The sequence below is a fragment of the Mesorhizobium sp. BR1-1-16 genome (assembly GCF_020165495.1).
GTDB lineage: Bacteria > Pseudomonadota > Alphaproteobacteria > Rhizobiales > Kaistiaceae > Kaistia.
This window is the reverse complement of the sequence record NZ_JAIUIE010000007.1, coordinates 112,409-227,751: the sequence shown is the minus strand read 5'-3', so window position 1 is coordinate 227,751 and position 115,343 is coordinate 112,409. Positions and strand designations below refer to the sequence as shown.

The 115,343-nt window shown below is 63.8% G+C and carries 99 protein-coding genes and 1 riboswitch (2 of these 100 running past the window's edge); of the genes, 57 read left to right on the top strand and 42 right to left on the bottom strand.

Going from position 1 to position 115,343, the window contains the following annotated elements:
* The 10 genes from LB518_RS16700 to LB518_RS16655 all read right to left on the bottom strand — a co-directional run.
* Positions 1-1,200: the 5' portion of a CYTH and CHAD domain-containing protein gene (locus LB518_RS16700; protein WP_224578654.1), read on the bottom strand. 294 nt of this gene lie to the left of the window's left edge; 1,200 of the gene's 1,494 nt are visible here — the first part of the coding sequence; its start codon is at positions 1,198-1,200; its stop codon lies beyond the left edge, outside the window.
* 31 nt (positions 1,201-1,231) lie between these two features.
* A complete protein-coding gene (locus tag LB518_RS16695) occupies positions 1,232-2,497 on the bottom strand; it encodes an MgtC/SapB family protein (RefSeq protein ID WP_224578653.1) in 1,266 nt (421 codons plus the stop codon).
* A gap of 73 nt (positions 2,498-2,570) precedes the next feature.
* The gene (atzF, locus tag LB518_RS16690; protein ID WP_224578652.1) at positions 2,571-4,385 is read right to left on the bottom strand and encodes an allophanate hydrolase; all 1,815 of its coding nucleotides are present in this window, start codon (positions 4,383-4,385) and stop codon (positions 2,571-2,573) included.
* Entirely contained in the window at positions 4,385-8,017 is a 3,633-nt protein-coding gene (gene uca / locus LB518_RS16685) for an urea carboxylase (protein ID WP_224578651.1), read from the bottom strand. The genes atzF and uca overlap by 1 nt, the downstream gene beginning before the upstream one ends.
* A gap of 4 nt (positions 8,018-8,021) precedes the next feature.
* Positions 8,022-8,687: an urea amidolyase associated protein UAAP2 gene (locus LB518_RS16680; RefSeq protein WP_224578650.1), complete on the bottom strand. Its 666-nt coding sequence runs from the start codon at positions 8,685-8,687 to the stop codon at positions 8,022-8,024.
* A 10-nt stretch (positions 8,688-8,697) separates the two neighbouring features.
* Complete coding sequence (locus LB518_RS16675) at positions 8,698-9,522, bottom strand: urea amidolyase associated protein UAAP1 (RefSeq protein ID WP_224578676.1); 825 nt, start codon at positions 9,520-9,522, stop codon at positions 8,698-8,700.
* 8 nt (positions 9,523-9,530) lie between these two features.
* Positions 9,531-10,367 (bottom strand): ABC transporter ATP-binding protein, encoded by an 837-nt coding sequence (locus LB518_RS16670; protein WP_224578649.1) that lies wholly within the window; start codon positions 10,365-10,367, stop codon positions 9,531-9,533.
* 10 nt (positions 10,368-10,377) lie between these two features.
* Entirely contained in the window at positions 10,378-11,199 is an 822-nt protein-coding gene (locus LB518_RS16665) for an ABC transporter permease (RefSeq protein ID WP_224578648.1), read from the bottom strand.
* Positions 11,200-11,266: 67 nt separating this feature from the next.
* Complete coding sequence (locus tag LB518_RS16660) at positions 11,267-12,352, bottom strand: putative urea ABC transporter substrate-binding protein (RefSeq protein WP_224578647.1); 1,086 nt, start codon at positions 12,350-12,352, stop codon at positions 11,267-11,269.
* A 76-nt stretch (positions 12,353-12,428) separates the two neighbouring features.
* Positions 12,429-12,537, bottom strand: a riboswitch (guanidine-I (ykkC/yxkD leader).
* 117 nt (positions 12,538-12,654) lie between these two features.
* Complete coding sequence (locus LB518_RS16655) at positions 12,655-13,557, bottom strand: AraC family transcriptional regulator (RefSeq protein WP_224578646.1); 903 nt, start codon at positions 13,555-13,557, stop codon at positions 12,655-12,657.
* A gap of 182 nt (positions 13,558-13,739) precedes the next feature.
* Here LB518_RS16655 and LB518_RS16650 point away from each other — a divergent pair, with 182 nt between their 5' ends.
* The 6 genes from LB518_RS16650 (at position 13,740) to LB518_RS16625 (ending at position 22,825) form a co-directional block, all read left to right on the top strand.
* Complete coding sequence (locus LB518_RS16650) at positions 13,740-15,233, top strand: alpha-glucosidase/alpha-galactosidase (RefSeq protein ID WP_224578645.1); 1,494 nt, start codon at positions 13,740-13,742, stop codon at positions 15,231-15,233.
* A gap of 143 nt (positions 15,234-15,376) precedes the next feature.
* The gene (locus LB518_RS16645; protein WP_224578644.1) at positions 15,377-17,461 is read left to right on the top strand and encodes an ABC transporter substrate-binding protein; all 2,085 of its coding nucleotides are present in this window, start codon (positions 15,377-15,379) and stop codon (positions 17,459-17,461) included.
* An 84-nt stretch (positions 17,462-17,545) separates the two neighbouring features.
* Positions 17,546-18,556: an ABC transporter permease gene (locus LB518_RS16640; RefSeq protein ID WP_224578643.1), complete on the top strand. Its 1,011-nt coding sequence runs from the start codon at positions 17,546-17,548 to the stop codon at positions 18,554-18,556.
* Entirely contained in the window at positions 18,553-19,740 is a 1,188-nt protein-coding gene (locus tag LB518_RS16635) for an ABC transporter permease (RefSeq protein WP_224578642.1), read from the top strand. Before LB518_RS16640 ends, LB518_RS16635 begins: the two co-directional genes overlap by 4 nt.
* An 11-nt stretch (positions 19,741-19,751) precedes the next feature.
* A complete protein-coding gene (locus LB518_RS16630) occupies positions 19,752-21,419 on the top strand; it encodes an ABC transporter ATP-binding protein (protein ID WP_224578641.1) in 1,668 nt (555 codons plus the stop codon).
* Between the two features lie 38 nt (positions 21,420-21,457).
* Positions 21,458-22,825: an alpha-glucosidase/alpha-galactosidase gene (locus LB518_RS16625; RefSeq protein ID WP_224578640.1), complete on the top strand. Its 1,368-nt coding sequence runs from the start codon at positions 21,458-21,460 to the stop codon at positions 22,823-22,825.
* A gap of 62 nt (positions 22,826-22,887) precedes the next feature.
* Here LB518_RS16625 and LB518_RS16620 read toward each other — a convergent pair whose 3' ends face one another.
* On the bottom strand, positions 22,888-23,970 hold the full coding sequence (locus tag LB518_RS16620; RefSeq protein WP_224578639.1) for a patatin-like phospholipase family protein: 1,083 nt from the start codon (positions 23,968-23,970) through the stop codon (positions 22,888-22,890).
* Between the two features lie 87 nt (positions 23,971-24,057).
* Positions 24,058-25,599 (bottom strand): tryptophan halogenase family protein, encoded by a 1,542-nt coding sequence (locus tag LB518_RS16615; protein ID WP_224578638.1) that lies wholly within the window; start codon positions 25,597-25,599, stop codon positions 24,058-24,060.
* Positions 25,600-26,130: 531 nt separating this feature from the next.
* On the opposite strand from LB518_RS16615, the gene LB518_RS16610 reads away from it, so the two are divergent.
* Positions 26,131-27,162, top strand: a complete 1,032-nt coding sequence (locus LB518_RS16610; RefSeq protein ID WP_502845843.1) for a Ppx/GppA phosphatase family protein — start codon at positions 26,131-26,133, stop codon at positions 27,160-27,162.
* Positions 27,048-27,911: an RlmE family RNA methyltransferase gene (locus LB518_RS16605; protein ID WP_502845842.1), complete on the top strand. Its 864-nt coding sequence runs from the start codon at positions 27,048-27,050 to the stop codon at positions 27,909-27,911. The genes LB518_RS16610 and LB518_RS16605 overlap by 115 nt, the downstream gene beginning before the upstream one ends.
* 9 nt (positions 27,912-27,920) lie before the next feature.
* Here the strand turns inward: LB518_RS16605 and LB518_RS16600 are convergent, their stop codons facing one another.
* On the bottom strand, positions 27,921-29,402 hold the full coding sequence (locus LB518_RS16600) for an MFS transporter (protein WP_224578675.1): 1,482 nt from the start codon (positions 29,400-29,402) through the stop codon (positions 27,921-27,923).
* 183 nt (positions 29,403-29,585) lie between these two features.
* Here LB518_RS16600 and LB518_RS16595 point away from each other — a divergent pair, with 183 nt between their 5' ends.
* Both LB518_RS16595 and cimA read left to right on the top strand, forming a co-directional pair.
* On the top strand, positions 29,586-29,879 hold the full coding sequence (locus LB518_RS16595) for a CysS/YqeB C-terminal domain-containing protein (protein ID WP_224578635.1): 294 nt from the start codon (positions 29,586-29,588) through the stop codon (positions 29,877-29,879).
* A complete protein-coding gene (gene cimA, locus LB518_RS16590) occupies positions 29,876-31,474 on the top strand; it encodes a citramalate synthase (RefSeq protein WP_224578634.1) in 1,599 nt (532 codons plus the stop codon). The genes LB518_RS16595 and cimA overlap by 4 nt, the downstream gene beginning before the upstream one ends.
* Here the strand turns inward: cimA and LB518_RS16585 are convergent.
* Positions 31,471-32,082 (bottom strand): LOG family protein, encoded by a 612-nt coding sequence (locus tag LB518_RS16585; protein ID WP_224578633.1) that lies wholly within the window; start codon positions 32,080-32,082, stop codon positions 31,471-31,473. The two genes, cimA and LB518_RS16585, sit on opposite strands and share 4 nt — an antisense overlap.
* 226 nt (positions 32,083-32,308) lie before the next feature.
* On the opposite strand from LB518_RS16585, the gene LB518_RS16580 reads away from it, so the two are divergent.
* From LB518_RS16580 to LB518_RS16555, 6 genes are all read left to right on the top strand, one after another.
* Positions 32,309-33,484, top strand: coding sequence for a LysM peptidoglycan-binding domain-containing protein (locus LB518_RS16580; RefSeq protein WP_224578632.1), 1,176 nt, complete (start codon positions 32,309-32,311; stop codon positions 33,482-33,484).
* A 76-nt stretch (positions 33,485-33,560) separates the two neighbouring features.
* The gene (locus LB518_RS16575; protein WP_502845841.1) at positions 33,561-35,549 is read left to right on the top strand and encodes an ABCB family ABC transporter ATP-binding protein/permease; all 1,989 of its coding nucleotides are present in this window, start codon (positions 33,561-33,563) and stop codon (positions 35,547-35,549) included.
* A 75-nt stretch (positions 35,550-35,624) separates the two neighbouring features.
* Positions 35,625-36,323, top strand: coding sequence for a phosphatidylserine decarboxylase (locus tag LB518_RS16570; protein ID WP_224578631.1), 699 nt, complete (start codon positions 35,625-35,627; stop codon positions 36,321-36,323).
* The gene (pssA, locus tag LB518_RS16565) at positions 36,323-37,156 is read left to right on the top strand and encodes a CDP-diacylglycerol--serine O-phosphatidyltransferase (RefSeq protein WP_224578630.1); all 834 of its coding nucleotides are present in this window, start codon (positions 36,323-36,325) and stop codon (positions 37,154-37,156) included. Before LB518_RS16570 ends, pssA begins: the two co-directional genes overlap by 1 nt.
* Positions 37,157-37,305: 149 nt before the next feature.
* On the top strand, positions 37,306-38,583 hold the full coding sequence (gene eno / locus LB518_RS16560) for a phosphopyruvate hydratase (RefSeq protein WP_224578629.1): 1,278 nt from the start codon (positions 37,306-37,308) through the stop codon (positions 38,581-38,583).
* A 285-nt stretch (positions 38,584-38,868) separates the two neighbouring features.
* Positions 38,869-39,447 carry a helix-turn-helix domain-containing protein gene (locus tag LB518_RS16555; protein WP_224578628.1) on the top strand — a complete coding sequence of 193 codons (579 nt, stop codon included), beginning with the start codon at positions 38,869-38,871 and terminating at the stop codon, positions 39,445-39,447.
* 33 nt (positions 39,448-39,480) lie between these two features.
* Here the strand turns inward: LB518_RS16555 and LB518_RS16550 are convergent, their stop codons facing one another.
* Positions 39,481-40,761 carry a DNA polymerase IV gene (locus LB518_RS16550; protein WP_224578627.1) on the bottom strand — a complete coding sequence of 427 codons (1,281 nt, stop codon included), beginning with the start codon at positions 40,759-40,761 and terminating at the stop codon, positions 39,481-39,483.
* 146 nt (positions 40,762-40,907) lie between these two features.
* Between LB518_RS16550 and gatC the strand changes: the two genes are divergently transcribed.
* From gatC to LB518_RS16535, 3 genes are all read left to right on the top strand, one after another.
* Positions 40,908-41,195 (top strand): Asp-tRNA(Asn)/Glu-tRNA(Gln) amidotransferase subunit GatC, encoded by a 288-nt coding sequence (gene gatC, locus LB518_RS16545; RefSeq protein WP_224578626.1) that lies wholly within the window; start codon positions 40,908-40,910, stop codon positions 41,193-41,195.
* A 71-nt stretch (positions 41,196-41,266) separates the two neighbouring features.
* Positions 41,267-42,751: an Asp-tRNA(Asn)/Glu-tRNA(Gln) amidotransferase subunit GatA gene (gatA, locus tag LB518_RS16540; RefSeq protein WP_224578625.1), complete on the top strand. Its 1,485-nt coding sequence runs from the start codon at positions 41,267-41,269 to the stop codon at positions 42,749-42,751.
* 8 nt (positions 42,752-42,759) lie between these two features.
* The gene (locus LB518_RS16535; protein ID WP_224578624.1) at positions 42,760-43,080 is read left to right on the top strand and encodes a chorismate mutase; all 321 of its coding nucleotides are present in this window, start codon (positions 42,760-42,762) and stop codon (positions 43,078-43,080) included.
* Positions 43,081-43,100: 20 nt separating this feature from the next.
* On the opposite strand, the gene LB518_RS16530 is transcribed toward LB518_RS16535, so the two are convergent.
* The 4 genes from LB518_RS16530 to LB518_RS16515 all read right to left on the bottom strand — a co-directional run bounded on the left by LB518_RS16530 (position 43,101) and on the right by LB518_RS16515 (position 46,947).
* A complete protein-coding gene (locus tag LB518_RS16530) occupies positions 43,101-43,358 on the bottom strand; it encodes a YjhX family toxin (protein WP_224578623.1) in 258 nt (85 codons plus the stop codon).
* A gap of 244 nt (positions 43,359-43,602) precedes the next feature.
* Complete coding sequence (locus LB518_RS16525; protein ID WP_224578622.1) at positions 43,603-44,826, bottom strand: SAM-dependent methyltransferase; 1,224 nt, start codon at positions 44,824-44,826, stop codon at positions 43,603-43,605.
* Positions 44,813-45,622: a DUF1365 domain-containing protein gene (locus LB518_RS16520; RefSeq protein WP_224578621.1), complete on the bottom strand. Its 810-nt coding sequence runs from the start codon at positions 45,620-45,622 to the stop codon at positions 44,813-44,815. The genes LB518_RS16525 and LB518_RS16520 overlap by 14 nt, the downstream gene beginning before the upstream one ends.
* Positions 45,619-46,947: an NAD(P)/FAD-dependent oxidoreductase gene (locus tag LB518_RS16515; protein ID WP_224578620.1), complete on the bottom strand. Its 1,329-nt coding sequence runs from the start codon at positions 46,945-46,947 to the stop codon at positions 45,619-45,621. The genes LB518_RS16520 and LB518_RS16515 overlap by 4 nt, the downstream gene beginning before the upstream one ends.
* 178 nt (positions 46,948-47,125) lie before the next feature.
* Here LB518_RS16515 and LB518_RS16510 point away from each other — a divergent pair, with 178 nt between their 5' ends.
* On the top strand, positions 47,126-47,680 hold the full coding sequence (locus LB518_RS16510; protein ID WP_224578619.1) for a sigma-70 family RNA polymerase sigma factor: 555 nt from the start codon (positions 47,126-47,128) through the stop codon (positions 47,678-47,680).
* Positions 47,677-48,318 carry a cadmium/peroxide/UV radiation responsive anti-sigma factor ChrR gene (gene chrR / locus LB518_RS16505; protein ID WP_224578618.1) on the top strand — a complete coding sequence of 214 codons (642 nt, stop codon included), beginning with the start codon at positions 47,677-47,679 and terminating at the stop codon, positions 48,316-48,318. The genes LB518_RS16510 and chrR overlap by 4 nt, the downstream gene beginning before the upstream one ends.
* Positions 48,319-48,322: 4 nt before the next feature.
* Here the strand turns inward: chrR and LB518_RS16500 are convergent, their stop codons facing one another.
* On the bottom strand, positions 48,323-48,694 hold the full coding sequence (locus LB518_RS16500) for a gamma-butyrobetaine hydroxylase family protein (protein WP_224578617.1): 372 nt from the start codon (positions 48,692-48,694) through the stop codon (positions 48,323-48,325).
* A gap of 116 nt (positions 48,695-48,810) precedes the next feature.
* Here LB518_RS16500 and moaA point away from each other — a divergent pair, with 116 nt between their 5' ends.
* From moaA to LB518_RS16485, 3 genes are all read left to right on the top strand, one after another.
* Positions 48,811-49,839: a GTP 3',8-cyclase MoaA gene (gene moaA, locus LB518_RS16495; RefSeq protein WP_224578616.1), complete on the top strand. Its 1,029-nt coding sequence runs from the start codon at positions 48,811-48,813 to the stop codon at positions 49,837-49,839.
* Between the two features lie 30 nt (positions 49,840-49,869).
* Positions 49,870-50,382: a cupin gene (locus LB518_RS16490; RefSeq protein WP_224578615.1), complete on the top strand. Its 513-nt coding sequence runs from the start codon at positions 49,870-49,872 to the stop codon at positions 50,380-50,382.
* 133 nt (positions 50,383-50,515) lie between these two features.
* Positions 50,516-51,403 (top strand): DMT family transporter, encoded by an 888-nt coding sequence (locus LB518_RS16485; protein ID WP_224578614.1) that lies wholly within the window; start codon positions 50,516-50,518, stop codon positions 51,401-51,403.
* Here LB518_RS16485 and LB518_RS16480 read toward each other — a convergent pair.
* The 5 genes from LB518_RS16480 to LB518_RS16460 form a co-directional block, all read right to left on the bottom strand.
* On the bottom strand, positions 51,384-52,022 hold the full coding sequence (locus LB518_RS16480) for a nitroreductase family protein (protein WP_224578613.1): 639 nt from the start codon (positions 52,020-52,022) through the stop codon (positions 51,384-51,386). The genes LB518_RS16485 and LB518_RS16480 overlap by 20 nt on opposite strands.
* Before the next feature lie 91 nt (positions 52,023-52,113).
* Positions 52,114-52,905: an ATP-binding cassette domain-containing protein gene (locus tag LB518_RS16475; RefSeq protein WP_224578612.1), complete on the bottom strand. Its 792-nt coding sequence runs from the start codon at positions 52,903-52,905 to the stop codon at positions 52,114-52,116.
* A gap of 16 nt (positions 52,906-52,921) precedes the next feature.
* Entirely contained in the window at positions 52,922-55,207 is a 2,286-nt protein-coding gene (locus tag LB518_RS16470; protein WP_224578611.1) for an ABC transporter permease, read from the bottom strand.
* A gap of 189 nt (positions 55,208-55,396) precedes the next feature.
* Positions 55,397-56,479 carry a substrate-binding domain-containing protein gene (locus LB518_RS16465; protein ID WP_224578610.1) on the bottom strand — a complete coding sequence of 361 codons (1,083 nt, stop codon included), beginning with the start codon at positions 56,477-56,479 and terminating at the stop codon, positions 55,397-55,399.
* A gap of 236 nt (positions 56,480-56,715) precedes the next feature.
* Positions 56,716-57,648, bottom strand: a complete 933-nt coding sequence (locus tag LB518_RS16460; protein WP_224578609.1) for a dihydrodipicolinate synthase family protein — start codon at positions 57,646-57,648, stop codon at positions 56,716-56,718.
* 248 nt (positions 57,649-57,896) lie between these two features.
* Between LB518_RS16460 and LB518_RS16455 the strand changes: the two genes are divergently transcribed.
* Both LB518_RS16455 and LB518_RS16450 read left to right on the top strand, forming a co-directional pair.
* Entirely contained in the window at positions 57,897-59,729 is a 1,833-nt protein-coding gene (locus LB518_RS16455) for an acyltransferase family protein (protein WP_224578608.1), read from the top strand.
* A 42-nt stretch (positions 59,730-59,771) separates the two neighbouring features.
* Complete coding sequence (locus LB518_RS16450) at positions 59,772-60,653, top strand: SMP-30/gluconolactonase/LRE family protein (RefSeq protein ID WP_224578607.1); 882 nt, start codon at positions 59,772-59,774, stop codon at positions 60,651-60,653.
* Positions 60,654-60,686: 33 nt separating this feature from the next.
* Here the strand turns inward: LB518_RS16450 and LB518_RS16445 are convergent, their stop codons facing one another.
* Positions 60,687-61,994, bottom strand: a complete 1,308-nt coding sequence (locus LB518_RS16445; RefSeq protein WP_224578606.1) for an NtaA/DmoA family FMN-dependent monooxygenase — start codon at positions 61,992-61,994, stop codon at positions 60,687-60,689.
* Positions 61,995-62,724: 730 nt separating this feature from the next.
* Between LB518_RS16445 and proS the strand changes: the two genes are divergently transcribed.
* From proS to LB518_RS16400, 9 genes are all read left to right on the top strand, one after another.
* Positions 62,725-64,044, top strand: a complete 1,320-nt coding sequence (proS, locus tag LB518_RS16440; protein WP_224578605.1) for a proline--tRNA ligase — start codon at positions 62,725-62,727, stop codon at positions 64,042-64,044.
* Between the two features lie 61 nt (positions 64,045-64,105).
* Positions 64,106-65,374, top strand: coding sequence for a lipoprotein-releasing ABC transporter permease subunit (locus tag LB518_RS16435; protein ID WP_224578604.1), 1,269 nt, complete (start codon positions 64,106-64,108; stop codon positions 65,372-65,374).
* Positions 65,371-66,099, top strand: coding sequence for an ABC transporter ATP-binding protein (locus LB518_RS16430; RefSeq protein ID WP_224578603.1), 729 nt, complete (start codon positions 65,371-65,373; stop codon positions 66,097-66,099). The genes LB518_RS16435 and LB518_RS16430 overlap by 4 nt, the downstream gene beginning before the upstream one ends.
* Complete coding sequence (locus LB518_RS16425) at positions 66,096-66,380, top strand: TM2 domain-containing protein (RefSeq protein WP_224578602.1); 285 nt, start codon at positions 66,096-66,098, stop codon at positions 66,378-66,380. The genes LB518_RS16430 and LB518_RS16425 overlap by 4 nt, the downstream gene beginning before the upstream one ends.
* A gap of 249 nt (positions 66,381-66,629) precedes the next feature.
* Complete coding sequence (locus LB518_RS16420; protein ID WP_224578601.1) at positions 66,630-67,751, top strand: glycosyltransferase; 1,122 nt, start codon at positions 66,630-66,632, stop codon at positions 67,749-67,751.
* 527 nt (positions 67,752-68,278) lie between these two features.
* Positions 68,279-69,625 (top strand): UDP-glucose dehydrogenase family protein, encoded by a 1,347-nt coding sequence (locus tag LB518_RS16415; RefSeq protein ID WP_224578600.1) that lies wholly within the window; start codon positions 68,279-68,281, stop codon positions 69,623-69,625.
* Between the two features lie 236 nt (positions 69,626-69,861).
* Complete coding sequence (locus LB518_RS16410) at positions 69,862-70,095, top strand: hypothetical protein (protein WP_224578599.1); 234 nt, start codon at positions 69,862-69,864, stop codon at positions 70,093-70,095.
* A 65-nt stretch (positions 70,096-70,160) separates the two neighbouring features.
* Complete coding sequence (locus LB518_RS16405) at positions 70,161-72,194, top strand: glycosyl hydrolase family 28-related protein (protein WP_224578598.1); 2,034 nt, start codon at positions 70,161-70,163, stop codon at positions 72,192-72,194.
* 88 nt (positions 72,195-72,282) lie between these two features.
* A complete protein-coding gene (locus tag LB518_RS16400) occupies positions 72,283-73,698 on the top strand; it encodes a hypothetical protein (RefSeq protein ID WP_224578597.1) in 1,416 nt (471 codons plus the stop codon).
* Between the two features lie 296 nt (positions 73,699-73,994).
* On the opposite strand, the gene LB518_RS16395 is transcribed toward LB518_RS16400, so the two are convergent.
* Entirely contained in the window at positions 73,995-74,609 is a 615-nt protein-coding gene (locus tag LB518_RS16395) for a putative colanic acid biosynthesis acetyltransferase (RefSeq protein WP_286198732.1), read from the bottom strand.
* A gap of 426 nt (positions 74,610-75,035) precedes the next feature.
* On the opposite strand from LB518_RS16395, the gene LB518_RS16390 reads away from it, so the two are divergent.
* On the top strand, positions 75,036-76,199 hold the full coding sequence (locus tag LB518_RS16390; protein WP_224578596.1) for a glycosyltransferase: 1,164 nt from the start codon (positions 75,036-75,038) through the stop codon (positions 76,197-76,199).
* Between the two features lie 11 nt (positions 76,200-76,210).
* Here LB518_RS16390 and LB518_RS16385 read toward each other — a convergent pair whose 3' ends face one another.
* The 8 genes from LB518_RS16385 to LB518_RS16350 all read right to left on the bottom strand — a co-directional run bounded on the left by LB518_RS16385 (position 76,211) and on the right by LB518_RS16350 (position 86,099).
* Positions 76,211-77,143 (bottom strand): glycosyltransferase family 4 protein, encoded by a 933-nt coding sequence (locus LB518_RS16385; RefSeq protein ID WP_224578595.1) that lies wholly within the window; start codon positions 77,141-77,143, stop codon positions 76,211-76,213.
* A gap of 254 nt (positions 77,144-77,397) precedes the next feature.
* Complete coding sequence (locus LB518_RS16380; RefSeq protein WP_224578594.1) at positions 77,398-78,465, bottom strand: glycosyltransferase family 2 protein; 1,068 nt, start codon at positions 78,463-78,465, stop codon at positions 77,398-77,400.
* Positions 78,466-78,481: 16 nt separating this feature from the next.
* Positions 78,482-79,456: a UDP-N-acetylmuramate dehydrogenase gene (murB, locus tag LB518_RS16375; protein ID WP_224578593.1), complete on the bottom strand. Its 975-nt coding sequence runs from the start codon at positions 79,454-79,456 to the stop codon at positions 78,482-78,484.
* Between the two features lie 58 nt (positions 79,457-79,514).
* Entirely contained in the window at positions 79,515-80,027 is a 513-nt protein-coding gene (locus tag LB518_RS16370; protein WP_224578592.1) for a serine O-acetyltransferase, read from the bottom strand.
* Positions 80,024-81,343 carry a lipopolysaccharide biosynthesis protein gene (locus LB518_RS16365; RefSeq protein ID WP_224578591.1) on the bottom strand — a complete coding sequence of 440 codons (1,320 nt, stop codon included), beginning with the start codon at positions 81,341-81,343 and terminating at the stop codon, positions 80,024-80,026. The genes LB518_RS16370 and LB518_RS16365 overlap by 4 nt, the downstream gene beginning before the upstream one ends.
* A gap of 37 nt (positions 81,344-81,380) precedes the next feature.
* Positions 81,381-82,673 carry a UDP-N-acetylglucosamine 1-carboxyvinyltransferase gene (locus tag LB518_RS16360; RefSeq protein WP_224578590.1) on the bottom strand — a complete coding sequence of 431 codons (1,293 nt, stop codon included), beginning with the start codon at positions 82,671-82,673 and terminating at the stop codon, positions 81,381-81,383.
* A 373-nt stretch (positions 82,674-83,046) separates the two neighbouring features.
* Entirely contained in the window at positions 83,047-84,075 is a 1,029-nt protein-coding gene (locus LB518_RS16355; protein ID WP_224578672.1) for an NAD-dependent epimerase/dehydratase family protein, read from the bottom strand.
* A gap of 224 nt (positions 84,076-84,299) precedes the next feature.
* A complete protein-coding gene (locus tag LB518_RS16350) occupies positions 84,300-86,099 on the bottom strand; it encodes a DEAD/DEAH box helicase (protein ID WP_224578589.1) in 1,800 nt (599 codons plus the stop codon).
* Positions 86,100-86,300: 201 nt separating this feature from the next.
* On the opposite strand from LB518_RS16350, the gene LB518_RS16345 reads away from it, so the two are divergent.
* From LB518_RS16345 to LB518_RS16305, 9 genes are all read left to right on the top strand, one after another.
* Positions 86,301-86,636, top strand: coding sequence for an FtsB family cell division protein (locus LB518_RS16345; RefSeq protein ID WP_224578588.1), 336 nt, complete (start codon positions 86,301-86,303; stop codon positions 86,634-86,636).
* 168 nt (positions 86,637-86,804) lie between these two features.
* A complete protein-coding gene (pdhA, locus tag LB518_RS16340) occupies positions 86,805-87,887 on the top strand; it encodes a pyruvate dehydrogenase (acetyl-transferring) E1 component subunit alpha (protein WP_224578587.1) in 1,083 nt (360 codons plus the stop codon).
* Between the two features lie 14 nt (positions 87,888-87,901).
* Positions 87,902-89,308, top strand: a complete 1,407-nt coding sequence (locus LB518_RS16335; protein WP_224578586.1) for a pyruvate dehydrogenase complex E1 component subunit beta — start codon at positions 87,902-87,904, stop codon at positions 89,306-89,308.
* Positions 89,309-89,320: 12 nt separating this feature from the next.
* Positions 89,321-90,688 (top strand): pyruvate dehydrogenase complex dihydrolipoamide acetyltransferase, encoded by a 1,368-nt coding sequence (locus LB518_RS16330; protein WP_224578585.1) that lies wholly within the window; start codon positions 89,321-89,323, stop codon positions 90,686-90,688.
* A gap of 106 nt (positions 90,689-90,794) precedes the next feature.
* Positions 90,795-91,031, top strand: a complete 237-nt coding sequence (locus LB518_RS16325) for an HP1242/YdcH family protein (RefSeq protein ID WP_224578584.1) — start codon at positions 90,795-90,797, stop codon at positions 91,029-91,031.
* Between the two features lie 111 nt (positions 91,032-91,142).
* Entirely contained in the window at positions 91,143-92,582 is a 1,440-nt protein-coding gene (lpdA, locus tag LB518_RS16320) for a dihydrolipoyl dehydrogenase (protein WP_224578583.1), read from the top strand.
* A 113-nt stretch (positions 92,583-92,695) separates the two neighbouring features.
* The gene (locus LB518_RS16315) at positions 92,696-92,947 is read left to right on the top strand and encodes a GlsB/YeaQ/YmgE family stress response membrane protein (protein WP_224578582.1); all 252 of its coding nucleotides are present in this window, start codon (positions 92,696-92,698) and stop codon (positions 92,945-92,947) included.
* Positions 92,948-92,961: 14 nt separating this feature from the next.
* The gene (lipA, locus tag LB518_RS16310; RefSeq protein WP_224578581.1) at positions 92,962-93,939 is read left to right on the top strand and encodes a lipoyl synthase; all 978 of its coding nucleotides are present in this window, start codon (positions 92,962-92,964) and stop codon (positions 93,937-93,939) included.
* A gap of 7 nt (positions 93,940-93,946) precedes the next feature.
* Positions 93,947-94,405, top strand: coding sequence for a type II toxin-antitoxin system RatA family toxin (locus LB518_RS16305; protein WP_224578580.1), 459 nt, complete (start codon positions 93,947-93,949; stop codon positions 94,403-94,405).
* A 7-nt stretch (positions 94,406-94,412) separates the two neighbouring features.
* Here LB518_RS16305 and LB518_RS16300 read toward each other — a convergent pair whose 3' ends face one another.
* Positions 94,413-94,910 (bottom strand): CinA family protein, encoded by a 498-nt coding sequence (locus LB518_RS16300; protein WP_224578579.1) that lies wholly within the window; start codon positions 94,908-94,910, stop codon positions 94,413-94,415.
* On the bottom strand, positions 94,907-96,115 hold the full coding sequence (locus LB518_RS16295; protein ID WP_224578578.1) for a bifunctional 2-C-methyl-D-erythritol 4-phosphate cytidylyltransferase/2-C-methyl-D-erythritol 2,4-cyclodiphosphate synthase: 1,209 nt from the start codon (positions 96,113-96,115) through the stop codon (positions 94,907-94,909). Before LB518_RS16295 ends, LB518_RS16300 begins: the two co-directional genes overlap by 4 nt.
* Before the next feature lie 212 nt (positions 96,116-96,327).
* Here LB518_RS16295 and dusB point away from each other — a divergent pair, with 212 nt between their 5' ends.
* From dusB to hflX, 8 genes are all read left to right on the top strand, one after another.
* Positions 96,328-97,314 carry a tRNA dihydrouridine synthase DusB gene (gene dusB / locus LB518_RS16290; protein ID WP_224578671.1) on the top strand — a complete coding sequence of 329 codons (987 nt, stop codon included), beginning with the start codon at positions 96,328-96,330 and terminating at the stop codon, positions 97,312-97,314.
* Entirely contained in the window at positions 97,311-98,441 is a 1,131-nt protein-coding gene (locus tag LB518_RS16285) for a two-component system sensor histidine kinase NtrB (RefSeq protein ID WP_224578577.1), read from the top strand. The genes dusB and LB518_RS16285 overlap by 4 nt, the downstream gene beginning before the upstream one ends.
* A 1-nt stretch (position 98,442) precedes the next feature.
* On the top strand, positions 98,443-99,885 hold the full coding sequence (gene ntrC / locus LB518_RS16280; RefSeq protein WP_224578576.1) for a nitrogen regulation protein NR(I): 1,443 nt from the start codon (positions 98,443-98,445) through the stop codon (positions 99,883-99,885).
* 145 nt (positions 99,886-100,030) lie between these two features.
* Positions 100,031-102,289 carry a sensor histidine kinase NtrY-like gene (locus LB518_RS16275; RefSeq protein WP_224578575.1) on the top strand — a complete coding sequence of 753 codons (2,259 nt, stop codon included), beginning with the start codon at positions 100,031-100,033 and terminating at the stop codon, positions 102,287-102,289.
* 15 nt (positions 102,290-102,304) lie between these two features.
* Positions 102,305-103,666, top strand: a complete 1,362-nt coding sequence (ntrX, locus tag LB518_RS16270; protein WP_224578574.1) for a nitrogen assimilation response regulator NtrX — start codon at positions 102,305-102,307, stop codon at positions 103,664-103,666.
* A gap of 35 nt (positions 103,667-103,701) precedes the next feature.
* Positions 103,702-104,577, top strand: a complete 876-nt coding sequence (locus LB518_RS16265; RefSeq protein WP_224578573.1) for a D-amino-acid transaminase — start codon at positions 103,702-103,704, stop codon at positions 104,575-104,577.
* A 163-nt stretch (positions 104,578-104,740) separates the two neighbouring features.
* Positions 104,741-104,980 carry an RNA chaperone Hfq gene (gene hfq, locus LB518_RS16260; protein WP_224578572.1) on the top strand — a complete coding sequence of 80 codons (240 nt, stop codon included), beginning with the start codon at positions 104,741-104,743 and terminating at the stop codon, positions 104,978-104,980.
* Positions 104,981-105,100: 120 nt separating this feature from the next.
* A complete protein-coding gene (gene hflX / locus LB518_RS16255) occupies positions 105,101-106,396 on the top strand; it encodes a GTPase HflX (protein WP_224578670.1) in 1,296 nt (431 codons plus the stop codon).
* A gap of 39 nt (positions 106,397-106,435) precedes the next feature.
* Here the strand turns inward: hflX and LB518_RS16250 are convergent, their stop codons facing one another.
* The 3 genes from LB518_RS16250 to LB518_RS16240 all read right to left on the bottom strand — a co-directional run bounded on the left by LB518_RS16250 (position 106,436) and on the right by LB518_RS16240 (position 109,574).
* A complete protein-coding gene (locus LB518_RS16250) occupies positions 106,436-107,017 on the bottom strand; it encodes a hypothetical protein (RefSeq protein ID WP_224578571.1) in 582 nt (193 codons plus the stop codon).
* Positions 107,014-109,308 (bottom strand): NADP-dependent malic enzyme, encoded by a 2,295-nt coding sequence (locus tag LB518_RS16245; protein ID WP_224578570.1) that lies wholly within the window; start codon positions 109,306-109,308, stop codon positions 107,014-107,016. The genes LB518_RS16250 and LB518_RS16245 overlap by 4 nt, the downstream gene beginning before the upstream one ends.
* Before the next feature lie 83 nt (positions 109,309-109,391).
* Positions 109,392-109,574, bottom strand: a complete 183-nt coding sequence (locus LB518_RS16240) for a hypothetical protein (protein WP_224578569.1) — start codon at positions 109,572-109,574, stop codon at positions 109,392-109,394.
* Positions 109,575-109,891: 317 nt separating this feature from the next.
* Between LB518_RS16240 and cysS the strand changes: the two genes are divergently transcribed.
* Complete coding sequence (gene cysS, locus LB518_RS16235) at positions 109,892-111,511, top strand: cysteine--tRNA ligase (RefSeq protein WP_353619964.1); 1,620 nt, start codon at positions 109,892-109,894, stop codon at positions 111,509-111,511.
* A 10-nt stretch (positions 111,512-111,521) separates the two neighbouring features.
* Here the strand turns inward: cysS and LB518_RS16230 are convergent, their stop codons facing one another.
* Entirely contained in the window at positions 111,522-112,301 is a 780-nt protein-coding gene (locus LB518_RS16230) for an SDR family NAD(P)-dependent oxidoreductase (RefSeq protein ID WP_224578568.1), read from the bottom strand.
* Positions 112,279-112,806, bottom strand: a complete 528-nt coding sequence (locus LB518_RS16225; protein ID WP_224578567.1) for a 2,4'-dihydroxyacetophenone dioxygenase family protein — start codon at positions 112,804-112,806, stop codon at positions 112,279-112,281. Before LB518_RS16225 ends, LB518_RS16230 begins: the two co-directional genes overlap by 23 nt.
* 118 nt (positions 112,807-112,924) lie before the next feature.
* On the opposite strand from LB518_RS16225, the gene LB518_RS16220 reads away from it, so the two are divergent.
* From LB518_RS16220 to mfd, 3 genes are all read left to right on the top strand, one after another.
* The gene (locus LB518_RS16220; protein ID WP_224578566.1) at positions 112,925-113,296 is read left to right on the top strand and encodes an ArsC family reductase; all 372 of its coding nucleotides are present in this window, start codon (positions 112,925-112,927) and stop codon (positions 113,294-113,296) included.
* A gap of 77 nt (positions 113,297-113,373) precedes the next feature.
* Positions 113,374-113,661: an FAD assembly factor SdhE gene (locus LB518_RS16215; protein WP_224578565.1), complete on the top strand. Its 288-nt coding sequence runs from the start codon at positions 113,374-113,376 to the stop codon at positions 113,659-113,661.
* Positions 113,662-113,665: 4 nt separating this feature from the next.
* A protein-coding gene (gene mfd / locus LB518_RS16210) for a transcription-repair coupling factor (RefSeq protein WP_224578564.1) crosses the window boundary here: on the top strand, positions 113,666-115,343 show its beginning. Its footprint extends 1,826 nt past the window's final position; the window shows 1,678 of its 3,504 coding nt (coding positions 1-1,678); the start codon lies at positions 113,666-113,668; its stop codon lies beyond the right edge, outside the window.

Genomic DNA, 115,343 nt, shown 5'->3' with positions numbered 1-115,343 from the left:
CTTGTGCCGAGCCTTGACCGGCAGCTTCGAAGGGCGCAGCGACCGGCCGATCCTTCGCCAACGGCGGGCTAGCGCCGTGGGGAGTTCAAGTACCGCCTTGCGGTCGAACGGCCGTTCACTCACCGGCGCGTCGATCTCAACGAAGGCGAGCAGGTCGAGCATGGTCGCGGCAAAGCGACGTCCACCCAGCGTGCGCCGTGCTTTTGCAAGCGCGCGTTGGCGCTCCGCGGCAATCAGGACCAGCGCGCCATCCGCGATCTCGGCATTCTGCGGCACGGCGCTGTTGAGAATATCGAGATCGCGCACTGTTCCAAGCCTCCGGAAAGCGCGGCGAACTGTTCGGGTGGGTTTCGCGAACGAGCGCGTGGTGGTGGTCTCGGCCGCGACGTCGAGCAGGCAGCGGAGCCGACGCAGCAGCACGCGCAGCCTGTGCACAGCCTCGGGATCGCCGGGTGCAAGGACGCCCGGCCGTTCGACCGCGATCTCCTCGATCAGTCCGGCCATCATCCGGCGAATGGCGAGCGTGATGTCCGGCGGGGCGAGCGGGTCGGCCTTTTGTCTGCCGGGCAGTACAGCCGCGCCGAGAAGCTGAAAGCCGCGCTCGGACTTCGCCAGCGGCTGGAGGTGCAGAGCGACGCGCCGGGCGGCCGCCTCCGCCAGAGCGAAAGCAGCCTCGATCGTCCCGACTTGAAGCTCAAACTCGACTTCGGTCACTGATGCGTGGCGATCCCCAGCGTTGATTATGCCCTGGTCGAGGCTGACACAGACAAAACCGCCGCCAGCTTCGACGCGCCATTCGGTGCGCTCGGTGTCGATCGTAAAGACGGGTGCCAGACGGCCAGCCGTGATGGCGAGGAGGTCTCCGGGAAGGGCGGATTCCAGCAATCCCTGGTCGAGCGCTTCGCCGGGGACTGGCCATTCCGCCTCGGAGCGGGCGAAGAGCCCGGCCGATCCGATCCGGGGCCCTTTCAGCGTCTGTATGGTCCCCTCTGCCGAGCGACGGAGGCGCAGCGCATATCCAGCGCGGTAGAGGGCATGGTCGTCCGTATCGAAATAGGTGGCGGAGAGCGATGTCTGGACCGCCGCGACATCTGCCAGGAATGCAAGGTTCCTGAACACGGCGAGATCGGAGGGATCGACCGCGAATTTGAGTTCGATCTCGCTGGGAGCGGTGGCGGTGGTCTCGTTGTCCATCTTCATCGGAACCCTTTCGGCCAGTCCGGGGCGGCGCTCAAGCCTGAGCGACCAACTGTGCGATAGTGCCCAACGCCGAACCTGCAACAATCGCTGCCGCCGTGATCAGCAACAGCCGAACGCGGAATCGGCTGCCGCCCAGCACGGCGCCGTAAGCGGCACGCGCCACGGCGTTGACGCCGAGGCAGATCAGCGTCGCGATCGCCGCGTCCTGCAGCGCGATCGATCGTCCGGCGAGCCGGGCGGTCGACACCGAAAAGGCGTCGACATCGGCAAGACCTGCGATCGCGCCGAGCGGATAGAGCCCGGCGCTGCCGAACTGCTGGTTGACGAAGGCCGCAGCAAATCCGATGGCCGCCAGCAGAACGGCGTAACCAACAACGGGCAGCAATTCGAACGGATTGCCGAGACGCATGCCGCCCGAGCCGGTGGAGGCAGGGCCAAGGGCCAGCCTCAGGGCGGGCAGGAGGAAGATGAGGGCGGCCGGGATCGCGGCCGCGGCGAGATAGGCAAAGAGGCTGGGCTCGATCACGGTGCTGACGACCAGCACGCGGAGCAGCGACACCGCTCCTGCCGCCGCGGCACCGGCAGCAAGCGTGGCGGCGTCTTCCCCGGTCGCTGCCCGCCTCGCAAAGGTGATGGTGACCGCCGTCGACGAAACCATCCCCCCGGTCAGCGCCGTGACGAGGATGCCGCGCGACGGCCCAAGGATCCGCATGCCGAGATAGCCGGCATAGGAGAGCCCGGCGAGCAGGATGGTGAAACCCCAGATTTCCCTGAGATTGATCGCACCGAGCGGATCAAGCGCCCGGTCCGGCAAGATCGGCAACACGATCGCCGTCATCGCCAGAAGCAGCAGGGTTGACCGCATCTCCTGCCACGTGATGCGGGCGACGAGGCCGTGCAGCCACTCGCGCGCGGCAAGCAAGGCGGCGGTCGCAATTCCGGCGGCGGCGGCGATGTTCCTGTCGCCGACAACCGCCAAGGCTCCAAGTGCGAAGACGAGCATCGCGGCGACCGTGCCCGTCACGCTGTAGTCGTGGTCGGCAAGGCTCTCATCGCGCTTGAACCAAGCAAAGACCGCAATGGAGCCGAGAAAGCCAATGCCGATGAGAACCGGAGCGTCGAGGCTGCGGGCGATGGCCGCGAAGATGCCCCCGAGCAATCCAGTCAGCGCATAGGTTCTGAGGCCCGCCGTGCGGCTGCCGGGCGCGGCTTCCCGCTCGCGCCAACCCCGTTCGAGGCCCACCACCAGTCCGATGGCGAGCGCCAGTGTCAGCCTCAGCGCCAGATCCGTGTCCATACGCGCCCCGCTCGACCAGACCGGCACAGACTAGCCGAGTTACGATCGAGGCGCTTGATCCAGCGCAGCAGCGTCAGGCGATGGCCGCTGCCCGCTCGGCGATATAGGCGCGCCAGCCGCCCAGTTTGGTGATCTCGCGCGCACCCTCAACGGCATGGGCCTCGCAGAGGAAGCCGGTCGCCTCGGAGCCGTCGTCGAGCATCACCTTGCCGACGCCGAGCGGCGCGGGAATGGCATTGACGAAAGCGCCAAACGCCGCCGGCGGGAGCGCCCAGACTTCGACGATCAGTCCCTCGCCTGCAAACCCGGGCTCGCGGACGAGGCCGGGCTTCGGCGGGGTCGTGTTGGGGAGGGCATAGAGCCGGTAGTCGCCGGCTGTGCGGCAGGTCTTGAGATGAACCCCGCCCGTGCTGGTCAGTTGGTGATTGAGCGGCATGCCGGTCAAATGCGCGCCGACCACCACAATCGGGATCAGGGCCGACGCGGTAGGCTCCAGCAGGTTGGCTTCGGGCAGGGCGGCGTCGCGGTCGCGTCCCATGCCAAATCCCTCGAGGCGATGCAGCCGGTCGCCGAGCGTTGCGAGCGCCTGATCAGCGAAAGCCGGGCCGACCAGCGTCACACCCGCCGGCAGTCCATCGGAGCGGAAGCCGGCGGGGACAGCGATCGCGCTGCAATCGAGCAGGTTCACGAAATTGGTGTAGCGGCCGAGATTGGAGTTGAGGCGGATCGGATCGGCCTGCATGGCCGCGACCGTGTAGGTCGTCGGAGCGGTCGGCAGTAGCAGAACGTCCATTCTGGCCCATTCGCTGTCCGTCAGCTTGCGCAATTCCTCGAGCCGGTACTGACCGCGAAACGCATCGACCGCCGAATAGGCGCGGGCGCCCTCGACGATTGTGCGGACCGTCGGATCCATGTCGGCGGCATGGTCTGCGACGAAGCCCTCGATTGCGGCGAGCCGCTCGGCCACCCAGGGGCCGCCATAGAGCAGCGCCGCGCATTCACGGAAGGGCGCATAGTCGATGTCGACCGCCGTCCCGCCGAGCGTCGCGAGCTTGGCGATGGCGGCGTCATAGAGCGCTTCAGTCTCGGCATCGCCGAAGAACTCGCGCTCTGCCTTGCCGAGGACGCCGAAGCGGAAGGCAGACTGTGGCAGGTTGACCGGCTCCAGATCGCGCGAATAGGGATCGGCGGCGTCATAACCGCTCGCAACGCTGCGAACGAGATCGGCGTCGCCCGCCGTTCCCGCCATCACGGTGATGCAGTCGAGGCTGCGGCAGGCCGGAACGAGGCCGGTGCCGGACAGCATACCGCGCGACGGCTTGACGCCGACCAGATTGTTGAAAGCAGCCGGGATACGGCCTGAGCCGGCCGTATCGGTGCCAAGCGCGAAGGCGACCTGGCCCGAGGCGACAGCGACCGCCGAGCCGGACGACGAGCCGCCCGAAACATAGGCCGGATCGAACACCGAGCGCGGGGCGCCATAGGGCGAGCGCGTGCCATTGAGGCCGGTCGCGAACTGGTCGAGATTGGTCTTGCCGATGACGAGCGCGCCGGCAGCCTTCAATTTCGCCACAACGAAGGCGTCAGCGGCGGGCCTATAGGCGAATGCGGGGCAGGCGGCCGTGGTTTCGAGGTCGGCGCAGTCGATATTATCCTTGACCGCGAAGGGCACGCCCCAGAGCGGCTGGTCGGCGCGGGCCGGTCCGGCAGCGACCAGGGCCTCGGCCGAAGCGAGAAGCGTCGCATTGTCCAAACGGTTGATCCAGACCGCCTTGTCGGGCCAGGCCTCGATGCGGGCGATGACGTCGCGGATCACGTCGACCGGGCTGAAGCGCCCGCTTCGATAGCCCTCAGTGAGGGTCGCGATATCGAGGAAGGTCGGCAGCATCAAAGGGCTCCTTCAAGCAAGGCGACGACATCGCCGGCGCGCACGGTGCGGCCCGGCTGGCAGCGCAGGCCCGCGATGCGGCCGGCCACCGGTGTCGTGATTTCCATTTCCATCTTCATCGATTCGACGATCACAACCGGCTGTCCGGCTTCGACCATCGAACCTTCTTCCACCAGTATCTTCCAGACATTGCCGGTCATCTGGGCCGAAATCGGCTGCATCCCTTCGGGAATGGCATCATCGGCCCCATCGACCCGCCCGCCTTCGTCGCTGACGAAGCTGTCGAGACCGCGCGCCTTCCAGTCGAGCCGCTCGGCCTCGAAGGCTGCCTGCTGCGTCGCCTTGAAGGCCTTGATGCCCGCGTCATTGGCCTCGAGCGACGCGGCATAGTCGGCATAGGAGAAGCTGGTTTCCTCGATCTTCAGCGGATAGCGGCCATGCGGGAAGGCCTCGCGCGCCTCGGCCAGCTCGGCCTCGCTCACCTCATGAAAGCGGACGCGATCGAAGAAGCGCAGCAGCCAGGGATGGCCCGGCTTGAACTCCGGCGTTTCGCGCCAGGCGTTCCACATCTGGATCGTGCGGCCGAACAGCTGGTAACCGCCCGGCCCCTCCATGCCATAGATGCACAGATAGGCGCCGCCGATGCCAACAGCGTTTTCCGGCGTCCAGGTCCGGGCCGGATTGTATTTGGTCGTCACAAGGCGGTGGCGCGGATCGAGCGGGGTCGCTACCGGCGCGCCGAGATAAACATCGCCGAGGCCGAGCACGAGATAATCGGCGTCGAAGACGATCCGCTTGACGTCGCCTTCCGAAGCAAGGCCGTTGATGCGGCGGATAAATTCGATATTCGAGGGACACCATGGCGCGTCGGGTCGGACGAGCTCTTGATATTTCCGCATCGCGAGCTGGACGGAGGGATCGTTCCACGAAAGCGGTAGGTGGACGATGCGCGAGGGAACGCTGACCTCTTCCGCAGCTGGCAACCCTGCCTCAATCTCTTCCAATGCGTCGATCAATCGGCTGACCGGCAGAACCGTGCTGTCAAAATGAAGTTGCAGCGAGCGGATGCCCGGCGTCAGTTCGATCAGCCCTTTGAGGCGCGCCGCGGCGACAGCCTCCATCAGCAGATGGATGCGCAGGCGCAGCGCGATGTCGAGCATCATCGATCCGTACTCGACGAGCAGATTGTCATCGCCAGCCCGGCGATAGACGACGCGGACCGGGCCCGTTTCGTTGGACCGCAGGATCGGGGAGGCGGGGGCGAAGGCCCTCTCCCGGAGGGAGAGGGGGCTCGGTTGCGCGGTTTGCAGCGGTTCAGTTCCATTGGCGGCAGTCGCGCCGGCGCCCTCGCTCCCGCTTGCGGGAGAGGGGTAGGGTGAGGGCGCTTCAGCCACCTCCGCCTCGACAAACCGCACGCCGTCGCCCGGCTTCAATTGGCCGATCTTCCACAGTTCGTCGCGCGTGATGACAGCGGGACAGACGAAGCCGCCGAGGCTTGGGCCGTCAGGCCCGAGGATGATCGGCATGTCGCCGGTAAAGTCGATCGAGCCGATCGCGTAGGCGTTGTCGTGGATATTGGAGGGATGCAGGCCAGCCTCGCCGCCATCGGCGCGGGCCCATGTTGGCTGCGGGCCGATCAAGCGGACGCCGGTGCGCGATGAGTTGAAATGCACCTCGTAGCGGGCCGAGAACAACGCGGAAATATCGCCCTCGGTGAAGAAGTCCGGCGCGCCATGCGGGCCCGAGCGGACGCCGATCGTCCAGTCGCGGGTCAGTTCGGGGCGCTCGTCGTCGGCGGGCGTCATCGGCTCTGACGCGATGCCATCGCCGATCTTCAACGCATCGCCAGCGCGGAGTGTTCCGGTCGCGTGGCCGCCGAAACGCCCGAGGCTGAAATTGGCACGCGAGCCGAGGAAGAGCGGCGCATCGATGCCACCGCGAACGGCGAGATAGCTGCGTTGGCCGGGTCCGGAAACCGCGCCGAAGGCGAGCACCGCGCCAGCCGGGACATTGACCGGCGCGAAGCAGGGAATCGGCACGCCATCGAGCTTCGGCGCCATGTCGGCGCCGGTGATTGCGATGATGGCGGCGCGATGGAAGCGAAGCATCGGCCCGGAGACGGTCAGTTCCAGCGCCGCCGCATCTTCGGCATTGCCGACGATGCGATTCGCGAGACGATGCGAGCGGCTGTCCATCGGACCTGAAGGCGGTACGCCGACATTCCACAGACCCACCCGGCCGGGATAGTCCTGCACGCTCGATTGCGCGCCGGGTGCGAGAACCTCGATGGCGCGCGGCACGAAGGGCAGTGTCTTCAGCGCCGCGGTCGAAACCTCACCGCTCACGAAAAGCTCCGATCCGGCGATGGCGCGGAGATAGTCGAGGTTCGTTTCGATACCTTGGACTGAGGTTTCGTCCAACGCGGATTTCAATCGGCCTAGGGCCTCTGCCCGGTCGGCGCCATGCACGATGACCTTGGCGAGCAAGGGATCATACCAGGCGGTCACCTCCGTCCCGGTTTCGATCCAGCCGTCGACGCGCACGCCTTCCGGCCAGCGAACCTCGGTCAGCAGACCGGCTTGCGGCCGAAAGTCAGCCTGCGGGTTCTCGGCATAGACGCGCACCTCCATCGCGGCCCCAGTCGGGACCAGCGATGCCTGCGCAGGCAAATCGAACTCGCCGGCCGCCTGGCGGATCATCCATTCGACGAGATCGACGCCGAAGACAGCCTCGGTGACCGGGTGCTCGACCTGCAGGCGGGTGTTGACCTCGAGGAACGAGACGTCGTCGCGCGCCACGTCATAGATGAACTCGACCGTGCCGGCGGATTCGTAGGCGACGCTCTCGCCGAGCGCGATCGCGGCAGACTGAAGCCGGGCACGAATAGTATGGGAGAGGTTCGGCGCCGGGGTCTCCTCGACAACCTTCTGGTTACGCCGTTGCAGCGAGCAGTCGCGCTCGCCAAGCGCCACGACGCGGCCCTTGCCGTCGCCAAAGATCTGCACCTCGACATGGCGGGCGACGGAGACATAGCGCTCCAGATAGACGCGCGCATCGCCGAAGCTTGACGTTGCCATGCGCTGCACGGTCTCGAAGCGGGCGGCGAGCTCGGCCGCATCATGGCAAAGTTGCATGCCGATGCCGCCACCGCCGGCCGTGCTCTTCAACATGACCGGGTAGCCGACGCGGCTTGCGGCTGCGATGGCTTCGTCGGCAGAACCGAGCAGACCGCTACCGGGGAGCAGCGGCACGCCTGATCCCTCCGCGAGCGCACGCGCCGTGTGCTTCAGACCGAAATCGCGGAGATGCGCCGGCCTTGGGCCGATGAACCGGATGCCGGCATCCGCAAGGCGTTCCGCAAAGATGGCGTTTTCGGAAAGGAAGCCGTAGCCCGGATGCACGGCCTCCGCGCCGGTGGCGCGGCAGGCGGCAATGATGGCGTCGATATTGAGATAGCTTTCCTTCGGCGCGGCCGGGCCGATGGCGACGGCTTCGTCGGCGTCGAGCGCGGCGCGGGCGAAGCGGTCGGCCTCGGAATAGACGGCGACCGAGGCAATGCCCATCCGGCGCAATGTGCGGATGATCCGGCTGGCGATCTCGCCCCGGTTTGCGATGAGAACCTTCTGGAACATGATGTTATGCGACCGCCGGATCGAAAATCATCACGCGTACCGGCGTCGGGTTGAAGCCGTTGCAGGGATTGTTGACCTGCGGGCAGTTCGAGATCGCGCAGATGACGTCCATGGCGGCGAGAATATCGACATGGTCGCCGGGTTTGGAGACGCCGTCGACAATCGCGAGCTTGCCGTCCGGCTCGATCGGCACGTTCATGAAGAAATTGATGTTCGGCACGATGTCGCGCTTGGTCATGCCATGCGCCGCCATCGCGATGATGAAGTTCTCGCGGCAGGCATGCATGTAGCGGGTGTGGTGGCCAAAGCGGACGGTATTCGCCTCGCAGGAGCAGGCGCCGGCCGAGGTATCGTGCCGGCCGCTGGTGTCGGCGACGACCGTCGCCATGACATTGCCGATATTGGAAACGAGCCGCGTGCCTGTGGTGACGTAGGGCGCGCCTTGCTCGAGGATCGTGTCCTGCGCGCTGTAGCGTTCGCTTGTGTCGGCGAGGCTGTAGAACAGCGTGTCGACCGCCTGCTGGCCTTCGAGATCGACGATGCGCAGGATCTGGCCGCGCCGGACCACGCCGGTCCAGGGTTTGTTGGCGGGGATGGTGAAGTCGTAGATCGCCTTGGCGGGATCAAGGCCGACCGGGAGGGCGAGGAAGCCCGCAACAGACTGGTTCATGGCGTCCCCCTCAGATGCGCGCTTGGCGGGCGTTGTTGTCGAAGCCGCGGCGGGCTTCTGCGGTGGCCGTGCGGCAAAGATCGTCGTCGGCTGCAGGCGGCACGCTGTGGACGATCGCTTCGATTGGGCCGGGCTCGAAGCTCGTGTCCGGCGCGAGCGGATGCGGGCAGTTCGAGAGCGCGACGATGACGTCCATCTCGGCGCGAAGATCGACGAAATCGCCAGCGCCGACGACGCCATCGCGCCAGGCAAGCTGGCCCGATGCATCGACGATGACGGGCGCGAAGAACGTGATCACCGGCGCGAGGTCGCGGAGGCCGAGGCCGTGCTTGCCAGCGGCGAGGAGCATGTTCTCGCGGGTCGAGCGAAGGCTGGCATCGCCATATTTGCGGGCGTTCGAGGCCGGCGTCGAACCGCCGACGATGGTGTCATGGGCGCCGGTCGTATCCTCAATGATCGAGAACAGCACGCGGCCCATATCGGAGAAGAGAACGCGGCCTTTGCGGAGTTCGGACGTCCACTGGATCTTGACCGTGTCCGCGCTGTTGTAGCGCTCGCTGGTATCGTTCGCGTTCCAGGCGAACAGCGAGACGCCGGATGTTCCGGACGTGTTGAAGAGGCGGAGCGCCGTGCCGGCCTGCAGCCTGAGCGTCGTGTACCAGCCGCCGGGGATCGTCTCGCGATGGATAACCGCGCTTTCGGCGATCGGCGCGGCGCCTTGCGGCGTCGGCGAGGGCAAGGCGCGCGGAGCGGCGGTATCGCCGGCTGCCTTCAGTTCCTCATAGCGTCTGCGGTTGGCCTCGATCTCGGCGGCCTTGTCCAAAGCCGGGTGCATCGCCTCGTTCACGGCGTGTCTCCTTGGAGGGCCGGGTCGTCCCGGAGTGATCCCGTCGATGGTACCGGGTCGTCCCGGCCGGGCATGGTCTTCTTCTTCGAAGGTCTCGGCTCGCCGGCAATGCGCTTCGGCCACACTTCGAAATCGCGGGTGATGGTGGCGCCATAGCGGCCGCCATCGGAGGGTTCGTTGCGGCGGCGTTCAAAGGCGATGACGCGCGTCCCGAGCGAGAACGCCTCCGACAGGTCGTGCGTCACCATGACGACGGTGAGCGGGCGCTCGTGCCAGAGCTTCTGCATGAGAACGTGGATCTCGGCGCGAATGCCGGGATCGAGTGCGCCAAAGGGCTCATCGAGCAGCAGCACCTTGGGCTTGGCGATCAACGCCTGCGCCAGGGCAAGCCGCTGCTGCATGCCGCCCGAAAGCTGCGCCGGATATTTCTCTTCCGATCCGGCAAGGCCGACGGCGGCCAGCATGCCGCGCGCCTCGTCCTCGGCCGCGCGACGGCTGGAGCCAAACAGGCGACCAAGCAAGGGTGCTGCCTTCAGTTCAAGCCCGAGCACGACATTGCCGAGCACCGTCAAATGCGGAAATACCGAATAGCGCTGGAATACGACGCCGCGATCGGCGCCAGGCTCGCGAGGGAGTGGCGCGCCAGCGATGGTGATCGTGCCGCGATCCGGCCGTTCCTCCGAGAGAAGCATGCGCAGGAACGTCGTCTTGCCACAGCCGGACGGGCCGACCAGCGCAACGAAAGCGCGCGGCGCGATCTCGAGATTGATGCCTTCGAGGATGACGCGGCCGTCATATTCCTTCCAGACATCCTTGACGATGATGGCGTTCATGGCCGGTTCCTCATCCTGAAGCCCGTGCGGCTTCAAACCATGGGAAGGCGCGGCGCTGGAGGACCGCAAGCGTCCGGTCCATCAGAAAGGCGAGGAGGGTGATCCAGGCGACATAGGGGAGGATCACATCCATCGCGAGATAGCGGCGCACCAGGAAGATGCGGTAGCCGAGGCCGGATTCCGAGGCGATCGCTTCGGCGGCGATCAGGAACAGCCATGCGGGTCCGATCTGCAGGCGCAGCGAATCGATCAGGCGCGGCAGCGTTTGCGGTAGCACCACGCGGAGGATGATCTGCCAGGTCGAGGCGCCGAGCGTCTGCGCCTTGATCGATTGCTGCGGCGGCAAGTCGCCGACCCGGAGCGCGACATCGCGCACGAGGCATGGCGCGACGCCGATAACGATCAGCGCGATCTTGGACGCCTCGCCAAGGCCCATGGTAATGAAGAGGATCGGCAGCAGCGCCAGTGGCGGAACCATCGAGACCACCGCGACGAAACTGCCGAGCCCGGCCCGGAAATAGGGCAGGAGGCCGATGACGATGCCGAGAACGAGGCCGATGATGACCGCAATCGCCAGCGCCGCGAACAGGCGATAGAGGCTCGCTTCCGTATCGACGAGCAGCAGGATGTCGCCGGTGCGCGGGTCGAGCTGGAACGCCATCCGGTTGATGGCGGCGGCGAAGCTCGCGAAGGAGGGCAGAAGCTTGTCGGACGGGTTTTCCGCAAGTCGGATCCCGGACCCAATGAGATAGGCCACCACCACGAGAACGAATGGAATGAGCGCCAGCAGTCGCGCAACGCCGGGGGCAGGGCGCCGATTGATCAGCCGCATCGGGCAGGCTCCGATGTCAGAAGTTCCCGGGCCGGGCCCGGGAACCGCAGGGGATGACAGAGCCGCACTAGAGCTTTCCAGCCGCCGCGGCGGCCATGTAGGCATCGGTGAAGCGCAGCTTCACATTGCCGGTATCGCCGAGCACCTTGCCGTCTGCGAGTTCAATGCCGACGACGTCAGGCGAAGCGGCGCCGTTGCCGAGCAGGCCGTGCTCGAACAGGAAGCCGCGGACATGGTCCATGGTGGCGCTGATCTCCGGGCTCTTGGCGAAGGCGGCCGCCTCGTCTGGCTTGAAGAACATGCGCGTTGCCTTGAGCTGGGCCTCATAGCCGGCGAGATCGGTGCCGGACGCCTTGCCCATCGCCTCGCGGGCCGCTTTTCCTTCCGGCGTATCCGACGACATGATCGCCATAGTCTCGTACCATGCACCCGCGAGCGCCTTGCCGAAATCGGGATTGTCCTTGAGCGTCGCAGTGTTGGCGGCCGTCAGGTCGATGATTTCGCCGGGGATCTGCGAGGAATCGAACACCTTGTTGGCGCCCGGCGTTGCCATGATCTCGGCGACGATCGGGTTCCATGTCACAACGGATGTGACATCGGGTGTCGACCATGCGGCGACCATGTCAGCATCCGACGTCGAGACGACGCTGAGGTCCTTCTCGGCGAGACCGATGGTCGAAAGCGCGCGAGCGAGGAGATAGTGCGAGACGGAGAATTCGACGAGATTGACCTTCTGGCCCTTGATGTCGGCCAGCGTCTTCTTGTCCTTCAGGATGATGGCGTCGTTGCCGTTCGAGAAGTCGCCGACCAGAACCGCGGTGGTATCGACGCCGCCGGCGGCCGGGATCGACAGCCCGTCCATATTGGTCAGCGTCACCGCATCGAAGCCGCCGGCCGTGTACTGGTTGATCGATTCGACATAGTCGTTGATCTGAACGACGTCGATCTTGATGCCGTATTTGTCGGCCCACTTCTTGACGATGCCCTGGTCGGCGGCCCACTGCCACGGCATCCAGCCGACATAGATCGACCAGGCGAGCTTGAAGTCCTTCTTGGGCGCGGCTTCGGCGGCGCCGGTGAACGAGAGGGCGGTGACCGCGGCGGCGATCAGGCCGGCGGCGAGGCTGCGCTTCAGGGTGTTCGAGACGTGCATTGCCAACTCCGGTCAGGGTTTCACTGGAACCAGGAATTGGCAAAGACCTACCCGTCGCCAACGCCTGGCCACTGAGGTCTCCCGGGATTTTATCCCGCCGTGCCCGGTGCGGATGTCTCCCGCCCCGGCGGCAGCTCTCGGACCAGCATCCCCTCACGGAGATCGGAACCCTAGCCACCAACTCAATGAACTCCATCGAGCAAGCGCCATGCCAAGCTGAAACCGAAGCGAACTGTATGCAATGGGAAGGTGGTTGCCGTATTTATGGGCGATGGCACCGGGCGCCGATCACGGATTGGGCATTACAGCGGCCGTTCCGGCCCGGAGACTGTGGCGTACATGCCCGTCGTCCGGAATTCTGTCGGGCTGGTGCCGAAGACGCGGCGGAACACCTTCGCGAAATAATTGGGATCCTCGAACCCGATCAGCACTGCGACCTCCTTGACCGAGATCGCCGCATCGTTTGCGAGCAGCGACGCCGCCCGCCTCATCCGCTGCTGAAGCACGAATTCGGCCGGCGGTGTCCCTTCGCTCTCGGTGAAGACGCGGGTGAAATGCGCCCGGCTGAGGCCGGCGACATCGGCGAGGTCTGGAACGGCGATCGGCTTGTCGAGGTTTTCCAGGATGAAGCGAACGGCCCTCGCCATCGCATCGTCCTCGGTCGGCAGGGCAGGGTGTGAGCCGAACACGTCGTCGAACAGCGCCATGGCCGCTTCATAAGCGATGGCAGAGGCGGCGCCCGGCGTCTCGCCCTCGCCTTCGACGAAACGCAGCGTGCAGCGAGCGAGATGCTCGATCGTTTCCGGACGCAGGCGAAGAACCGGCCCGTTGGCGGCGAGGATCTCGCGATGGATCCGCAACGCCTCGCGGCCATGCATCGAGATCCAGAAATATTCCCAGCGATCGCCGGGATCGAGCCAATAACGGTGGTTGTGCGGGATGAGGACCAGCATCGTATCGCCAGCTCGAAGACGATAGCGACGGCGCTCGTAGCGAAGCTGGCCGACACCCGAGATTGTGTGCTGCAGGACGGTGAACGCCGTCTGTCCCCGCTGCATGCCGTCCCAGGCATAAGGCGGCTGATCGCGGATCTCGTAACCGCTCGATGTGGGCATCGAATGGAGGTGGCGACGGCCGCGCGGCAGCGACAGCGTCTTCATAGCTGGCGCATAAGTCCGCAACTTCGAGAGCACAGAATTACCCATGAAAGCACAAAATCTCTCTGGTCCATGGTCGGGGCTTGGGAATAACTAATGCCACGAACAGCCGGCGGGGACCATGAAAACCCGCCAGGCGGTGGCTTGCTGCCTTATCGGCGTCAGCGCTTTGGGCAGGGCAGGCTGGTCTGAGATGAGGCCGCGTGCGGCCGAGACGATTGAGGGAGCGAATGGCCGGACTGAAGATCGCGATCATCGGCGCAGGCAGCGTCGGCTTCACGAAGAAGCTCATGACCGATATCGTATCGGTGCCTGAACTCAGGGATGTCGAGTTCGCGCTGACGGATGTCAGTGAGCACAATCTTTCGATGATCCAGCAGATCCTCGACAAGATCGTCGAAGCAAACAATCTTCCAACGCGCATCACCGCGACGACCAATCGTCGGCAGGCGCTCGAAGGCGCGAATTATATCATCAGCTGCGTGCGCGTCGGCGGCCTTGAGGCTTATGCGGACGATATTCGCATTCCCCTGAAGTACGGCGTCGACCAGTGCGTCGGCGATACGATCTGCGCCGGCGGCATCATGTATGGCCAGCGAAATATCCCGGCCATCCTCGACTTCTGCAAGGATATCCGCGAGGTCGCAGCGCCGGGCGCCGTTTTCCTCAACTATGCCAACCCGATGGCGATGAACACGTGGGCCGCCATCGAATATGGCAAGGTCAACACGATCGGCCTCTGCCATGGCGTCCAGCATGGCGGCGAGCAGATAGCGACGGTTCTGGGTGCCAAGCCGGGTGAACTGGACTTCATCTGCTCGGGCATCAATCACCAGACCTGGTTCATCGATGTCCGCTTGAACGGCCGCAAGGTCGGCAAGGATGAGTTGCTCGCGGCCTTCGAGGCGCATCCTGTCTATTCCAGGCAGGAGAAGGTGCGCATCGACGTCCTCAAGCGCTTCGGCGTTTATTCGACGGAATCAAACGGCCATCTGTCTGAATACCTCCCCTGGTATCGCAAGCGTCCGGACGAGATCGAGCGCTGGATCGACATGTCCGAATGGATCCATGGCGAGACCGGCGGTTATCTCCGTTATTCGACGGAATCGCGGAACTGGTTCGAGACCGACTTCCCGCGCTTTGTCGAGGAAGCCGGCAAGCCGCTCGATCATTCGAAGCGCTCGACCGAGCATGCGAGCCATATTCTCGAGGCGCTCGAAACGGGGCGCGTCTATCGCGGCCATTTCAACGTCAAGAACAACGGCGTCATCACCAACCTGCCTGACGATGCCATCATCGAGTCCCCCGGTTTCGTCGATCGCTTCGGCCTCAACATGGCGGCGGGCATCACTCTGCCCGAGGCCTGCGCGGCGACCTGTCTGGCCTCGATCAATGTGCAGCGCATGTCGGTCCACGCTGCGGTCACCGGCGATCTCGACCTCTTGAAGCTGTCGGTGCTGCACGATCCGCTCGTCGGCGCGATCTGCTCGCCGGATGAGGTCTGGCAGATGGTCGACGAGATGGTCGTCGCCCAGGCGAAATGGCTGCCGCAGTTTGCCCATGTGATCGACGACGCGAAGGCACGGCTTGCCAAGTCGACGGTCAAGACGCGCGACTGGCAGGGTGCGGCGCGCCGCGACGTGCGGACGGTGGATGTCGTCCGCGCCGAAAGCGCCAGGAAACGCGCTCTGGAGCTGGACGAGTCCGCTCGCCCGTCTCTCTAGAGGTTCTGGAGGATCCGGCATGGCTCGAACGAGCCATGCCGTTGCAGATGGCCGCCGCCGCGGGGACGAGTGGCGTCGGCGGCAGTTTGGGGACTATGGGGCGAGGGTAGGGCTCTGCCATCGCCACGCTCAAGGGAGGAAACATGAAGACCTATTTGATGGCTCTCGGAGGAGCAGGCCTGCTCCTCGGCGTCTCCGCAGCGGCGGCGCTCGCCCAGACTGAAAAGCCGACCCTGCCGCCTGATCCGCCGAAATTCGAGGCACAGGGTCAGGTCGACTATGTCGGCCAAAAAGACATTTTCGAGTTCAAGGCCCTGCCGGAATATCATGAGCCGGATTGGGTCACGAAGAACTTCGTCGACACCGGCAAGCTTCCGCCGGTCAAGGATCGTCTCCCCAAGGAGCCGCTGGTCTACAAGAAGGCCAACATGGTCGACGGCCTCGGGGTCTATGGCGATACGCTGCGCCATGTGATCGGCGGCCGTCCCGAGGGCTGGAATTATATTGGCGGCCAGTCGCAGGGTTGGGGTGGCATCGATATCGGCCTGTCGGAATGCCTGACGCGCTCGGGTCCGCTGTTCGAGATCAAGGCCGACGAACTCGAGCCGCTGCCGAACCTCGCCAAGAGCTGGGAATGGTCTGAAGACGGCAAGCAACTGACCATGCACCTCATCGAGGGTGCCAAGTGGTCGGACGGCGTGCCGTTCACGTCCGACGACCTGATGTTCTACTGGAACGACAACGTCAACGATCCCAATGTCACGCCGCTGAACGGCGCCACGCCGGCTACTTTCGGCGAGGGAACGACGCTGACGAAGGTTGACGACTACACGGTGCTGTGGACGTTCAAGCAGCCGTTCGCCAAACAGTATCTCTATCAGATGGCCTATGGCACCTTCTGCCCCGGCCCGGCTCATATCCTGAAGCCGCAGCATCCCAAATATTCGAAGAACACCTACGAGCAGTACAAGAACGCCTTCCCGCCGGAATATATGAACATTCCGGTCATGGGTGCCTGGGTGCCGGTCGAGTATCGCCCCGACGACATTGTCGTCATGCGCCGCAATCCCTACTACTGGAAGGTGGATGAGGCGGGCAATCAGCTCCCCTATCTGAACGAGCTGCATTACAAGCTCTCGACCTGGGCGGACCGTGACGTTCAGGCCGTGGCCGGTTCCGGCGATTTCGCCAATCTCGAGCAGCCCGAGAGCTTCGTCGAGGCTCTGAAGCGTTCGGCAAGCAAGGATGCGCCGGCCCGCCTCGAATTCGGCCCGCGGCTCATCGGCTACTCGCTCTATCCGAACTACTCGGCCAATGGCTGGGGCGAACCGGATGAGCGCGCCCAGGCCGTGCGCGAACTCAATCGCAACGACCACTTCCGCAAGGCGATCACCGAAGCGGTCGACCGCAAGCGGCTCGGCGAGTCGCTGGTCAAGGGTCCGTTCACGACGATCTATCCGGGCGGCATCTATTCCGGCACCGTCTATTACGACAAGGACTCGACCGCCTACTATCCGTACGACCTCGAAAGCGCCAAGGCTGAACTGGCACTGGCCGGCCTCAAGGATACGGATGGCGACGGCATCGTGAACTTCCCGGCCGGAACGGCGGGCGGCAAGAATGTCGAGGTCACGCTCCTCGTCAATGCCGACTACCAGACCGACAAGAGCCTTGCCGACGGCATGGTTGCGATGATGGAGCCGCTCGGCATCCGCGTCATCCTCAACACGGTCGAAGGCAAGCAGCGTGACGCGCTGCAGCAGGCCGGCAAGTTCGACTGGATGATCTTCCGCAATACCGAAGAACTGACATCGGTCGTGCAGAAGACGGTCAATCTCGCACCGGTTGGTCCGCAGACCAGCTACTACCATCGTGCGGGCAAGGATGGTCAGCTCGACCTGCTTCCGTTCGAGCAGCAGCTTGTTGACATCACCAACAAGTTCATCGCGACGAGCGATGGCGCAGAACGCAAGGACCTGATGAAGCAGTTCCAGAAGGTCTACACCGATAACGTCTATGGCATCGGTCTGACCCAGTATCCTGGCGCGCTGATCATCAACAAGCGTTTCGCCAACGTCCCGAAGGGCACGCCCATCAATCTCTTCAACTGGGCTGAGGACAGCGTCATTCGTGAGCGCATGTTCGTCCCGGCTGACAAGCAGGGCAACTATGAGCTCCACGCCGAGACGCTGCCAGGTGCGCCTGGCTCGGCCGGCGCGGTGAAGTAGCCCCACGCCTCACAATCGCGAAGCAAGGAGGCCTCGTGCCCCCTTGCTTTCCCTGAAGCACCGGAGACGGAGCTCGAAGCCCCCATGCTGCGCTTCCTAGCGATCAGAATTCTCTCTGCTATTCCGGTTCTCCTCGTCCTGAGCATCGTGACCTTCGCCATCATCCAGGCGCCACCCGGCGACTATGGTGATTTCATTCGTTCCCAGCTGATGAACCAGGGCGGCGCCTCCGCCGTCGTCGCCGAGGCGCAGGCCGACGCCTATCGCAAGGCGCATGGCCTCGATAAGCCGATCATCATCCAGTATTTCAATTGGATCGGCGGCATCGTCACCCGCGGCGATTTCGGCGACAGCTTCTTCTACAACAAGCCCGTTTCGACGGTCGTGGCCGAACGGCTGCCGCGCACATTGCTGCTGGCGCTTGTCTGCCACATCCTGGCGTCGTTCATCGGCATCACCTTCGGCATCCTGGCAGCGACGCGGCAATATAGCTGGGTCGACTCGGTGCTTTCGTTCTTCTCGTTCCTTGGGACGACGATTCCGCGCTTCCTGATCGCGATCGTTCTCGTCTACATCCTGGCCTTCCGGCTCAACGTCCAGGAAATCGGCAGCTTCTTCTCGCCGCAATATGGCGGCGCGCCCTGGTCATGGGCCAAGTTCGTCGATCTCGTGAAGCATGTCTGGCCCGTCGTCGCGATCGCGACCTTCGGCGGGCTCGCCTACAATATGCGTGTGATGCGCGCCAATCTGCTCGATACACTGAATGCGCAATATGTCGAGACGGCACGCGCCAAGGGCATGTCCGAGGGCGCGGTGATCATGCGCCATGCCGTGCCCAATGCGCTGCATCCGCTCATCATGTATCAGGGCGTCGTGCTGCCCTACATGCTGACCGGCGAGATCGAGGTGGCGATCGTGTTCTCGCTCGCGACAGTAGGGCCGGCGATCGTGTCCTCCATGGCGGTCGGCGATGTCTATGTCACCGCCACCTTCATGATGGTCCTCGCCGGGACGCTGATCGTCGGCAACATCATCGCCGACATGCTGCTGGCCCTGCTCGATCCCCGCGTCCGGCTCGGTGGAGGTAAAGAATGACCGAGATCCATTCCGCGACGGACGTGTCGGCCCATATCGCTGCTGCCGAGGCCAAGGCTCGGGAAGCTGCCAAGGAAGCCGCGATCAACCCGCAGGGCGGCCGGTTTGCCCATGGCAACGAGACCTATCTGGCGCTGGTCTGGCGGCGGTTCCGCCGTTCGGTCATCGGCATGATCGGCCTCGTCATGGTGCTCGGCCTTCTGACCATGGCCCTGTTCGCCGACTTCTTCGCGCCTGTGAGCCCCAAGGAAAACGGCGTCGGCTTTGCGCCGCCGGAGACGCTGTCCTTCCGCGCGCCCGACGGCTCGTTCAGCTTGGTGCCGCGCATCTATCCGATTGTCGAGACGGGCGAGTTCGATCCGGTCACGTTCCAGCCGCTGACGGGACCGGACCTCAACAATCCGCTCGATCTCGGCTTCTTTGTCAAAGGTTATGACTACAAACTTCTCTGGCTCATTCCGGCGAACCGCCATTTCTTCGGTGCGACCAACGGCAGTTCGGTGCATCTCCTCGGCACCGACAAATTCGGCCGTGACATTCTCTCTCGCGCGATCGTCGGCTCGCGCATATCCCTGACGATCGCGCTGATCGTGGTGTTCATCACGACGTCAGTCGGGACCGGGATCGGCATCACATCGGGCTATCTCGGCGGGAAGTTCGACGGCTGGGTACAGCGCTTCGTCGACCTCGTGCTCGCCTTCCCGCAATTGCCGCTCTATCTCGCGCTGACGTCGCTCATTCCGATCACGGCGCCCTCCAACGTGTTCCTTGCTTTCGTCATCGGCGTGATGGCGGCGCTCGGCTGGGCGCAGCTTTCGCGTGAGGTTCGCGGCAAGACGCTGGCGCTCGCTCGGATCGAATATGTCCGCGCGGCGATGGCGGTCGGGGCCGGCGATGGACGCATCATCATGCGCCACATCCTGCCGAATGTTCTGAGCCATGTGATCGTGTCGGTGACGCTGGCCATTCCGGCGATCGTGCTGCTCGAATCCTTCCTCGGATTTCTCGGCTTCGCTGTGAAGCCGCCGCTGATCTCATGGGGGCTCATGCTCCAGGACACCGGTGCCTTTTCGGTCATCGGCTCCTATCCGTGGATTCTCTCGCCCGTCGCCTTCGTGCTCGTCACCGTGTTCGCGTTCAACGCGCTCGGCGACGGTCTCCGCGACGCCATCGACCCGTATTAGGGATGACGGACATGACCGAGGCGACCCCGAGCTTCTGCCCGCCCGAGCGCACCGATCTGAACCAGCACGGTCGCGAGCTCATCCTCGACGCGCGCAATATCGGCGTGAACTTCAAGGTCGAGGGCGGCACCGTCCGGGCCGTGCGCGATGTGTCGTTCCAGCTGCATCGCGGCGAGACCATTGCGATCGTCGGCGAATCCGGCTCCGGCAAGTCCGTGACGGCGCGGACGATCATGGGCCTTCTGACCAAGCGGGCAACCATCGTGCCCGACGCGCGGATCATGTTCGAGGGCAAGAACATCCTTGCCTTCAAGGCTGAAGCGCGGCGGCAACTGCGTGGCAACCGGTTCTCGATGATCTTTCAGGAGCCAATGAGCTCGCTGAATCCGGTCTATACGATCGGGCAGCAAATCTGCGAGGTCATCCACCTGCACAACAAGGTCAGCCGGGCCGAGGCGATGAAGCGCGCCGAGGAGCTGCTTCGCGAGGTGCAGATCCCAGAGCCCGCCTCGCGGCTCAAGCAGTTCCCGCATCAGCTTTCAGGTGGCCAGCGCCAGCGCGTCATGATCGCGATGGCGCTCGCTAACCGTCCGGACGTGCTCATTGCCGACGAGCCGACCACGGCGCTCGATGTTACGGTGCAGGCGCAGATCCTCAACCTCATCAAGGACCTGCAGCGCGTTCATGGCATGGCGGTGATCCTCATCACGCATGATCTCACCATCGTGCGCCAGTTCTCCGACTATGTGTATGTGATGCAGAATGGCGAGGTGAAGGAGCACAACCGCACCGAGGACGTGTTCCGCAACCCGCAGCATTCCTACACGCGCCATCTGCTGGCGTCCGAACCGAAGGGCATCGCCAATCCGCTGCCCGAGAAGACGCCGATCATGCTTGAGGGCAAGAAGGTGCGCGTCGCCTTCACTTTGAAGCGCGGCGGCTTCTTCCGGCCCGAATATTTCCCGCTGATCGCGGTTGATGACCTCAGCCTCGATCTTCGTCGTCATGAAACGCTCGGGCTTGTCGGCGAGAGCGGCTCGGGCAAGACGACATTCGGCCAGGCGCTGCTCCGCCTCATCCCGAATAATGGCGGCGAGATCAGCTTCGATGGCGAGCCGATCCAGATGAAGTCGCGGCAGGAGATGCGCCCGCTGCGCTCGCGGATGCAGATCGTCTTCCAGGATCCGTTCTCCTCGCTCAATCCGCGCATGTCGATCGGCCAGATCATCGAGGAAGGCCTGATCGTGAACGATATTGGCGCCGATCGGCGTGACAGGCTGGAGCGCGTCCGCAAGGCGTTGCGCGACGCCGGTATGCCCGACACGATCCTGTCGCGCTTTCCGCACGAATTCTCGGGCGGACAGCGTCAGCGCATTGCCATTGCGCGGGCGATTGCACTCGAGCCTGAATTCATCCTGCTCGATGAGCCGACATCGGCGCTCGATCTTTCGGTGCAGGCCCAGATCATCGACCTGTTGCGCAAGCTGCAGGACGAGAAGGGGCTATCCTATCTCTTCATTTCGCACGACCTGAAGGTCGTGCGCGCGCTTTGCCATCGCGTGATCGTCATGCAGCATGGCAAGATCGTCGAACAGGGCCCGGTCTCGGAGGTCCTGACCAATCCTAAAAACGACTATACGGCCCGGCTCGTCCGCGCCGCTTTCGAAATCGCTGCCTGACGCCAGGGCGGCAGAGGCCTTCTATCGGAGTTGAAGTCATGGCACGTCCCAAGATCACCTTTATCGGCGCCGGCTCCTCGGTGTTCATGAAGAACATTGTCGGCGACATCCTGCATCGGCCGGCGCTGGCCGAGGCGGAAATCGCGCTGATGGATATCAATCCCGAGCGCCTGGAGATGAGCGAGATCATCGCCAAGAAGCTCGTCCAGACGCTCGATGTCCCCGCAACGGTCACGAGCTACACCGACCAGCGCCGCGCGCTCGAGGGCGCCGATTTCGTGGTCGTCTGCTTCCAGATCGGCGGCTATGAGCCGTCGACGGTCGTCGACTTCGAGATCCCGAAGAAGTATGGCCTGCGCCAGACCATCGCCGATACGCTCGGCGTTGGCGGCATCATGCGCGGCCTCAGGACCGTGCCGCATCTGTGGAAGATCTGCGAGGACATGCTCGCGGTCTGCCCAGAGGCGATCATGCTGCAATATGTGAACCCCATGGCGATCAATACCTGGGCGATCAGCGAGAAATATCCGACCATCAAGCAGGTCGGCCTCTGCCATTCGGTTCAGGGCACGGCGCACGAGCTGGCTGAAGATCTCGGCATTCCCTATGAGGAAATCCGCTATCGCTCCGCCGGCATCAACCACATGGCGTTCTATCTGAAGTTCGAGCACCTGCAGGCGGACGGCTCCTATCGCGATCTCTATCCGGATCTCATGCGCGCCTATCGCGAAGGCCGGGCGCCGAAGCCGACCTGGAACCCGCGCTGCCCGAACAAGGTGCGCTACGAGATGATGACCCGGCTCGGCTATTTCGTGACCGAGAGCTCGGAGCATTTCGCCGAATACACGCCCTATTTCATCAAGGAGGGCCGTGAGGACCTCATCGAGAAGTTCGGCGTGCCGCTCGACGAATATCCGAAGCGCTGCATTGAACAGATCGCGCGCTGGAACGATACCGCCAAGGAATACCGCACGGCCAACCGGGTCGAGGTCAAGGAATCCAAGGAATACGCCTCTCAGATCGTCAATGCGGTCTGGACCGGCGAACCTGCGGTGATCTACGGCAATGTCCGCAACACCGGCCTCATCACCTCGCTGCCCGAGGGCTGCGCCGTCGAGGTGCCTTGCCTTGTCGATCGTTCGGGCATCCAGCCGACGCATATCGGCAAGCTGCCGCCGCAGCTTTCAGCCCTGATGCGGACCAATGTCAACGTGCAGGAACTGACCGTTGCCGCGCTGATGACCGAGAACAAGGACCATATCTATCACGCTGCGATGCTCGATCCGCATACCGCGGCCGAGCTCGACCTCGACCAGATCTGGAACCTCGTCGACGACCTCATCGCTGCCCATGGCGACTGGCTGCCGGCCTGGGCGCGCGGATCGAAGCGGAAGGTTGCCGCCTGATCCATCAGGATCGACTGAGTTGACGGCCCGGTCGCCATGATGGCGGCCGGGTCTTTTGGTTCTCAGGACCAGAACTGCTGGATTTTTGGCGCTTCGGTTTTTGCGCGGTCGTAGCCGGCCTTCAGCGCGGGCGCGATTTCCTTGGGATCAAGCAGGTTTACGCCCGGCGGCGTGCCGGCGATGATGAGCATCGCCTTGGTGCCCGTCGCCTCGAGTGCTGCGATCTCCGTGTTGATGTTGTGCGGAATGCCGGTGAGAACGGTGCCGTCATGGCCATTGGTCAGCGTGATGACGAGCGCGCGTTTCGAGCCGGCGACGATGTCGGTATGCGCCCAGGTCCGCGCGATGCCGCCATCCATGCAATATCGCTGGCCGAGCAGCGTCGGACCGATGACGCCGGGCAGCGATGAACTGGCGCCGGCCGCATGGGCAAGCGGAATGCCGTTCCTGCGCGCGACGGCCTGGCCGACGACGAGGCGCTCTCCGGTGTAGCAATCATTGGCGGTCGTGAACATCTTGGCGACCGGCCAGTCCGTCTTGCTGTCACCCGTCAAGAGCCAGGCGAGACGCTCGACGGCATCCCCGTTCACCCTGTTGTCGGAGGCGAGGGCGGCGTGTCCGATCGCCTGGATCGATGCGGGATCGCCATTCGTGACCTTGAAATTGATTTCCTGCGCTCGTTTCTGGCTGGCGTTGGCGCTGGAAACAGGCGCCATCTTGGCGAACAGGCTGGGAAAATGGCCGAAGAAATCGAACTCGGTCCGGAGACGCGCGAAATGGCCCGAGGTCAGTGACGAGCCCATATAGGCGCCGGCCGAGGTGCCCACGACCATCTCAGCGAGATTAGGATCAAAGCCCAGTTCCAGAAGGCCGTGGAAGAACCCGCAATACCAGGCGACGTAGTATTCGCCGCCGCCGCCGAGCACGAGTGTCCGGTCGAGTCCGGCGGCGAGGTTGGAGACCGTCGGCGTCATCGGCGCCGGTCGCGCGAGCCCGTCATCGGCGAACAAGCCGTTCGAGACTGCCTCCGCCATCGCCGTGACCGGATCGACGCAGCTTTCCGTCGCGCTCGCGGCGGCTGGCAGGACCGAGGCGGCTGAAATGCCGGCGCTCATGGTGATGAAACCACGTCGGCTTGGCGTCATTGACTTCTCTCCCATCGCAGTCAGCGCGAGGAGTCTAGTCTCGATTGCCTTCCGAGGAATGAAATTTGTCAGCTCGGCCTGCTTCGCTCAGCCGAGCGAACGCATGTGAGCGAGGAACTCGGCATGGCCGAGGGCCTTGTCGGCGGCGGCGCGATATTCCCGTACGAGACTGTCGACGGTGTCGCGCGCAAAGGCCCTCAATTTGGGGTCGCGCGCCATTTCGGCCCGGGCGACTTCGGGGTCGAGCAATCCGAGCCCGTCGAGCACGGGATAGTGCAACTGTGTCTCGACATGCGGCAGGCCGCCCAGGTAGGACGGGAAGTGCTCCCGCCGTGGCATTTCCTTGCTCCAGAGCGCGAGCCGCTGCCGGGTCTCGTCATGGAGTCGCTCGGCTCGCACATCGCGCCAGAACGGTGTGTCGTCACGCTCAGTGACGTAGTGCGTGTTGATGAACGTGCGAAAATCGTCGACCTGGCGCCCGAAGCGGCGATTGTAGTCGACGCGGTCCGTCTCGGTCATCTCCTCCGGGTTTTTCAGATAGTTGTCGGCGAAAAGCATCAGCTGCACGATCGAGCCATGGATCGAGGTCGCCTCCAGTGGCTCGAGGAAGCTGGCCGCGAGGCCGACAGCGAGGCAATTGCCCAGCCAGGGTGTCGCCAACCGGCCGATCTCGAAGCGGATGTCGTCGCGAACTTCGATCGGATGACCGAGCACACGCTCGACTTCGAGCCTCGCTTCGTCCGGTGTCTTGAAGGCGTCCGAATAGACATAGCCGCAGCCATAGCGCTCCTGCGTCGGGATCTGCCACATCCAGCCCGATTCGAGCGCCCAGGCCAGGGTGTAGTTGGCGATCTCCTCACCCGGCTTGATGTCGATCCAGAACGGCAGGGCCCGGTTGACGGGCAGTTCCTTTGCATAGGAGATCCAGGGGGCTGCGAGTTCCTGGACGATGAGGCGCTTGCGGAAGCCGGTGGCATCGACAAAGAAATCGCCGGCAAGGCGGGTCCCATCGTCAAGAATAAGCGCGCGGATATAACCGGTCTCAGCGTCCCGCTCGAGGCCGGAGACGCTGGCGTCGATCGTGTCGACATTGGAGGCGCGGGCCTTCAGGAACTTGCCAACCCGCGCTTGATCGAAGTGAAAGGCATGGTGGAACGGTCCAAGCGGCAGCAGCGTCCCGTCATCCTTGCGCGCATAGGGCGCCTTCTTGCGTTCGAGCAGCGGGCCGAAAAGATGCATGTCCTGCAGCTTGCGGCCGGCCGCGACGCAGAAGACGTTGAGATAGTCAGATGGTGCGCCGGCGGGTGCCTTCACGACCTGATGCGGATCGTCGATCGGGCCGTCATAGCTGTGACCGATATGGCGCCAGTCCTTGTGGCGGATGCCGAGCTTGAAGGTCGCGCCCGTCTCGCGAAAGAACTCGAACTCGTTCAGGTTGAAATACTGCATCAGCACGCGAAGAGCCGCCGTGCTGCCTTCGCCGACGCCGACGGTCGGAATTTTCGAGGATTCGACCACGGTGACGCGCGCGCCGAGTTTGAGCCGGCGTGCCTTGTCGCTCAGAATGAAAGCTGCGAGCCAGCCAGCGGTTCCGCCGCCGACGATCACGAAATGCGGTTGATCCGCCACTGCAGCCCCCAAGTGTTTTCAGTCTCTTGTCGTGCCTTTTTCAGGCTGCGCGCCAAGTCTTGCGGATTGTCGGCTCTCCAAACGCCCCCTGTCAATCGACCCTTCGGGTGAGCCGCGTCGCGCATTCTCCCTTCGCTTGTAAGGTCGGTCTTTGCTGCTTACACTGAGGACAACTAGGCACTCAAAGAGCTGCGCGCCGGGCCTTGTGTCCGTGCCGTCGCGGCCGAGGATTTCGAAGTGGCAATTACGGGCGAGGATCCGCGACGCGCGGATTCCGAGGCGCCCGCCAATGGTCCGGCCCTTGTCCGCGACCTTGTCGGAGCCGCCGACGGCCAGGGACCGCATGGCGGTTCGCAGGCGTCGAAAAAGAAGGGCCGCCGGCGCAAGAGGCGTCGTCCGGTCTATGCTGCTGGCGGTGAACTGCGGGCACCACCCGCGGCGGGATCTCCGCGTCTGCCCGAGCGACGTCCGCAGCCGGCCTTGGCATCCCAGCCCAACGTGCAATCACCTCCGGTGGCCATGGCGGCCGCGGTGTCGCGGTCGCCTGGTGACGGCCTTTATGCTGCGCTCGATCTCGGCACCAATAATTGCCGGCTGCTGATCGCGCGGCCGCGCGAGCGCGGCTTTCATGTCGTGGATGCCTTTTCGCGGATCGTCAGGCTCGGCGAAGGCGTTGGCCGCAGCGGTCGGCTCGGCGATGCGGCAATGGACCGGGCGGTGGAAGCGCTGCGAATCTGCCAGACGAAGCTCAAGGATCGCGGCGTCGTGCGGGCGCGGCTGATTGCGACGGAAGCCTGCCGCGCTGCTGAGAACGGCGCTGACTTTCTTGATCGCGTGCTTGCCGAGACCGGCCTCGATCTCGAAATCGTCTCGCGCGAGACCGAGGCCCGGCTCGCCGTGTCCGGCTGTGCCTCGCTGATCGATCCGCAGACCAGCGGTGCACTGCTGTTCGATATCGGCGGCGGCTCGTCGGAACTCGTCTGGATCGACCTGACGCGGCCGGCCGATCGGCATCGCCGCCGCATGTCGGACCGCATCCGGACATGGGCGTCGCTGCCGGTCGGCGTGGTGACGCTGAGCGAGCGGCATGGCGGCGAACTGGTCGACGCCACCGTGTTCGAGGCGATGGTCGCCGAGGTGACCGAGATGCTTGCCGCCTTTCCGGAAGGTGCCGCTCTCGACCGCGCCGTGGCGGCCGGCAACCTGCACATGCTCGGCACCTCCGGCACGGTAACGACGCTCGCCGGCGTTCATCTGGGCTTGCCGCGCTATGACCGGCGGCGCGTCGACGGCACATGGCTCAGCGCCGAAGAGGTCAATCAGATGATGGCGGTGATCACCGGCATGGATTATGCCGCCCGTGTCGCCAATCCCTGTATCGGGCGTGAGCGGGCCGACCTGGTCCTCGCCGGTTGCGCCATCCTCGAGGCGATCCGCCGACGCTGGCCATGCCAGAGGCTCCGCGTCGCCGATCGCGGGCTTCGCGAGGGCATTCTGGTGGAAATGATGGCGGAAGACGGCGTCTGGCGTCGCAATCCCCGACAGAACGGACGCGCGTCATGAAGGACAGCAAGGGCAAGGGGCCGGGCGGCCGCGAACTGACGGTCCGCGTGAAGACGGCACGGGGGCGCACCGCGTCCTCGACGCGCTGGCTCGAGCGGCAGCTCAACGATCCCTATGTCGTGCGCTCGAAGCGCGAGGGTTATCGCTCGCGCGCGGCCTATAAGCTCATCGAGATCGACGACAAGCACCACATTCTCGCTCCCGGCATGAAGGTGGTCGATCTCGGCGCCGCGCCCGGCGGCTGGTCGCAGGTCGCGGTTGAGCGGGTCGGCTCGACCGATTTGAACAAGCTGGTGGTCGCCATCGACTATCTCGAGATGGACGAACTGCCCGGCGTCATCCTGTTCCAGAAGAACTTCCTCGACGAGGACGCGCCGGCGCTGTTGCAGGATGCGATCGGCGGTCGGGCTGACGTGGTGCTTTCCGACATGGCAGCGCCGACCACTGGCCACCAGCAGACGGACCATCTGCGCACGACCTATCTCTGCGAGGTCGCGGCCGCCTTCGCGCTCGACGTGCTGAAGCCCGGCGGCTCGTTCCTGTCGAAGGTGTTCCGCGGCGGTGCCGAGAGCACGCTCCTGACGACGCTGAAGCAGCATTTCGCCACGGTGCATCACCTGAAGCCGCCGGCAAGCCGCGCCGGCTCGGTCGAACTCTTCATCCTCGCCAAAGGCTTCAAGGGAAAGCGCCAGGACGCGTCGCGCGACGACGAGGAGAGCCAAGAGGACGAGGCCGCCTGGCGGCCCTGAGAAATCGCTTCAGGCGCGCTCGCGCATCGCCGTGACTGGATCAGGCGCGAGCGTCTTCGGCTTCAAGCGGCGGCCGGACATTTCCTCGCCGGCGTTGCGCGGCATCTTCATGAAGAAGAACACCGAACTCATCGATATCAGGCCGATCGCGATGAAGGCCGGATGGAACGTCGCGACCGTGATGGTGCCGCCGGTATGAGCGAGCGACATTTCGAGCGCGATGGCGCCGACCGAAATTCCGATCGACATCGACAATTGCTGGAACACGCTGGTGAGGCTCGTCGCCCGGCTCATCCGCGCCTGCGGCACGTCAGCGAATGAAAGCGCATTGGCGCTGGTGAACTGCAGCGAGCGGAAGAAGCCGCCGACGAAGAGCAGCCCCGTGATCATATGCATCGGCGTGCCGATATCGAAGATCGCGGGCATGCCGATGAAGATGGCGGCAATCACGGAATTGGCGATGAGGACGCTGCGGAAGCCGAAGCGGCGCAGCAGCGGCGGCGCGACGAATTTCATCGCGATGGCGCCGATGGCCGAGACGAACGTGATCGAGCCAGACTGGAAAGGGCTGAGCCCGAAGCCGAGCTGCAACATCAGTGGCAACAGGAAGGGCATCGCGCCAATGCCGATGCGGAACAGCAATCCGCCGATGACGCTGGCGCGGAAACTCGGGATCGCAAAAAGCGACAGGTCGAGGATCGGGTTGGCGATCCGCCGGCTATAGAAGACATAGGTGACGAGCAGGGCGCCGCCGCCCAGAAGCAGGCCAACGACATAGGGCCACGGCATCAGATTGAGGCCGAGCGATGTCGAGCCGGTGACGAAGCCGGCAATGCCGAAGCTCGACAGCATGAAGCCGGGATAATCGAAGCGAACCCGTTCCTCGCCCCTGATATCGGGGACGAACAGCGTTGCCAGCACGAAGCCGAGAATGCCGATCGGAACGTTGATCCAGAAGATCCAGCGCCAGTCGAAATAGGTGGTGATGAAGCCACCGAGCGGCGGCCCGACCACTGGCCCGATCAGCGCCGGAACCGTGAGCCAGGCGAGGGCGCCGACCAGTTCGGATTTCGAGACGGACTTCAGAATCACCAGCCGCCCGACGGGCACCATCATCGCCCCGCCGAGACCCTGCAGGATTCGGGATGCGACGATCTCTCCGATCGAGTGAGAAAGGCCGCAACAGATCGATCCGACTGTGAACGTGACGAGCGCGAGGCGGAAGATCGTCCGAGCGCCGAAGCGATCCGCCAGCCAGCCGGACGCCGGGATGAAAATGGCGATGGTCAGGAGATACGAGGTGAGGGCGAGCTTGAGGTTGATCGGGCTGACGCCGAAATCGCGGGCGATTGTCGGCAGTGCGGTGGCGAGAACCGTCGAATCGAGGTTCTCCATGAACAGCGCACAGGCGACGATAAGGGGCAGCAGGATCCGGTCGGGAAGCAGGCGGGCGGGCATGGTGAAACATCCGGGCGGGAAACGGGATGCGATCGAGGCTGGTCGCGTCCCCGGAGGTGACGGCCGGAGTCTTGGGCAGGCGGGTCGTCGTTCGCCCGGAAACTAATGGACCCTTATCACAAAGCAAGTCCGCTCACGACCGGGAACGAAGTCGTGATCGACTGCGGCAGTCTCCACGCCGCGAGATTTCGTTTGGCCGCGGCGGGCGGCGAGAGTATGACCGTCACCCTCCCGCAACCGCGGTTATCCGGACTTCCCGCCGCCCTTCCCGATGAAGCCGGCACCAAGAAAGACGACGCCATGACCAGCCTGCCGCTCGATGAAGCGCTGATCGAACAGTTGATCGAGGAGCGTATCGACGCCCGCCGTGCCCGCGACTTCGCGAAGGCGGACGAGATTCGCAAGACGCTGGATGGCATGGGTCTCATTATTATCGACGGCAAAGATGAGGAGACAGGAGCTTTCTGGACCACATGGGACGTTCGCGGCGAAGCGAGCGAGACATCATGAATCGTGAACGTGTCACTCTGTTCGATACCACCCTGCGCGATGGCGCACAGACCAATGGCGTTGATTTTTCCGTAGAGGACAAGGTGCACATCGCCGGACTCCTCGACGAGTTTGGCCTCGACTATGTCGAGGGTGGCTATCCCGGTGCGAACCCGACCGACAACCGGCTGTTCACCGAGAAGCGGACACGGCGCGCGCAATTCACCGCCTTCGGCATGACCAAGCGCGCCGGCGTCAGCCTCTCGAATGATCCCGGCGTCGCCGCGCTGATCGAGGCGAAGTCGGACGCGATCTGCTTTGTCGCCAAGACCTGGGACTATCAGGTGCGTGTCGCGCTTGGCGCCAGCGAGGACGAAAATCTCGACGGTATCCGGCAGTCGGTGGCCGCTGCGGTCGGCGCCGGCAAGGAGGCGCTCGTCGATTGCGAGCACTTCTTCGACGGCTACAAGGCCAATCCGACTTACGCGCTGGCCTGCGCCAAGGCTGCCTATGACGCCGGTGCGCGCTGGGTCGTGCTCTGCGACACCAATGGCGGCAGCCAGCCGGAGGAGATCGAAGCGATCGTTCGCGCGGCCTCCGCTGTGGTACCCGGCGATCATCTCGGCATCCACGCCCATAACGACACCGAGCAAGCGGTGGCCAATTCGCTGGCAGCGCTTCGTGGCGGCGCACGCCAGATCCAGGGTACGCTCAATGGTATCGGTGAGCGCTGCGGCAACGCCAATCTGACCTCGCTCATCCCGACATTATTGTTGAAGCCGCTTTACGCCGACCGGTTCGAGATCGGCGTCACGACCGAAGCCCTGCAGGGGCTGACGCAGCTTTCGCATCGCTTCGACGAGATCGTGAATCGCGCGCCAAACCGGCAGGCGCCTTATGTCGGCGCTTCGGCGTTTGCGACCAAGGCCGGCATCCACGCCTCGGCGATCGTCAAGGATCCGAGCACCTACGAGCATGTTCGGCCCGAGCAGGTCGGCAATCATCGCCGCGTGCTCGTCTCGGATCAGGCGGGCCGCTCCAATCTGCTGGCCGAACTGGCACGGCTCGGCATTCCCGTCGACAAGGGCGATCGCCGGCTGGACACGTTGCTGTCTGAGGTGAAGGAGCGCGAGGCCGTCGGCTATTCCTATGAAGGCGCGGACGCATCGTTCGAGCTTCTGGCGCGGCGCACGCTGGGGTCGGTGCCCGACTATTTCACCGTCGAGAGCTTCCACGTGACAGTGGAGCGCCGGCACAATGCGGCCGGCAAGCTGGTCTCGGTGTCGGAAGCCGTCGTGAAGCTCGAAGTCGGGGGGCAGCGTCTTCTGACCGTCGCGGAGGGCAACGGCCCGGTGAATGCGCTCGACCGGGCGCTGCGCAAGGACCTCGGCGTTTATCAGGATGTGATCACCGACCTCGAGCTGGTCGACTATAAGGTCCGTATCCTCAATGGCGGTACCGAAGCGGTGACACGCGTGCTCATCGAGAGCCGCGACGCGACGGGCGACAGCTGGATGACGATCGGCGTATCCGAAAACGTCGTCGATGCCTCATTTGAGGCCCTGATCGATTCGATCGTCTACAAGCTGATCCGTGCCGGCGTGGAGCCGGCCTAGAGATCGGCGATCGGGATCGAAGCTGGCGCGGCGGGCTTCTGCCGCGTCGTGGGCGCGGTCGCGGCGGCCTGAAGCTTCGGCACGATGTCCTCGACGCGGTCGGCGACGAGGTAGCTCACCTCGAAGCCGTTCCGGATGAAGCCTTCGTCCGACATGTGGCGCAACAGGACGACCAGCGGATCCCAGAAACCGTTGATATTGGCGATCAGCACAGGCTTTTTGTGCTGGCCGAGCTGGGCCCAGGTCATGATCTCGACCAGCTCCTCCAGCGTGCCGATACCGCCCGGCAGCGCGACGAAGGCATCGGCGCGTTCAAACATCGTCCGCTTGCGCTCATGCATGTCGCTCGTGACGACGAGGTCATGCGCGGTCTCGAGCATGACCTCACGCTCGCGCAGGAACTGCGGGATGATGCCGGTGACATGGCCCCCGGCGGCCATGACCGAGCGCGCCACGATGCCCATGAGGCCGATGGAGCCGCCGCCATAGACAAGGCCGATGCCGGCGGACCCCATGGCGCGGCCGAGCGCGGCTGCGGCGGCGGCATAAACCGGATCGCCGCCCTCGGAGGAGCCGCAATAGACGCAAATCGATGAAAGCGATGTCATGTTGATCTTCCTCGCATCCGCAAAGAGGGCCGTCAAGTTCCGCGGGCGCCGCAGGCGGGCGAGGGAATTCCGCCATTTCAACGCCTTGTGAGCGGGACGAAAGCGCGTATAACAGGCCTTTGAAAGGCTGCGTTTCGCAGGCGCGATGTCGTGCCGGCAAAGGAGCGTGGCGCCGGTAGGCGACGGGCCGTGTGCACCGTCATTGGGGAAGCAGGTTCGATCGTCGATGGCTGAACAGGGTAGGGCGGGGCAAAGCTGGACGGGCCGCATCGCAGCAGTGATCGTCGTCGTGATCCTGATCATCGGCGGTTATTTCGCGCTGACATCGCGTCCGGGACCAAAGCCCGAACAGGCGGTCGACGTTGCCGTGGTCGCCCCTGCCACCAAGGATGCCGCCAAGGATGCGGTGAAGGACACCGCCCCGACTGCGGCGCCATCAGCCGCGGCGCCCGCGCCGGCCAATCCTGCCCCCGGTGGCGAAGCGACTGCGCCCGCAGCAAGCACACCTGCGGCACCAAGTTTCGACGTCGTCCGCGTCGAGCCGACCGGCGAGGCGGTGGTGGCCGGTCTCGCGCCGCCGAATTCGACCGTCGAGGTGATGGACGGCGCGACGCCGATTGCCAAGGGCACGGCCAATGACCGTGGCGAATGGGCACTGACCGCCGACAAGCCGCTTGCCCCGGGTTCGCACGATCTTTCGATCCGCACGACATCGGCCGACAAGAAGACCGAGACCCTCTCCGAACAGAGCGTCGCGGTGGACGTTCCGGAAAACCCGAAATCCGGGCCGCTGGTGGTGCTCAATTCACCTGATGCAGCGAGCAAGGTGATCCAGGTTCCGGCCCCGACCAAGGCGGCCGATGGCAGCGCGGTCTCGGCCAAGCCGGATGTGACGGTCGATGCCGTCGAGTTCCAGGACGGCAAGCTGTTCATCTCCGGCTCTGCGGCGATCGGCGGCACGGTGCGGATCTATGTCGACGGCGTCGTCGTCGGCGATGCGACGGTCGACGAGAACGGACGCTGGCAGATCGAGGCCAAGGGCGCCGTCGGCACTGGCAAGCATACGATCCGCGCCGACGGGATCGACAAGGCGAACGGCAATGTGCTTGCCCGCGCCGAAGTGCCCTTCGAGCAGAATGGCGATGTTGCAACGCTGATGGCGGTCACCACCGAAGGCGGCGGCTCCGAGGGCGTCGAAACTGCCAGCAATGTCCCGGCGCCAAAGAGCGTCATTATCCGGCGCGGCGATAATCTGTGGACGATTTCCAAGCGGCTCTATGGCCAGGGCGTCCGCTTCTCGACCATCTATGAGGCGAACAACGACCAGATCCGCGATCCGAACTGGATCTATCCGGGCCAGGTTTTTGTGTTGCCCGCCGGCGATGCGCGCTGGACGCAGTGACCGGTCGATACCATCTGGGTTGAAGATACCGCGCTGAGGCGCCCAAACGACTGTCGCATCGCTGTTCTATCAGGCGATGCGCGCGGTCTTTTGCGCGTTTCGCGATGCGCGCAACAAGGAGACGGGCGTGACCACAATCGCCAGCACGAGTGCCGAACCGACGGCACCGCAGAAGAAGCAGGCCGACGAGCGCTCGGCCCTCCATACCGTCCGTCAGCTGTGGCCCTATATCTGGCCGGATGATCGGCCTGACCTGAAGGTCCGCGTCGTCGGCGCGCTGGTCGTCCTGGCGATCGCCAAGGTCATCACGGTGTTCGTACCCTTCTTCTACAAATGGGCAACGAATGCGCTGAGCGGATCGCAGCCCGCAGGCGCCGCCGTTGCAGGCGTCGCGGCGCTCGTGACCGTTCCGATCATGCTTGTGGTCGCCTATGGCACCGGCCGCATTCTCCTCAATCTGTTCAACCAGCTGCGCGATGCCCTTTTTGCCCGCGTCAGCGAGCACGCGATCCGCAAGCTTGGGCACCGCTCCTTCGTGCATATGCACCGGCTGTCGCTGCGCTTTCACCTGCAGCGGCATACCGGCGGGCTGTCGCGGACGATGGATCACGGCATGAAGGGTGTCGACGCGATCGTCGACCACATAATCCTCAACACGCTGCCGACGCTGCTCGAATTCCTGCTGGCCGCGATCATCATCGCCTGGCAGTTCAACCTGACCTATCTCGGCGTGATCATCGCGACGATCGGTGCCTATGTCTGGTTCACCGTGGTCGCCTCCAACTGGCGCATCGCGCTTCGCCGCGACATGAACGCTTCCGACACCGAGGCGAACTCGAAGGCGGTCGATTCGCTGCTCAACTACGAGACGGTGAAATATTTCGGCAACGAGGATATGGAGTCGGCGCGCTATGACGTGTCGCTCGCCCGCTATGAGGCGGCCTCGGTCAAGACCTGGACGTCGCTGGCCTGGCTCAATATCGGTCAGACGGTTATCTTCACCATCGGCATGACGACCTGCATGGTCCTGTCTGGACTTGCGATCATGAACGGGACGCAGTCGCTTGGCGATTTCGTCATGATCAATGCCCTGCTGATCCAGCTTTCCTTCCCGCTCAACTTCATCGGGACGATCTATCGCGAGCTGAAGCAGGGCCTCGCCGATGTCGAAGCGATGTTCGATCTCCTCGATGTGCCGGAGGAGGTCAAGGACCGGCCGGACGCGCCGCCACTCGTGGTTTCCGATGGTGCGGTGCGCTTCGAGGACGTCGAATTCCATTATGACGCCGAGCGGCCCATCCTGAAGGGCATCAGTTTTGAGGTGCCGGCGGGCAAGACGGTCGCCATCGTCGGCCCATCCGGGGCCGGCAAATCGACGATCTCGCGCCTGCTGTTCCGCTTCTATGACGTTACCGGCGGCCGCATCACCATCGACCGGACCGACATTCGCGACGTAACGCAGAAAAGCGTGCGCGCCGCGATCGGCATGGTTCCGCAGGATACGGTGCTGTTCAACGACACGCTCGCCTACAACATCCGCTATGGCCGCCCGGCGGCCTCCGAAGAGGAAGTTCGCGAGGCGGCCGCCATGGCGCAGATCGGTCCCTTCATCGAGACGTTGCCGAACGGCTATGATACCGAGGTGGGCGAGCGCGGGTTGAAGCTGTCGGGCGGCGAGAAGCAGCGTGTCGCCATTGCGCGCACCATCTTGAAGGCGCCGCCGATCCTCGTCCTCGACGAAGCGACATCCGCGCTCGATACCCATACCGAACGTGAGATCCAGGGCGCGCTCGATCGGGTCTCCAAGGGCCGCACGACGCTCGTCATCGCGCACCGGCTTTCGACGGTGGTGAATGCCGACGAGATCATCGTGCTCGAGGCCGGCCGGATCATCGAGCGCGGTCGCCACGAAGCGCTGATCAAGGCTGACGGGCTCTACGCCTCGATGTGGAATCGCCAGCGCGAGGCCGCCGAGGCTGCGGAGCGGCTGCGTCAGGTCGAGGAGAGCGATACGCTCGGGCTTGTCGTCCGTGGCCCGAAGGCAGGGCTCGAGGCTGTGGTCTGATCGCCGCCAGCGGCTTCACAGCCTCGACGATCCGTGTTTTATCGGGGCCATCACGCGGCTAGAGACAGGGCGAGCATGGATTCTGTGCTGAAATCGATCCGGGCATCCCTGGTACCGATCCATCGCGAGGGCTATCCGTTCATCGCGATCCTTGCGTTCCTGGCGCTGTTCCTCGGCTGGCTCTGGGGGCCGCTGTTTTGGGTCGGCCTGGTCGCCACGGCGTGGTGCGTCTATTTCTTCCGCGATCCGCCGCGCGTCACGCCGCTCGGAGCCGGTCTCGTGATCAGCCCCGCCGACGGCCGGGTTTCGCAGGTCGGCCCGGCGCTGCCTCCGCCCGAGCTTGAGCTTGGCCCGTTGCCGCGCATGCGCATTTCGGTGTTCATGAACGTCTTCAATTGCCACATCAATCGTGCGCCCGTTTCGGGCCGTGTCCGCAAGATCGCTTATAAGCCCGGCCGGTTCCTGAATGCCGAGCTCGACAAGGCGAGCGAGGATAACGAGCGCAACGGCCTCGTGATCGAGGGTGAGCACGGCACGGTCGGTGTGGTGCAGATCGCGGGCCTCGTTGCGCGCCGCATCGTCTGTTTCACGCGGGAAAGCGAGGCGCTCTCGGCCGGTCAGCGTTTCGGCCTGATCCGCTTCGGTTCGCGTCTCGATGTCTATCTGCCCGAAGGCTATGCGCCGCTGGTGGCGGAAGGCCAGATCGCCGTCGGCGGCGAGACGGTGCTGGCTCGCTTCGGGGCCGCGGCTGATCGAACCGTCAGGGTCGATTGATGGAAACGATCTTTCCGCCATTCGATCCGGATGAAAGCAGCAATCGGCCGCGTCTGCGGCAGGTGCGCCAGATCCCGATCCGGATGATCCTGCCCAATCTGGTGACGCTGCTCAGCCTCTGTGCCGGGCTGACGGCCATTCGGATGGCGATCGAGAGCCGTTATGGCGAAGCGATCGCGATGATCGTGATCGCGGCCGTGCTCGATGCCGTGGACGGGCGGATCGCGCGGCTGCTGCGGTCGACCTCGCGCTTCGGCGCCGAGCTCGATTCGCTGGCTGATTTCGTCAATTTCGGCGTAGCCCCGGCGATCATTCTCTATGTCTGGGCTCTCGATCAGGTTCATTCGCTTGGCTGGATCGCGGCGCTGGTGTTCTCGATCTGCGCCGCGCTGCGCCTCGCGCGCTTCAACGTCGCCATTGATGGGCCGACCAAGCCGGACTGGCATGGCAATTTCTTCACCGGCGTTCCGGCGCCGGCAGGGGCGCTCATCGTGCTGCTGCCGGTCTATCTCGAAAATCTCGATATCCCGATCGGCGCGGTCGGCGTTCCGATCGTGTTTCTCTATACGGTCGCGGTCGGCCTCCTGATGGTGAGCCGCCTGCCGACTTGGTCGGGCAAGAAGATGGGCGCGCGGGTGCCGCGCAATGTCGTGCTGCCGCTGTTCGTCCTCGTGGTCGTCGCGGCGGCGTCGCTGCTGAGTTATCCTTGGCATGTGCTGGCGGCCGGCGCGACGGCCTATCTCATCGCGTTGCCGCTCGGTTGGCGCCAGTTCCGGCGGCTCGAGGCGCAGGACAGGGCAGCGGGGCGCGAGGGCGAGCCGGCTGATCTCTGAGCGATCGAAGCAGGCGTCACGGCACCGCCATGCGGCGGTGGTAGCGGCAACGACGCCGGTCCCTTTTCTCGCGCGATGACTTTCGCGGGCCGGCATGCCGCGCTAGAAGCTGATCCTCAGCCTCTGCCGCGCTCAAGAAGGACCCTTGAATGACCGCCATCATCGACATCACCGCCCGCCAGATCCTCGACAGCCGCGGCAATCCGACCGTCGAGGTCGATATTCTGCTCGAAGACGGCTCGCTCGGCCGCGCTGCGGTTCCCTCGGGCGCGTCGACCGGCGCGCATGAGGCGGTGGAACTGCGCGATGGCGAGAAGTCGGTCTATCAGGGCAAGGGTGTCCTGAAAGCGGTCGAAGCCGTCAACACCGAGATCTTCGACGCGATCGGCGGCATGGAAGCCGAAGACCAGAGCCTCATCGATACCACGATGATCGAACTCGACGGCACGCCGAACAAGGCGCGTCTCGGCGCCAACGCCATTCTGGGCGTCAGCCTGGCGCTCGCCAAGGCGGCGGCTCAGGCCGCCGGGCAGCCGCTCTACCGTTATGTCGGCGGCGTCAACGCCAAGGTGCTGCCCGTCCCGATGATGAACATCATCAATGGCGGCGTCCATGCCGACAATCCGATCGACTTCCAGGAATTCATGATCCTGCCGGTCGGCGCGCCGTCGCTCGCCGAGGCTGTTCGGTGGGGTTCGGAAGTGTTCCACACGCTGAAGAAGGCGCTGAAGGACGCGGGCCACAACACCAATGTCGGTGATGAAGGCGGCTTCGCGCCCAATCTCCCTTCGGCCGTAGCAGCGCTTGATTTCGTCGCCAAGGCGATCGAGAAGGCCGGCTACAAGCTCGGCGAGGACATCTATCTCGGCCTCGATTGCGCGGCGACCGAGTTCTTCAAGGACGGCAAATACAATTACGAAGGCGAAGGCGTCGTCCGCTCGATCGATGAGCAGATCGCCTATCTTGCCGATCTCTCCTCGAAGTTCCCGATCATCTCGATCGAGGACGGCATGAGCGAGGACGACTGGACCGGCTGGAAGGGCCTGACGGATTCGATCGGCAAGAAGGTTCAGCTCGTTGGCGATGATCTCTTCGTCACAAACACCGAGCGCCTCTCGCGCGGCATCAAGTCGGGCACGGCCAATTCGATCCTGGTCAAGGTCAACCAGATCGGTTCGCTGACCGAGACGCTCGACGCCGTCGCGATGGCGCATAAGGCGGCCTACACCGCCGTGATGTCGCATCGTTCCGGCGAGACCGAGGATTCGACCATCGCCGATCTCGCGGTCGCGACGAATTGCGGGCAGATCAAGACTGGCTCGCTCGCCCGTTCGGACCGGACCGCCAAGTACAACCAGCTCATCCGCATCGAAGAGCAGCTTGGCATCCAGGGCGAATATGCCGGCCGCAGCATCCTGAAGAGCTGAGAGATTATTGACGAAGGCCGCGGGCGTCGAGCCCGCGGCCGCTCGCGTTGCGATCCCGGCTGGTGACAAGTTGACGGCCGGTCCTTAATCTTGAAAACGATTCAGCGGGCTGCGGGCCGGATTTTCGGGGGCGCCGTCGTGTCATCACCCGCTGGATGGCAGCGAGATAACGTGCTGCCACGGGCGTTTTTGACCCTCGACCGAGCGATCGATGCCGTATGGGCTCGTGGCGGTCAATAATCTATCAGTGTGCGCCGTCGAGGGCGCCCCTGAATGACTGACCAAATGAAACTTGGGAAGCGCATTCGCGATGCCCGGCGCCAGCGGCGCCTGACGCTTGAGCGCGTGGCGGCGATCACCCGCCTTTCGGTCGGCTTTCTGAGCCAGGTCGAGCGCAACATCACCAAGCCCTCGCTGGCCTCGCTCGCCCAGATCGCGCAGGCCCTGGAGACGACCGTCAGCGGGCTGTTGCAGGAATCAGATCTCCCGATCTCCGTGTCGCGCCGCGAGGGGCGGATAGCGCACCAGATCAAGGACGAGGCGGGCTGCTATGAGCGCCTCTCCACGAGTTTCCCCAACCAATTGCTGAGCGCTGTCAAGCTGTTCTTCCCGTCCGCGTTGCGGTCGAAGGTCTTCTCCTATGATGGCGAGATGATCGTCTATGTGCTGAATGGAACGGTTCGTTATGTGATCGACGGGGTCATCTACGAACTCCAGTCCGGCGACTCGCTGCACTTCTCGACATCGAAACCGCATCGCGTCACAACGCCTGCCGATGCGACGGCCGAGGTTCTGGTGCTGAGCACGCAGCCGGTCGTCGACGATGGTCATCGCGTCGCCCAGAACATTCATTTCGAGGATTAGGACTGCGCTCCCGCGCGGGTCTGGCCCCGGCCTTCAGTCGTCGCGTCTGAAGGTGATGCCATGCTCGACCGCGGTTTTGCCAAAGCGCTCCCGCACCTTGTCGATCGCGGCTTCCGCAGCAGCACGCTTGGCGGCTGCCGGATCGAGCAGATCGTCGGGATCAGCGAGAGCCGGATCTTCGAAATGCGACAACTGGACCCCGAGGAGGCGAAAGGGCGTCCCGTCGATCTCACGGGCCAGGAGTTCCTCGGCGGTGCGGAAGATACGGTCGGCAAGGCGAGAGGGGTCGGCCAACTGGCGCGCCCGCGTCCGCAGCTTGAAATCCGCCGTCTTCAGCTTGAGCGTGACCGTGTGGGCCGCCAGGTTGGCGCGCTTCAGCCTGCCGGCGGCCTTTTCGCACAGATGGCGGAGCACGGGCCGAAGTTCGGCAAGGCTCGCCATGTCGGTGTTGAACGTCGTCTCGGCACCGATCGATTTGGCGTCATGACGCGGATCGACGGCGCGGCGGTCATCGGCATGCGATAGCCGCGCCAGCCGCAGACCCATCGAGCCATAGCGGCGGGCGAGTTCGGTTTCCTCCATCGCCTGGATCTGGCCGATCGTACGAATGCCGTCGGCGGCGAGCTTCTGCTCGAATGCCTTGCCGACGCCCCAGATCAGGCCGACTTTCTGCGGTGCCAGGAAGGAGATCGCCTCGGCGCGGCCGATGATCGAATAGCCGCGCGGCTTGTCCTGGTCGGAGGCGATCTTGGCGAGAAACTTGTTGAAGGAGAGTCCGACTGAAATCGTGATGCCGACCTCATTCTGGATGCTGCGCGCGAAGCGGGCGAGTTGCACGGCCGGCGCGGCGCCATGCAGTCGCGCGGTGCCCGAGAGATCGAGGAAGGCTTCGTCGATCGAGATCGGCTCGACCAGAGGCGTCATCGCCAGCATGCGTTCGCGAATCTCGCGTCCGACAGCGACATATTTCTCCATGTTTGGCCTGATGACGACGGCATCCGGGCAGAGCTTCAGCGCCTGGAACATCGGCATCGCCGAGCGCACGCCGCGGATCCGGGCGATATAGCAGGCGGTGGAAACGACGCCGCGCCGGGCGCCGCCAATGATCACGGGGACGTCGCGGAGATCGGGATTATCGCGCTTCTCGATCGAGGCATAGAAGGCGTCGCAATCGACATGGGCGATGGCGAGTTCGTAAAGTTCCGGATGCGCGGCGATGCGTGGACTGCCGCAGGCCGGGCAGCGCCGGCCGCTGCCGGCAGGCGCCATGCAGTCGCGGCAGAAACCTGGGCTCGGGGCGGCGAGGGTGTTCATCGGATTGAGGCCAGCCTATCCAAACGGCAATCGCAGGACAATCGACGGCTTTTGCCGCGCTTGGTTGCGGCGCGGCGAGGCGCGATGATATAGCGAGCAGCGGCCGCCCGCCGGCCGATCCGCCTGCTGTTCCGAAGGATTCCGCCATGTCCGTCGACATCGCCACCGTGAAGCGCGTCGCGCGTCTCGCCCGCATTGCCATATCGGAGGAGGAGGCCGTCGCCTTCCAGTCCGAGATCAATGCGATCCTCGGCTTCGCGGAACAATTGAACGAAGTCGATGTCAGCGACGTCGAGCCGCTCACCTCCGTGGTGGCGCAGGTGATGAAGATGCGCGAAGACGTGGTCACCGACGGCTTTTATGCCGAGAAGGTCGTCGCCAATGCGCCGGCGTCCGACGATGATTTCTTCATGGTGCCCAAGGTCATCGAGTGACAACGCCCGCAGCGCGACGTTCGCGCGCCGTTTCGATCCCAGCATCCGACGCCTTCTGACGCGAGAATCCGATGACCCGTGCCGCCGACCTGACCAGCCTTTCCATCGCCGAGATCCGCGACGGTCTCGCCACCAAGGCGTTTTCCGCAGTTGAGCTGACCAAGGCCTATCTGGCGGCGATGGAGGCGGCGCGCGCGCTCAACGCCTATATCGTCGAGACACCTGAACAGGCGCTTGCCATGGCCGAAGCCTCGGATGCGCGCCTTGCCAGTGGTGAGCAGCGGCCGCTTGAAGGCGTGCCGATCGGCGTCAAGGACCTCTTCGCGACGGAGGGCGTCCATACGCAGGCGGCGTCCAATGTCCTTTTCGGCTTCAAGCCGACCTACGAATCGACCGTCACGTCCAATCTGTGGGCCGACGGTGCGGTGATGCTCGGCAAGCTGAACATGGACGAATTCGCCATGGGCTCGTCGAACGAGACCTCCTATTACGGGCCGGTGACCAATCCCTGGCGCAAGGAGGGCTCGAACCTGCCGCTGGTGCCGGGCGGCTCGTCGGGCGGCTCTGCTGCTGCCGTCGCGGCGCGGCTCTGCGCGGGGGCCACCGCCACCGATACCGGCGGCTCGATCCGCCAGCCGGCCGCCTTTACCGGCACGGTCGGCATCAAGCCGACCTATGGCCGGTGCTCGCGCTGGGGCATTGCCGCCTTCGCCTCGTCGCTCGATCAGGCCGGCCCGATCGCCCGCACGGTGCGCGATGCGGCCATTTTGTTGAAGTCTATGGCCTCCGTCGATCCGAAGGACACGACCTCCGTCGATCTGCCGGTCGGTGATTACGAGGCGGCGATCGGCCAGTCGGTCAAGGGGCTCCGCATCGGCATCCCGCGCGAATACAGGCTCGACGGCATGCCGGCCGAGATCGAGGCGCTGTGGCAGCAGGGCATTGCCTGGCTGAAGGAGGCTGGCGCCGAGATCGTCGACATCTCGCTGCCCCATACGAAATACGCGCTGCCGGCCTATTACATCGTGGCGCCGGCCGAGGCCTCGTCCAACCTCGCCCGCTATGACGGCGTCCGCTACGGGCTTCGCGTTCCGGGCGACGACATTATCTCGATGTACGAGAACACCCGCGCCGCGGGCTTCGGCCGCGAGGTGAAGCGCCGCATCCTGATCGGCACTTATGTGCTCTCGGCGGGCTATTACGACGCCTATTATGTGCGTGCGCAGAAGATCCGCACACTGATCAAGCGCGATTTCGACATCGCCTTCGAGGCGGGCGTCGATGCCGTGCTGACGCCGGCGACGCCCTCCGCGGCCTTCGGGCTTCAGGAAATGGCGATGGCATCGCCTGTCGAGATGTACCTGAACGACGTGTTCACGGTGACCGTGAACATGGCGGGCTTGCCGGGCATCGCCGTGCCGGGCGGCCTCGACAGCGCCGGGCTGCCGCTCGGTCTACAGCTCATCGGACGGCCGTTCGAGGAGGAAACGCTGTTCCGCCTCGCCCATGTCGTCGAAGATGCGGCGGGCAGCTTCACGCCTGTGCGCTGGTGGTGAGGTCGGTGATGTCGAAGGCTCCCGAGGACTGCGAGACCAAGGAAGATATCCGCGCCGAGATCGACCGGCTCGATGGCGCGTTGATCGGCCTGCTGGCGAGCCGTTTCGGCTATGTCCGCCGCATGGCCGAGCTGAAGGCATCGCCCGATGAGGCGCTGGTTCCGGCGCGCGTGGACGAGGTGCTCGCCCATGTCGCCGCGCGGGCCGGTGCGGCGGGGCTCGATCCTGATCTTGCCCGCGCCCTCTGGTCGAAGCTGATCGACTGGAACATTGCCTTCGAGCGTGACGCGATCGCCAAAAGGACCGGCGAGGGGACCGGCGGCAACTGATCCGTCGCCGCCGGCCTTGTTCATCGGTTGTCGAGCTGGGCGCGCACGGCTTCAAGGCCGAGCCTCGTGATGCGGTAAGGCCCGCCGCCGCTCGAGGCGACGAAACGACGCCGCCGTAGCCGCTGGAAAAGCTCCATCGTGCAGTCCGTGAGCGCCCAACCTTCGCGGTTCAGGCAGTCGGCCGCGATGATGCGGCCGGTTTCGTCTTTGAGATGGCGGATCAGTCCGCCCTGGGCGAGCGCGTGCAGCACGCGTTGCTCGCGTTTGGAGATGTTCATGGAATGGATCGTCTGAAATCGGGTGATCGAAGCCGCGGTTCAGCGGGCCGGGAGCAAGGCGCTCTCGGACTTCGTTCCCTGCCTCAAGGGCAGGGGATCACCGGGACTGCGACGAACGTGACATCCACACTCCTGTCAGACGGGAAATGGATAAAGCAGATCGTGTCGCGTAAGCAAGCTGTTGCTTGCCTGGCCCCCAAACTGGCCAATCGCCGTTGCACGATGGCAACGGCTCTCGACCGCATTACTCGCGAGGACGCTCCAGTACATAGAGCCCGACATCGATCGTGCCGGCGCTGAAGCCGCCTTCGCAGTAGCTGAGATAGTAGTCCCACATGCGGCGGAAGCGGGCGTCGAAGCCTTGGGCCTCGATCGCGGTCCAGGCCGCATGGAAACGGCTGCGCCATTCGTTGAGCGTCCAGGCATAGCTGTCGCCATGCAGTTCCTCGTGGCGGAACGCCAGCCCTGCTGCGGCCGCCTGCGCGCGGATGGCGCTTCGGGTCGGCAGCATCCCGCCGGGGAAGATATGCGTCTGGATGAAATCAGGATTGCGGCGATAGTTCTCGAAGCGGTTCTCGGCGATGACGATCGCCTGGATCACGGCGCGGCCGCCGGGGGCCAATCGGTCATGCAGCGATCTGAAATAGGTGGGCCAGTATTCCTCGCCGACGGCCTCGATCATCTCGACCGAGACGATCCGGTCATAGGCGCCCGCGACGTCCCGATAGTCCTCCAGCCGGAGGTCGGCGGAAAGGCCGGCGGCAGCGAGTCGTTCCTGTGCATAACGGAGTTGTTCGGCCGACAGCGTCACGCCGGTGACCGCACAGCCGGTCCGAGCCAGACGCTCGGCGACCGCCCCCCAGCCGCAGCCGATCTCGAGCACGTCCTCGCCGCCCGCGAGGTCGAGGAGTTCGACGATGCGGTCGAGCTTGAATTGTTGGGCGTCCTCGAGCGTCTCCCGGCCACGCCGGATCGCGGATGAATATTGCATGCCACGGTCGAGCCAGCGCGCGTAGAACGCATTGCCGAGATCGTAGTGGAAGGCGATGTTGCGGCGGCTTCCGTCGCGCGTGTTGGCATTGCCGCGATGGGTGATCCGGCTCAGCAGGCGTTTCAGCGGCGTGCCGTCATCGAGCTGGCCGAGATACTGGGAGTTCAACGCCAGCAGTTCGATGAGCGCCGGGAGGTTGGGCGCCGTCCAGTCGCCGGCCATGTAGCCCTCGGCAAAGCCGGTCGCGCCTCTCATGGCCACACGGCGGAATGCCCGCCAGTTGTGGAGGACGAGCATCGCCTCCGGGCCGGCCTCCGCGCCGTTCTGCACCAGATGGCGGCCGGAGGGAGTCACGACGACAAGGCGCCCGCGTTTGATCCGTGCCAGCAGCATGCGGAGCAGCGATGCACCGAGATCCGGAACAAGACGGAAGGTCCGGCCCGCTCCCGACGAAATGGATGGATCACGCACCGACATGCTCTTCCTCACACTGTCTGTTGGATATCAGGGTCACAGCAACGCGCGGTGGCGCGGGGCGCCGTGTCAACGGAACGCCCTTGCGCCAAAGCTTCAAGGCTTCCCAGTGGATCGCTGCGATGACCTTGAGGGTCAGCAGGGGATGGGAAACGACCGCGGCAAAGAGACTTCGGTCGGTGATTTCCTGCCGCTTGGCGGACATCGATGTCGCGATGACCATGCCGCTGGCATCGGAGCCATTGACCGCAAGGAAGGCGGTGTCCCCGGGTGGACGCACCGCAAAGTCGTAGTCGAGGTCCATCCCCAGGAACGGTGAGACATAGAACCGTTTCCGACAGGCATGGCGGAACAGCGCACCGGGCTTAACGGCCTGATCGATGGCGGCGATATAGCTGTGACGCTGTCCAAAGGTGTTGTTCACCTCATAGACGATTGCGACGAGCGTTCCGTCCTGCGCATGGCAGAAGAACAGGCTGATCGGATTGAACGCGTAGCCAAGCATACGCGGCAGCGACAAAAGGCGGATCGCGCCGATCGTCCGTGTGATGCCGGCCGTCGTGAGCTGGCCGATGACAAGCTGGCGGAGTGTCACCGCATCGCTGGCCCCATGATCGCCGTCATGGAAGGACAGCAGGTTGAAGCGATTGCGCGAGAAGAGCTTCAGGCGCTTGTCCATCAAGTCGATTTCGTCGAGATCCAGCAGCAGCCAGAAGGCGCGATATTTCAGGGTGTGGCGCCGCGGCTTGAAACGCCGATGGCCGACAGTTCCGCAGAAAAGGCCGGATGCGAGGCTCAACGCACTGGCTCCCTGCCGCGCGCATGGCCGCCGAGCTGTATGCGCCCGCTTTCGTTGGCGACGGTCCATGGCCGCCGGACGCCGCCGAGCTGCTCGGCAACGGCGAGGCCGGATTGCAGGCCGTCTTCGTGGAAACCCGCGCCGAAATGCGCGCCGCAGAACCAGAGGCGCTGCTTTCCCTGCAGCGACCAGAGCGCGGCCTGCGCCGCTGCGGCCGGGCCATCGAAGATCGGGTGCTCGTAGATCTCGCTGTGCAGCAGCGTGCCAGCGCGTGGCGGCCGCGGCGGGTTCAGCGTCACGAACAGGTTGCGTCCGGTAAGCCCTTGCAGGCGGTTCATCCAATAGGTGACGCAGAGCCCGTCGCCGCTGTCGAGATAGTTCCAGCTCGACCACACGGAGCGGCGCCTCGGCATGAGCCCCTCGTCGCTATGGAGGACGGTCAGGTTGCGGCTGTAGCGGAAGGCGCCGAGCAGCCGCTTCTCGTCCAGTGTCGGGCGCTCGATCAGCGCCAGCGCCTGGTCGGCATGGGTGGCGATCACGGCGTGGTCGAAATTCGTCACGGCTCCGGTGCTGTCACGCACGCTGACGCCGGAGCCGTTGCGGATGACCGCTGTGGCACCGCGCGACAGACGGATCGAGCCGGCCAGAGCGGCGGCGAAGACCTCGACATAGGACCGGCTGCCGCCCACGACCGTCCGCCAGACAGGGCGGTCGGTGAGCTTCAGCAGGCCGTGATTGGCGCAGAATCGGATGAAGCTGGCGGCGGGGTAATCGAGCATGTCCGTGGCAGGGGCCGACCACACAGCGGCCGCCATCGGCATGAGATGATCGTCGCGAAAGGCGGCGCTATAGCCGCGCTCGGCGAGGTATTCCCCGAGCGACAGGCCTTCTTCGCTCATCAAGGCCAGGTCGCGCGGCGCCTCGCGGTAGAAGCGCGTGATGTCGCGGAGCATCGACCAGAAACGTGGGCGGGCGAGGTTGCGCTTCTGGGCGAACAGGCCTCCGAGGCCGGTGCCGGAATATTCGGTGGCTCCGGCGCGCAACGAAACCGCGAATGACATGTCGGACGGCTTGGTGGCAACGCCGAGATGGGCAAAGAGAGCCGTGAGGTTCGGGTAGGCCGGCTCATTATAGACGATGAAGCCGGTATCCACGGCAACGGACGCGTCCTGGAGCCGCGCCGTCACAGTGTTCGAATGACCGCCTAGCCTCTCAGCCCGTTCATAGAGGGTGACGTCATGGCGACCGGACAGCAGCCAGGCTGCCGACAGGCCCGAAATGCCGGAACCGATCACCGCGATTCTCAAGCGTTCGCCATTTGCCACTGCGCAGATCCTTCGTCCATCAGCCGTGCCACACGTCGTTTGTGCGGGTCACTGGAGATGGATACGGATCGGCGGCTGAATTGGATGCGTGATCCGGATAGGATTGTCGCGCGTATCAGGGAGCATGAAGTCAAATGTCAGCCATGGCCGGCCGGGCGGGACAGCGGGGGCGCTGCTAATGCAGCCCTCTGATCCGTCCGAACTCGGGCGCCTTATCGAGGCCGTCGGGCAGCGCCGCGACCGCGAGGCTTTTGCGCGGCTGTTTGATCACTTCGCGCCGCGATTGAAGACCTATCTCATGCGCGCCGGCGCCAATCCGGGTGCGGCTGAGGACTTCGCGCAGGAGGCCATGCTCACGGTCTGGCGGAAGGCGGCGCTTTTCGACCCCGCCCGCGCCGGTGCCTCGACCTGGATCTTCACCATCGCCCGCAATCTGCGTATCGATGCGGCCCGACGCGAGAAGCTCGGTCAGCGCGAACCTGATCTGACGGATCAGCCTGATGATCCCGAGCAACCCGACACGATCCTTGCCGGCGCCGACGATGCCGCGCGGGTGAATTCCGCGCTCTCGGCCTTGACCGCTGAGCAGGTTCGCATCGTCAAACTGTCCTATTTCCACGAGAAGGCCCATGCCGAGATTGCGCGCGAGCTCGGCATTCCGCTCGGAACGGTCAAGTCGCGTTTGCGGCTCGCGATCATCCGGCTGCGCGGCCTGTTGAGCGAGACGCAATGAGCACCATCACCCACAAACCGAGCGAAGAAACGCTGCTCGCCTATGCCGCTGGGACGTTGCGTTCGCCCGAGGCGGCAGTCGTGGCGGCGCACATCGCTCTCTGTCCCGAATCCGGCGCTCTCGTCGAGACGCTGCAGCGCGTCGGCGGCCAACTCATCGAGCGGCTGCCGCCGACCCGGCTCGGCGAGAATGCGTTTCGCAACCTCATGGCGCGCATCGATGCGGATGGCGGCGAATCCGTTGCCGAACCCGCTCGCAACGACATGATCGAACTGCCGGAGCCGCTGCGGCAGTTTTCGCTCGGCCCATGGCGCTGGCTCGGTCCAGGCACGCGCGTTCGCAGCGTCGGCGTCCCGAAGGATGGCGATTGCCGGGTGCTGCTGTTCAAGATCGATCCCGGTCGGCGCATGCCCCAGCACAGCCATGAGGGCGTTGAACTCACCTGCGTGCTCAGCGGATCCTACCGTGACGAGGCCGGCCGGTTCGGTCCGGGCGATTTCGAAGAGGCGGATGAAGCGACGGACCATCGTCCGATGGTCGATTCGGATGTGCCTTGCATCTGCGTTGTCGCGCTCGACGGGCAGATTCGGCTGAGCGGCCTTATCGGCAAGCTGATCCAGCCCTTCGCACGGCTTTGACGCGTCAGCGGCTTCGGCTAAGGCCCTTCGCGGCGACCTCGTCCAGATAGCGCGCCCAAAGCTCATCATGGTCACGGCCGATTTCGGCCAGGTATTTCCATGAGAAGAGACCGGTGTGGTGGCCGTCGTCGAAATTGAGACGAACGGCATAGTTGCCAACCGGGTCGATCGAGCGGATAGCAACGTCGATCTTGCCGGGCACCGTCTGGCGCTGCGAGGGCGTATGGCCCTGTACTTCCGCGGAAGGGCTGGTGACGCGCAGGAATTCGGCACTGAACGTGTAGGCGCTGCCATTGTCGAAGGCGACGGAAAGATGGCGCTTGTCCGGCGAAAGGCGGAGCTCGGTCGGCCAGGGCGTTGGCGCGGTGTCGGTCATGAATGAGGGTTCCGGTCACGGGACTGCGAGCGCGGCCGTTCGGGCTTTGATCCGCGCCATTCATCCTCTACATCATGTCTTGAGACACGTCCGCCAAGTCGGCATCGGAAACGACAATGCCCACCATCCTGTCCACGACGGGCGAGGCCGCCCCGATGGTCGATCCGTTCGGCCGCTCGATCCGCTATCTGCGCGTTTCCGTGACGGACCGCTGCGACTTCCGCTGCGTCTATTGCATGGCGGAAGACATGACCTTCCTGCCGAAGCGGGATGTGCTGACTCTCGAAGAGCTTGACCGCCTCTGCTCGGTCTTCATCGAAAAGGGCGTTCGCCGACTGCGGCTCACCGGCGGCGAGCCGCTCGTTCGCCGCAATATCATGAGCCTGATCCGCTCCCTGTCGCGCCATATCGAGGCGGGGCAGCTGGATGAGCTGACGCTGACCACCAATGGTTCGCAGCTCTCCCGTTACGCTGAGGAGCTCGCTGCCTGCGGCGTCCGGCGTATCAATGTCTCGGTCGATACGCTCGATCCCGAACGCTTCCGTGCCATCACGCGGCGCGGCGACCTTCGCGTGGTCCAGGATGGAATCGACGCGGCACTCGCGGCCGGCATCAAGGTCAAGATCAATGCCGTGGCGCTCAAGGGTGTCAACGAGCACGAATATGACGAGATGATCCGCTGGTCGCACGCACGCGGCATGGACCTGACGCTGATCGAGACGATGCCGCTCGGCGAGATCGACGGCGACCGGACAGACCAGTATCTGCCGCTGTCGCAGGTGCGCCGCGATCTCTCGGAGCGCTGGACACTGACCGAGAGCGGCTATCGCACGGGTGGACCGGCCCGCTACGTGACCGTCGCGGAAACAGGCGGGCGCATCGGCTTCATCACGCCGCTCACACATAATTTCTGCGAGACCTGCAACCGCGTCCGGGTCACCTGCACGGGCACGCTGTTCATGTGCCTCGGCCAGGAGGATGCGCGCGACTTGAGGGCGCCGCTGCGCGCCTCGGAAGGCAATGAATTGCTCGCTGCCGCCATCGATGAGGCGATTGCCCGGAAACCGAAGGGCCACGACTTCATTATCGATCGAGACCATAATCGGCCAGCGCTCGGCCGACATATGAGCATGACCGGCGGCTGATGCAGTCCCGGTCTGGCCGGGATGGAACAGATGCTGATCGAACCTCTGATGCTTGCCGATGACGGCGCGACGCCCAATCACCCGGGTTGGCCTTTGCTAGCCTATCGCGGCGCCTTGACGGCGGAGGCGCTGGCGCAAGACGATCATGCCTTCGACAGGCTTTTCGAAGCGAATGGCTGGCCGGTCGGTTTTCGCAATGGAATCTATAGCTTCACGCATTTTCATTCGGTGACGCATGAAGTGCTCGGCATCGCGCGGGGTCGGGCGGAGGTGCAGTTCGGTGGCGATAGCGGGCCCATCGTCACCGTTGCCGCCGGAGATGCTGCCCTGCTGCCGGCCGGCACCGGGCACAAGCTGATCGAGGCGAGCGGCGACCTTCTGGTGGTCGGCGCCTATCCACCGGACGCTGATTATGACCTCGTCAGAGCCGGGGAAGGCGACGGCCCGACGCTACGGAAACGCATAGCCGCCGTGCCGCGGCCGGATACCGATCCTGTGTTGCGCGAGGCGGGCGGCCTTGGCCGGCTCTGGCTGCTGGCATAGGGCCGCGAACTGAATGGGGAGCGCGCCGCGTCATTGCGCGCTGCCCGGTTATTAGTCATGCTGCCTTTGCCGCGACCATTCCGTCCGGCCCGGATTCTTCGCGGCGCCGCACGCCGCCACGCGCCCACCCGACATGACCTCCTTCCAGGCCAATTTCCGGGGCATCAGCATGATATTGCTGTCGAGCCTCGTCTTCATCCTCAACGACACGCTGATCAAGCTTGCGAGTGACCGGCTGCCGACCGGGCAGATCCTCGTCATGCGCGGCGGCGTCGGGCTGGTGCTGATCCTTGCCGTGCTCTTTGCGACGGGCACCCATCGGTACTGGCGCCACGCGCTGCATCCGCTGGTGTTCTGGCGCACGGTTGGCGAGGTTGTCGCGACGGTGCTCTATCTCTACGCGCTGTTCCATATGCCGATCGCCAACATCTCGGCCGTCAACCAGATCGTGCCACTGATGACGACGGCGGCCGCAGCAATCTTTCTTGGCGAGGCGGTCGGTTGGCGGCGCTGGTCGGCGATCGCCGTCGGTTTCGTCGGCGTCATGATCGTCATGCGACCGGGCGTTGCCGGCTTCGATGCCTATGCGCTTGCCGCGCTTGGCTCGATGGCCTTCATCACGCTGCGCGATCTCGTCACGCGCGCCTTTCCCGTGGGCATGCCGACGCTGCTGGTGACGGCGGTAACAGCCGCTGCTGTCACCCTGACCGGCGGCGTCATTTCGCTCGGGGAGACATGGCTCACGCCCTCGACCCATGAATGGGTTATCCTCTCGGGCGCGGCCTTGCTGCTCCTCGTCGGCTACGGCACGATGATTCTCGCCATGCGCGGCGGCTCGTTGGCGGTGATCGCGCCGTTCCGCTATGTCGTGATCCTCTACGCGATCACGATCGGCTATCTCGTCTGGGGCGATATCCCTGACAGCTACACGATCATCGGAACGCTGGTCGTCGTCGCGACGGGCCTCTACAGCATACATCGCGAGCGCCGGGTCGCGATCGTCAGCCCGTCCAGCGCGTGACCACCTCGGCGAGATTCGGACGCGGTCGGTCCTGAGGCTTCTCGATCTGCCGGCCGAGATGGATGAATCCGGCGACCCGCTCCGACATGCCGACACCGAAAATCGCGGCTGCTTCGCTGTCGCGTCCCGGCCATTTGAGGAGCCACTGAGCGGCATAGCCGAGCGCCGATGCCGCCGCGAGGAGGTTCATGCCGGCAGCGCCCGCCGAGAGCTCCTGATCCCAGACCGGGATCTTGGCGGCCGGATCGGCGCGGCTGACGAGGATCACCGTCACCGGCGCGCGAAGCATATAGAGCGTCCACATATCCTGCTTCGCTGGCGCAAGATCGGGGTTGCGCGAGGCATAAAGCGCATCGAGCCGCTCGCCGGCCGTCTGGCGCGCCGGGCCCGCGACGATGATAAAGCGCCAAGGGACAAGACGGCCGTGGTCGGGCGTGCGGGCGGCAATGGTCAGCATCCGCTCGAGATCATCGGCCGGGATCGTGTCATCTGCGAAGCTGCGCAGCGGCACCGACCGCCGCGTTTCGAGCTTCTCCAGCATGACATCCGACGACGTCAGTTCGAGCGAGCCGGCCTCGATCGGAGCCGCGGCCAGAGGCGGCGCGCCATGATGAGCCATGGGGGTAGTTCCTGCGATGCGGTGAAGCCGGGACCATGGCCCGGCCGGGCTCGCTTGGCAAGCCGCCGGACCGCAGCGCGGGGAGGATGAATCAGGCGGCGCGGGCCGCCAGCGCCTCGTCGGCGGTGAGAGCCGTCTCAGGCGTGCCGGAAACGATCAGTTCCAGCACCTCGGCCTCGTCGGTATGGGCGATGTAGCGATCGCCAACATTCTGGCCGCGCTTCATCACCATGATGCGGTCGCCGACCTCGAAGATGTCGGTCAGGCGATGCGAGATGATGATCTGCGCCACGCCGTGACGTTTCAGTTCAGCCATCGTTTCCAGAAGACGCTCCGTCGCCATGACGGAAAGGTTCGCGGTTGGCTCGTCGAGGACCACGACGCGCGGGTTGAACGAAATGGCACGCGCGATCGCCACGGACTGCTGACGGCCGCCCGAGAGGCTCTCGACTTTCTGGAACACTGAGTTGACGTCGACCTTGAGGCGTTTCAACACCTCGTCAGCCTCGGCATACATGCGCTTGCGATCAACGAAGAGGCCCTTGCGTGGCCAGCGGCCGAGGAAGATGTTCTGCGCGATGTCCATGTTCCCGCAGAGCGCAAAGTCCTGGTAGATCATCTCGATCCCATCGACGCGGCTCTCATGTGGGCTCTTGAAATGCGTCTCGCGTCCGTCGACGAGCACCTGGCCGGAATCGCGCTGATAGGCGCCGGTCATCACCTTCATCAACGTCGACTTGCCGGCGGAATTGTCGCCGACCAGACCGAGGATTTCGCCGGGGGCCAGCGTCAGGTTGATGTTGCGCAGTGCCTGCACCGGTCCGAAGGCCTTGGAGATGTTGCGCATTTCGATGAGGAGCGGCGTGGCGTTTCGATTGGGCATGAAAGGCTCCCGGCGGTCAGGTCGCGGCGTGAGGATGGATGGCTCGGCGTGGCGCGAAGCGCCGCCTGATCGAGCCGATGAGGTCGCCCTGGCGGATCCAGACATCGCCGACGACGGCGACCATCAGGATCAGGCCGATGAAGACGTTGACCCAGTGCTGCGGCATCACGAAGGACTGGCCGTTGCCGAGGATCAGCTGGAGCGAGAGCAGGGCGCGGATCAGGGCGATCACGGCGGCGCCGGCCAGCGCGCCGATCACCGTGCCATAGCCGCCGAAGATCGAGCCACCTCCGATGATGACGGCTGCGATGGCGTCGAGTTCGCGAAGCTGGCCAGCCGAGGGATTGAAGCTTCGGAGGAAGGCGACATAGATGACGCCGGCCGAGGCGGCGCAGAGCGCCGAGAAGACGAGGCTGATGGCGCGGACCCGGCCGGTATTGATGCCGGCATATTCGGCGGCGCGGCGATTGCCGCCGGTGGCGTAGATCATCTGCCCGAATGGCGTCTTGCCGAGCACGATGCCGGCGATAACAGCGATGAGGACCATGAAGATCGTCTGCACGCTCAGCGCGGCGGCGACATCGTAGATGAGCGTTCCCTTGGCCGGCGCAATCCCGAGATAGCTCAGCGCATCGATCAGCTTGCGCCCGAGCAGGTTGAAGGCCTCCGGGAAGGAGGAGAGCTGCCGCCCCGCCGTCAGCCAGGCGCCGATGCCGCGCGCCATGTAGAACATGCCAAGCGTCGCGACGAAGGCTGGCAGGCCGAAGCCGACCGTCAGCAGGGCGTTGACGAGGCCGGCCGCGGCGCCAGCGATCAGTGCGATGAACACGGCCGTGGCCGGATCGAAGCCGAGCTGCTTCATCAGGAAGGCGCAGGTCGCGGCCGAGAGCGCCAGCACCGAGCCGACCGAAAGGTCGATATCGCCATTGGCGATGACATAGGTCATGCCGATCGAGAGCAGTCCGACCTCCGTGAAGGACAGCATCAGATTGAACGAGTTGTCGATCGAGCCCCAGAAGTCGGGTCGCAAATAGAGTCCGATGCACCAGAGCGCCACCGCGAGGATGATGGCGGCGGCATCACGGCGCGCGAAGAAGCGACCGATCGGCCCACGGGCACGCATCGACCGATCGGAGGCCGACGAACCCTTGGTCTGCGCGCCCTCGATGGCGACGCCGCCGATCTCGATGATCGGGGGCAGGGGACGGCCTGTCAGGCGGGCCAAGAGGCGCGGAAAGACGTTGCGGCGGATGATCCAGGGCTCGATCAGCACAGAGAGCAGCAGGATCAGACCGAGAAAGGCCGGCACGGCGCCGGGCGGCAGCTGGGCCATGCCCTGCACCTGCATCTCGACATTGCCGACCTTGACGGTGCGCGTCATCGGAATGCCCTCGCGCAGCACCTTGTCGATCAGCGTGACCAGCACCGCGCCGAGGGCGCCTCCGAGCAGCCGGCCGCGGCCACCAAGGATCGAGGCGCCACCGACGATGACCGCCGCGATGACGATGAGTTCGGCGCCCTGGCCATATTGCGAGGTGATGCCCTTGTCCTGCGCGACGCTCATCAAGCCGGCGAGCGTTGCCGCCAGCGCCGAGAGGACGTAGCCGCGCATGTGGACGCGCCGTGTCGTGATGCCGGCATAGGTCGCCGCGAGTTCGTTGCCGCCGGTGGCATAGGTTTCATAGCCCCAGCGCGTCTTGGCGAGCACGATCATGCCGACGATGGTCACCAGGATGAAGATCAGGATCTGGTTGTTGAAGCCGAAAGCGTTGGTCTCGCCGATCTGGACGAACCATGCCGCGTCACGGGCCGCCTTCTCGCTGTAGGAGACGGTCTTGCCGCCGGTAAGCCCGAGCACGAGTCCGCGGCCGATGAAAAGCATGGTCAGCGTCGTGATGAAGGACGGGACGCGCAGGACCGTGACGAAGAATCCGTTGACGAGCCCGACCGCGAGACCAGCGAGAACGGCCGCGATCAGCGACGGCCAGACGCCGAGATCGTAATAGGATTGCGAGAAGGCGAGTGAAAAGACAGTGGCCACGAGGCCGAAGGTCGAGCCGACCGAAAGGTCGAGGTCCTTGTTGACGATGACGAAGGTCATCCCCGCCGCCATCACGCCGTAGCGGGCCGCATCACGCAGGATTGCCGAAAAGGCATCGGCCTGACCGAAGAATTTCGGGTTGATGAACACGCCCGCCGCGTAGAGCAGAACCATGAAGGCGATGAGACCGACCTCCCAGCCACCGATCAGTTCGAGCGGCAGCCGGCGGCGAAGGGGTGGGGCGGTGCTGATCGCAGTCATGGGTCTGTCGGTCTCGAATTCACTTGACGCTGCTGGCAAGGTTCCAGCCGTCCCTGGGCTTCACCCGCAATCCGGTGCTCGCCCAGGAGCCGGGACGAATTGGCTGGATTGCCGGGTCAAGCCCGGCAATGACAAGACTGATGGCGGTCCAAGGCGACCCGCGCGAAGCACGGGCCGCCAGGGTGATGCTCAGTTCTCGAAGCGCTTGCCGACGAGATCGACCGTGTCCTTCGTCACGAGCTGCGCGCTCGTGTCGAGATTGGCGGCCGAGACGCCGCGGTCGATCTGCAGATAGAGCTGGGCGACGGGCCAGAAGCCCTGCAGGAACGGCTGCTGGCCGAGCGAGCCGGTCAGCGCGCCGGTGCGGATCTGCTCCTGCTGCTTCGGTCCGAGGTCGAATCCGAAGGCGCAGATCTTGCCATTGAGCTTCAGCTGCGCGACCGCGTCGCCGAGCGCCGGCGTCACGAAGCCGTTGGCCGCGAAGCCGCCGACAACATCGCCGCGGGATTCAATGAGCGAGACGACGGAATTGGTGATGTCATCCTTGTTGACGTCGATGCCGATATTCTCCGGGCCCGCATCAACCTTGAAGTCGTTGAGGCGGCCGGCATCGTTCAGGACTTTCACGGCCGCTTCGAAGGCTGCGGTGACGCGGCGGTTGACTTCCTCATTGCCGAGCGTCGTCGTCGACGGGAAGATGATCGAGCCGCCCTTGGCGCCGCTGTCGAGCACGCATTTGGCGAGCGCTTCGCCGCCGATCGATGCCGCCGACGAGAGCTGGCCGGTATGGCTGATCTGCGAGCGGTTCAGGATCTTCGGATCGAACGAATTGGTGGTCGCGACGGGGATGCCGTTGGCGAAGGCCTTCTTGACGATGTCGTCATAGGCACCCGACTGCGGCGTCGTCATGATCAGGCCGTCGATCGTCGGATCATTGATCACCTGATTGAGGATCTCGATCTCGCGCGGGATATCGTCGACCGGCGCTTCCGATCCGAGCTTGATGAGATTGATGCCGAAGGCATCGGCGGCCACCTGAGCGCCGACATAGGTCGGGTCAAAGAAGCCGTTGCCGGCGGTATGGGTGATGATCGCGAAGGTCAGCTTGCCGTCCTTCGAATGAAAGTTCTTGGTGGTTGGAGCTTCCTTGGCGGCGTCCTGGAAGCTGTAGCCGCCCACGGCCTTGTCCAACGAGCCGGACTGGGCATAGGCATAGGTGCCAACGAGCGAGACGGCCGCGCCGAGCGCGAGCGTCTTCATGAGCTTGGTCATTCTTTCCCTCCCGAAAGATTCCCGGACGTTTCCTCCCCGTCCAAGACGGCGCAGCATATTCAAGGGTTTGAAATGTCGCAACGGTCGTTCCCGGTTCAGCCGGGTATTCGAAAGCGTTATTCGTATGATCAACTCGGCGTCCGGCGGCCGTTTCTATTGCGGCGCCGTTTTTTCTCTGTGCATCTGCAAGATGAGCTTGGATAAACTTTGTGCGCTGCAATGGATGGCCGCGTCTATCAGCCGTTTTCTCGCCGGCTGGTGGCGCGGAGGTGTCTTGCAGCCGTTTCGATCTCGGCGAGGGTCGAGGCGTCGTCGATATTGGCGAGAAACGGCGCCAGCGGTCCGGTTTCTGCGATGTCGGCGAGGCGCACGGCCTCGTGCAGCACGCGGATCGGCGAATAGGCATCGCGCAGATCCTCGAGCGGCAGGAAATGCGCCCGAAGCTCGGCCGCGGCGCGGCTGTCGCCGCCTTTCAGGGCATGCAGGATCGCCGTTGAGAGGTGAGGGGCGATGCACACCGATCCAGAGGTGAAGCCGGCAAGGCCGAATCCCTCGAGATGGGCGATCACCGGCCGTTCGCCGATGCCGCTGACGATCCGTTCGGCCGAGCCGACAGCGTCGAGCATGGCGGCGAGCGTCGCATCGACGGCCGGATCGGCGTGGACGACCGCGTATTTCAACGCCCAGACGGCGCCATCCTCGATGAGTGCGGCGAGATCGCGCGGTGCGAGATAGCACTCGGCCCGGACATAGGCGATGAGCGGCCGCCCATAGCGGTCGGCGAGACGGCGCAGCCCTGTCGCGACACCGGTTGGCGTCGTCGCGGTGCTGGCCGGAAGCAGCATCGCGGTCGGAAAGTCGCGCTCGCGCAAGACATCGATCTGGTCGCTCGCCTTGCCGTAATCGGCGCCGATCGAGGGGATCGTCCAGCCTTCGTCAGGGGTGACCTGTTCCAAGAGATCGAGCAGCGCGCTGAACTCACGCACGCCCATATTGTAAAGATTGGCATTGCCGCCGAACAGGAATGTCGAAACGCCGCCAGCCATCAGCCAGTCGATGAGGCGGGCAGTCTCTGTTACGGACAATGATCCGCCGGCCGAGCGCGGCAGTGGCGGAACACTGATGACAGATCGCGCGAGATCACCCGGCTCAACCGGATCGGTTTTCATGGGGCACCCTCAACATCTGGCGATAGTGTGCCACGCGGTTATCGCGGGTCAATCGCTCGTGCGCCTGAGGCCGGAACTGCTCCGCATGCGCGGTTGCTGACGGTGTCGGAACGGGTAAGGTCGGAGGCGTCAGCTTGACCGGCCTATGCTGCATGTGCGAACATCCCGACAATACTGTCTGCTAAACTATTGGTTCAGTTCGGTTTAGTATTGGCTGTTTGCAATCATTGTTTTTGGGAATTGTGCCGATGGCCATCAAGTACCGTTCTGATATTGATGGCCTCAGAGCGGTCGCGATTGTTCCAGTCGTTCTATTCCATGCCGGAATCGCCGGGTTTTCGGGTGGTTTCGTCGGTGTCGACGTCTTCTTCGTGATCAGTGGTTATCTGATCAGCGCCATCCTTATCCGTGATGTCGAAAGCCACCGTTTCAGCATTGCCGGCTTCTATGAGCGTCGTATCAGGCGCATCGCGCCGGCTTTTTTGGCCATGCTGCTGTTCGTTCTCTGCGCGGCGCCACTGTATCTGCTGCCGAGCGAACTGAAGACCCTGCCGAGAGAAGCCATCGGCGCACTCTTCTTCTATGCCAATATCGTCTTCTATCTGAGTTCGGGCTATTTCTCGGCTGCAGCCGACGCGAAGCCGCTGCTGCACACCTGGTCTCTCGGCGTCGAGGAACAGTTCTACATCTTCGCGCCGGTAGTAATCTTCCTGGTGTATCGATTTTGCCGTCGCCAAGCGCCGGCGATCTTTGGCGCTGGTGTCCTGATATCGCTGGCGCTGTGCATCTATCTGACGCCGTCGAAGCCGGCTGCGGCCTTTTACCTGCTCCCGACCCGTGCCTGGGAGCTGCTCGGCGGCGCGTTGCTGGCGACGGGTATCTTCAATTCCCTGCGCAATAGACTGCTTTCCGACCTGTTGGCGGCATTGGGCCTGCTGCTCATCCTTGTCGCTATTTTCCTTTTCACCGATTCCATGCCGTTCCCGGGCTGGCGGGCGATCCTGCCGGTGCTCGGTTCCATGCTCATCCTTCAGTTCGGCGACGGCACGCTGGTCGGCAGACTGCTGTCGCTTCGGCCGATGGTCTTCATCGGCCTCATCTCATTTTCGCTATATCTGTGGCACTGGCCGCTGATCGTATTTGCCCGCGACAGCCTCCTTCTCGACACGCTCGCCGGCCGGGTGGCTATCGTCGTCGTGTCTGTGGTGATCGCGATCGTGTCGTGGCGCTTCATCGAGACACCCTTTCGCGACCGCGGACGGGTCGGATCGAGGCCGCTCGTTATCGGCAGCGGCGTTGTTGCTGCGGCGTTGGCCGTCATGGCCTATGGCATTCACACGACCAATGGATGGCCGAGCCGTTTCTCGCCCCAGATCGTCGCCTATGACAATTCTCGCGGCGATATCAGCCCGGATCGTGGGCGCTGCCACGTATCCGGTGGCCTGCGACCGGCCGATAAGCTGTGCCGGCTTGGCAACGGGACGCCGCATGTCATGCTCTGGAGCGACAGCCATGGCGTGGAGATCGCTTATGCTCTGGCCGAGGCCGGCCTGCCCCTGATCGAAGCTACCTATTCCAGTTGCCCACCGATGCTCGGATTGATGCGCGCCGAGCGCCCACAATGCGCGACGCAAAATGCCATGCTGCTCGACTATCTCGGCAAGACGCCGACGATCGACACTGTCATCGTCAGCGCGCGCTACATGTCGCCTGAGATCGTAGCCGGGGTGGCGGATGTGGTGGCCAAGCTGCGCGCGTTGCAGAAGACTGTAATCGTTATCGGCCCGATGCCGAATGCGCGCGTGGATGCGCCGAGCACCCTGGCTTCGGGACGCCAGCCTGACTTCATCTATTCCGGGATCGAGGAAGATGCGTTCCGCAGGGCCTTCGCGCCGGGGCAAGAGATTGTATTCCCGCAAGACCTCTTCTGCAAAAACGAAACCCAGTGTTCGCTGGTGCATGACGGGTCCGTCATTCTGTTCGATGATCACCACATGAGTCTCAGCGCGGCACGACAACTTGCGCGATGGATGATGCCGCAGATACAGCCCGCTCTCCTCGCCGCGAGGGCATCGGACTGACGCGTCCAGTTGCCCGTCCGAACAGCAGAAAAGGCTTCCCCCATGCACGAACTCAGCCTCAGCCCGCTCATCCCGACGCTTCACCGTCTGGCTGAAACGCCTGTTTACGATGACCGCAACGACCGGATTCTCTTCTGCAACATTCCGGAGGGCGAGATCCACGGTGTCGACCTCAAGACCGGAGAGGAGCATATCTGGCGCTTTCCGGAGCTCGTGGCTTCCTATGGGCTTTGCGAGAGCGGTCGTTTCGTCGTGGCGCTGAAGCATAGTGTGGTGCTGTTCGATCCTGCGACGGGGAAGAGCGAGCCATTGGTCTCCGTCGGTGCCGACACGCCTTCGGTGCGGCTCAACGATGGCAAGGTCGGTCCGGACGGCGCCTTCTGGGTGGGCGGCATCAACGAAGCGGCCGATCGCGCTGCGGCCGCCGTGCTCTACCGGATCGATTTCTCAGGAAACGCTGAGACTAAGGTCGAAGGTATCAAGGCCTCCAACGGGCTCGCCTGGACCGCCGACGGCACGACGATGTTCCATACCGATACGCGCGGACCGTGGATCGATCGCTGGCGTTTCGATCCGGCGACAGGCGCGATTTCGGAGCGGACGCGGATCGCGGAGCCGAACGACGCCATGGGTCGGCCTGACGGCGGCGCGACCGATATGGAGGGTAATTACTGGAGCTCCGGCATCTCGGCGCAGAAGCTCAACCGCTACGCCCCGGATGGCAGGCTGATCGAGAGCTTTGATGTTCCGGCGTCGCCGACCATGCCTTGCTTCGGCGGCGCTGACGGCAAGACGCTATTCGTCACCAGCCTGCGCGATGGCCGTTCGGACGAGCAGTTGGCCCGTTATCCGCTGTCCGGAACCGTGTTTCAGGGGCGTGCGTTCGTTGCGGGCGTGCCCACCTTCCGTTTCCGTGACGTCTAGGGAAGGCGGCCGCTTCTCTGCAAGCGGCGGCTTTCAGAATTCCTTGAGCGTCGTGCGCAGCGTCGGCTGCGTATAGGCGGTCCGCACCAGTCCTCGCCGCTGCAAGGCGGGGACGAGACCCTCCGTGACTTCATTGATGTAGCGGCGGTTGATGCGGTGGAACGGGGCCGTGATCAGGAAGCCGTCGCCGCCGACGGCGTCCATCACCTCGCCCATCCGTTCGGCCACCGTGTTGGACGTGCCGATCAGTTCGATCGAACCGGACATGCCGCCATCGATGGCGAGCTGGCGCAGCGTCTTGCCGGAGCCCAATTGCTGGAACTTGTCGAGCGAACCCTGCTCGCCATTGGTGACCAGTTTCTCGGGCAATGGCTTGTCGAGGTCATAGATCGAGAAATCGATATCGGTGAAGGAGCCGAACAGCGCCAAGGCGCGCTCGACGAACTCGGGCGAGTTCACCGCCCGGTCCGTCCGGGCGCGCGCTTCCTCGACCGTGTCCGCAAGGATCGGCGCGGCGAGGAACAGGATCTTGATTTCGTCGGGATTGCGCCCGATTGCCGCCGCGCGGGCGCGAACGTCATCACGATAGGCCTTCATGCCCTCGATGCCGTTCGCGGTGGCAATGATCGAATCGGCGTATTTCGCCGCGAAGGCCCGGCCCTTTGGCGAGCCGCCGGCCTGGACATAGGCGGGGCGTCCCTGCGGCATCGGCGCTGTGTTCAGCGGTCCGCGCGAGGAAAAATACTGCCCCTTGAAATGGATTGGCCGCACCTTGCTGAAATCGGCATAGGTGTCGGTCTCGCGGTCCATGACGATGGCGTCGGGGTCCCATGAGCCGAAGAGCTGGCCAACGAGCTGCATGTATTCGTCGGCCATGTCATAGCGAAGCTCGCGCGGCGGCAGCTTCTCCAGGCCGAAATTCTGGGCCGCCGTATCTTCGCCTGATGTCACGATGTTCCAGCCGAACCGGCCGCCGGATATGTGGTCCATCGTGGCGGCGAGGCGGGCCAGCAGGAAGGGCGGATAAGCGAGTGTCGACATGGTCGTGACGACGCCGAGATGCTGCGTGGCGGCCGAGATCAGCGCCGCCAGTGGCAACGGATCGTGTTTCGGCACCATGATCGCGTTCTTCAGATAGGCTTCCGTCGTGCCGCCCCAGGCCTCGGGCAGCATCAGCGTGTCTTCGAACATGATGTAGTCGAAGCAGGCGCGCTCGAGGGCCTTGGCCATCTCAACGTAAAATTTGCCATCCCAGGGCTCGCCGCCGGACGCGAACGGATCGTTCCATTCATCGACGCCGAAGGTCGTGAACCATCCGAGATGGAAGCGATTGCCCGTCATGTGTCGGAAGTTCCCAGCTGCACGGTCTCGTGCAACAGGATGGAATGGCGGGAAGAGGCTGCAAAGACTAGATATTCAGCAACCATTGCCTCGAATGGAACCGGCGTGCGGATCGCCCTCCGTCAGGGCGCGCGGGCGCAAGGCCGGCCGACGGAAAGGCTCGATGCAACCAGAAGTTACCTCGTCGATCCGGTGCGCATGCGAACTCTTGCAAGCAAGTCTTAAGGATAGTGCAAGTTGATCGGTCAAGCTCCGGACAATAAAAAAAGCAAGGCTCTTGCGAGCCTTGCTTTGTATAGTTCGCGTTCTACCCCTTCCGTGCCGGGCATTGTGCCCGAGGGCATTCGAATTGATTATTCGAACCCGGCGGCTGCAGCCTTACGGCGCGCCAGAAGGGGAGCTTCCTCCCAAGACTTAGACCGCGATGCCTGTTGGTGGGACCGTGCTTATATTTGCCGATCCCTTTCTTATGGTCCGGGACGTTATCCAATGCCGAGGGGCTTGTCATCAATTTGTGCAGCCGTCGCCCACTTTTTTTGCGACAACATGGCTGACCTTAGCAATCGGTTCTCAAGGATGGTGCGGCGCCTTCATTCCAGTGCAACGCGGGAAGCCTCGGAGCCTGCTGCATTCCTGGTCATTTTGCTGACGGGCAGAGCCGGTTCTCCTTGTAATCGCCACCGTTTATGGCTTGATGTCGCCCGTTCGACTCGCCCGGAGCCTTTTCCTGATGCGCCTTTCCCGGTCCTTCCTGCCTACGCTGCGCGACACCCCCAAGGAGGCGGACATCGTCTCCCACCGGCTGATGCTGCGCGCCGGTCTCATTCGCCAGCAGGCGGCAGGCATCTATTCCTGGCTGCCGCTCGGAAAACGCGTGCTCGCCAATATCGAGCGCATCGTGCGGGAAGAGCAGAACCGAGCCGGCGCGATCGAGGTGTTGATGCCGACGCTGCAGTCGGCGGACCTTTGGCGGGAAAGCGGACGCTACGACGACTATGGCAAGGAGATGCTGCGCATCAAGGACCGGCACGAGCGCGAGATGCTCTATGGGCCGACCAATGAGGAGATGATCACCGACATCTTCCGCAGCTATGTGCGCTCCTACAAGGAATTGCCGCTCAATCTCTACCACATCCAGTGGAAGTTTCGCGACGAGGTCCGCCCCCGCTTCGGCGTGATGCGCGGCCGCGAATTCCTGATGAAGGATGCCTATTCCTTCGACATCGACGAGCCGTCGGCGCGGCGCGCCTATAACCGCATGTTCGTCGCCTATCTGCGTACCTTCGACCGGCTCGGCGTCAAGGCGATCCCCATGCGCGCCGATTCGGGGCCGATTGGCGGCGACGCGACCCACGAGTTCATCGTGCTGGCCGCCACGGGCGAAAGCGCGGTGTTTCTCGACAAGGAAGCGCTCGATTCGCCCATTCCCGGCGCCGATACGGATTTTTCGGGCGACCTGACGCCGATCGTGTCCGCATGGACGACCAAATATGCGGCGACCGAGGAGATGCACGACAAGGCGGCGTTCGAGGCGATTCCGGAAGAGCGTCGGCTTGAGGCGCGCGGTATCGAGGTCGGCCAGGTCTTCTATTTCGGCACCAAATACTCGACGCCGCTCGGCGCCAAGGTGACCGGGCCGGATGGCGCCGACCATGACGTCCATATGGGCTCCTATGGCATCGGCGTATCGCGGCTCGTGGCCGCCGTTATCGAGGCGAGCCACGACGACGCCGGCATCATCTGGCCTTCGAGCATCGCGCCCTACCAGGTCGGCCTCATCAATCTCAAGGTCGGCGACGCCAATACGGACGCCGCATGCGATGGCCTCTACCAGCGCCTCATGAATGCCGGAATCGAAGTCCTTTACGATGATGTCGATGGCAGGGCCGGAGTCAAGTTCGCGACCATGGACCTGATCGGACTGCCCTGGCAGCTGATCGTCGGTCCGAAGGGGCTTGCGAATGGCGAGGTCGAGCTGAAACGGCGCGCGACGGGCGAGCGTGAAACGCTTACACTCGACGCTGCGGTGAATCGGCTTGTCGCGGGCTGACCGCGACCTGCCGTAGTCGGCTGCAAGGCGCGATCCCCGCGCCTCTCGGGACAGGACTTAGATGGCGGAGCCGACAGGCACGAGGCCGTTTTCACCGTTTGAATGGATGCTCGCGGGGCGTTATTTGCGCGCCCGCCGACGCGAAACGTTCATCTCGATCATTGCCGGCTTTTCGTTCATCGGCATCATGCTCGGTGTCGCGACATTGATTATCGTGATGGCCGTGATGAACGGCTTTCGCGGCGAGCTGATCGGCAAGATTCTCGGCGTCAACGGTCACATGATCGTGCAGCCGACGGATACGCCGTTCACGGATTTCGCCGATGTCGCCAGTCGCATCGCGATGGTCAAGGGCGTGAAAGCCGCGATTCCCTTCGTCGAAGGGCAGGTGCTCGCTTCTGGCGCTAGCAATTCGAGCGGCGCGCTGGTACGCGGCGTGCGCGCTCAGGATCTACCCAGCTTGCCGGGCATGTCGTCCAATATCCGGCAGGGAACGCTCGACAATTTCGATACCGCCGGAGGGGTCGCGATCGGTACGCGGCTCGCGACCGCGCTTGGCCTTACGATCGGCGACAAGATCACGCTGGTCTCGCCGCGCGGCGCGGTGACGCCGATGGGCGTGACGCCGCGGGTGAAGGCCTATCCGATCAATGCCATTTTCGAGATCGGCATGTCGGAATACGACTCGTCCTTCGTGTTCATGCCCTTTTCCGAGGCGCAGCTCTATTTCAACCAGGACGACAAGGCGACGGCGATCGAGATCTATCTCGATGATCCCGAGCAATCCGGCGCGCTCAGATCGGCGATCGAGACGGCCGCGGGTCGCCCAGTTCTGGTGACGGACTGGCGAGAGCGCAACATGACGTTCTTCTCGGCCCTCGAGGTCGAGCGGAACATGATGTTCATGATCCTGACCCTGATTGTCCTCGTCGCTGCGCTCAACATCATCTCCGGCCTCACCATGCTGGTGAAGGACAAGGGGCATGACATCGCGATTCTCCGAACGATGGGCGCGACGCGCGGCGCGATCCTGCGCGTCTTCTTCATAACCGGCGCGGCAATCGGCACCTTCGGCACGTTGTTCGGGGTCATTCTCGGTACAATCGTCTGCTGGAATGTCGAATCGATCCGGCAATTCGTGTCCTGGCTGACGCGGACCGAAATCTTCTCGCCAGAACTCTATTTCCTCTCGCGCTTGCCGGCGAAGATGGACGGCACCGAGGTCACCAGTATCGTGCTGATGGCGCTCATCCTCTCCTATCTCGCCACCATCTATCCCGCCTGGCGCGCCGCCCGGCTCGATCCCGTTGAGGCATTGCGATACGAATGAGCCAGCCAACGACCACCACGGATCGGCGCATCGAGCGTCGCTCGGCCCCGCCGCCGGTCCTGCGCCTCAAAGGCATTGAGCGGCATTATCGCGAGGGTACCGGCCGGCTCAGCATTCTCGACGGCGCCGAACTCACTGTCGCGCCGGGAGAACTGGTCGCGCTGGCCGCCCCGTCGGGAGCCGGCAAGTCGACGCTGCTGCATATCGCGGGGCTGCTCGAGAAGCCCGACAAGGGCGAGGTGCTGATCGACGAGGTACCGGTGAGCGTTGCCAGCGACGCCGAGCGGACCTCGATCCGTCGCATGAAGATTGGCTTCGTCTATCAGTTCCATCATCTCCTGCCCGAATTCACAGCGCTCGAGAATGTGATGATGCCGCAGCTCATCCGCGGCCTCTCCAAAGCCGAGGCCGCCAAGCGGGCGAAGGAGTTGCTATCCTATATGCGGCTCGGCGAGCGCATGCAGCATCGGCCGTCGGAGCTTTCGGGCGGCGAGCAGCAGCGCGTCGCCATCGCGCGCGCCGTCGCCAATGCGCCGCGGCTTCTGCTGGCCGACGAGCCGACCGGCAATCTCGACCCGACGACCGCCCATTATGTGTTCGACGCGCTCTCCGCGCTTGTGCGGGCCTCGGGTCTCGCGGCGCTGATCGTCACGCACAACATGGAACTCGCCGAGCGCATGGACCGCCGCATCACGCTTCAGGCTGGCAAGGTCGTGGAGCTATGAGCCCCTCGACCGAGCAGCAGCTGCTGATCGAGGCGCGCGTCGCGAATAACGGGCCCAATATCGTCGTCGCATATCTCTTCTGGTTCTTTCTGTGGTTCGTGTCGGCGCATCGGTTCTATCTCGGCCGGCCGGCCAGTGCCGTCCTGCAGATCCTCAGCTATTTCATTCTCGTCGGCCTTGTCTGGATCCTCGTCGATATCTTCCTGATCCCCGGCATGGTCCGGGCGAAGCAGGATCGGCTGCGTGCCGACTATGCGGCGACGCTCCGGACCGCCATCTGACACCGAGCGGTCCAGGCGGGCAGCGCCGAGCGTCAGTCGCGCGTTCTCTCCTCCACGTCGCATTGTTCAGTGCCGGGCGCTTGCGTTCCAGGGCCTGGTCAATGCTAGTATGTTGCGGTGCAACGTCGATGGTGCGGAGCAAGCCGTCGGTGCGAGGCGATCGTCTCGAAGGCCGGTTAGAAATGCAGAGCGACTGGCCGTTTCGCGCCACACGAGACGTGCGCCGGCGCTGATCACAGAGACTAAGGCATGACTTCGAAAATACGCCTCGGACTTCTGACCGCGCGGGTATCGCGGGCCGGCGGTGGTGTCTATGAGGCCGTGCTGCACCACGCAAAGGCGATGCTGGCGACAGGCGAAATCGAACCTGTCGTCTTTGGCCTTGAGGACGAGTTCACAGCCGAGGATGCGTGGCGTCTGCAAGGGATCAAGGTTGTCACCTCGCCGATAAAAGGGCCGACGATATTTGGCTATGCCCCCGCGATGCTGGGCGCTCTTCGCCGTGAGCGTCTCGACCTCCTGCATCTCCATGGCATCTGGATGTATCCTTCGATGGCTGGCGAGCGCTGGGCTTCCGCTTCGGGCCGACCCTATGTGATTTCGCCTCATGGCATGCTGGATCCCTGGATCCTGTCGCGCGGTCGAGCAAAGAAGGCGGTGGCGAAGGCGGTCTATGAAAACAAGAGCTGGAAACGAGCTCGTCTCTTCCATGCGCTGACCGAGGCCGAGCGTCTCGACATTGCCAAAGCCGCGCCTCGCGCCGACATCAAGGTGATCGCCAACAGCGTCAAGTCGCCCGAGGGTGACGCCCAGCCGACAGCAGCGCGGAAGGCGTTCATCTATCTCGGCCGCATTCATCCCAAGAAGAATGTCGGCGGGCTCGTAAAGGCCTGGTCCGCCCTGCGCGGGGAGCCTGGTATCGAGAACTTCGTCCTCAAAATCGCGGGCTGGGGCGACGACGACCACGTGGCGAGTCTCCGAGCCGATATTGCTGATGCCGCTGACCCTTCGATCGATTTCGTGGGGCCGCTCTTCGGAGAGGCGAAGGAAGAATTCCTGCAGAGCGCCCGTTTTCTGGTCCTGCCATCCTTCAGCGAAGGCCTGCCCATGGCAATCATCGAGGCGTGGGCGGCATCCGTGCCCACCATCATGTCCAACGAATGCAATCTGCCGATTGGATTTGCCACTGGCAGCGCAATACCCAGCGGTTGGTCGCCCGACGAGATCGCATCTGCCCTGCGCAAGGCGATCGCCCTTGATGAACCAGCTTGGCGAAAAATGTCCTCGAATGCCAAACATCTTGCTGATGAAAGCTACTCGCCGAGGGCGATCGCTGAAGAATGGCTCAAGACTTATCGCTCGTTGATTTAATGCCGTATAATTGGCTTTAGATCATGATGATAGGTTGCGCGAACCTGTTCTTGTCTTTCGAGCGAAACCCGTCGGAGCGTTAGCGGTCTCTTTGAAAATTCTGCAATCAAATCGATCCTGATCGCCAAAATGCGCGCTGAGCAAACTATTTCGTCCGATTGTTCGGTCTGGCTTATCCGCATCATGCGCTGGTTGTCCGAACCAGACGCAGCGGCTGACGATCCTGTGCGTTTCGGCGGGCTGTTTGCTCTCGGCTCTTGCCGCCTGGGCTTGCGCTTTCGCTATTTTGACGAGGCGGACCTAGCGGTTTGGCGGACTTGAGATCGCCTACCCTTTACTCTAGCGTCGGCGCCTCAATCGATGAGCAGACGAACGGGCGTTTATTTTTGCGATGCGGTATGCTCTTGTGCATTGCACTGTTTCCGATCAAAATTAGGCTGAATGCGATCGGGGCCAAATACGGCATGCCGTCGAGCCGCGCAGTCGGGCTCACGGCGATCCCGGATGTGAAGAGAGGTTGAACGGTCGTGAAGATAGCGATGATCGGGTCCGGATATGTCGGGCTGGTTTCGGGGGCTTGCTTTGCCGATTTCGGGCATAGCGTCGTTTGCATCGACAAGGCTGCCGGCAAGATCGAGGCTTTGAAGCGGGGCGAAATTCCGATTTACGAGCCGGGTCTCGACGGGATTGTAGCGGAGAACGTCGCGGCTGGACGCCTTTCGTTCACGACGGATCTCGTCGAGCCGGTTGCAGATGCGGACATGGTCTTCATTGCTGTCGGCACGCCGTCGCGTCGCGGCGACGGACATGCGGACCTGTCGTATGTATACGCGGCGGCGCGCGAGATCGCGCTGGCGATGAAGGGTTTCACCGTTGTCGTGACGAAGTCGACAGTTCCAGTCGGGACAGGCGACGAGGTCGAGCGGATCATTCGCGAGACCAATCCCGAGGCGGATGTCGCGGTTGTTTCAAATCCTGAATTCCTCCGCGAGGGCGCGGCGATCGCCGACTTCAAGAAGCCGGATCGGATCGTGGTCGGGATCGAGGACGAGCGGGCGCGCGAGCCGATGGTCGAGGTTTACCGTCCGCTCTATCTCAACTACTCGCCGATCGTCTTCACCTCGCGCCGTTCCTCGGAACTGATCAAATATGCGGCGAACGCGTTCCTGGCGATGAAGATTACCTTCATCAACGAGATCGCGGATCTCTGCGAGCAGGTAGGGGCGGATGTGCAGGCCGTGTCGCGTGGCATCGGGCTGGACAACCGGATCGGCTCGAAATTCCTGCATGCGGGGCCCGGCTATGGCGGCTCCTGCTTCCCGAAGGATACGCTGGCGCTGGTCAAGACGGCGCAGGACCACGGAAGTGCCATCCGGCTAATCGAGACGACGGTCGCGATCAACGACCAGCGCAAGCGGGCGATGGCGCGCAAGGTTGTCCAGGCCTGCGGCGGTGACGTCCGTGGCAAGGTGATCGCGGTTCTCGGGCTGACCTTCAAGCCGCGTACGGACGACATGCGCGAGGCGCCGTCGCTGTCGATCATCCAGGCCCTGCAGGATGCGGGCGCAAGGATCGTTGCGCATGACCCGGTTGGAATGGAGGCGGCGAAGCCGCTGCTCGACGAGCGAGTTTCCTATGCGGCAAGCCCCTACGAGGCGGCGGCGGGTGCGGATGCACTCGTGCTGATCACCGAGTGGGATCAATTCCGGGCTCTGGATTTCGGACGCCTGAAGGAGGCGATGACCGCTCCGGTGATGGTCGACCTACGCAATGTCTATAGTCGCGAGGACATGGCGCGGCACGGCTTCAGCTACACTTCTGTCGGCCGCGGCGCCGATGATCACGGTGAAGTTCTCGAGGCCGCTGCGGAGTAGCCGGGCAGGCGGGCAAAGACTCGGCGAGCGGATGGGTCTTCGGGCGCCCCGCCGCCGAGAAATCTGTCTTGTTGGCGAGACGGCTTCCCGCGGTATGCAATACGGACTGACCACGAATATGCCGCGCCTTGGAGCGGGCAAAGTCTCAGAATTGCCGCCTTTCTGGGGATCTCAGGAGAGAATGCCCGGGCGGGTTTCTGGCCCAAGCGGGCGGGCGACGGTTCCGAAGGAGCGACATGACTGGAAAGGACCCACGCGTGATCGGTCCAGCAGGCCATGAAGTCGAGAGCCTCGGTCCGACCCGCCGCGCAGCCTTGGCCGGCATCGGCATAGCTGCTCTTTCGGTCCTCTCTGGATTAACGCCGGGGCCCGTCTCGGCCGCCATGTTGGGATCAGACTTTCTCGTCGATGAACATGGCATGGTCCTCACGGACGAGCACGGCGTGCCCTTTGACGATATCGATGGTTGATCTGCTAGCGCTGGACATCCGGCTCCGCTGGCGAGCCTTCACAATCCCGAAAGGCAACACCTGATATGGCAAAGCTGTCCGACAAGCCGACTGCCACGCTGGCCGCTCTAGTCGGGCTGGATGAGGGCGGGAATGTCCGCAGCATGCCCGTCATCGATACGGCAGCCTCGCTGAAGTCTATCAATCTGCCTCCCGACCTCGCCTGGTTCCAGACCGCCGGCTATCATCGTCCGGCGGATGGCGGAGCGGCCCGTTATGTCCGAGCGGAGACCGAAGGCCACCTGGTCTCCGCTGATGGCGCCCGCTGGCGGGTTTCCGAACTCGAGCCGAATGTCCGTATGTTCGGAGCTGTGGGCGACGGCGTTGCGGATGATACTGGAGCGATCGAGGCGGCCCATGCCTACTGTACCCAAACGCGGTATCCGGCGGCCAAGGGCATCATCAATCTCATCGAGACGGGGATGCCCCTGTTCTTCCCGCCAGGCCGCTACCGCTATTCGGGGGCAGGCCTGGTCCAGAACGGCGGCAATGTTGTTCTGTCAGGCAGCCCTGGATCCTCAACGATCCAGATCGACGGCGATATCTACTTCCTGACGGCGAGCGGCGTCATCCTGAATTCCCGCGTCTCCAATCTCAATTTCGTCGGCGGACGGGGCGCCGTCACGTATACCAACAGCGGCCAGAACGTTACCGGCTCGCACGTTTTCGAGGATTGCAATTTCGCCGACTACTCGGTCTGTGCAATCGGGAACAACGCGACCGACCATCCTTATCTCAAGGTTCGAACCTGCTTCTTCTTTGGATCGGTCGCCGGCGGCACGATTGGAATCGCCTGGGGCGGGTATCTCGATTCAGTCACGATCGAGGATTGCTCCTTCCTGCTCAATGCCTACCACCTGAAGCTCGGCCCTCGGCTGGGTGGCTCGGTCAACATCATGAAGAACGATTTCCTGGCGTTCAGGAAGCACATCCGGGCCGCCGATATCTGGATCGTGCCGAGTGTCATGGATGTGAACTCGGGCGCGGGCATCGTGATCGCGCAGAACAAATTCGGAAACGAGAATCTCTCGCCCGACCAGCCCAGGATCCTTATCGCCCCTGACATCGACGGCAACGCGGATCGTCCCGCTCGCAAACCGGCCGAGGCTTGGATCGACAAGAAAGCGTTTGCCCGCGGTATCGTCCTTCGAGAGAACCGCTTCGACGGTGTGTCCAAGATGACGTCGCCGGTCATCAAGAGCTTCACACCCTTGGTGAACGCGCTTGAGTGCACGCGCAATTATTTCGGCGGCGGCATTCACACCTATCTTTGCGAGTTCGTCTCGCCACCGGGGTACAGCGGGCTGACCGGTCCCTCCGACCCGAAGTGGACTGTCGACCTCGGTTCGTTCTCGATCCCGTTCTCGCGTGATATTTCGAACCGCGCCGTTGGCGTTACGCTCGATCCGATGTCGATGATGCCCGGTGCGAGGTCGGCTCTTTTGCATCCATCAAGCAGTGATGATTTCGGTTTCATACCTTTGCTGAGCATCGATCGCGGACGAGATCACTTCGTCGAATTGTCAGCCGCGACGGGTAGCGCGGCAAGCGAAGGCACTGCTGGCGACTCCGTTCCAGTCGGGGGCAGACCCAAACCCGTGCTCGACGAAGAACTTGATTCGGTCATGAGTGGCCGCGCCAGTTGGCTCGATCTCGACGTCAGATCGATGGACAACAGCGCACCCTCGATCTTTACCGTCTCGATCGTTCATCGCGACACCCGCGTCCTGGCGCTGCGCCGAAGGATCCGCGTCGACACGGAATGGCGCCGGATGCGAATTCCTTTTGTCTTTCCGGAGTCGGGTAGCGCGGCAGGCTGGCGCGTGGTCGTCCGGCCTAATGGCCTGTCTCCCGCTTGCGCTATATCGCTTGCCCGCATCTATCACGGTAACGCGCCAGTGGCCTCCGACAATGTCCGCACGCTTGGCTCCGGGGGTTGGGACGGAGGCCACCTGGTGCTTGGCGATCACCATTTATGGGTGGATGGGCAGGGCGCATTGCGGATCAAGACCGGCGTGCCGACGTCCGATCGGGATGGATATCAAGTCGGTTCACGTTGATCGAAGGGTTTCAACGGCTAGCCGCCCATGCGAAAATAAGCGCCAAGTCCGGCAGCCAGCTGGACGCCCAACGCGACAGGAAGATGTCTTGGAAACAGCCGTCGTCATGGTGCTGCTCGCGATCCAGATCGCGTACATCTCGCTCTCTGTGTCTCGCTTTGGATTCGCACCCTTCCCGACGCTCGCGGTAGTCTATCTGTTCGTTGCGCAGATCTCTTTGATCGCTGTGAAGTGGGAGATCCTTGAATATCCATTTCTGCAATATTATACGCGCGGTGGATATATAACTTACTTTATGCCTGTTATTTCTGTATATTTTGCGATCTCGTCTGCAGTAATGGCCATATTCGCCAAGGACATGCGGACACATCAATCGACCAAATTCGCGGCGCAGCAAATCGACGTTCGACAGATCGATCGGCTGCTTCCTGCGGTGAATTTTGGTTTCGGCGTTTTCATGGTGATCTATGTATTCATCATGGTATTAATTCTCGACTGGTCGATCGTCTGGTCAAATTCGGTTTATCTCCTGATGACCCGGCCGAACGATGTGGTAACGGTCTCGGGGGTAGGTTTTCTCCTCAGTCTGATGCCGTTCGCCGCTATCCTTGCGGCAGTCCTCGCGGCTATCAATATCTCGCTGTCAAGAACGGCGTGGGGGATATTCTTCGGCGTAGTCGCTTTAATGGGGACGTTTTATTATATTGGTGCCCACCAAAGAGTTGCGCTGCTGCCGCCCGTTGCGTTCTTCGTCGTGCTTTCGGTCGTCGGACGGAGGACACATCTCTTTCTGCGTTCACTGAGCGCGGTGCTGGCGGTCTTTTCATTGACGTCTGCGCTAGCCGGCCGCGGTTCCGGCACCCATGGGATCAGTACGATCTTTGATGCTTTTGTGAGGGCGGTCGGGAGTGACCTGCTCGATACGGCGTCGTCGCTGATGCTCAACTTGACTGAGGGCATCTTCGTCGTGGCCGAGAGCCTGGTCGGCGAACCCGTCTACCCGCTGCTTTACAAGATTCTCAGTTTTTCTCCTCTGCCCTCCGTCATTGATAATTTCCAGAGCATCAGCCGGGTCAGCCAGGTGCGCATAACCCGTTATGTGCCGTATTCTGGCTATGTGGAACTCTATAATTTTGGAATTGTCTTTCTGTTGGCATTCGTTCTGTTCTTTTGGATATCCATCAGAATTTACAAGAATGTACTCAAGAGAAATCAATATATAGGGCTCGCTTGCGGATTTCTAATCCTCCTCGGTCTGATTCAGCTCTTTGCCTATCCGCTGCGCAATGGCCTCAAGCCGTTGTGGATTGCCGATATCGTCGGAGTAGGGGCGCTTTTGTACTATCGAGGGCGCAAGACCGCCGAGCCACAACAGGCAACGCTCGATCCAGGGCTTCAGCGCGCGCTTGTGCGGCGCGATGTTCCCTTGCCGACCAGGCCTCTGCCCGCTGGGCCTCTGTCGGCGGCTCACCGCGGCGCATCGTTACCACGCCGTCGTATCTGAAGAGATTCAGCTGCAGCAGGGGAGTGAAGCCCGGAGCGGCGAGGTTGCTTCGGAGTTGGGCTCTAATTCAACATGCGTGACCTGATTGGGCATCGGAGCCCCAATCCGTGGTCAGGACAAGTCAGCCTGTCGCATGTTCAAGGCGCGGGCGAGCTTCACGGTGGAAAGTCGTAAGTGCGAGGCTCCGATCACCACGCGGGGCTGGTTGCCCGATTGCCGCGGAGCGGAGCCATACAGGTCCATCCTGTCCATCGAGCCGCTGTGAGCAACTTGTCTTTGCCTATCGGCCTGCTGACTCAGGCGGTCGTCGGTCGCGGTCCTCGGATTTTCGCCGGATTGCCGTTGGCTTCCATTCCGGGCGGGATGTCCTTCAGAACCAATGATCGGACCCCCACCACCGCGCCGCGGCCGATGGTGACGCCGGGAGCGACAAAGACGTCTGCCGCCACCCACGCCTGATCCTGAACGACGACCGGCGCAGTGCGCATGGCGAAGCTCGGGTCGGCTCGGTCGTGCCAGCCTGTGCACAGATAGCTCCGTTGCGAAACGACGGCATCGGCTCCGATCGTAATGCGGCCGAGGGTATAGAGCTCAACATTGTCGCCGATCCAAGAGCTATCGCCGATCTCAAGTCGCCATGGATAGGTGACGCGGACCGAGGGGCGGATCAGAACCCGATCACCGATTTTTGCGCCGAAGACGCGAAGAAGGAGGCGGCGCCAGCCGTAAAGAAATTGCGGAGAAGGGTTGAAGAGCAGCGCCTGGACCAGCCACCAGAGCTGGGTGACCAAGGCGGAGCGCCCGCGGAAGCCTGCTTCAAGGCGAAAGCGGGAGAGGTCCTGATAACGATGTGTCAGCGGGTCGATGGCGGCGGCGTCGGGGGAGGTCTCCGCCATAATCTTCTCGGTCATCGGCCTACTCTCTTCATGCGTCTGTATCGGATGTTAAGACCGATCCCGCAGCGCAGCAAATACGATGCCGTTTCGGCAGAGGCGCGCCCTCGGCAAGCCCCCGGCATCGCGCCAAGGGGGCTCAAAAGGTCGTCCATACGAGGGTCATTTTATGCCTGGATTCGGTATGTCCCGACTCCAGATCATGCCATCGAGGGCGTGCTTTCCAACGCTTTATGCCATGCTGGGGCCATCGCGGTCGAGCCTTGCTTGCGGTGCAACATTTGGTGACGCAACTTATTGCATCGCGGTATTGCCTTCAGCCGGGCATTCTGCAAAGCATGGGGTGACTTCGGCTGCCGGCTTGGCCGATGAGTTGTTCAGAATCGTGCCAGTGCACCGAAAGGCTTAGCCCAGGCCCGATATCTCAATGCAGAACAGGACGCTATGAAGCTCGTCATCTGGCACAATCTCTTGTGGTCCCGCTACAAGGCCGGCGTGTTTTCAGCGCTTCATCGCCTGTCCGCCGCCCGTGACATCGACGTGTTCGTCCATCAGATCGCCGAGACGGCGGCCGATCGGGCGGTGCTGTCGCCCGTAGACAGGGCTTGGCACGATTACGACTACGACGTGCTTTTCCAAGGCAACTATGCGGCCGTGCCGCGCGTCGAGCTCTTCCGCAAGCTGATCAGCATGACCTTCAAGTCGCATGCGGACCTGGTGATCCTTGCCGGGTTCGAGCGGCCGGAATATTGGCTGCAGGCCCTGACGCTGAAGCTGCGCGGCAAAAGGTTCGCTGTCTTCTGCGATTCGACCTTGAACGATAACCCTCAGTCCGGCCTGAAGAGTGCCGCAAAACGGCTGTTCTTTTCGATGTGCAGTGGGGTGTTCTGCTATGGCGAGCGCAGCCGGGAATATCTGATCTATCACGGCGTTCCGAAGGAGCGGATCTTCCAGCGCCGCCAGGCCGCCGCGCTGCCGCGCGACTACACGCCTGAAGGGGCGCTCAACGCCCGCGTCGCCGCAATGGCGAAGGCCGAGGTGCCGCGGTTTCTCTATGTCGGCCGTCTCGCGGCTGAAAAGAGCCTAGACACCTTGCTCAAGGCGTTCGCCATCTCGTGCAAGACGCTCCCGAAAGCCAGGCTGGCAATCGTGGGGAAGGGCCCTGAAGAGAGCGCGCTCCGCGCGGAGGCGGAGCGGCTCGGCATCGCCGAAATGGTCGAATTTGCCGGCTCCAAGTTTGATCAAGACCTCACCGAGGAATATCAAAAGGCAACCGCACTGGTGCTGCCGAGCCTGAGCGAGCCTTGGGGGCTGGTCGTCAACGAGGCTCTTTCCTTTGGGTGCCCGGTTGTCGTGTCTGAACGCTGCGGCTGTGTGCCCGAATTGGTTGTCGACGGCGTGACGGGCTTCGCCCATCCATGGGGCGACACCGCCGCGCTCGCGGACCGGATGTTGCTGGCGGTGAGTACCTTCGCCGATCCAGAGGCCACCGCACGCGCCTGCATCGGCCATATGGCGGGCTTTACCCCTGCGGTCGCCGCAACGGGAATTCTCGATGGGGTTGACGTCATCACGAAGCGCGACATGCCCCGCGAGGTCGTCGCTTGATAAATGTCAGTCTACGGCTTGGTCGAGGCAGATAGGCCCATCGCGTTTTCGAGCCGGTCGAGCATAGCCCCCTCCGAGAAGTGGGTCTCCACATGGGCTCTGGCAGCCCGACCCATTTCCGGCCAACGATAACGATCCGCCATCATGCGGGCCAAGCCTGCTGCGAACGCCTGTTTCGTCGGAGCGTCGACCAGCCATCCGGTCGTGCCATCTATAATCGTTTCCTGAGGACCCCCAGCGCGATGTGCAAGCACGGGTCGCTGCATAGCCATGCTCTCGATGATCGACATTCCGAAGGGCTCAGGGTCCACCCGCGTATTGAGCACGACATCAGCCAACGCATAGTAAGGCACGATGTCGGCCTTCGGTCCGAGCCAGTGGATCCGGCCAGTCAGGCTGAGTTCTCCAGCGCGGGCGATCATAGCGCGCGCATATTCGCTTTCGAGCGGCCCACCGCAGATCATGACATGAATAGTGGGATCGGCTTCTGCCAAGGCCTCTATCAAGATGCTCTGGCCCTTCTCGGGCAGTAGCCGCGCAAAGAGGCCGAGAAGCGGCGCCTGCTCCGGAATCCCCAGATCCGCTCTCCTGATCGAAGTCTGGGCATCCGGCCGGAACTGATCGAGATTGGTGCCGAGGTGAACGACACGACGGGGAAAGTCGCCATCGCCGAGCGTCGCGTCCGTATAGGCGGAGTTCGCGAGCGGCATGACGCCCAGCCGATGAAAGGCCAGGCGGTAGATCCTGCGGTTCAAATCGAGGGGATATCCGTCGCTGATCGCATTTGGCATCATCCAGAATACACGCGCGCCGGTATTAAGCGCGCCGAGTCCTGCGAGAGTGACATCGAGCGGGCTCTGGACGATGACGCTCCCGATATTCTGGCGTCGTATGATCCCCCTCAGCCAGCTCGACAGCTTTACCTGCTGGACGCTGCGCCGCACGAGCCCCCCCAGCTTGGCCAGACCTCCGCTCTTGAACTCCGCCCGGAATTGCTTGGGCGCTGCAAAGATCGCAGCCGCCGGCGCCTCCCTGCGCCAGGTCTCGGCAACGGTTTGGTCGAGGAGCGCTATGGTGATGGTGCAGCCCCGCTCGGCGAAACCGCGGATCAGGCCTTCCCAGACGCGGCGAACACCATAGCCCTCGGTACCCGACATGAGCATCAGGATGCGCCGGCGATCAGCCGGGACTTCCGGCCTCATGCGATGTCAGCCGATTGGCGTTGTGCTGGTTTGCTGGCTTTGGGAAGCAGTGGACGTGTCTCGCTGTCGTCCTGGATCGGCAGCAAGCCGACCAGCCAAGCCGATCCGGGCATCCCGTGCGTCGCCGACAGCAGCATGGCTAGAGCCGGGAGCGGGCCCGGTCTCTCTCGCCAAGCGAGTGCGGCCAGAACACGCGCCTCGTCTGGCAGGCCATTGCGCAGATATTTGAGCGCCGCTTTGGCTGTCGCTTTTGCGGCGAGGGCATCCGCGCCACGAAAGAGCGGGGCTTCGAGACCGAAAAGATCGACGATATCCGCCCCGTTCCGGTCAAACTCCCGCGCACACGACTTGGCCATCTGCGAATACTTGGTCTGAGCGAGGGTCTTGTCGACGCGGCCCTTGACGCCATCGTCGAACACGCGCCGCTGGTACAGAACCTCTTCGACAACTCCAAATACACCAAATCGCGTCATCCGCAGCCAAAGATCCATGTCCTGGGCCAGATGAAATACGGGACGATAGCCACCGGCAACCTGATAGACGTCGCGCCGAAACATAACTTCACCATGGTTCAGCGGACTGCCGATATGATCGAGCAGCGTATTCCGGTCGATCACAGACTTTTCCGGTCGTCCGATTGTGCGCTGACCGTCACGATCGCCGCCAATGACGACATTCTCGCGGAAGCTGGCGACGCCGATCTGGTCCGGATGCGCATCGAGATGGGCTGCCTGCTTGGCGAGGCGGCCGGGAAGCGAAAGATCGCCTGAGCCCTGCACGGCGATGAACGCACCACGCGCCTCGCTGACAGCCCGGGCTATGGCTCTTGTGAAGCCTTGGTTACCCTGGTGGATGACGCGGAGACGCGGATCGTCATACCCATCCAGGATTTCTGCAACCCGCACGTCCGAGCTGCCATCGTTGACGACGACGACTTCGAAGCTGTCAAAATTCTGGGCGAGGAGGCTGTCGATAGTATCTTGAATATAATCTGCGCGGTTATACCAAGCGCAGGCGACGGATACCTTCGGCGCGGCAGGCGCTTGTTGGGCGAGGGGGCTCATCGGACTTTCTCGATCATCACTGTATACGGTCGGCTGGCAACAAGATCCCGTCCGGACGGACAAACCTGGCCTCGACCTCCATGTCATAGCCCGTTGCCGCCAACACGGCGGCCTTGATCTCGCCGATCAGCGTCTGGACGTCCTGCGCCCTGGCCGAACCGTTGTTGACGATGAAGTTCGCGTGCTGCGGTGATACCTGGGCGCCGCCGATTTTCCGGCCCTTGAAGCCGAGGCGTTCGATGACCGCGCCAGGCGGGCCGACCTCGGCGTACATTGCCGGGTTGCTCACAAATACCGACCCACAGTTTGGGAGTTTCTGAGGAAACTTGCGGCGTCGGTCCGACAGGATCCCGATCATCGCGCGCCGGATGTCGCCCTTTGGGCGGGATCGATCGAGCGTCAACGTCGTTTCAGCTACGATCTCGCCATTGGTCTGGAAGATAGACCGACGATAGGCGAAGCCGCATTCCTCCCGGCTGCGGCGGATCAGGCGGCCCCGCTCGTCGACCGAGACGACCTCGACGATGGCCTCGCCAATCCCGCGCCGTTGGCTGCCGCCATTCATGCAGACGAGCCCGCCGACCGTGCCGGGAATGCCGCAGGTGTGCTCTATGCCCGTCAGGCCCGCGAGCATGGCCTGGCGAGCCACCCCGGGCACCCAGGCGCCTGCTCCGCACACCATTTCATTGTCCCGCAGGTCGATACGGGCGAATTCCCTGCCGATCTGCAAGGCCAGGACACGAAGTCCCTCATCGGCGAAGAGGAGATTGGTGGTCGCCCCGATCACGACATGCGGAACGCCGTTCTCATGGAGATACCGCCGCATGCGCGCGAGTTCATCGAGATCGTGTGGACGCGCGACCGCATCGGCGTTCCCGCCGATACGCCAACGGCTGATCGTGGCGAGCGAAACGTCGCGCGAAATCACGCCGGGGAAGGTCTCTTCCAGCGCGTCGATCCAATTGACCGTTTTGTCCTTCGTCAGAGTCACGGCCGTGGCACTCTCCCGATCATCGCCGCAGGAACTTGAGGGGTTGCTGTCATCGGGCTCACAGCGCACTGCTCGCCTGCGCAACGGTTTCGATTTCGCGGCGGCGCACGATGCGGGCGGGCGACCCCACCGCTACGGCGCCATCGGGGACATCCGAGAGAACGACGGCGTTGGCGCCAACGATGCAGTTGGCGCCGACAGTGACCTTGCCGACCACGACGACGCCGGCAAACAGGACGGTGTCTTGTCCGATGGTCGGGTAATTGTTGGCCTTCTGATCGCCAACCCTCGCTCCGCCGAGCGTCACATTTTGATAGATCTTCGCCCGCTCGCCGATGATAACGCCATCGCCGATGACGATACCCGTCGGATGAGGAAAGCTGACAGAGGGCGCAATCACGGCCATTGGAGAGATGTAGACGCCGAAACGATTCTGGATGCGGAAGGCCACGACCCTCGCCAATTGAGGATGGCCCGACCCACGGAGCTTGAGCATCAGCCGAATATACCAGCGCAGCCGCGTCGTGTTATCGGCGAGGAGAAGCTTCCCGATCATTCGGAGCGGGTTCACGGAGACCTCGTGGCAACGGGCGTGCGGCTTGCATTGATTGTCAGCCAGAAGATGTAGCCGGTCACGCCGACATAGAAGACGGTCATGATCATGCTATAGGCGAATACATATTCCGGCGCGGTCAACTTCAGCGAGACGCAGAAATGGAAGAGCAGTGAAACCGCGATCGTTCGGATGATGTTGAGGATCAGGAATACGGACTGGCGATTGAAGATATTGAGCAATTGGATCAGCGGCGCTGACGTGAACTGCAGCAGCGTATAGCTTGAGAGCGTCGCTGCGAATTCTCCCGCCACGCGCCATTTTTCGCCAAACGCAAAGGCGAAGAGTTGTGGACCGAGGAACATCAGCACCAGCGTCGGAACGAGGCCGCCCAGCAACAGCCGCAGCTGACTGTGCTTGGTGAGGCGCATGATCTCGGCCGGGTTCTTGCGGCCAATCTTGGCGACTTCTGCGTAGTAGGCCTTGCCCATCGCCTGTCCGATCAGATTGATCGGCAGGGCCAGCGTCATCAATGCGAGGCCGAGCTGTCCCGAAATGTCCACGCCATAGAGCCCTGCTGTGAACAGCAGCGGGGCCTGCATCGAATAGACCAGCAGGAACTGCGAGGGCAGGCGGAACAGCGGATAGGACGAATAATAGCGGGCGACAAAGGCCAGGCGCTTGCGCGAAACCTTGCGGAAATTGGCCTTGAACTGCGGCCAGAAATGGCGCGTGAAGCTCATCGCGCCGCCACTTTGCACCGCCATCTGGCCGACCAGAAGGCCGAAAGGGCGCCAGCCGAGCAGGCCGAAGATGATCTTGATGCTCTCCCCCAGCACGGTCACTGTGACGCTGTTGCGCGCCATCAGCTTGTATTCACGGTGACGGGTCGCCCAGCTGCCGATGATCTCGGCAAAACCCGCCGTCAGCACACCGACGAGAATCAGCCACCACCAGGACGCCAGTTTCTCGGCGGAAGCGAGGCGCAGCAGGTCGGGACCGAACAGGGCCAAGCCGATACCGACGACGATCGAAAAGCCGAGCATCAGCAGTGTTGACAGCACGAACACATTGAACGCCATCGCATCGCGCCGGGGCAGGGGAATGGCGACGACATAGCGGAGCGTCAGCACCGGAAGGATCATCTGCACGATCGACGTGTAGACCGAGAGCATGCCGTAGTCGGCGGGCGTATAGATCCGGGCGAGGATCGGGACCGTGATGACGCCGATCGCCCGCGCCAGGATGCCACCGAAGGCAAGCATCATCATGCCCCGGAACATGCGTTCCGAGGTGCTCGTTGCCGGGCGGCGCAGCGAGGCGATGAGGCTCATAGGGGCGCTCCGGCGTCCGGCCCATAGTCCTCGAGTGTCAAGCGCCGACCAGAGCGGCGGGTGCGTTCTTGCGTTCGCGTTCGATAGTCGCATTGCCGCCGAGCGCATTGAGCTTCTCGACGAAGTTGTTGTAGCCCCGCTCGATCTGCCAGGCCTCGGTGATGGTCGTCTCGCCATCGGCAACCAGGCCGCACAACGTCAAGGCCGCGCCAGCCCGGAGGTCGAGCGCCCGCACCTCGGCGCCCACCAGCTTGCGGTCGGCCCCGAATATCTTGAGCAGGTTGCCTTCGACGGCGAAGCTGACGCCCATCTTGGCCATCTCTTCGGCGTAGGCATAGCGGCCGGGGAAACGGAGATCGACGATGACCGACTCGCCGCGTGCGCAAGCGGCATAGGCTGCCATCACAGGCTGCACGTCAGAATTGATGCCGGGGTGGGGACCGGTGCTGATTTCGATCGGATAGCAGCGGCCGCCCCGCACGATGAGACTATCCTCGCCGACGAAGAAGCGCGCACCGCTCTCCCTCAGGTGGATCATGGCGACCTCGAGGTCGCGCATCGGGAAATTGAAGATCTCGATGTCGCCACCGGTGACGACCGAGGCGATCAGCCAGGTGATGGCCTCCATGTTGTCGGGCATCACGGCATGGGTGGCCCCGCCGAGGGCATCGCTGCCAATGACCTCGATATGCTCCTGGCCATAGACCGTGATCACCGCACCCATTTTTCGGAGCAGCGCAATAAGATCAAGGATCTCCGGGCGGATATGGGGATTCCAGATCCGCGTCACGCCCTTTGCGAGTGTGGCGGAAAGGATCGCATTTTCGGTCGCGCCGGTCGAGCGGATGCGAAGCTTGATGTCCGTCCCCTTGAGGCGACCGCCATCGACGCTCGCGAAGAGTTCGGTGCCTTCACCGCCAACTTCCGCGCCGAGTTCGCCAAGCAGGAATTCGTGGATGTCATAAGAGCGATCGCCGAGCTTGCAGCCGCCAGGAAGCGGGACCCGCCCGGAACCGGTCCGAGCGGTCAGCGCGCCGAGAATCAGCAGGGTGTTGCGGATCGAGCGGTCGTGCCAGATCAGGTGCGATTTGATCGGGGCTACTTCTTCGATGAGGATCGTCTCTGCATCAAGCAAGGTGCATTTCTTGCCGAGCGCCTCGAGCATGCCGACATGGATCTGGGCGTCGAGCAGCGCCGAAGGATAGTTGGTCAAAGTGACCGGGTCCTTGGTCAACAGCGTCGCTGCAAGCAGACGAAGCGCGCTGTTTTTGGCGCCGGAGATGCTGACCTTGCCCTCAAGAACAGAGCGGGAAACCTTCAATGTCGACATCACAGTATTCCTGTAGGGCGCGCCAGGCGCGGATACGATGAGCAGCGGAGCGGGCCGATCAGGGTCACGAACGGTAGTGACCGAGGATCATGGGACTTGCCCGACATAAAGAAAAGCGACCCGTGCCCCATCGCAGCAGCGGTGGTGCAACTTATCGGGGACGAGCCATTGCCTCAGGTTAGCCATGCCCAGCCGACTCCATTTATGGCAATGGTTCTCTATCGGTTGACGCTATAACAGCCCATACCGCAACGCAATATGACAACTGCATTGCGGTATGTCGGCGAGCAGCTCGGTCTGATCTCAGGACAGCGGGCCTGCTAGTGGTGCCGGGCCGGGCCCGGAGCACGCGTAGCGACTCGGGCAACGCCGATCATTTCGCATATGTGGCCAGATACCATTCGACGAACCGTTCGATGCCGGTTGCCACCGGCGTCGCTGGCAGATAGCCCGTGAGCCGCTCCAGGAGATCGGGGGCCGCGAACGTGGCCTGCACATCCCCCTTCTGCATCGGCAGCATGTTGCGCAAAAGCGGGCGATCAAGAGAGGCCTCGATGGCGTCGATGAAGGGCATCAGCCCGACCGGCTGGCCGCCGGCAATGTTGACGACGCGATAGGGCGCGGCCGGCGAAAGCGAGTCGAACTCGGCGATCGGCTGTCCTGCGACGGGCGCGCAGTCGATGAGGCGGACGATCGCTTCGACGAGATCATCGATATAGGTGAAGTCGCGCCGCATTTCGCCATGGCCATAGACGTCGAGCGGTTCCCCTGCGAGGCCTGCCTTGACGAATTTGAACAGCGCCATGTCCGGTCGACCCCAGGGACCATAGACAGTGAAGAAGCGGAACGCCGTCGTCGGAATTTGCCAGAGATGGGCATAGGAATGCGCCATGTCTTCCGTCGCCTTCTTGGTGGCGGCGTAGAGCGTGATCGGATGGTCCGTGCGATCGATCTCGCGGAACGGCATCGATGTGTTGGCTCCATAGACCGAACTCGTCGAGGCCAGCAGGAAATGGTCAGGCGCATAGCGCCTGGCAATCTCCATGACGTTGAAGGTGCCAACCAGATTGGCATCGACATAGGCGCGCGGCTGCTCGAGGCTGTAGCGGACGCCGGCTTGAGCGGCGAGATGGATGATCACGTCGGGCTTGGCCTCGCCCGCAATCCGATCGATCGCCTCGCTATCCTCCAGCATGACTTCATGGGCGCGAAAGGCGTTGGACCGAGCGAGGATCGCGTGCCGTTGATGCTTCAGCTTCACGTCGTAATAAGGCGTCATGCCGTCGATGCCATCGATCAGGTGACCGTTGGCCAAGAGGCGACGCGCGACATGAAACCCGATGAACCCCGCAGTGCCGGTAATCAGGCAGCGCCTCTGTCGCCTCGTCTCGCTCGATGGCATTGCATTCGGCACTTTTCGTCCTCACGTCCATGGGTCTGGTGCGGCGCAACATGGGCAGCAACCAACCGCTAGCGGTGACTTCAGTGGCTGTCAATCGCCCGCGAAGCGAGCTGTTTTGCAGCGCGGCAGCGGCAGACTCCCGGTCCTGTTTGGCGTGCTTCGGCCTCACAACGCGGCGAGACGAATTGCCGGTCAGGATGCCGAGCAAGGACGATTTTGACGACTTATTTCCGTTTTTCGCCCACGCGGCGCGGCTTGCGGACAAACGGCTTCCCGCCACCCGGGCGATTGGAGCGGCTCGGGGCTCCGACGTCTGGTTCGGATGGTTCGATGCGAATTTCCTCGTCGCCGCCTCGGCGAACGGCGGCGGCAAAGCGCTCGGCGGCCTCGGCGAGGATCTCGAAGCGACTGTCGCGTTCGAAGATCTTGATGGCGCCGATTTCGTTCTTGGTGACGTGGCCGCGCCGGCAAATGAGCGGCAGCAGCCATTTCGGGTCGGCATTCTTCGTCTTGCCGACCGAGAGACGGAACCACACCATCGGCTTGTCGCTGTTGCCGGGGCGGTCTTCGCGCGGGGCGCCGCGCGGCGCACGATCGGGCATGTTGCCGTCGTCGCGCTGGCGCCGATCTGGCCGCTCGCCTCTATCGCCGCGGCCAGGCCGGGCCTGACGCTCCTCCGACGACGGGCCGGGATCGAACAGTTCCTCGGGTTCTGGCAGGCGAGTGCGATGCAGGCGGATCAGCGCTGCGCCAACAGCTTCGGCACCAATGCGCTCAATGAGGGTCTGGACCAGCGGCAATTCGTCGGCCGTCGGCGCTTCCGTCGAAACGAAGCTCTCGATCAGCCGCTCGCGATCCTTGGCGCGGATTTCATCGGCCGAAGGCGCGGACGTCCAATAGGCATCGACGCCAGCGCCCTTGATCAGGCGGATCGCCTTGCTGCGGGCGGTGTAGGGAACCAGCAGGGCGCTGATGCCCTTGCGGCCCGCGCGACCCGTACGGCCACTGCGATGCAGCATGACGGCGGGGCCGGTCGGCAGGTCGGCATGGACGACAAGGCCGAGATCCGGCAAGTCGAGGCCGCGCGCAGCGACGTCGGTGGCGACGCAGACGCGGGCGCGCCCGTCGCGCAGCGCCTGAAGCGCCTGCATGCGTTCGCCCTGGCTGAGTTCGCCCGAAAGCGCCACGGCGGCAAAGCCGCGCTCGACGAGCGCTGCATGGAGATGGCGGACGGCCTCGCGCGTTGCGCAGAAGACGAGGGTTGCGCCGACGTCGAAATAGCGAAGCGTGTTGACCACGGCCATTTCGATCTCGTTCGGCGCCACGCGTAGGGCGCGATATTCGATATCGCCATGCGGCTGGTTCTGAACGATCGTGTCGATGCGCAGCGCGTCGCGCTGGTACTGCTTGGCGAGGCGAACGATCTCGCGCGGCAGCGTCGCCGAGAACAGCAGCGTGCGGCGCTCCTTGGGGGCGGCGTCGAGGATCAGTTCGAGATCCTCGCGGAAGCCGAGATCGAGCATCTCATCGGCTTCATCCAGAACGACGACCTTGAGCGCGGATATATCGAGGCGGCCGCGCTCGAGATGGTCGCGAAGGCGGCCCGGCGTGCCGACGACGATATGGGCGCCATCCGCCAGGGCCCGCTGCTCGCGGCGGATATCCATGCCGCCGACGCAGGTCGCGATGCGCGCGCCGGTCGCGGCATAAAGCCAGGCGAGTTCGGCCTGAACCTGCTGGGCGAGTTCACGGGTCGGCGCGATGATGAGGGCGAGCGGCAGTTCCGCCCTATCGAAGCGGGTCGCCTCGCCGAGAATCGTGGTTGCCATCGTCAGGCCGTAGGCAACCGTCTTGCCCGAACCGGTCTGTGCCGAGACGAGCAGGTCGCTCTCGCCGACTTCCGCACCGACCACCGCCGACTGGACGGCGGTCAGGCTCGTATAGCCGCGCTCGGCAAGCGCCGCGGCGAGCGCGGGATGGCGGATGATCGGAGCGGTGGCGGCAGATGCGGCTTCAGAAGTCATGGCGGATATTCAGGCTTTCGGATCGAGCAACCGGTGCCGGACGCCCCTGCGCCCGCGCCCGGACGACGTCCGGTGGGTCCGTCATAGTGCGATGCGGCAGCGCAGTCCATCGCCGTGAACGTTGCCACGGTTCGGAAACGCCGCGTTAATCGTCTTCGTCCATGCTCCGCTTACCATGTTGCATCGCATCGGCACCCCATGATGACCACGCGCCAACGCCGTAATTCCCACTATAGCAAAGTGCTGCTGCCGCTCGGTGCGATCGCGGTGATGGCCTATTTCGGCTATCATTCCTTCAATGGCGACTATGGAATCTGGTCCCGCGATCGCATGCGCCGGGAAGCGATCGGGCTGGAAGCGGAACTCGCGAGCCTCAAGGCCGAGCGGCTCGCCTTGCTGGAGCGCGCCAAGCTCCTTCGCCCGGAAAGCCTCGATCCCGACATGATCGACGAGCGCGCTCGACGCAATCTCAACGTGCTCAAATCGGATGAACTCGTGATCGATCTTGCTGCGGCGCGACAGGCCAGGCCGCAGTGAATGCCGCATTGCGAGACAATTAACTGAAATCCAGTTCATACGAGAATTGCGCAACGAAGTCATGTAGTTGACGCATGGCTCCGATGCTCGCCATGCATCTTGGATTGCGTTCGCCCTTCGGATAACGTCTGGCCTATAAGTTTGGGAAACGCTCCGGAGACGTAAGGTATGGCCGTAGCCAAATCGCAGGTCGGCAGCAAAGCCGCGTCGACCGACGGACGCAAGCCAGCGGCGAGGGCGGCAAAAGCCTCCAGCGCGCGCACGGCAGGCGCCAAGTCGTCGATCGCCGAGTTCTCGCGTGACGAGGAGTTCGCTGCCTATCGCGAGATGCTGTTGATCCGCAGGTTCGAGGAAAAGGCCGGCCAGATGTATGGCATGGGCCTGATCCACGGCTTCTGTCATCTTTATATCGGCCAGGAAGCGGTCGTTGTCGGCATGCAGCTGGCGATCCGCAACGGCGAGGACCAGGTGATCACCGGCTATCGTGATCACGGTCATATGCTGGCGACCGGCATGGACCCGAAGGGAGTGATGGCGGAGCTGACCGGGCGGCGCGACGGCTATTCGCGCGGCAAGGGCGGCTCGATGCACATGTTCTCGATCGAGAAGCAGTTCTTCGGCGGTCATGGCATCGTCGGCGCGCAGGTCTCGCTCGGCACAGGCCTCGCCTTCGCCAACCGCTATCGCAAGAATGACCGGGTGACGCTGACCTATTTCGGTGACGGCGCCGCCAACCAGGGTCAGGTCTACGAGAGCTTCAATATGGCCGAGCTGTGGAAGCTGCCGGTCATCTATATCATCGAGAACAATCGCTATGCGATGGGCACCTCTGTGAGCCGATCCTCGGCCCAGACCGATTTCTCGAAGCGCGGCCTTTCCTTCAACATTCCCGGCGAGCAGGTCGACGGCATGGATGTGCGCGCGGTGCGCGCCGCCGGCGAGCGGGCGGTCGAATGGTGCCGCACGGGCAAGGGTCCGTATATCCTGGAGATGCAGACCTATCGCTATCGCGGCCACTCGATGTCCGATCCGGCCAAGTACCGGTCGAAGGACGAAGTGCAGAAGATGCGCACCGAGCATGACCCGATCGAGCAGGTGCGCCTGCGTCTGATCGACAAGGGTTGGGCGAGCGAGGACGACCTGAAGAAGGTCGATGCCGAGGTGCGCGATATCGTCAATGAAGCGGCGGATTTCGCCCAGAACAGTCCCGAGCCGGATGCGTCCGAGCTTTGGACGGACATTCTCAAGTAGGGCGAGGGACAGTTATGCCGATCGAGATTCTGATGCCGGCGCTGTCGCCGACCATGGAGGAGGGCACGCTCTCCAAATGGCTCAAGAAGGAAGGTGACAGCGTCAAGTCCGGCGATGTCATCGCCGAGATCGAGACCGACAAGGCCACGATGGAAGTCGAGGCCGTCGACGAGGGGACGATCGGCAAGTTGCTGATCCCCGAGGGCTCGGAAAACATCAAGGTGAACACGCCGATCGCGGTGCTGCTCGCCGATGGTGAAGACGCTTCCGCCGCTTCCGCGCCTCCGGCCAAGGACGAGCACAGCGTGCTTGAGGCGGCGAAGAACGGCAGCGGCGAATCGGGCTCTGCTCCGGCCATGAACGGCGCGGCCGTGCCTGCTGCTCCGGCGGCGATCAAGGCCGAGATCGCCAGCGATCCGGACATTCCAGCCGGCACCGAATTCGTCACGATGACGGTGCGCGAGGCGCTCCGCGACGCGATGGCCGAGGAAATGCGCCGCGATGCGGACGTGTTCGTCATCGGCGAGGAAGTCGCCGAATATCAGGGTGCCTACAAGATCACGCAGGGCTTGCTGCAGGAGTTCGGCGCCGATCGCGTGATCGATACGCCGATCACCGAGCATGGCTTTGCCGGTCTCGCCACGGGTGCCGCGCTTGCCGGACTGAAGCCGATCGTCGAGTTCATGACGTTCAACTTCGCCATGCAGGCGATGGACCAGATCATCAATTCGGCCGCCAAGACGCTTTATATGTCGGGCGGCCAGCTCGGTGCCTCGATCGTGTTCCGCGGTCCGAATGGCGCGGCCTCGCGGGTCGGCGCGCAGCACAGCCAGGACTATTCGGCCTGGTACAGCCAGATCCCAGGCCTCAAGGTTGTCGTGCCCTATACGGCGGCCGATGCGAAGGGCCTGCTCAAGGCGGCGATTCGCGATCCCAACCCGGTCGTCTTCCTCGAAAACGAGATCATTTACGGCCACTCCTTCGAAGTGCCGAAGCTCGATGATTTCGTGCTGCCGATCGGCAAGGCACGCATTCACAAGGCCGGCAAGGACGTCACCATCGTCTCGTTCGGCATCGGCATGAGCTATGCCATCAAGGCGGCCGAGCAACTCGCGGCCGAGGGCATCGACGCCGAACTCATCGACCTGCGCACGCTGCGTCCGATGGACATCGACACGGTGATCGCCTCGGTCAAGAAGACCGGCCGCTGCGTCACGGTCGAGGAAGGTTGGCCGCAGAACTCCGTTGGCTCCGAGATCGCCTCGCAGCTGATGGAGAAGGCGTTCGATTATCTCGACGCGCCGGTGCTCAAGGTAACGGGCAAGGACGTCCCGATGCCCTACGCCGCCAATCTCGAGAAGCTCGCGCTGCCGACTGTCGGGGAAGTGATCGCGGCGGTCAAAGCCGTCACGTATCGCTAGGGGGAAGCGGCCATGCCGATCAATATCCTGATGCCCGCCCTTTCGCCGACCATGGAGGAGGGCAACCTCTCGAAGTGGAACGTGAAGGAGGGCGACAAGGTCAAGTCCGGTGACGTGATCGCCGAGATCGAGACCGACAAGGCGACGATGGAAGTCGAATCCATCGATGAGGGCACGGTCGGCAAGATCGTGGTACCGGAAGGCGCGCAAGGCGTGAAGGTCAATGCGCTGATTGCCGTGCTGCTCGCTGATGGCGAAGACGCTTCGGCGATTGGAAGCGCTCCGGCGCCTGAGGAAAAGGCTGAGGCCAAGTCGGCCGCTGCGCCCCAGCCGGCTGCTGAGCCAGCGCCTGCTGCTCCGGCGGCCGCCCCGGCTACGGCAGCACCGGCTGCCGCTCCCGCTGCCGCGCCGGCACCGGCCGCTTCAGGCGAGCGCGTCTTTGCCTCGCCGCTTGCCCGCCGCATCGCCAAGGAAGCCGGGCTCGATATCGGCAAGATCGCTGGAACCGGCCCGCATGGCCGCGTCATCCAGGCGGACGTCGAGGCTGCCAAGTCCGGTGCGCCGGCCAAGGCGGCTCCCGCTGCTGCGCAGGCTGCCCCGGCGGCTGCTGCACCTGCCTCTGCGGCGACTCCGGCCGGTGCTTCCGATGCTCAGGTGCTGAAGCTGTTCCCGGAAGGGTCGTACGAGCTCGTGCCGCATGACAACATGCGCAAGACGATCGCGCGGCGCCTCTCGGAATCGAAGCAGACCGTCCCGCATTTCTACCTGACGATCGACACGGATCTCGACGCGCTGCTGGCACTGCGCGAGCAGATCAACGGCGCCGCGCCAAAGGACAAGGATGGCAACCCGGCCTACAAGATCTCCGTCAACGACATGATCATCAAGGCGATGGCGCTGTCGCTGAAGAAGGTGCCGGCGGCGAACGCCTCGTGGACGGGCGACAACATGATCCTGCACAAAGTGGTCGATGTCGGCGTCGCCGTTTCGATCCCCGGCGGGTTGATCACGCCGATTGTTCGCAACGCTGACCAGAAGACGCTGTCGGCCATCTCCGGCGAGATGAAGGACCTCGCCAAGCGGGCGCGCGAGCGCAAGCTGAAGCCCGAGGAATATCAGGGCGGCACGACGGCCGTTTCCAATCTCGGCATGTTCGGCGTCAAGGACTTCGCCGCCATCATCAGCCCGCCGCATGCGACGATCCTCGCCGTCGGCGCCGGCATCCAGAAGCCGGTGGTCAAGAATGGCGAGATCAAGATCGCGACCGTGATGTCGGTGACGCTCTCGACCGATCACCGCGTGGTCGACGGCGCGCTCGGCGCCGAGCTGATGCAAGCCTTCCGCGGCTATATCGAGAAGCCGATGGGGATGCTGGTCTGACCGGATCGGCCGGCTGCCTTGATCCCGATCAAGGACGCCGGCCGCCCGATCAGCAAGTGAGAGCGCGTCTGATCACCCAAGGTAGTGACACCCAAGGAGAGACGCCATGGCCCATACACCGCACGAGCTTGCCGAGGATTTTCCTGACGATCAGGACAAGATTGCCCGGCTCAAGGCCGAGGACGCGCATTTTGCGAAGCTCGTCGAGGCCTATCACGAGGTCAATCGCGCCGTGCATCGGGCCGAGACCGATGTGGAGCCGACCGACGACGCTCACATGACCGCGCTGCGCAAGCAGCGGATGCAGTTAAAAGACGAAATTGCCGGACGGCTCAGGGCATAGGCGGCGACGGCGGGGAATGCCCGCCGGCCATGTGCCCGGAACGGTCCGGACCACAACCATGACGCCGGCCTCGCAAGACGGTCCGGTGGAAGCGGCGAAGGGGATGGGCCGATGGCCAACAGCTACGACGTGATCATCATCGGCTCGGGTCCCGGCGGCTATGTCGCCGCGATCCGGGCGGCGCAGCTCGGGCTGAAGACCGCCGTGGTCGAGGCGAAGCATCTCGGCGGCATCTGCCTCAACTGGGGCTGCATCCCGACCAAGGCGCTGCTGCGTTCGGCCGAGGTCTTCCACTACATGGAGCATGCCGGCGATTACGGCCTTTCCGCCGACAAGGTCGCTGCCGATGTCGGCGCGATCACCAAGCGCTCGCGCGGCGTCGCCAGCCAGTTGAATCAGGGCGTCACCGGGCTTTTGAAGAAGAACAAGGTCGACGTCATCTGGGGCGTTGCCGAGATCGCGACGCCCGGCAAGGTGACGGTCAAGCCGGCGCCGGCTGAGGCCTATGGCAAGCCCAACACGCCGCCGAAGGGTGCGCTCGGCGCCGGCGATTATGAGGCGAAGTCGATCATTGTCGCGACCGGCGCAAGGCCGCGCGCTCTGCCCGGCATCGAGCCGGACGGCAAGCTGATCCTGACCTATTTCGAGGCGATGGTGCCGGAGACGCTGCCGAAAAAGCTGCTCGTCATGGGCTCGGGCGCGATCGGCATCGAGTTCGCGTCGTTCTACCGGACGCTCGGCTCCGAAGTCACGGTCGTCGAGGTGTTGCCGCAGATCCTCCCCGTCGAGGACGAGGAAATCGCAGCTCATGCCCGCAAGCGTCTGGAAAAGCAGGGTTTCCGTATCCTGACCAGTGCCAAGGTGACAAAGGTCGTCAAGGGCGCTGCCTCGGTTACCGCGACGGTCGAGACCGCCGATGGCAAGACCGAGGAGATCACCGCCGACAAGATGATCTCGGCGGTTGGCGTCGTCGGCAATATCGAGGGCCTCGGCCTCGAGAAGCTTGGCGTGAAGACGGATCGCGGCTGCGTCGTCACGGATGGGCTTGGCCGGACCAATGTTCCCGGCATCTACGCGATCGGTGATGTTGCCGGGCCGCCGATGCTGGCGCACAAGGCCGAGCATGAGGGCGTGATCTGCGTCGAGGGCATCGCCGGCCAGCATCCGCATGCGATGGACAAGGCCAAGATCCCGGGCTGCACCTACTGCAACCCGCAGATCGCGTCCGTGGGCCTCACCGAGAAGAAGGCGCGGGAGGCGGGCTACGATATCCGCGTCGGAAAGTTCCCATTCATCGGCAATGGCAAAGCGATCGCGCTCGGCGAGCCCGAGGGCCTCGTCAAGACGATCTTCGACAAGAAGACCGGCCAACTGCTCGGTGCCCATATGGTTGGCGCGGAGGTGACCGAGCTGATCCAGGGCTTCGTCATCGCCATGAATCTCGAGACGACGGAAGAGGACCTGATCAACTCTGTCTTCCCGCATCCGACACTCTCCGAAACGATGCATGAGAGCGTCATGGGCGCTTATGGGCGAGCGATCCATATCTAGACTGGGGCGGTTCATCGCCGCGATGCGTGCATGATCGCCATGCGCGCGGTGATCTGGCGCGGGCCGTGCAAAGCCTCCATATTGGGGGCGCAACGGGAGGAGAGAGGTCGGATATGACGGGTGTTGGCATCTTCGCGACGATCATCATCGGCATCCTCGCCGGCTGGATCGCCTCGCGCACGCTTGGCCGCAGTCACGGCTTGATCATCAACCTGATCGTCGGCCTCATAGGCTCGTGGATCGGCGCGATCCTGGTAACGACCTTCAATCTCGATCCGCAGCCGGGCTTCATTTCGAGCCTTGTTGTCTCGACGGTCGGCGCGATCGTGCTTCTCTTCCTGCTCGGCCTCTTCCGCGGCCGCTGAATTCCGGAGACCTCATGGTCGTCGTTCTCGATACGGTCAATACCCGGCTCCCCGAGGCCAAGGACCGCCGCCCGCGTCACCCCGAAAAGGTGAACCGGCCGGAGACGCCGCTGCTGCGCAAGCCGGACTGGATCCGCGTCAAGGCGCCGGGCTCGCCGGTTTATCGCGAGACGCAGGATATCGTGAAGAAGAACGGCCTCGTCACGGTGTGCGAGGAGGCCGGCTGCCCCAATATTGGCGAGTGCTGGTCGAAGAAGCACGCCACCTTCATGATCATGGGCGATACCTGCACGCGGGCCTGCGCCTTCTGCAACGTGCGCACCGGCATGCCGGAGGCGCTCGATCGCGCCGAACCGCAGAAGGTCGCCGAGGCGGTCGCGAAGCTCGGTCTCGAGCATGTGGTGATCACCTCGGTTGATCGCGACGACCTCGACGATGGCGGCGCGCAACATTTCGCCGAGGTCATCCTCGCCATCCGCGCGGCGGCACCCGGCACGACGATCGAAATCCTGACGCCCGATTTCCTCCGCAAGCCCGGTGCGCTCGAAGTGGTGGTCGCGGCGAAGCCCGACGTCTTCAACCACAATCTCGAAACCGTGCCGTCGAAATATCTGAAGGTCCGTCCCGGCGCCCGCTATTTCCATTCGCTGCGTCTGCTGCAGCGCGTGAAGGAGCTTGATCCAGGCATGTTCACGAAGTCCGGCATCATGGTCGGGCTCGGCGAGGAGCGGAACGAAATCCTGCAGTTGATGGACGATCTTCGCGTCGCCGATGTGGATTTTCTCACCGTCGGGCAATATCTGCAGCCGAGCCGCAAGCACCATCCGGTGATCCGCTTCGTGACGCCGGACGAGTTCAAGTCGTTCGAGACGATCGGCTATGCCAAGGGCTTCCTGATGGTCTCGTCGAGCCCGCTGACCCGCTCGTCGCATCATGCCGGCGAGGATTTCGCTCGCCTCCGCGCGGCGCGGCAGGCCCTGCCGGGCGGCTGAGACGAGGATGCCCCATTTCGACACCGAGCGGACCGTCGCCCATTCAGCCGAGGCGATGTTTGCGCTCGTCTCCGATGTCGACAAATATCCCGAGTTCGTCCCGCTATGCGAAAAGCTGACCGTGCGCGGGCGGCAATCCTCCGGGACGCGCGACGTGCTGATCGCCGACATGACGGTCGCCTACAAGATCGTCCGTGAGACCTTCACCACCAAGGTCGTGCTCGACGAGGCAGCCCAGACGATCCGGGCCGATTATCTTGATGGCCCGTTCAAGCATCTGGAAAATATCTGGACCTTCACGCCGATCGATGACGGGCATTGCAAGATCCGCTTCTCGATCGATTACGAATTCCGCTCGCGGACGCTGTCGATGCTGATGGGAACGGTGTTTGACAAGGCCTTCCGCAAATTCGCCGACGCGTTCGAGAAGCGCGCCGACGCCGTCTATGGCAAGGCGGGAGCCTGATGGGCGGTCAGCCCTCGGCCAATTCCCGCAGCATGGTCAGCGCCTTGGCGACGGTATCGAGGCGAACGCCGGAGCGGTCGCGGCCTTCGAAGACATGCGCCTCATGGACGGCCTGGCCGCCGCGGCGCATGGCAGCGAAATGAACGAGGCCGACTGGCTTTTCCGCCGAGCCGCCGCCGGGACCGGCGATGCCGGTGACCGCGACGGCCAGGTCAGCGTCGGATTTCGCCAAAGCGCCGACAACCATAGCCAGCGCCACTTCGCGGCTGACTGCGCCGACGCGCTCGATCAGGGCCGAGGGAACACCGATCATCGCGGACTTGGCGGCATTCGAATAGGTGACGAAGCCTCGATCGACGACGGCGGATGAGCCGGCTATCTCGGTGAGCGTGCCAGCGATCAGTCCGCCGGTACAGGATTCTGCGGTGGCGATCTTGAGGCCTTTTTCCGTGCAGAGACGGATCAACTCGCTTGCGGCGGGCAGGAGCGGGATGAGATCGGTCATCGCGGGGCCTCGAAGGGCAGGCGGATCGTGGCGGTGGCGATCGCAGCGATACCCTCGCCGCGGCCGACAAAGCCGAGCTTCTCGTTGGTCGTTGCCTTGACTCCGACGCGGTCGATCGAGACGACGGCAATTTCGGCGATGCGGGCGCGCATGGCGTCGCGGTGCGGGCCGATCTTCGGAGCCTCGGCGACGATGGCGAGATCGAGATGCACGACGGTGCCGCCACGCTGGCGGACGCGCTCGACGGCATGGGCCAGGAAACGATCAGAGGAGGCGCCACGCCATTGCGGATCGGAGGGCGGAAAATGCGAGCCGATATCGCCATCGGCGAGGGCGCCAAGCAGAGCGTCGGTCAGTGCATGCAACGCGACATCGGCATCGGAATGACCGGCAAGGGTCTGATGATACGGGATCTTGATGCCGCCGAGCCAGACACCATCGCCGTCCGTGAACGGGTGCACGTCATAGCCGGTGCCGACCCGGGTTTCGCCATGCAGCAACAACGCCTCGGCCGTCAGCCGCGCATCGGCCATCTCGATATCCTCCGGGCTGGTCAGCTTGATGTTGGTGCGTGCGCCCGTCACGAGCTTCACCGGGATGTCCGCCCATTCCGCCAGGGCCGCATCGTCGGTCGCCTCGACGCCTGCTGCGGCGGCCCGGCGGTGGGCGTCCAGAATTGACGCGAAGCGGAAGCCTTGCGGCGTTTCGGCTGCGAAGAGGCCGTCGCGCCGCACGGTGTCGCCAACGAATCCCTCGGCATCAGCCCGTTTCAGCGTATCGGTGACTGGCGAGGCAGCCAGCACCGCGTCATGGGTTTCGAGTGCATCGATCACGCGAGCGATGAGGGCGGACGAGGCAAAGGGCCGGACCGCGTCGTGGATGAGAATGGCTTCGGGCTCGAGCTTCGCCAGCGCCGCGAGGCCGTTCAGCACGGAAGCCTGTCGCGTTATGCCCCCCATGACCGGCGAAAGCAGCCCGGCTTCGGTCTGCATGGCCTGTTCATACAAAGACGCATCATCAGGATGGATGACTACAGCGACGGCGCTGACGCGGGGATGATCGAGAAACAGGCGGGCTGTGCGCGCGAGGATCGCCTTGCCGCCGATTGACCGGTATTGCTTCGGCAGACCGCCGCCAGCGCGAACACCGCGCCCGGCCGCGACGATCAGCGCGACGATCTGCGGTTGGTTGGGGGCAGGCGGCATGGCACATAGTCCGGACACAGCGAGCCGATGGAACGGTTTTCCGCCGGCTCTTTTTGGGGGCTTTGCGGCATGGATCGGAGATTTCCTCGTGCCACGCAACAAGTCTCTTGCCGCGGCTCAATCCCTGACTAATATGTGGGCAACGGGCGTGGTGCCTATTCGGTAGTCAATTGATTGATATCTCAACCTGTTTGCGGCGGCTGGCCGATCCGATGGCGATTGGCGGCGTCCAAATCGCCAATCGCGTGCTGCTCGCGCCGATGTCGGGCGTATCAGATCGGCCGTTCCGGCGCGTCGTTGCGGCGCATGGCGCCGGTCTCGTCGTATCGGAAATGGTGGCCAGCGAGGAGCTTGCCGGCGGCAACCCCGAATCGGTGCTGCGCGCTGAAGCGACTGGCAATGCCTTGCATGTCGTCCAGCTTGCCGGCCGCGAGCCACACTGGATGGCGGAGGGCGCTCGGGCGGCCGCCGATGCCGGCGCCGATATCATCGACATCAATATGGGTTGCCCGGCGAAGCGCGTAACCACGGGCTATTCCGGCTCGGCGCTGATGCGCGATCTCGATCACGCGCTGACGCTGATTGAGGCGACCGTTGCGGCGAGCCAGGTCCCTGTGACGCTGAAGATGCGGCTCGGCTGGGATGAGCGGACGATCAACGCGCCGGAGCTCGCCCGTCGCGCCGAGGCGGCCGGCATCGCCATGGTGACCGTCCACGGTCGTACGCGCTGCCAGTTCTACAAGGGGGCGGCGGACTGGGCGGCCATTGCCGCGGTCAAGCAAGCGGTGTCGATCCCGCTCATCGCTAATGGCGACATCCGCACCATCGCCGAAGCCGAGACGGCGCTTCGGCTTTCTGGCGCCGATGGCATCATGATCGGCCGCGGCGCTTATGGCCAGCCGTGGCTGCCCGGCGCGATTGCCGCCTATTGCCGCGATGGCGTGATGCCGGCTGCGCCTGCGGGCGACGCCCTGGTCGATCTCCTGGTGGCGCAATATGAGGAAATGCTGATGGTCTACGGCCCGATCATGGGTGTCCGTAACGCGCGCAAGCATCTTGGCTGGACCATCGAGGCGCTGGGCGCCAACGCGGTCGATCCGGCGATCCGCCAAGCCATCATGACGGAAAACCATCCCGCGCATGTCGTCGCGCTCATCCGCTCGCATCTTTCGGGCGCTCCCGCGCGGAGAGCCGCATGACCCCGCCCCCAGAGACACGCCTCCGCAAGCAGGTGGACAATGCCGCCGCGCTGCTGCTCGACGCACTGCCGCATCCTGTCTTGCTGATCGACCCGGAAGGCCATGTCACCGAAGCCAATGGCGCCGCGCAGGACTTCTTCCAGGTGTCCGTCGCGATGCTGCGACGCCAGCCGATGGCCAATTTCGTGCCCTTCGGCAGTCCGCTGCTGGCCCTCATCGATCAGGTGCGCATGCGCGGGGCCGCGGTGAACGAATATCGCGTCGATGTCGGCACGCCGCGAAATGGCAGCGAGCGCATCGTCGACATCTATGCCTCGCCGATCTTCGAGCAGCCGCAGCATGTCGTGGTGATGCTGCAGGAGCGAACCATGGCGGAGAAGATCGACCGCCAGCTGACGCATCGCGGCGCAGCGCGCTCGGTGACCGGGCTTGCCGCCATGCTGGCGCATGAGATCAAGAACCCGCTTTCGGGCATTCGCGGCGCGGCACAGCTGCTCGAATCGTCCGTCGACGATAATGACCGGGCGCTGACGCGGCTCATCACCGATGAGGCCGACCGCATCGTCAAGCTGGTCGACCGGATGGAGGTGTTCTCCGACGAGCGGCCGATCGAGCGTGATCCGGTCAACATTCACGTCGTGCTCGAACATGTGAAGCGGCTGGCGCAGTCGGGCTTTGCGCGCCACATCCGCATCGTCGAGGAATATGATCCGTCGCTTCCGCCCGTCTATGCCAATCGCGACCAGCTCATCCAGGTTTTCCTGAACCTCGTCAAGAACGCCGCGGAGGCGATCGGCGACGATGCCGACGGGGAGATCATGCTGACGACCGCTTTCCGGCCGGGCATCCGCCTTTCCGTTCCCGGTTCCGCCAACCGTGTCACGTTGCCGCTCGAATTCGCCGTCCGCGACAATGGCGGCGGCGTGCCGGCCGAGATCCTGCCGCATCTGTTCGATCCGTTCGTGACCACCAAGACCAATGGTACGGGGCTTGGCCTTGCGCTCGTTGCCAAGATCATCGGCGACCATGGCGGCGTGATCGAATGCGAATCGCAGCAGAGCCGGACCATTTTCCGTGTGCTGATGCCGGCCTTCCCCGGCGCCATGCCTCCAGACAAGGATGACTGAGATGCCGATCGGCAACATTCTCGTAGCCGACGACGATGCGGCGATTCGTACGGTCCTCAATCAGGCGCTTTCGCGCGCCGGCTATGAGGTGCGCCTGACATCGAACGCGGCAACGCTTTGGCGCTGGGTCAGCCAGGGCGAGGGCGACCTCGTCATCACCGACGTCATCATGCCGGACGAAAACGCCTTCGACCTTTTGCCGCGCATCAAGCGCGCGCGGCCGGAGCTACCGGTCATCGTCATGAGCGCACAGAACACGTTCATGACGGCCATCCGCGCCTCGGAAAAGGGCGCCTATGAATATCTGCCGAAGCCGTTCGATCTCAAGGAACTGATCTCGATCGTCGGCCGGGCCCTTTCCGAGCCCAAGCAGCGGCGCCAGGACCAAAGGGTCGACGAGGGCAGCGAGAACATCCCGCTGGTCGGCCGCTCGCCGGCCATGCAGGACATCTATCGCGTCCTGGCGCGCCTGATGCAGACCGACCTGACGGTGATGATTTCAGGCGAATCCGGCACTGGCAAGGAACTCGTTGCGCGGGCGCTGCATGACTATGGCAAGCGACGCACGGGGCCTTTCGTCGCCATCAACATGGCCGCTATCCCGCGCGATCTGATCGAAAGCGAGCTGTTCGGTCATGAGAAGGGCGCGTTTACCGGCGCGCAGGCGCGTTCGGCCGGTCGCTTCGAACAGGCGGAGGGTGGCACGCTCTTCCTGGACGAAATCGGCGACATGCCGATGGAGGCGCAGACGCGGCTCCTGCGCGTGTTGCAGCAAGGCGAATACACGACGGTTGGCGGGCGCACCCCGATCAAGACCGACGTCCGCATCATCGCCGCCACCAACAAGGATCTCCGCATCCTGATCAATCAGGGGATGTTCCGCGAGGACCTGTTCTTCCGCCTCAACGTCGTGCCGATTCGCCTGCCGGGTCTCCGCGAGCGATCCGAGGACATTCCCGATCTCGTGCGCCACTTCTTCGCGCTCGTCGAAAAGGAAGGATTGCCGCATAAGCAGATCGAGCCGGCGGCCGTCGAGCGACTGAAGCGCTATCGCTGGCCCGGCAATGTGCGCGAACTCGAGAACCTGATCCGCCGTCTCGCTGCGCTTTATCCGCAGGACACGATCACCGAGAACATCATCGAGACCGAGCTCGACCAGCCGGTCATCAGCCTGCAGGCGCCCGAAACGGCGATGGAGGACACGCTGTCGGGTTCGATGGAGCGCCACCTCTCGGCCTATTTCCAGGGCTTTGGCGACAATCTCCCGCCCCCCGGCCTTTATCACCGCATCCTGCGCGAAGTGGAATATCCGCTCATCTCGACGGCGCTGGCCGCGACGCGCGGCAACCAGATCAAGGCGGCCGAGCTGCTGGGCGTCAATCGCAACACGCTGCGGAAGAAGATCCGCGATCTGGACGTCCAGGTAATTCGCTCGTCCCGCTAGGCAGAAGCGGCTGTTGCCGCTTCGCCACAATGCTGTTGCAATTCGGTCTCAGTGTCCGGTGCATGTCACGAATCGGACACAACATCCTTAGCCGGATTCCCTTTGCAGCGCGGTCACCTTCGTGAGCGCGACCGCAGAAATCCCGATGACGTCACGCGTGGAGCGGCCGAGCCGTCGCCGCATGACGATGCGTGGCGCCGGCTATGTCACGGTCGTCCTGGCACTCACCAGCGCCTGCACCACCTTCTTCGTGCTGATGGGGCTGACGCCGATTCAGCCGACCGACTCGGTGGTGTTCTGGGCGCTCGCCATCAACGGCTTCCTGACCTTCCTGCTGGTGGCGGAGACCGCCGTCGAGGTGGCGATGCTGATCCGGGCCCGCCGTCGGGGCAGGGCGGCGGCGCGCCTCCATATACGCATTGTGGCGCTGTTCAGCATCGTTGCGGTCGTTCCGGCGATCCTGATGGCGATCATTGCCAGCATCACGCTCAATCGTGGGCTTGATCACTGGTTCTCGGAGCGGACGCGCGCCATCGTCGACACCTCGCTGTCGATCGCGCAGGCCTATGCCGAAGAGCATGCGCGGACGCTCAAGGTCGATATTCTCGGCCTCAAGGGTGATTTCGAGCGGGCGCAGACGCTTTTGACCCGCGATCCCGATCAGTTCCAGAACTTCATGAATTCGATCGCGGCGCTGCGCGGCATCCCAGGCGTGTATCTCGTCAAGCCCGATGGCTCGATGATCGCGCAGGCTGAATTCCAGTTCTCGAGCAATTTTCCGCCGCCGCCGCTCGACGCGGTCAATCGCGCGAAGCAGAGCGGGGCCGAACCCGTGCTGATCTCGCCGGGCGCGACCAATGTCGTCGGCGCCGTGGTGAAGCTCGAGAACTACAAGGATGTGTTTCTCTATATCGCCCGCGACATCGATCCGAAGGTCATCCGCTATATCGCGCAGACGAGCGCCAGCGTCGATGAATACAAGAATCTGGCCGCGACGCGCCTCGGCGTGCAGATCGCCTTCGCCGTGCTTTACCTTGGCTTGGCGCTCGTGCTGCTGCTCTCGGCGATCTGGCTCGGCATCGGTTTCGCCAATCGTCTCGTCGCGCCAATCCGCACCCTGATCGACGCGGCCGACGAGATCGGGCAGGGCAATCTCGACGTCACCGTGCCTTTCCGTTCCTCGGACGGTGATCTCGGCGCGCTCGGCGCGACGTTCAACACCATGACCGCGGAACTGCGCAGCCAGAGGTCCGAACTGGTCGCGGCGAGCGAACAGATCGATTCCCGGCGCCGCTTTTCCGAAGCGGTGCTTGCTGGTGTCAGCGCCGGTGTCATCGGCACGGATGCACGCGGCAGCGTCACGATCGCCAATCGCGGCGCGATGCGGTTCCTCGGTGCCAATGCTGGCTCGATCGTGGGTCGGCCGATTGTCGAAGTCGCGCCCGAACTCATGAATGCGATGGAGGCCGCCTTCGGCGATCATTATCGGCTCGAGCATCGCGACCAGATTTCGCTGATGCGGGAGGGCCGCGATCGCACGATCAATGTGCGCGTGACCACGGAGGAGGCGGGTCCCGAACAGCGCGGCTATGTCATCACGCTGGACGACATCACCGATCTTGTCGCGGCCCAGCGCAGTTCCGCCTGGGCCGATATCGCGCGCCGCATCGCGCACGAGATCAAGAACCCGCTGACGCCGATCCAGCTTTCCGCCGAACGGCTTAAGCGCCGCTTCGGCAAGCTGATCGACGAAGGGCAGGGGCGCGACGTCTTCGACCAATGCACGGATACGATCATCCGCCAGGTGGGCGATATCGGCCGCATGGTCGATGAATTCTCGTCCTTCGCGCGTATGCCGAAGCCCACCTTCGAGGAGCGCAATATCGGCGAGTCGGCCCGCGAGGCCGTGTTCCTGATGGAGGTCGCCCATCCCGACATCACATTTGAGGTCGATCTGCCCGATCAGCCGATGATGGGTCGCTTCGATCCGCGCCTGATGTCACAGGCGCTGACCAACATCGTGAAGAATGCGACCGAGGCGATTTCCGCGGTGCCGCCCGAGGAGAATGTTGCGCCGAAGATCACCGTTCGCGGCCGCGTCGAAGACGACACGAACGTCATCGAGGTTATCGATACCGGCATCGGGCTGCCGGTGGAAAATCGCCATCGCCTGCTGGAGCCCTATATGACGACGCGGGAAAAGGGCACAGGCCTCGGCCTCGCCATTGTCGGCAAGGTGATCGAGGAACATCACGGCCGCCTTGAACTGCTCGATTCGCCTGAGGTCGAGCATGGCGGGCGTGGCGCGATGATCCGCATCACACTGCCGCGCTCCCTCTCCGCCGCTACGGCGACCGCTCCCGCGGCGCCCGCCTTGCCGGCACCCGTTTCACCCGAAGCCTGACGAAGACGGAAACCCATGCCTTCCGACATTCTGATCATTGATGACGAAGCCGATATCCGCGGTCTCGTTTCGGGCATCCTCGACGACGAGGGGCACGGCACGCGAACCGCCGGCGACACCGACAAGGCCCTGGCCGAGATCGCCATGCGGCGGCCGAACCTCATCTTCCTCGATATCTGGCTGACCGGCAGCCGGATCGACGGGTTGACGCTGCTCGACATGATCAAGGCGCAGCATCCCGACCTGCCGGTGGTGATGATCTCCGGCCACGGCAATATCGAGACCGCGGTGTCGGCCATCAAGCGCGGCGCCTATGATTATATCGAGAAACCGTTCAAGGCCGATCGCCTGTTGCTGATCGCCGAGCGTGCGCTCGAAGCGTCCAAGCTCCGGCGAGAGGTGCGCGAACTGCGCGAGCGCGCCGGCTCGACCAACATGCTGATCGGCACGTCGATCGCGATGAACCACCTGCGCCAGACGATCGACCGCGTCGCACCGACCAATAGCCGCATCATGATCTCCGGCCCTTCGGGAGCCGGCAAGGAAACCGTAGCGCGGACCATCCACGATCTTTCGCATCGCGCGTCGGGCCCGTTCGTCGTGGTGAATGCGGCCACGATCACGCCCGAGCGGATGGAGCACGAGCTGTTCGGAACCGAAAACGCCAACGGACCGCGCCAGGTCGGCGCGCTGGAAGAGGCGCATGGCGGTACGCTTTATCTCGACGAAGTCGCCGACATGCCACGGGAGACCCAGGGCAAGATCCTGCGCGTGCTGATCGACCAGAATTTCCTGCGCGTCGGTGGCACGACGCGGGTCAATGTCGATGTGCGCATCATCTCGTCGACGGCGCGCGATCTGGAGCGCGAGATCCAGGAGGGCAGCTTCCGCGAGGATCTATTCCACCGGCTTTCGGTAGTGCCGCTGCGCGTGCCGGCGCTCGCCGAGCGCCGCGACGACGTACCGGCGCTGGTGCAGCATTTCATCGAGCTGATCTCGCACACGACCGGCCTGCCGGTGCGCAAGGTCGGCGAGGACGCCCTCGCTGTGCTGCAAGCTCATGATTGGCCGGGCAATATCCGCCAGCTTCGCAACAATATCGAGCGGCTGCTGATCCTCGCGCGCGGCGACGAGACCCAGATGATCAGCGCCGACATGCTTCCCCCCGAAGTCGGCGAAATGCTGCCGACGACGCCCAATCGTGGCGGAGAGCATCTGATGTCGCTGCCGCTTCGTGACGCGCGCGAGATTTTCGAGCGCGAGTATCTGACGGCGCAGGTCAACCGCTTCGGCGGCAATATCTCCCGCACCGCCGAATTTGTCGGGATGGAACGCTCCGCGCTTCATCGTAAGTTGAAATCGCTCGGCGTCGGCTGATCTGCCGCCTTCATCCCTTTCGTCGGAAGCCTTCCATGTCTCGTTTTGCCTATGTCAACGGCCACTATGCCCGCCACGCCGATGCCGCCATTCATATCGAGGACCGCGGCTATCAGTTTGCCGATGGCGTCTATGAAGTGTGCGAAGTGCGGGGCGGCCGGCTGATTGACGAGCGGCTGCATATGGACCGTCTCGAACGCTCGCTCGCCGAACTTCGCATCGCGATGCCGATGAGCCGCGCTGCGCTTGGGGCGGTGCTGCGCGAGACTGTGCGGCGCAATCTCGTGCGCGACGGCATGGTCTATCTGCAGGTCTCGCGCGGGGTCGCTCCGCGCAATCATCTCTTTCCGGCGGCCGACACGGCGCCGGCGCTCGTGGTCACCGCGAAGTCCGTGGCGCGAACGTCCGGCGACACGCGCGCCGAGAGTGGCGTTGCTGTCATCAGCGTCCCGGACAATCGCTGGGAGCGGGTAGATATCAAGACCGTATCGCTCCTCCCCAATGTGCTCGCCAAGCAGAAGGCCAAGGAAGCGGGCGCCTATGAGGCGTGGTTCGTTGACAAGGACGGCAACGTCACCGAGGGCTCATCGACCAATGCCTGGATCGTGACTGCCGATGGCGCGCTGGTCACGCGGCCGGCGACCGGCGGCATCCTGAAGGGCATCACGAGGACCGTCATCTTTGAGCTTGCGGCGCGGTCGGGCCTTCGCATCGAGGAGCGGGCGTTCAGCATCGAGGAAGCCAAGGCGGCGCGCGAGGCCTTCATCACGGCCGCGACGACGGTTGTCATGCCGGTGGTTCGCATCGACGATCAGGCGATCGGCAATGGTTCGCCGGGTTCGATTGCAACGGACCTCCGCCGGCAGTTTCATGACTTTGCCGAGGAGGCTGCCGCCTGGTCGAGGGGCTGACGAATGCGGCATTGCGGTATGATTGTGCGGACGCCACATTTCAGGCGTGACGGGCGAGCCCTAAGCGGGCAAACTGAATGTGAACTGTTTGGCTACGGCCACGGGACCTCGGTCCCCAACCGGGACTGAAGTCCCCAACAACATCGAGACGTGAGACAAAAGAATGGCGGAGCGCGCACAAAACCTTCAGGATACATTCCTGAACCATGTCCGAAAGAGCAAGACGCCCCTGACGATTTTCCTCGTCAACGGCGTCAAACTGCAAGGTATTGTTACCTGGTTCGATAATTTCTGCGTGCTTCTGCGCAGGGATGGCCACTCGCAGCTTGTCTACAAGCATGCGATCTCGACCATCATGCCGGGCGCACCTGTGCAACTCTTCGAGCCGGGCGACGAAGCCTGATCGGGCCGCGGCCCACGAGCGAGACCATTGACCGACGAGATCGAATTTCCGGACGATGCCGACGAAACAGCCGGCGTCGAAGACGAATCACCCGAACGCGAACCTGACCGGACGGTCGTTCTGGTGCCCATCCGTTCAGCCCGCTCGCGCCGAAAGGCCGGCGAGGGGATGAGCATTGCCCGCAGCCCGCAGGCGCGCGTCGACGAGGCGGTTGGGCTTGCCAGCGCCATCTCGCTCGATGTGGTCGCGCAACTCGCGGTGCCGCTGTCGACGCTGCGCCCGGCCACGCTGTTCGGCACCGGCAAGGTCGAGGAAATCGCAGCGCTGGTGAAGGCGGAAGGGGCAGGGCTGGTTTTCATCGACCATGTGCTGTCGCCCGTGCAGCAGCGCAATCTCGAAGAGGCATGGCACGCCAAGGTCATCGACCGGACGGGCCTGATCCTCGAAATCTTCGGCGAGCGGGCGCAAACGCGTGAAGGCCGCCTGCAGGTCGAGTTGGCGCATTTGAACTACCAGAAGAGCCGCCTCGTCCGCAGCTGGACCCATCTCGAGCGCCAGCGCGGCGGCTTCGGCTTCCTCGGCGGCCCTGGTGAAACCCAGATCGAGGCCGACCGGCGGGCGCTGCAGGAACGGATCGCGCGTATCGAGCACGAACTCGAGACCGTGGTGCGCACCCGCCGCCTGCAGCGCGAGAACCGTCGCAAGGTTCCGCATCCGATCGTGGCGCTTGTCGGCTACACCAACGCCGGCAAGTCGACGCTGTTCAATACGCTGACCAATGCCGGCATCTTCGCCGAGAATCTGCTGTTCGCGACGCTCGATCCAACGCTCAGGCGGCTCAAGCTGCCGCATGGAACCGAGGTCATCCTTTCCGACACGGTCGGATTCATCTCGGATCTTCCGACCCACCTTGTCGCCGCCTTCCGCGCCACGCTGGAAGAGGTGATCGAGGCGAGCCTGATCCTGCATGTTCGCGATATCGCGCATGAGGACAGCGATGCGCAGGCGAAGGATGTCGAGACCGTGCTCGGCCAGCTCGGCGTCGAGATCGGCAAGTCGGAGCGCATCATCGAGGTCTGGAACAAGATCGACTTGTTGCCGGAAGATGCGCGGCCGAGCGAGCAGTTGAAGGCCGAGCCGGGCCGGCCGGCCGTGGTGCCGATCTCGGCGCTGACGGGGGAGGGGCTGCCTGCGTTGGTGCAACTGGTCGAGGACCGCCTCAACAAGGGGCGCGCGGCCTTCACGGTCGATCTCGCCGGCGCCGATCTCGCCAAGCTGCATCGCCTCTACGAACTCGGCGAGGTGATGTCTCGCGAAGACGATGAAGACGGCACCACCCACGCGGTTCTCAGGGTTTCAGAGAAGCACGAGACCGCCTTCCACAACGAATTCCCGCAGGCACGCCAGACGCATTGATGGAGCAAACCATTGTTGGGGCGGGCGTCGCGGAGCGCCTCACTCTGGCAGTGGCGGCGGCCCGCTTTCGCTTGAGCGCGGGACAATGACGAGGTCCATCGCCTTGATGCGCTCATAGAGCTTGATCTCGCGCGCGAACGGCCACCAGTCATAGAGCAGCAGTTCGGCCGGGCGCCACAGGCTCACCCAGCCGGCGATCAGGAAGCCCTCGCCGAAAAGCCGGCCCTGCAGGCTGTAGGTCGAGAAGAGCTTTTCGGACAGCGTCGACAGCAGCAGGCAGATGGCCCAGGCGATGAAGCCGATGCGAAGCGCGCGCTGTCCCTCGATGCGCGTCTCGCGCACGCGCTGGCGCGACAGCCGCTGCTGCACATTGCAGTAGGTGGTGATGGCCTTCAGGAGCCGCGGGCCGAGGTCTGGAGAGATCGCGTCCGGCGGCAAATGCAGCACGATGCGCTCCAGCACCGGCGCGCCGCGTGGGCGCGCCTTCATCGTGTCCATGAGCTGGTCGATCCCCGACTCGTCGATGCTGTCGCCCTTGAAGGGATCGAGTGCCGGCGCCTCGAAGAAATGATGGACGTCCGTCAGGTAGAGGGCAGCATCACGGTCGGTGACGACGGTCATGATCCGGCGGCGTGCTGGGCTTCGACGGCAGCGAGGATCGTCATGTTGGCGACGCCGCGTGATGTCACCGAGGGCGTAAGGATATGCGCCGGCTTGGCGGGGCCAAGCAGGATCGGCCCGACATGCAGCGCGTCGGTCATCACCTTGACGACGTTGAGCGTGATGTTGGCAGCGTCGAGATTGGGGAACACAAGCAGGTTGGCCTCGCCGGTCAGCTTCGAGCGCGGCATGGCCCTCATGCGCAGTGTCTCCGACAACGCGGAATCGCCATGCATTTCGCCATCCACCTCGAGATTCGGCGCGTTCTTCCAGAGCAGTTCCACCGCTTGCCGCATCTTGCGACTCGATTCGGTGCGATGCGAACCGAAATTCGAATGCGACAGCAGCGCCGCCTTCGGCACGATGCCGAAGCGGCGGACCTGATCGGCTGCAAGGCAGGTGAGTTCGGCGAGTTCCTCGGCCGAGGGGTCCACATTTACATACGTGTCGGTGAGGAACGTGGTCGACTCCGACGAGATGAGCAGGCTCATCGCCGCGAAGCGGCGCGTGCCGGGGCGAAGGCCGATCACCTCGCGGATCACCTGGAAATGGTTGCGGAACTGGCCTTCAAGTCCGCACAGCATCGCGTCGGCCTCGCCGCGCTCAACGGCGAGCGCCGCGATCACGGTCGTGTTGGTGCGGACGATGGTGCGCGCTGCATCCGGCACGACGCCGCTGCGTCCGACCTTGTCGAGGAAGAGATCGACATAGTCGCGATAGCGCGGATCATCGTCGGGATTGATCACTTCGAAGTCGACGTCCGGCCTGATCTTGAGGCCGAAGCGCTCCAGCCGGCTCGCGATCACCGAAGGGCGGCCGACCAGGATCGGCGAGGCCAGTCCATCCTCGATGACAGCCTGCGCCGCGCGCAGCACGCGTTCGTCCTCGCCATCGGCATAGATGACGCGCTTGACCTCACCCTTCGCAGCGGCGACCAGCGGCTTCATGACGAGGCCGGACTTGAAGACAAAACGGGTCAGGCGGTCCATATAGGCGTCGAAATCATCGATCGGCCGGGTCGCGACGCCGGAATCCATCGCCGCCTGCGCGACCGCAGGCGCAATGCGCAGGATCAGCCGCTGGTCGAAAGGCGACGGGATCAGGAATTCAGGCCCGAAAGTCCGCTCGACGCCGCCATAAGCCTGCGCCACGACATCGGAGGGCTCCTCCTTGGCGAGCGCGGCGATGGCGCGCACCGCCGCGTGCTTCATCTCTTCGTTGATCGTCGTCGCGCCAACATCGAGCGCGCCGCGGAAGATGTAAGGAAAACAGAGGACGTTGTTGACCTGATTGGGGAAATCCGAACGGCCGGTGCAGATCATGGCGTCGGGACGCGCCGCGCGCGCCACCTCCGGCATGATTTCGGGCTTGGGATTGGCCAGCGCGAGAATGAGCGGATGGTCGGCCATCCGCGTGACCATGTCGGCCGTGAGCACACCCCCGGCGGAAACGCCGAGGAAGATATCGGCGCCGTCGATCACTTCGCCGAGGGTGCGCTTGTCGGTCTTCTGGGCGAAGGCGCCCTTCCAGCGATCCATGAGGACCGGGCGGCCTTCGTAGACGACGCCCTCGATGTCGCAAACCGTTATGTTTTCGCGCCGTGCGCCGAGCGAGACCAGCATGTTGAGGCAGGCAATGGCGGCCGCGCCGGCGCCGGAAGCGACGATCTTCGCTTCCGCGATGGGCTTAGCCTTGATCTCGAGCGCGTTGGTGATGGCCGCACCCACGATGATCGCCGTGCCATGCTGATCGTCGTGGAAGACGGGGATGTTCATCCGCGCCCTGAGCTTCGTCTCGATGTCGAAGCACTCCGGCGCCTTGATGTCCTCGAGATTGATGCCGCCGAAGGTCGGCTCCAGCGCCGCGACGACGTCGACGAACCGATCGATGTCGCGTTCTTCAACCTCGATGTCGAAGACATCGATGCCGGCGAACTTCTTGAAGAGGACAGCCTTGCCCTCCATCACCGGCTTGCCGGCCAGCGCGCCGATGGCGCCGAGACCGAGCACGGCGGTGCCGTTGGAGATCACCCCCACGAGATTGCCGCGAGCCGTATAATCGAACGCCTTGGCTGGATCGGCCGCGATCGCGAGGCAGGGCGCGGCGACGCCGGGCGAATAGGCGAGCGCGAGGTCGCGCTGGTTGCCGAGCGGCTTGGTCGCCCTGATCTCGAGCTTTCCGGGCTCGGGATAGCGATGATAGTAGAGGGCGGCCTCGTCGAGATCGGCGCCTGCCGGTCCTCTTTGCGTCATGATCTGCCTGCGGTGTCTCGTTGTGTCGATTGCGGCCGGGGGCCAACGACACCTTTACAGCACCGATGGCGATGCCGCGAGGCTCAGAACGTCGAGAGGCGCGGAGACAGCGTGCCGCAACCAATCCCCGCGTTGACGCAGAGGCCGATCATCGAGCCGCGGGGGTCGCGAAGTTCCGGGTTCATGGAGGGACGGACCAGCTCGGCCATGCCGATGCCGATCAACATTGCGAACAGAGTGACGACGAAGAAGGAGCGGGTGGCCATCGAACACATCTCCAAAGGACCAGCGACGGGCCAAACACTGGACAAATCCGCCTGAACCGATCCTGAAACAGGCGTTCATAGAGCGTTTGGATTGATTGCGATTTGATTAAAATTGGAATGATTGGGGTGGCTGCTCACAGCCTCGTGTACGGCTTGACGCCCTCGGCGAAATCCTGCATCACGCAGGCATGATGGCTTGGAAGCGTGCTGAATTTCGCTGTCGCCGCGGTGGTTGTCCGGCCTGTTGAGGGTCGGCGGGAGCTTGAGCCTGCGGTTCGCCGAAGGCGCTGATACCTCGGATACCACGGGACCGGACGATGATGACGACGCTTCGCCTCTTCAATACGCTTTCCAAGGAAAAAGAGACCTTCGCGCCGATCGATGCGCAGCACGTGCGCATGTACGTCTGCGGCCCGACGGTTTATGATTTTGCGCATATCGGCAATGCGCGGCCGGTCATCATCTTCGATCTTCTGTTTCGTCTGCTGCGCTTCTTCTATGGAGCGCGCCACGTTACCTATGTCCGCAACATCACGGATGTCGACGACAAGATCAACGCGCGCGCGGCGACGGAGCATCCTGGCCTGCCGCTGAACGAGGCGATCAGGCTCGTCACCGAGAAGACGAATATCCAGTTTCAGGCCGATGTTTCGGCGCTCGGTTGCCTCGACCCGACCGAGCAGCCGCGCGCGACCGAGCATATCGACGCGATGAAGGCGATGATCGAACGCCTCATTGCGCGGGGCGTCGCCTATGTCGCCGAGGGCCATGTGCTGTTCTCGCCGGCGGCCATGGACCAGTTGGCCGGCGTACCGCGCTATGGCGCGCTGGCGCGCCGCTCGCTCGATGAGATGATCGCCGGTGCTCGCGTTGATGTCGCGCCCTACAAGCGTGACGCGACCGACTTCGTGCTGTGGAAGCCGTCGACGGACGAGGAACCCGGCTGGCCGTCGCCGGCTGGTATCAACGGACGAGGCCGGCCGGGCTGGCATATCGAATGCTCGGCGATGTCGATGGCCCGGCTGCTCGAGCCGTTTGGCGGCGGACTGCAGTGCGACGACCCGGCGAAGAACGTGTTCGACATTCATGGCGGCGGCATCGATCTCGTGTTCCCGCACCACGAGAACGAAATCGCTCAATCCTGCTGCGCGTTCGGCACGGCGCGTATGGCCAATATCTGGATGCATAACGGCTTCCTGCAGGTCGAAGGCGAGAAGATGTCGAAGAGCCTCGGCAACTTCGTCACCATTCGCCAGGTGATGGAGGCGCTCGGCGGCGAGCGCTTTGCCGGCGAGATCGCGCGGCTGACCATGCTCAAGGCGCAGTATCGCCAGCCGATCGACTGGACCGAGAAGGGTCTTGGAGAGTCGACCGCCGAGATCGAGGGCCTGCGGCGAGCGCTGCGGGCCGCTGTTTCCGGCGAACCGTCGGAAGCGGTCGTCGAGGCGCTCGCCGATGATCTGAACACGCCGCAGGCTCTGGCCGAGATCTGGCGGCTCAGCGGCGAGGCGCGCGGGGCCTCCGCGCCGGCGCGCCGGCGCGAGGCGGCCGACAGTCTTGCTGGCTCGCTGAAGCTGCTCGGCTTCGACAGGCTCGTCGACGACGTGACGGAGGACAATCACGCGCTTCGCGAAGAACTCGACCGGACGATCATGGACGCGAGCCGAACCGCCATCGATGCCGATGCGTTCGAGCGTCTCGCTTCGGAGGCCGCAGCCTCGTTCGAGGCGAAGATCAAGCTGCGCGAGGCGGAAAGCCTTGGGCTCGAGTCCGATGAGATCGAAACCCTGATCGCCGCCCGCCTCTCGGCACGGCGTGTCAAAAACTTCGCCGAGGCCGATCGCATCCGCGGCGAATTGGAAGAAATGGGGATCGCACTCAGGGACGCCAAGGACCCTGTGACGGGCGAGATCGTGACGAGCTGGGAACCGCGCTGAGCGCGGTTCCTCACGTGATCAGATAGCCGCCGTCGATGACGAGCACAGCGCCGGTGACGAAGCCTGCAAGCGGCGAGGCGAGGAAGAGCACCCCGCCCGCCACCTCCGCGGGCTCTCCCCAGCGCTTCAGCGCGGTCCGCCCCCTTATGGCCGCGTCGCGCTCGGCGTCGGCGCGTAGCGGCGCGGTCAAGGGCGTCGCGATCCAGCCCGGAGCGACGGCGTTGACGCGGATGCCGTCAGCCGCGTAGGCGATCGCCAGCGACTTCGTCAGTTGGGCGATGCCGCCTTTCGAGGCGGAGTAGCCCGGTGTCAGCCCGCCGCCGAAAAAGGCGAGCATCGACGCGGTGTTGACGATCGTTCCCGCCGTCTCGGCAAGGCGTGGCCGGGCCGCTGCGCAGACGCGCATCGTGCCGTTCAGATTGATGTCGACGACATCGGCGAAGACCTCGGGGTCTAGTTCCGCGCCGCGCCGGATGATGCCGGCGCAGTTCACGACATGATCGAGCCGCGGCAGGCCAGCGACGATCGCCTGGACATCGGCTCCGCTGCGGACGTCGAGCACGGCAAAGTGCGCGCCGGCCAGCGTCGGGTCCTGCTGCGCGGCCGAAACTTCGGCCTCGGTGACACCCGTCGCAAGCACAGCGGCGCCAAGCGACAGGAAGCCCCGCGCAACGGCTGCGCCGATTCCGGACGTCCCGCCGGTCACCAGGATCTGACTGCCCTTGAAGAGCCCCGGCCGTAGCGAATCGGCGATGGCGGCCGAACGGTCAGCGGATGAACTGGTCGACATAATCTGCACCGAGGCCGACTGAGGCGTAATGCGCGCGGCAGAGGTCGATCTTGGTGAAGACGTCCTCGATTCCCAGGGGATCGCCATAGGCATCGACATAGACCATGATGCCGTTGACCTGAAAATAGGTAATCATTTCCTCGACATCGTCGGGGACGACCAGTGTATGAGTCTCGCCCGGCGGCTCGAAGACATAGCCGCCTTCCTCCGCCACCCAGTCATGCTCGAGATAGTGCCAGCGGCCCTTGAGCACGAAGCCATGCACCGCCTGCGGGTGGCGATGGCGCGAGAGCACGCCGGACTTCCGGACACGAAGCAGGTTCATCCAGTAACCCTGCGAACGGTTGAGGCAGAGCGGACGAAACCAGACATTCTCGCCCTGCGGCACCCAGATGCGCTCGTCCGCTGGAATGGCGCTGGGTATGACGATGTCGGCAAGCGCCTCGACGGGATTGGCATGCTGATAGGGCATGCGCGGGTTGGGGTCCTTGCGGATGGGCGGCATGGTGTTCCTCCGGCGTGGCGTTGTTTTGTGGTGAGCATCGCGGGCTGGCGGCAGCATGTCCACTGTTGCCTTTCGCCGCGCCGCGCCATCTTCTCCACTGCCGAACGGAGACCTGCCTTTGACCGACGCCAGCATCGCCCTTTGGGGCATCAAGAACTGTGACACCATGAAGAAGGCCCGGCTCTGGCTCGACCAGAACGGCGTTGCCTATACTTTCCGCGACTACAAGCAGGAAGGCGTCGATCCGAGGCGCCTTGCGCACTGGATCGCAACGCTCGGCTGGGAGGTCGTACTCAACCGCGCCGGTACGACATTCCGCGCGCTGCCGGATAGCGCGAAGGCGAATCTCGACGCAGAGCGTGCGGCCGCCTTGATGCTGGCGCAGCCCTCGATGATCAAGCGGCCAATGCTCGATCGGTCCGATGGCCTGCTGCTCGCCGGCTTCAAGTCTGAAATCTACGCGAAGGCTTTGTTGGGCTCGAAGGACTGAAGCGTTGCCAGCGCCGCGCGCGCGGACTAAATCTCCGGCCAGCGGTCCATGGCGGCCGACCCAACGGGATGATAGCGATGAGCGGTGCAGTTTCGCCCGGCGAGGGACTGGACGTCCACCGCCGGAGAACCCATTTTCGGGCCTGGCATCGCGGCATGCGCGAGATGGATCTCATTCTCGGGCGCTTCGCCGACGCCAATATCGCTGATCTATCGCTCGATGAGCTCGACGCTTTCGACGCGCTGATGGAAGAGCAGGACCGCGATATCTTCGCCTGGCTGACGGGCGAGACCACGACGCCTGACGACCAAGACACACCTTTTTTCCGCAAGCTTGCCGCCTTTACGGGCGCAACCCTCCGATAGGCTCATGATCCGTTTCGAAACCGTGCTCGGTCGTCGCTCGACCGTCCTGTCGGGCGTGCCGGACGGCTTCGACGGCCGCGTCGTCGCCGATCTCGCGACGCTCTCAGCCAAGGACGGCCGGCCGTTCCTGCTGGTCGTCGCGCGCGACGGCAACCGGATGAACGATCTCGAGCAGGCGATGAAGTTCTTCGCGCCAGCGCAGGAGGTGCTGTCCTTTCCGGCCTGGGACTGCATGCCCTATGACCGCGTCTCGCCGAATCCTTCGGTCGTGTCGCGCCGGATGGCGGCGCTCGCGCATCTTGCGACGCGCAAGGCGGAGCCGGGCAGGGCGCTGGTCGTGCTCACGACGGTCAATGCCATCGTGCAGCGCGTGCCACGCCGCGCCGATGTCGCCCGCCAGAGCCTCGCCATTGCGCCCGGCGGCCGGTTGCCGATGGAAAAGCTCGTCGGCTGGCTTGAGGACAATGGTTTCATGCGCACCTCGACCGTGCGCGAGGCTGGTGAATATGCCGTGCGCGGTGGCATTGTCGATCTTTTCGCGGCCGGCCTCGGCGAGCCGGTGCGCGTCGACTATTTCGGCGATACGATCGATTCGATCCGATCCTTCGATGCCGAGACCCAGCGCACGGTCCAGCAGAAGAAGCGCATCGACCTCGTTCCGGTCAGCGAACTCGTCCTCTCGCCCGATGCGATCGCCCGCTTCCGCGAGGCCTATGTCGGACTGTTCGGCGCCTCCGAGCGGGATGACCAGCTCTATGCGAATGTGAGCGAGGGGCGCCGCTACACCGGCGTCGAGCACTGGCTGCCGCTCTTCGCGGAAGGGCTCGACACGCTGTTCGATTATGTGCCGGAGGCGGCGGTCGTCCTCGACCACCTAACCGAAGAGGCGCTTTCCGAGCGACTCGACGACATCGTCGACCACTATGATGCGCGCAAGAGCGCCATGAGCCAGAACCAGGGCGGCGTGCCTTACAAGCCGATTCCGCCTTCCGGACTCTATCTCGATCGTGACGAGTGGAAGCGCCACGAGGCGCTGGTTCCGCTCATCCGCATGACGCCGTTTGCCGAGCCGGACGACACCATGGTGGTCGATCTCGGCGGCCGGCAGGGGCGCAGCTTCGCCGCGGAGCGGTCGGCGGGAGACGTCAATGTCTTCGACGCGGTCATCAACTATGTCGCGACGCTGCGTGAGAAGAAGCGCGTCGTCATCGCGTCATGGAGTGAAGGCGCCCGTGACCGCTTGGCGCAGGTTCTGGCCGATCACGGCCTGAAGCGCGTCCAGATCATCGACAACTGGCCCTCCGCGCAGGGGCTGCAAAAGGGCATGGTCGCGCTCGGCGTGCTGGGGCTTGAATCCGGATTCGAGGCGCCCGATATCGTCGTTGTCGGCGAGCAGGACATTCTCGGCGACCGTCTGGTGCGCCCGCGCAAGCGCTCCAAGAAGGCCTCCGATTTTCTCAGCGAGATCACGGCCCTCTCGGAAGGTGATCTCGTCGTCCATGTCGATCATGGCATCGGCCGCTTCACCGGGCTGAAGACGATCACGGCCGCCGGCGCGCCCAGGGATTGCCTCGAAATCATCTATGCCGGCGGCGACCGGCTCTATCTGCCCGTCGAGAATATCGAGCTTCTGTCGCGTTACGGCTCGGAGGAGACCGACGCTTCGCTCGACAAGCTCGGCG

What these genes read in the sequence shown, in the direction of transcription:
- LB518_RS16695 (WP_224578653.1), bottom strand. Translation starts at nt 2,497, where the DNA reads ATGGACACGGATCTGGCGCTGAGGCTGACACTGGCGCTCGCCATCGGA.
- atzF (WP_224578652.1), bottom strand. Translation starts at nt 4,385, where the DNA reads ATGCTGCCGACCTTCCTCGATATCGCGACCCTCACTGAGGGCTATCGA.
- uca (WP_224578651.1), bottom strand. Translation starts at nt 8,017, where the DNA reads ATGTTCCAGAAGGTTCTCATCGCAAACCGGGGCGAGATCGCCAGCCGG.
- LB518_RS16680 (WP_224578650.1), bottom strand. Translation starts at nt 8,687, where the DNA reads ATGAACCAGTCTGTTGCGGGCTTCCTCGCCCTCCCGGTCGGCCTTGAT.
- LB518_RS16675 (WP_224578676.1), bottom strand. Translation starts at nt 9,522, where the DNA reads ATGCACCCGGCTTTGGACAAGGCCGCCGAGATCGAGGCCAACCGCAGA.
- LB518_RS16670 (WP_224578649.1), bottom strand. Translation starts at nt 10,367, where the DNA reads ATGAACGCCATCATCGTCAAGGATGTCTGGAAGGAATATGACGGCCGC.
- LB518_RS16665 (WP_224578648.1), bottom strand. Translation starts at nt 11,199, where the DNA reads ATGCGGCTGATCAATCGGCGCCCTGCCCCCGGCGTTGCGCGACTGCTG.
- LB518_RS16660 (WP_224578647.1), bottom strand. Translation starts at nt 12,352, where the DNA reads ATGCACGTCTCGAACACCCTGAAGCGCAGCCTCGCCGCCGGCCTGATC.
- LB518_RS16655 (WP_224578646.1), bottom strand. Translation starts at nt 13,557, where the DNA reads ATGGGTAATTCTGTGCTCTCGAAGTTGCGGACTTATGCGCCAGCTATG.
- LB518_RS16650 (WP_224578645.1), top strand. Translation starts at nt 13,740, where the DNA reads ATGGCCGGACTGAAGATCGCGATCATCGGCGCAGGCAGCGTCGGCTTC.
- LB518_RS16645 (WP_224578644.1), top strand. Translation starts at nt 15,377, where the DNA reads ATGAAGACCTATTTGATGGCTCTCGGAGGAGCAGGCCTGCTCCTCGGC.
- LB518_RS16640 (WP_224578643.1), top strand. Translation starts at nt 17,546, where the DNA reads ATGCTGCGCTTCCTAGCGATCAGAATTCTCTCTGCTATTCCGGTTCTC.
- LB518_RS16635 (WP_224578642.1), top strand. Translation starts at nt 18,553, where the DNA reads ATGACCGAGATCCATTCCGCGACGGACGTGTCGGCCCATATCGCTGCT.
- LB518_RS16630 (WP_224578641.1), top strand. Translation starts at nt 19,752, where the DNA reads ATGACCGAGGCGACCCCGAGCTTCTGCCCGCCCGAGCGCACCGATCTG.
- LB518_RS16625 (WP_224578640.1), top strand. Translation starts at nt 21,458, where the DNA reads ATGGCACGTCCCAAGATCACCTTTATCGGCGCCGGCTCCTCGGTGTTC.
- LB518_RS16620 (WP_224578639.1), bottom strand. Translation starts at nt 23,970, where the DNA reads ATGACGCCAAGCCGACGTGGTTTCATCACCATGAGCGCCGGCATTTCA.
- LB518_RS16605 (WP_502845842.1), top strand. Translation starts at nt 27,048, where the DNA reads ATGCCAGAGGCTCCGCGTCGCCGATCGCGGGCTTCGCGAGGGCATTCT.
- LB518_RS16595 (WP_224578635.1), top strand. Translation starts at nt 29,586, where the DNA reads ATGACCGTCACCCTCCCGCAACCGCGGTTATCCGGACTTCCCGCCGCC.
- cimA (WP_224578634.1), top strand. Translation starts at nt 29,876, where the DNA reads ATGAATCGTGAACGTGTCACTCTGTTCGATACCACCCTGCGCGATGGC.
- LB518_RS16585 (WP_224578633.1), bottom strand. Translation starts at nt 32,082, where the DNA reads ATGACATCGCTTTCATCGATTTGCGTCTATTGCGGCTCCTCCGAGGGC.
- LB518_RS16580 (WP_224578632.1), top strand. Translation starts at nt 32,309, where the DNA reads ATGGCTGAACAGGGTAGGGCGGGGCAAAGCTGGACGGGCCGCATCGCA.
- LB518_RS16575 (WP_502845841.1), top strand. Translation starts at nt 33,561, where the DNA reads ATGCGCGCGGTCTTTTGCGCGTTTCGCGATGCGCGCAACAAGGAGACG.
- LB518_RS16570 (WP_224578631.1), top strand. Translation starts at nt 35,625, where the DNA reads ATGGATTCTGTGCTGAAATCGATCCGGGCATCCCTGGTACCGATCCAT.
- pssA (WP_224578630.1), top strand. Translation starts at nt 36,323, where the DNA reads ATGGAAACGATCTTTCCGCCATTCGATCCGGATGAAAGCAGCAATCGG.
- eno (WP_224578629.1), top strand. Translation starts at nt 37,306, where the DNA reads ATGACCGCCATCATCGACATCACCGCCCGCCAGATCCTCGACAGCCGC.
- LB518_RS16555 (WP_224578628.1), top strand. Translation starts at nt 38,869, where the DNA reads ATGAAACTTGGGAAGCGCATTCGCGATGCCCGGCGCCAGCGGCGCCTG.
- LB518_RS16550 (WP_224578627.1), bottom strand. Translation starts at nt 40,761, where the DNA reads ATGAACACCCTCGCCGCCCCGAGCCCAGGTTTCTGCCGCGACTGCATG.
- gatC (WP_224578626.1), top strand. Translation starts at nt 40,908, where the DNA reads ATGTCCGTCGACATCGCCACCGTGAAGCGCGTCGCGCGTCTCGCCCGC.
- gatA (WP_224578625.1), top strand. Translation starts at nt 41,267, where the DNA reads ATGACCCGTGCCGCCGACCTGACCAGCCTTTCCATCGCCGAGATCCGC.
- LB518_RS16535 (WP_224578624.1), top strand. Translation starts at nt 42,760, where the DNA reads ATGTCGAAGGCTCCCGAGGACTGCGAGACCAAGGAAGATATCCGCGCC.
- LB518_RS16530 (WP_224578623.1), bottom strand. Translation starts at nt 43,358, where the DNA reads ATGAACATCTCCAAACGCGAGCAACGCGTGCTGCACGCGCTCGCCCAG.
- LB518_RS16525 (WP_224578622.1), bottom strand. Translation starts at nt 44,826, where the DNA reads ATGTCGGTGCGTGATCCATCCATTTCGTCGGGAGCGGGCCGGACCTTC.
- LB518_RS16510 (WP_224578619.1), top strand. Translation starts at nt 47,126, where the DNA reads ATGCAGCCCTCTGATCCGTCCGAACTCGGGCGCCTTATCGAGGCCGTC.
- chrR (WP_224578618.1), top strand. Translation starts at nt 47,677, where the DNA reads ATGAGCACCATCACCCACAAACCGAGCGAAGAAACGCTGCTCGCCTAT.
- LB518_RS16500 (WP_224578617.1), bottom strand. Translation starts at nt 48,694, where the DNA reads ATGACCGACACCGCGCCAACGCCCTGGCCGACCGAGCTCCGCCTTTCG.
- moaA (WP_224578616.1), top strand. Translation starts at nt 48,811, where the DNA reads ATGCCCACCATCCTGTCCACGACGGGCGAGGCCGCCCCGATGGTCGAT.
- LB518_RS16490 (WP_224578615.1), top strand. Translation starts at nt 49,870, where the DNA reads ATGCTGATCGAACCTCTGATGCTTGCCGATGACGGCGCGACGCCCAAT.
- LB518_RS16485 (WP_224578614.1), top strand. Translation starts at nt 50,516, where the DNA reads ATGACCTCCTTCCAGGCCAATTTCCGGGGCATCAGCATGATATTGCTG.
- LB518_RS16480 (WP_224578613.1), bottom strand. Translation starts at nt 52,022, where the DNA reads ATGGCTCATCATGGCGCGCCGCCTCTGGCCGCGGCTCCGATCGAGGCC.
- LB518_RS16475 (WP_224578612.1), bottom strand. Translation starts at nt 52,905, where the DNA reads ATGCCCAATCGAAACGCCACGCCGCTCCTCATCGAAATGCGCAACATC.
- LB518_RS16470 (WP_224578611.1), bottom strand. Translation starts at nt 55,207, where the DNA reads ATGACTGCGATCAGCACCGCCCCACCCCTTCGCCGCCGGCTGCCGCTC.
- LB518_RS16465 (WP_224578610.1), bottom strand. Translation starts at nt 56,479, where the DNA reads ATGACCAAGCTCATGAAGACGCTCGCGCTCGGCGCGGCCGTCTCGCTC.
- LB518_RS16460 (WP_224578609.1), bottom strand. Translation starts at nt 57,648, where the DNA reads ATGAAAACCGATCCGGTTGAGCCGGGTGATCTCGCGCGATCTGTCATC.
- LB518_RS16455 (WP_224578608.1), top strand. Translation starts at nt 57,897, where the DNA reads ATGGCCATCAAGTACCGTTCTGATATTGATGGCCTCAGAGCGGTCGCG.
- LB518_RS16450 (WP_224578607.1), top strand. Translation starts at nt 59,772, where the DNA reads ATGCACGAACTCAGCCTCAGCCCGCTCATCCCGACGCTTCACCGTCTG.
- LB518_RS16445 (WP_224578606.1), bottom strand. Translation starts at nt 61,994, where the DNA reads ATGACGGGCAATCGCTTCCATCTCGGATGGTTCACGACCTTCGGCGTC.
- proS (WP_224578605.1), top strand. Translation starts at nt 62,725, where the DNA reads ATGCGCCTTTCCCGGTCCTTCCTGCCTACGCTGCGCGACACCCCCAAG.
- LB518_RS16435 (WP_224578604.1), top strand. Translation starts at nt 64,106, where the DNA reads ATGGCGGAGCCGACAGGCACGAGGCCGTTTTCACCGTTTGAATGGATG.
- LB518_RS16430 (WP_224578603.1), top strand. Translation starts at nt 65,371, where the DNA reads ATGAGCCAGCCAACGACCACCACGGATCGGCGCATCGAGCGTCGCTCG.
- LB518_RS16425 (WP_224578602.1), top strand. Translation starts at nt 66,096, where the DNA reads ATGAGCCCCTCGACCGAGCAGCAGCTGCTGATCGAGGCGCGCGTCGCG.
- LB518_RS16420 (WP_224578601.1), top strand. Translation starts at nt 66,630, where the DNA reads ATGACTTCGAAAATACGCCTCGGACTTCTGACCGCGCGGGTATCGCGG.
- LB518_RS16410 (WP_224578599.1), top strand. Translation starts at nt 69,862, where the DNA reads ATGACTGGAAAGGACCCACGCGTGATCGGTCCAGCAGGCCATGAAGTC.
- LB518_RS16405 (WP_224578598.1), top strand. Translation starts at nt 70,161, where the DNA reads ATGGCAAAGCTGTCCGACAAGCCGACTGCCACGCTGGCCGCTCTAGTC.
- LB518_RS16395 (WP_286198732.1), bottom strand. Translation starts at nt 74,609, where the DNA reads ATGACCGAGAAGATTATGGCGGAGACCTCCCCCGACGCCGCCGCCATC.
- LB518_RS16390 (WP_224578596.1), top strand. Translation starts at nt 75,036, where the DNA reads ATGAAGCTCGTCATCTGGCACAATCTCTTGTGGTCCCGCTACAAGGCC.
- LB518_RS16380 (WP_224578594.1), bottom strand. Translation starts at nt 78,465, where the DNA reads ATGAGCCCCCTCGCCCAACAAGCGCCTGCCGCGCCGAAGGTATCCGTC.
- LB518_RS16365 (WP_224578591.1), bottom strand. Translation starts at nt 81,343, where the DNA reads ATGAGCCTCATCGCCTCGCTGCGCCGCCCGGCAACGAGCACCTCGGAA.
- LB518_RS16360 (WP_224578590.1), bottom strand. Translation starts at nt 82,673, where the DNA reads ATGTCGACATTGAAGGTTTCCCGCTCTGTTCTTGAGGGCAAGGTCAGC.
- LB518_RS16355 (WP_224578672.1), bottom strand. Translation starts at nt 84,075, where the DNA reads ATGCCATCGAGCGAGACGAGGCGACAGAGGCGCTGCCTGATTACCGGC.
- LB518_RS16350 (WP_224578589.1), bottom strand. Translation starts at nt 86,099, where the DNA reads ATGACTTCTGAAGCCGCATCTGCCGCCACCGCTCCGATCATCCGCCAT.
- LB518_RS16345 (WP_224578588.1), top strand. Translation starts at nt 86,301, where the DNA reads ATGACCACGCGCCAACGCCGTAATTCCCACTATAGCAAAGTGCTGCTG.
- pdhA (WP_224578587.1), top strand. Translation starts at nt 86,805, where the DNA reads ATGGCCGTAGCCAAATCGCAGGTCGGCAGCAAAGCCGCGTCGACCGAC.
- LB518_RS16335 (WP_224578586.1), top strand. Translation starts at nt 87,902, where the DNA reads ATGCCGATCGAGATTCTGATGCCGGCGCTGTCGCCGACCATGGAGGAG.
- LB518_RS16330 (WP_224578585.1), top strand. Translation starts at nt 89,321, where the DNA reads ATGCCGATCAATATCCTGATGCCCGCCCTTTCGCCGACCATGGAGGAG.
- LB518_RS16325 (WP_224578584.1), top strand. Translation starts at nt 90,795, where the DNA reads ATGGCCCATACACCGCACGAGCTTGCCGAGGATTTTCCTGACGATCAG.
- lpdA (WP_224578583.1), top strand. Translation starts at nt 91,143, where the DNA reads ATGGCCAACAGCTACGACGTGATCATCATCGGCTCGGGTCCCGGCGGC.
- LB518_RS16315 (WP_224578582.1), top strand. Translation starts at nt 92,696, where the DNA reads ATGACGGGTGTTGGCATCTTCGCGACGATCATCATCGGCATCCTCGCC.
- lipA (WP_224578581.1), top strand. Translation starts at nt 92,962, where the DNA reads ATGGTCGTCGTTCTCGATACGGTCAATACCCGGCTCCCCGAGGCCAAG.
- LB518_RS16305 (WP_224578580.1), top strand. Translation starts at nt 93,947, where the DNA reads ATGCCCCATTTCGACACCGAGCGGACCGTCGCCCATTCAGCCGAGGCG.
- LB518_RS16300 (WP_224578579.1), bottom strand. Translation starts at nt 94,910, where the DNA reads ATGACCGATCTCATCCCGCTCCTGCCCGCCGCAAGCGAGTTGATCCGT.
- LB518_RS16295 (WP_224578578.1), bottom strand. Translation starts at nt 96,115, where the DNA reads ATGCCGCCTGCCCCCAACCAACCGCAGATCGTCGCGCTGATCGTCGCG.
- dusB (WP_224578671.1), top strand. Translation starts at nt 96,328, where the DNA reads ATGGCGATTGGCGGCGTCCAAATCGCCAATCGCGTGCTGCTCGCGCCG.
- LB518_RS16285 (WP_224578577.1), top strand. Translation starts at nt 97,311, where the DNA reads ATGACCCCGCCCCCAGAGACACGCCTCCGCAAGCAGGTGGACAATGCC.
- ntrC (WP_224578576.1), top strand. Translation starts at nt 98,443, where the DNA reads ATGCCGATCGGCAACATTCTCGTAGCCGACGACGATGCGGCGATTCGT.
- LB518_RS16275 (WP_224578575.1), top strand. Translation starts at nt 100,031, where the DNA reads ATGACGTCACGCGTGGAGCGGCCGAGCCGTCGCCGCATGACGATGCGT.
- ntrX (WP_224578574.1), top strand. Translation starts at nt 102,305, where the DNA reads ATGCCTTCCGACATTCTGATCATTGATGACGAAGCCGATATCCGCGGT.
- LB518_RS16265 (WP_224578573.1), top strand. Translation starts at nt 103,702, where the DNA reads ATGTCTCGTTTTGCCTATGTCAACGGCCACTATGCCCGCCACGCCGAT.
- hfq (WP_224578572.1), top strand. Translation starts at nt 104,741, where the DNA reads ATGGCGGAGCGCGCACAAAACCTTCAGGATACATTCCTGAACCATGTC.
- LB518_RS16250 (WP_224578571.1), bottom strand. Translation starts at nt 107,017, where the DNA reads ATGACCGTCGTCACCGACCGTGATGCTGCCCTCTACCTGACGGACGTC.
- LB518_RS16245 (WP_224578570.1), bottom strand. Translation starts at nt 109,308, where the DNA reads ATGACGCAAAGAGGACCGGCAGGCGCCGATCTCGACGAGGCCGCCCTC.
- LB518_RS16240 (WP_224578569.1), bottom strand. Translation starts at nt 109,574, where the DNA reads ATGGCCACCCGCTCCTTCTTCGTCGTCACTCTGTTCGCAATGTTGATC.
- cysS (WP_353619964.1), top strand. Translation starts at nt 109,892, where the DNA reads ATGATGACGACGCTTCGCCTCTTCAATACGCTTTCCAAGGAAAAAGAG.
- LB518_RS16230 (WP_224578568.1), bottom strand. Translation starts at nt 112,301, where the DNA reads ATGTCGACCAGTTCATCCGCTGACCGTTCGGCCGCCATCGCCGATTCG.
- LB518_RS16225 (WP_224578567.1), bottom strand. Translation starts at nt 112,806, where the DNA reads ATGCCGCCCATCCGCAAGGACCCCAACCCGCGCATGCCCTATCAGCAT.
- LB518_RS16215 (WP_224578565.1), top strand. Translation starts at nt 113,374, where the DNA reads ATGAGCGGTGCAGTTTCGCCCGGCGAGGGACTGGACGTCCACCGCCGG.